We start from the raw sequence: 113390 nt of genomic DNA, 5'->3' as shown, positions 1-113390 counted from the left end.
TTGTAGACGCGGTCATAGGCGGCGATATCGGGCACCACCACGCGCAGCAGGTAATCGGTGTCGCCTGCCATGCGATAGAACTCGGTCACTTCCGGAATTGACGACACCAGTCCGTGGAACTGCTTGAGCCAGTTCACGTTGTGCTGGCTGGTCCGGACCGCCACAAAGACAGTGACGCCGGCATTGAGCTTGCCGGCGTCGAGCAGCGCCACGCGCTTGCGGATCAGGCCGGCTTCTTCCAGCTTCTGGATGCGGCGCCAGCATGGCGTTGAGCTCAGCCCGACGCGCTCCCCGATCTCCGCCACCGGCACGGTGGCGTCTTCCTGCAGGATGGCAAGGATCTGTTTGTCGTAGCGGTCCATGGCGCGTAGCGGTCAGGTTAGGGTGGGGCGGCGCCCGCACGCTGCGCTGCGCGCGCGGACTAGGCGCTGGCGGTGGGCACCAGCAAGTTCACGCCGGTAGCAATATGGTCGCGGCTGACGCCATAGAGATGCAGGGACACGGCGATATCGTCGCTGGTATTGCCCAGCGCATGGATGTGCTGCAGCCCGCTTGGCACGCTGAAGGTATCGCCGGCCGTGCGCATGACGGTATTGGTATGGCGCGCGTGCCGGCTGGCGGCATCCCACTGGTAGTGCTGCTCGGTCAGCGTGCCGCGCAGCACGCGGTAGGCGCACCAGGTGCGATGGCCGTGCACGGGGCTCGCCTGCCCCGGGCGCCAGACCAGCACCATCGCGGAGAAGCGCTCCATCGGATCGCCATAGACCAGGTGCCGGGTATAGGTTTCCGGCGAGCCGAGCAAGGCGCCCGGCGGCAGTGCGGCAAGCAGGGCGTCGGTGTCGGTCAGGTGTGACGCGATCTGGCTGGCCACCATGCGCGCGCTGTTGGCGAAGATGCCGGCCAGGTCCAGCGCCAGCTGGTCGAGCGGTGCGGCCGGCAGCACCGGGGGAGGCGCATTGACCGAGCGCGCGGCAGTAAGAGGGGATGCGGTTGGCATGACGGGCTCCGTCGGCTTGTTCTTGTTTATTCATGATATTGGCGGGCCGGGAGCACATGCATGCGAATTCTCCTTTCAGGTTGACATGAATTGTCACTCTATTCTAAAAGGATATATATTTTTAGAATCATATGCTCATATCTTGTCGGAAACAAGACGGAGTGCCGATGCCGGCGCATGGCGCAGGGAGGGGTCCTGCTAGCCGCCCTGGTCCTTGGGCCAGAAGGTGATGAGGATATTGGAAGGCGCGACGCCGTTGGTGTCGCGGGGCAGCGGGTCAGAGCGCTGCACCGCGCGCAGCACGGCGTTGTCCCAGCCGGCATTGCCGCTTGACTTGGCAAGGCGCGTGGACAGCAGCGAGCCGTCTGGCGCCATGCTCACGGCCACCACCGCCGCCGGGTTGCCGGGAACGTCTTCGTTGAAGATGATGTTCGGCTTGACCCGCTGCCGCACGCGCTCGGCATAGCCGGATGAAGCTTTTGCGGAGGCGCCTGAGCCGGACCCGGCATTGGCCGCGGCGCTGGTGCCGCCCGCCTGCGCCCGCAACCGCGCCAGTTCGCCCTGGCGCTGGGCGTTGCTTGCCTGGCGCTGCGCTTCCATCGCCTTGCGTTGCGCATCCTCCTTGCGGGCGGCTTCGGCGCGCGCCTGGCTGTCGCGCAGCCGCGCCGGCTCTGGCTCGCGCGCGGCAAGCTCGGCCTTGCGCTGCTTTTCCCGCAGCGAGATATCGGCCTCTTCCTGTTCGCCCGGCTTTGGTGTCGGCACTGCCCTGGCCGCCGGCTCCGGGGTTGCCGCTTCGGGGACAGGTTCCCACAATTCGGCCGCGACCCCCTCGGGTGCAGCGCTGTGCCAGCGCACGCCGTAGTAAAGCAGGACGCCCAGCAGCAGGTGCATGAGCAAGGCCAGCAGGAAGCACATCAGCGTGCCCCGCTCACGCACGGGCTGGTAGGGATAGGCTGCGGTCTGCATGAATCACGCGCCTTGCGGCTATTCGATGCCGGGTTCCTTCCGAAACCTGAGCCGCGGTCCAGGGCGCCACTTCATTTTATGGGGTGCAATCGCATCAACCAAGCGCAGCAAACGCTGCAAAACGTCGCGCGAGCATGGCGGGGCGGCAGTGTCTGGTCAACCGCACACTGCAACGGCGCCCGCAACTCAGGCCTTCGTGAAGATTTCCAGCAAGTGTTTGCTTGGATCCTCGAAGTAGATCCTGCGGCCGCCATCGTCCGTGTTGACCTCGCCGGGACGGCGACGGTAGGGGTCTGCCCAGTACGTCAGGTTGCGTGCGCGGATGCGGGCAAAGCCCTGGTCGAACTCGGCGTCGCTGACCAGGAAGGCATAGTGCTGCAGGGCCACGTCGCCGTGCGCGTCCATGAAGTCCAGGGTGACATCGTTGTCGAGCCGTACACCGAGAAACGGCCCGAAGGGCTCGGCAGGAGGACGTCCGAGGATTTCGCAGAGGAAGTCCGCGGATGCCTGCTTGTCATGAGAAAAGACGATGGTGTGGTTAAGCTGGATGGCCATGGCGCAATCTCCGGTACATCGGTTTCCGTCCGCCGCTCAAGCCGGCCAGGCAGTCAGGCGCCTTCGGCCTTTCTCAGCGCCGCGCCGACTTCTCCATAGAAGGCCCGCAGTTTTTCCACCTCGACATTCACCGGCAGCAATGCGGGCCACAGCAAGGCCACCATGTCGCTGGCGGTCTTGTCGATATCGACTTCCCGCTCGCGTGCGATCGCATCCCAAAGGATATGCTCCATCGGCCCGAGAATGGCGGAGCGCATCAGGCTCAGCGGCAGGTCGTCGCGAATCTCGCCGTTCTCCCTGCCGCGTGCCAGCAGGTCCATCAGCGGGGCCGTATAGCGGCGTTGCAGCGGTACGAACATCTCGCCGAGGTCCGGCCCCTTGGCCCGGCCTTCCGACAGCACCAGGGCGCAAAGGCCTGTCCCCTGGATCAGAAACAACTGCAGGTGCGTCTTCACATAGAACGCCAGTTGCGCCCTGGTGCTCTGGCCGCGGGGCATGCCTTGCTCAATGGCATCGATGATCTCGTCGTACCAGTCCTCGATCACCCGCACGCAAAGCGCACGCTTGCCATGGAAATAGGTGAAGACCGTTGCCTCGGAGACGCCCAGGCGTTGGGCAATCTCGGTGGTCGTGGTGCGTTCGTAGCCCAGTTCGGCGAACACCTCGCGGCTGACGCGCAGGATGTCGCGGATGCGTTGTTCCGCCTTGGCGCCGGCCGGTACGCGGCGAGGGGTGGTGATCTCTTCCATGTGTCTGGGCCCAGCTGGCGGAAACGCCGAATTATAGGCCGCGCCCGATTGGCCGCGGCGCCATGCGTGCTGGCTGCCGAGGCTGCGTGCGCGCTCAATGTGCTGACATGGTACTCCTTTTCGTAGGCAGTTGAGTGATGCTCAACTACCTATTGAATTTTCCTCAGTGGCCGTATATCTTTCCATCAATCAGCTGTGAAGCCAATGGAGCAAACCGTAAATATGGATGCTCCAGCGCGACGCTTAGGGGTAAACCCCGGATCCAATTGAAGGCGCGACGGTATTCATGAAAATTGAGCTAAGCTCAAGAAATATCGGACGCGAAACACCACGAGCTTTGGAGACAAGTATGAAGACGCAGGGAAAGCCGCTTCACACCATTCTGCCGATCGACGGGCTGTCGCATGTGCGAGGCGACACCGGTATCCCGCTGTCCGAGCAGACCGTGCCAGCGTTTCTGGCGCAGACCGTGGCCGCTTTCCCCGAGCGCGAAGCAGTGGTGTTCCGCGAGCACGGCGTGCGCTGGAGCTGGCGGGAGTTCGCCGAGGCGATCGACGCGCTGGCGTCGGGCCTGCACGCACTGGGGCTTGTCAGGGGAGATCGCGTCGGCATCTGGGCGCCCAACCGGGTCGAATGGCTGGTGACGCAGTTCGCCACGGCGCGGCTCGGGCTGGTGCTGGTGAATATCAATCCGGCCTACCGGCTGGCCGAGCTTGAATACGCGCTGAACAAGGTTGGCGTCAAGGCCATCGTCGCCGCCGAGGCCTTCAAGACCTCGCGCTACCTGGAGATGTTGCAGGCGCTGGCGCCGGAACTGGCGACCAGCGAGCCGGGCGCGTTGCAGGCCGCGCGCCTGCCGTTGCTGCGCTGGGTGATCCGCATGGGCGACGATGAGACGCCCGGCATGATCCGCTATGCGGATGTGGTGGCACGCGGCGCCGGCGTGGCGCGCGCGGCGCTCGACGCCATCACGGCGCAACTCGACCGCCGTGACCCGATCAACGTCCAGTTCACCAGCGGCACCACCGGCGCGCCCAAGGGCGCCACGCTGACGCATCGCAATATCGTCAATAATGCGCGCTACATCGCCATGGCGATGCGCTTCTCCGAGCAGGACAAGCTGTGCATCCCGGTGCCGTTCTACCACTGCTTCGGCATGGTGCTGTCGGTGCTGGCCTGCGTCTCGACCGGCGCGGCGATGGTATTCCCCGGCGAGGCCTTCGATCCGGAAGCCACCATGCAAGCTGTCAGCGAAGAACGCTGCACCGCCCTGCACGGCGTGCCGACGATGTTCATTGCGCAGCTCGACCACCCGCGCTTTGCCGATTACGACTTCTCTTCGCTGCGCACCGGCATCATGGCCGGCTCGCCGTGCCCGATCGAGACCATGAAGCGCGTGGTGGCGCAGATGCATATGTCCGAGGTGACCATCGCCTACGGCATGACCGAGACCAGCCCGGTCTCGTTCCAGAGCAGCACCACCGATCCGCTCGACAAGCGCACCACCACCGTAGGCCGCATCCAGCCGCACCTGGAAGTCAGGATCGTCGACGCCACCGGCGCCACCGTGCCCGTGGGCGAGAAGGGCGAGCTGTGCACGCGCGGCTATTCGGTCATGCTGGGCTACTGGGACGACGAGGCCCGTACCGCCGAGACCATCCGCGACGGCTGGATGCACACGGGCGACCTCGCCACCATCGACGACGAGGGCTACTGCAATATCGTCGGCCGCGTGAAGGACATGCTGATCCGCGGCGGCGAGAACATCTACCCGCGCGAGATCGAGGAATTCCTGTTCCGTCATCCCAAGGTACAGGCCGTGCAGGTGTTCGGCGTGCCCGACCCGAAGTATGGCGAGGAGGTGTGCGCGTGGATCGTGCTCAAGCCCGGCGAAAGCGCCACCGAGGACGAGATCCGATCGTTCTGCCGGGACCAGATCGCCCACTACAAGATCCCGCGCTATATCCGCTTTGTCGACGAGATGCCCCTGACCGTGACCGGCAAGGTGCAGAAGTTCGTGATGCGCGACCAGATGATGCGTGACCTGAACCTTGGCGAATCCAGGACGGCCTGAGCGCGCTGACTGACCACCATCAACAACCGACTGCCCGAGGCCCTTATGGCGGCAATAGAAACCAAGCTGAACGCCCGCTCCGAAGCGTTCAAGACCAATGCGCAAGCAATGCAGGCCCTGGTCGCCGACCTGGAAGCCAGGATCGCGAAGCTGGCCGAAGGCGGCGGCGAGGCGGCCCGTGACAAGCACCTGTCGCGCGGCAAGCTGCTGCCGCGCGAGCGCGTGCAGCAACTGCTCGATCCGGGCACGCCGTTCCTGGAGCTGTCGCAGCTGGCCGCGTACGACATGTACGACAATGCGGCGCCCGGCGCGGGCATCATCACCGGCATCGGCCGCGTGGCCGGGCAGGAATGCGTGATCGTCTGCAACGACGCCACGGTCAAGGGCGGCACCTACTACCCGATGACGGTCAAGAAGCATGTGCGCGCGCAGGAGATCGCCGAGGAGAACAACCTGCCGTGCATCTACCTGGTGGATTCCGGCGGCGCCAACCTGCCCAACCAGGACGACGTGTTCCCCGACCGCGACCACTTCGGCCGCATCTTCTACAACCAGGCCAACCTGTCCAGGCAGGGCATCCCGCAGATCGCGGTGGTGATGGGCTCCTGCACCGCGGGCGGCGCCTATGTGCCGGCGATGAGCGACGAGTCCATCATCGTCAAGAACCAGGGCACCATCTTCCTGGGCGGCCCGCCGCTGGTGAAGGCGGCCACCGGCGAGGAAGTCAGCGCCGAGGACCTGGGCGGCGCCGACGTGCATACCCGCCTGTCCGGCGTGGCCGACTACTTCGCGCAGAACGACCACCATGCGCTGAGCCTGGCGCGCAATATCGTGCAGCACCTGAACCGCCGCAAGCCGGACCAGATCCGCCTGCACGAGCCGGTGGAACCGCTGTACCCGGTGCAGGAGTTGTACGGCGTGATCCCCACCGACACGCGCAAGCCCTACGACGTGCGCGAGGTGATCGCGCGCATCGTCGACGGCTCCGAGTTCGACGAGTTCAAGGCGCGCTACGGCACCACGCTGGTCTGCGGCTTCGCGCGCATCTGGGGCTACCCGGTCGGCATCATTGCCAACAACGGCATCCTGTTCTCGGAGTCCGCGCTCAAGGGCGCGCACTTCATCGAGCTGTGCTGCCAGCGCAAGATCCCGCTGGTGTTCCTGCAGAACATCACCGGCTTCATGGTGGGCCGCAAGTACGAGAACGAAGGCATCGCCCGCAACGGCGCCAAGATGGTGACCGCGGTGGCCACGGCGCAGGTGCCCAAGTTCACGGTGATCATCGGCGGCTCGTTCGGCGCGGGCAACTACGGCATGTGCGGGCGCGCGTATTCGCCGCGCTTCCTGTGGATGTGGCCGAATGCGCGCATCTCGGTGATGGGCGGCGAGCAGGCCGCGAGCGTGCTGGCCACGGTGCGCCGCGACGGCATCGAGGGCAAGGGCGGCCAGTGGAGCGCCGAGGAAGAAGACGCCTTCAAGCAGCCGATCCGCGACCAGTATGAGCACCAGGGGCATCCGTACTACGCCAGCGCGCGCTTGTGGGACGACGGCGTGATCGACCCGGCGCAGACGCGCACGGTGCTGGGGCTGGGACTTTCCGCCAGCCTCAATGCGCCGATCGACGACATGAAGTTCGGCGTGTTCCGCATGTAAGCCTGCCAGCCTCCAAGGCACCACCCAGAATCGTTGTTACGAACGCTCCCGAGCGTGGAGCGAAAGGCGAAGTCATGTTCAACAAAGTCCTGATCGCAAACCGTGGCGAGATCGCCTGCCGCGTGGCCGCCACCTGCCGCCGGCTCGGCATCCGTACCGTCGCGGTGTACTCGGATGCCGACGCGGATGCGCGCCACGTCGCCTTCTGCGACGAAGCCGTGCATATCGGCGGCGCGGCCGCGCGCGACAGCTACCTGCGCGCCGACCACATCATCGAGATGGCGAAGGAGACCGGTGCCCAGGCCATCCACCCGGGCTACGGCTTCCTGTCCGAGAACGAAGCCTTTGCCGAGGCCTGCGCCGCGGCCGGGCTGGTCTTCATCGGCCCGCCCGCTTCGGCCATCCACGCGATGGGCAGCAAGAGCGTGGCCAAGCAGTTGATGGAGAAGGCCGCGGTGCCGCTGGTGCCGGGCTACCACGGCGAGGACCAGGATCCGGCGCTGCTGCGCCGCGAGGCCGACCGCATCGGCTACCCGGTGCTGCTCAAGGCCAGCGCCGGTGGTGGCGGCAAGGGCATGCGCGTGGTCGAGTCGGGCGATGGCTTCGAGGCCGCGCTGGCCTCGGTCAAGCGCGAGGCGTCGGCCAGCTTTGGCGACGACAAGGTGCTGGTGGAGAAGTACCTGACGCGCCCGCGCCATATCGAGATCCAGGTCTTTGCCGATACCCACGGCAACTGCGTCTACCTGTTCGAGCGCGACTGCTCGGTGCAGCGCCGCCACCAGAAGGTGCTGGAAGAAGCGCCGGCACCGGGCATGACGGAAGAGCGCCGCCGCGCGATGGGCGAAGCGGCCGTTGCCGCGGCCAAGGCCGTGGGCTATGTCGGCGCCGGCACGGTCGAGTTCATCGCCAACCAGGACGGTTCGTTCTACTTCATGGAGATGAACACGCGCCTGCAGGTGGAGCATCCGGTCACCGAGATGATCACCGGGCAGGACCTGGTCGAGTGGCAGCTGCGCGTCGCCGCCGGCGAGGCGCTGCCGCTCACGCAGGAGCAACTGCGCATCGGCGGCCATGCGCTGGAAGCGCGTATCTACGCCGAAAACCCCGACAAGCAGTTCCTGCCGTCCACCGGCACGCTGCGCTTCCTGCGCACGCCGCCGGCGGTGCAGTTCATGCGCGGCGAGGATGCGCACGGCCCGGCGGGTATCCGCATCGATGCCGGCGTACGCGAGGGCGACACCATCAGCCCGTTCTACGACCCGATGATCGCCAAGCTGATCGTGTGGGGCAAGGACCGCGACGAGGCGCTCGCGCGCATGCGCCAGGCGCTGGCGGCCTACCACGTGGTGGGGCTGTCGACCAATGTGGCCTTCCTGCAGCGGCTGGTGTCGTCTGAAGCCTTCCGCACGGCGGATCTCGATACCGGCCTGATCGAGCGCAACGAGCAGGTCCTGTTCCCGCCGCCGGCGCCGGTCGGCATGGAGATCATCGCGCTGGCGGTGGCGGCGCTGCTGGACCGCGAGGCCAGGCAACGCCGCATCGACGCCGCCGACCAGCATTCGCCGTGGACCCATGGCGGGGCGTGGCGGCTGAACGGCGGGGCGTCGCGCACGCTGAAGTTTGCCTACGGCGACCAGGTGCTGGACGTCGTGCTGAATACCAATGAGCGCGGCAGCACCCTGACCTACGCGGACCAGGCCGCTCCGTTCACCGCTGCCTGCCAGGCCGACGACATCCGCATCGACCTTGGCACGCGGCGCGTGCATGGCCAGGTGCATGCGGAAGCTGACGAGTTTCATGTCTTCCATGCCTGCCGGCATATCGCACTGACCTGGCTCGATCCGCTGACCCACGTCGGCGAGGCTGAAGGCGAGGGCGGCAAGCTCACCGCGCCGATGCCGGGCAAGGTCATCGCGGTGATGGTCGAATCCGGCAGCGCCGTGACGCGCGGCGCGCCGTTGCTGGTGATGGAGGCGATGAAAATGGAGCACACCATCTGTGCGCCGGCCGACGGCGTCGTCAGCGAAGTGCTGTACGGCATTGGCGAGCAGGTGACAGAGGGCGCCCAACTCCTGGCGTTCAGCGCCTGACGCTGCCAGGGAGACGCAATATGCACGCGGATTTCGTCAAGGTCGTCGAGGTCGGTCCCCGCGACGGCTTGCAGAACGAAAAGATCCTGGTGCCGACCGGGATCAAGGTAGCCCTGATCGACCAGCTCTCAGGCGCCGGATTCGTGAATATCGAGGCAGCGTCGTTCGTGTCGCCCAAGTGGGTGCCGCAGATGGCCGACGGAGCGCAGGTGATGGCCGGCATCCGGCGACGGCCCGGGACGCTCTACTCGGCGCTGACACCGAACATGAAGGGCCTCGAGGCCGCGCTGGCCGCGGGTGTCGACGAGGTCGTGATCTTTGGCGCAGCGAGCGAGGCATTCTCGCAGAAGAACATCAATTGCTCGATTGCCGAGTCGATGGCTCGCTTCACGCCGGTGGCCTCGGCCGCGAAGGCGCATGGCCTGCGCCTGCGTGCCAGCGTGTCCTGCGCATTGGGATGCCCATACCTGGGAGAGGTTCCGGTCAGCGCGGTGGCGGAGGTGGTGCGCGGCATGCGCGAACTGGGCTGCGACGAGATCGATATTGCGGATACGATCGGCGTAGGCACGCCAGAGAAGGTGAAGGAGGTGATGCGCGCTGCCTCGACGGAATTCCCGGCGGAATCGTTGTCAGGGCATTTCCACGATACCTATGGCCACGCGCTGGCGAACGTCGCCGCCAGCCTCGAGGCCGGCATCCGGATCTTCCACTCTTCAGTCGCCGGTCTGGGCGGCTGCCCCTACGCCAAAGGGGCAACCGGCAACGTGGCGACAGAATCCCTGCTCAGGCTGCTGGAGGGCATGGGGCTTGAGACCGGTATTGACTTGGGCAAGGTTGTGGTTGCCGCGCAGTTTGTGTCGAAGGTCGCAGGCAAGCCCTGATATCGCGTCAGGCATCCGCCGCGATCACGACGTCGCAAGGCCCCGGCTACCGGAGTGAAACTGCGCTGGCATTCTCGCCTGCCGTCCAACGGTCCACGCGAAGTGCCGGGCCGGTACCGACACCGCGGCAATATCGCCGCACCGGCGTCAGCAAGCTGGCCTGGCCTGGCGAAGCCCGCCTGCGTCGAGCTCCGCACCCCGTTGCCGCGCCCACATGCCAACCCTGGTCGTCACGTGATGGGAGGGGCTGTAAGCCGCACTTTCGGCAAGGCCTGGCCGCAATCTTGCTTGCTCAATGCCTGAGGTCGCAAGGCGACAGGCATTCCGTTGGGAGGATCTATGCAGCATGCACGCATCACCGCGCACAAGGGGATTCTGGTTGTCGAGCTGTTACCTGGCCCGGCGCATGGGGAGGCAATCTCGGCCAACAAGCTCCGCCATCTGGCCACAGTCATTCATGACACAGGACGGCACCTGGGCGTTTCAGAGGAAGCCCTGGCGCTGCTGAAAATGGTGAAGCGAGGCCTTGACCGCATCGGCGACTTTGCCTGGTTCCGTAGTGACGACGGCAGAGATCATTTTGCGTGGCTGGGAGGCCCGAAGCGGCTGGTAAATCCCACGGAAGTGGCGGCTGCACGGGGCTATGCGATTCTTGCGCACCGGGTCATACCGAACGAGGTGCCAGACGGCGCGAGGATGGCCATCGAGGCGAACTTCTGAGCACACGGTGATTGATTGCGAAGCCGGGAGTCCGATGTGGAAGAATCCGGGCGGCCGCTTGACCGCCCAGCGCCATCAGGGTTCTCCCGCTTCCGCGGGGCCCGCGCTATTCGCTAAACTGTGCCGCCGCGCACGCCGCCACGATGCTGCAACGGGTCGCCGATCACGACGCAACCCTCCACGTCGGGCGCGGAATGGCGAGCCGTGCATAAGGCACGCGCCCCCATGCCATGACCAGACTGCCTCCCGCCGACGACCCCAGCGACCATCCCGTTAACGCGCCCGCATTGCGCGGGCTGCGCCACGTCGTGGCCGACGAGGCACAGGCCGCCGCGGCGGAACTGAACGGGTGGCAGCAGCGCTACCAGCAACTGACGCCCGGCATGTTCCGCGCCGAGGTCACACAGGTTACCTACGGCGATGTCCATGTGTTCCGCGAACAGACCACGCAAGCGTTGCTGGAAGAGGGTGAGGCGGCGTGCGGCTATGTCTCGCTGGCGCTGCCGCACGCGCAGTGCGAGGACGGCTGGTTCCATGGCTACCGCATGCACGGCCACGCGCTGCTGTGCGCCGGCAACGGCCAGGCACTGGCGATGCGCACCCCGCGCGAGCTGGACCTGACCGGGCTGACCGTGCCACTGCCCGCGTTGCAACGTGCCGTATCGCTGGCAGCCGGCGAGCCACGCCGCCTTGACGCCATGCCCAGGGTGCGCCAGGTGCGCCCGGCGGTCGCCAATGAATTGCGCGCCGCGCTGCTGTCTGTGCTGGCGACCGCGGCGATCGAGTCAGAAGTGTTCAGCAACCGCTTCGTGGAAGGTGCCATCCGCGATGCCTTGCTGCTGGCCGCCGCGACTTCGCTGATCGATGACAGCGAACGCACATCCGGGCCGCTGCCCACCGCCGGCGCCCGCCGGCAGCTGGTGGCCGACGCCTATGCGCTGGTGCGCGCCACGCCCGACCACGGATGGAGCATCCTGGCCTTGTGCGAACAGCTGCGGGTATCGCGCCGCACGCTGCAGTACAGCTTCAATGAAGTCACCGGACTGGCGCCGCTGGACTTCGTGCGCGCGGTTCGCATGAACGGCGTGCGCCAGGTGCTGCGCGCCGGCCCGGTCGAACCGGTCGGGGCCGCGGCGGCGCGTTTCGGCTTCCATCACCTGCCGCGCTTCGCGGCGCAGTACCGTGCTTTCTTTGGCGAACTGCCGTCGCAAACACTGGCACGGCGCCGCAGTATCGGCTAGCCGCGAGCCAGGCGCGGCGGCTAGGCCATCATCGCGCGCGGCAGGTGGCGGCCCACCCAGTCGCGCTCCTGCTCGTAGGCGCGCGCCAGGCGCAGCACACCCATGTCATCGCGCGGGCGTCCGATCAGCTGCATGCCCATCGGCAGCCCGTCGCTGCCGAAGCCCACCGGCACGCTGATGACCGGGCAGCCCGACAACGTCCACGGGAACACCACTTCCATCCAGCGGTGATAGGTATCCATCTGCCTGCCGGCGATGGTCTTGGGCCACGGCTCGCGCACGTCGAAGGGGAACACCTGCGCGGTCGGCACCGCGATGAAGTCATGGCTGGCAAAGACCTGCTGCAGTGCCTGCGCCCAGGCGCTGCGGTCCGCGCTGGCGGCATAGATATCGCTGGCGTCGAGCTTGAGCGCGCCTTCGACCTCCCATACCGCCTCTGGCTTGAGCAGCGCGCGCCTGGCCGGATCGCGGTAGAACGGCAGCATGCCGTTGCCGACCAGGAAGTGGCGATGCACCAGCCAGGTCTTCCACAGGCGCCGCGGGTCAAACGGCGGCCTGATCGCCTCGACCGATACGCCGAAAGCCGGAAATGCCTGCAGCGCCTGCTCGCACAGCGGCAGGATGCCGTCTTCCATCGGCAGGTAGCCGTCCCAGTTGCCCAGCCACGCCACGCGCTTGCCCTTCAGGTTGGCGCCAAGCGTGGCCGTCACGTTTTCCGGCGTGAGGCCGGCGAGCACGGCGTCGCGCTCGAGCGCCAGCGGCGTGCGCGGGTCCGGGCCCGCCTGTGTTGCCAGCAGCAGCGCGACATCCGCCACGGTGCGGCCCATCGGGCCTTCGTAGCCGAGTTGCTGGAGAAAGACCTCCGGAGTGGGGCCGTAGGGCACGCGCCCCATCGACGGACGGAAGCCATACACATTGCAGAAGCCCGCCGGATTGCGCAGCGAGCCGCCGAAGTCACTGCCGTCGGCCACCGGCAGCAAGCGCATGGCCAGTGCGGCGGCCGCGCCGCCGCTGCTGCCGCCGGCGCAGCGCGTGGCGTCGTAAGGGTTGCGGGTGGCGCCGTAGACGGGGTTGAAGGTCTGCGAGCCGAGCCCGAATTCTGGCGTATTGGTCTTGCCGATCAGGATGGCGCCGGCCTTGCGCACGCGCTCGACGATGATGGCGTCGGTGGCCGGAACGTTGTCCTTGAAGATCGGCGAGCCGAAGGTGGTGCGGATGCCGCGCGTCAGCGCGAGGTCCTTGGGCGCCTGCGGCATGCCGTGCATCCAGCCGCTCGATTTGCCGCCGGCAAGCGCCTGGTCGGCGGCGGCGGCTTCCTGCAGCAGCACGTCTGGTTGGCGCAGCGCGACGATAGCATTGGTAGCCGGATTGGCGCGCTCGATATGCGCCAGGTAGGCGGTCATCACTTCGCGGCACGAAATGCGGCGGGCGTGGATCTCGCGCGACAGTTGCCACGCCGGCATCAGCACGATCGGGTCGGGGGCGCCGCCGGTAGCTCTGTCGCCGGTGCCGCCGCCCCCGCTGGCAGGCGCGGCGCCGGCCGCACGGGACATGGCGGAGCCCGCGGCGGCGGCGGTCAGTGCCGTGCCGGCGAGCCGGCCCAGCCATTGGCGGCGGGCCGGCAGCGGCGTGGCCGTGGAGGTGGAAGGTGTCGTCTTCATGGTCGTTCCAGTCGGAAGAAGGAAACCGCGATCACACTGCGATCATTACCGACTTGGTCTCGGTATAGTGGTCGAACACCGCCCGGCCCATCTCGCGGCCGAGCCCCGACTGCTTGAAGCCGCCGAACGGCATGGCGTTATCGAGCAGGTTATGGCAATTGACCCAGACCGTGCCTGCCTTGATGCGCGGCACCAGCCGGTGTACCCGCGACAGGTCGTTCGACCACACCGACGCGGCCAGCCCGAACGGGGTGCCGTTGGCGCGGGCGACCACCTCGTCGATCTCATCGTAGGGCAGCGCGACCACCACCGGCCCGAAGATCTCTTCCTGCACAACGCTGGCGGTCTCGGGCGCCCGGGCCAGCACCGTCGGGCGGAAGAAGTGCCCGCGTGGCATTTCTGCCGGGCCGCCGCAGACGAGTTGCGCGCCGTCTTGCACGCCGGCCTGGACGTAGTTCGCCACGCGCTGGCGCTGCCGCGCCGACACCAGCGGTCCCATGGCCGTGTCCGGCTCGATGCCCGCGCCCAGCCGGAAGCCATCGGCGATCTTCGCCAGCGCCTCGACCGTGGCGTCGAACTGCCTGCGCGGCAGATACAGCCGCGAGCCCGCCGTGCATACCTGGCCCTGGTTGAAGAAGATCGCCTGCGCGGCACCAGCCGCCGCAGCGTCGGGCGACATGTCATCAAGCATGATCACCGGCGACTTGCCGCCCAGCTCCAGCGTCACCCGCGCCAGCCGCTGCATGGCGGCCCCGCCGACCAGCTTGCCGACCTCGGTCGAGCCGGTGAAGGCGATTTTGTCTACCCCCGGATGTGCGGCCAGCGCCGCGCCGCAATGCGCGCCGTCGCCGGTGACGATGTTGAGCACGCCGGCCGGGTAGCCGGCTTCCATCACCAGTTCGCCCAGGCGCAGCGCCGACAGCGGCGTTTCCTCGGCCGGCTTGAGCACCACGGTGCAGCCGCAAGCCAGCGCAGGCCCAAGCTTCCACGCCGCCATCAGCAGCGGGAAGTTCCACGGAATGATCGCGCCGACGACGCCCACGGCCTCTTGCCGCGTGAAGGCGACGAACTCCCGCTCGCGCACCAGCGGTACCGACACATCCACGCTTTCGCCATGCAGTTTGGTGGCCCAGCCGGCCATATAGCGCAGGAAGCCGGCCGCGCCGGCCACGTCGACCGCGCGTGCCGCGCTGGCGGGCTTGCCGTTGTCGAGCGCCTCGATCTGGGCCAGCTCGTCGGCATTGGCCTCGACCAGGTCGGCCAGGCGCAGCAACAGGCGCTCGCGGTCGGACGGGCGCATCGCGGCCCAGGGGCCTTGCCCGAAGGCGCGGCGCGCGGCCTGGACTGCGGCATCGACATCGGCGGCCGTGCCGGCGGGCACCTCGGCCAGTGCGGCTTCCGTGGCCGGATCTTCGGTGACAAAGACAGCGCCGCCGGCGGCGGCCAGCCACTGGCCGTCGATCAGCATGCGTTTGGGGCGCTGCAGGAAGGCGCGGGTGGCGGGGGCAAGCAGGTCAGTGCGGGTGTCCATGGGTCTCCTCGGTTTATCGGTGTTTCGGTGTTGTCGGTTCAGCGGCCGGACAGGATCGCGGCGCGGTGCGCGGCGACATCGTCAAGCCGGTCATTGCGGTAGCGCGTCACTTCCTGCGTCGTGTATGGCGCGGCGTCGCGCTGCGCTGCCAGTGCCGGCAGCATCCAGTTCATCAGCTCGGCAATCTGCGCATCGGTCAGGTCCGAGCCGGAGGTGCCGGGCACCTGGATCAGGAACGCGCGGCCGGCGGGCGAGCGCAGCAACTGCGGCACGCTCAGGCGCATGTCGGGGATGCCCGCCGCGGGCTTGCCCGAGCCATCGGGCAGATGGCAGCCGGAGCAATGCAGCATGTAGCTGGCCTGGCCGCGTTGCAGCTTGCCTTCGGCATGGGCCGCGCCGACGGCAAGGCAGGCCGCGATGCAGGCCAGGGCGTGGCGCAGTGCGGCGCGCGCCATGTCAGCGTGCCTCGCGCAGCTTGCGCACCGCGCCGGGCGTCTTGCGCTCGGCGCGGGCCTTGGCCAGCAGTTCGGCGCCGTCGGCGGCGGCGGCCTGCCCGTTCTGCGTGTTGAGCCATGCCATCACCGCCAGCAATGAAGCATCCGGCAGCGTGGCAAAGGGCGGCATCACGCCGTTGAATGGCTGTCCCTGCGATTCGATCGGGCCGGCCAGCCCGTGCACCAGCACGTTGGCCAGATAGGACTGCCCGGCCGGCGCGGCCAGCCGCTCGCGCAGCGCATTGGCCAGCGGCGGTGCGACCCCGGCGATGCCGGAGGCGTCGGCGTTGTGGCAGGCCGCGCAGTTGGCGGCAAACAGGTCCTTGCCCTGCGCCGCAAGGTCGGCGGCAGCGGCGGGCAGGGTGCAAAGCATGGCCGCGCTGGCGGCGGCAAGGCAGAGGCGGCGCTTCATTCCTGCACTCCGAGAATGATCGAGGTGGTGCAGTGGAACATCGTGCTGGTGTTGCTCATGCACCAGTTGACGTCGTTGTGGACGCCGAGCTTGTAGCCCGGGCGCTCGCGTTCGTTGGTATTGCACTCGCAGCGTCCGCAGGTGGTTTTGCCGCAGCAATCGTTGTAGCTGACCATGTAATCCTTGCCGTCCCCGGGGTTGCGGCAGGTGCCGACCCACGACACTTTCGACGGCTCGGTGCCGGGCGGGCAGGTCGTGGAACTGCCGCCGCAGCACGAGCACAGGAAGCCGTCGACCGCACAGTACTTCCAGTAGTCGCAAGAGGTTTCATCAACGGGCTTGCCGGTGCGCGCGCCGTGCGCGGCCGCGGCATGCGCGCTGCGGTCGAAGGGCAGCACCGGCAGCGCCATGCCGCCTACCATGGCCTTGCCCAGGGTGGCCAGCACGCTGCGGCGGCCGACGCGCTGGGCGGCGCGGCGCGCCTGACGCTCGAAGAGGTTGTCGAACCACATCACGGTTGTCTCCTTGCGCTCAGGCGTGGGTTTCCAGGAACTGCTGCACCGAGGCCACGTTCAGGTCCATCGCGGTGAACAGGCTTTCCAGCTGCTCGCGCGAATTGACCAGGCCCTTGGCACGCAGGGTGCCGTGCTGGTCGAGCAGCACGCCGTAAGGCAGCTTGCCGATCTGCAGGTGCATGCCGAGTTCTTTCGACAGCACGTATTGGAATTCGCCCAGGCCAGCCTGGCGCAGGAAGGCCAGATGCTCGGGCTGTTCCCCGTCCGAGGCCAGCACGATGCGCAGCCAGCTGCCTTCACTGGCGCGGATCGACTTCAGCACCGGGATCAGCTTCTTGCAGATGGGACAGGTCGGCGACAGGAAGAACAGCAGGGTGGCGGTGCCCTGCTGGCCGCCGACGGCAACCCCGCCGCCGCGCACGTCCTGCAGCGCGAACGGCTGCAAGGGTTGGCCGACGCGCGGGCCGGCGTCGATCACCAGCGCGCCCATCGGGGCCACGCGTTCATAGAGGATGCCGACCTGGCGGGCCAGCGCGTAGAGGCCAAGCAGGAGCGCCAGCACGGCGATCCACAGCACGATATTGGCAATCACAAGAGCAGTCATGACAGTCTCGGTTCGGAGGAAAAGAAAGGCGTGTTCAGCAAGGCGTGTTCAGGCGCGGGCGTGAGCGCGGCCCGCATTGGCCAGCAGTTGCGTGGCCGCGAGCCACATCAGCAGCAGCGCCAGCGCGCAGAAGCAGGCGGCGGCAAAGTCCAGCGGCGCCAGCGCGCGCACCGGCCCGGCCGCGGCGGATGCCGCCGCCAGGGCCAGCACCGCCAGCAGGGCGGCATTGCGCAGGACCAGGCCGCCGGACAGCGGCATGCTGTCGGCATCGCTGCCGCAGCCGCAGCGGATATCGCGCCGGCCGCGGGCCAGGTTGATGCACACCGCGGCGGTGGCAACGCCGACGACGGCAAGACCGGCGATGGCCGAAGCCGCCTGCAGCGGCCGTGCCACCAGCAGCAGCGCGGCACCGGCTTCGGCCGCAACGAAGCCCGCGGCCGCGGCACGGCTCCACGCGCCGGGCAGCAGCCGGTAGGCGTCGAGGGCCGCGTAAAAGCGCTCGAACTCGCGCAGCTTGGGCAGCACCGAAAGCAACAGCACCAATGCGGCGGCAGCGCTGCAGGCGGCGGTGACGACGGGGTCGGCGATCAGCGTGGCGGCGGTCATTGGTGGGCCTCCACCTGCACAGCGGCTTCGCTGACCCCGTCCAGCCGCGCCACCGGCTTCAGGCGGCTGGCGGGATCAAGCGCAACCACGCCGGCCTTCATCGCATCGAGCGCGTACAGCGTAGGCGCCGCGCCTTGCGTGATGGTCAGCGCCAGCGCGTTCTGCCCCGGAGCGCGCGCCACGCGCGTGCGGCTGGCCAGGTCGATGGTCCAGATCTCGGCCGCGGGCGTCTTGTGCGAGCCTTCGCGGCTCTTCGGGTGCATGCCGACATAGAGCCGCTGCGTGGCGGCGTGCAGCGCGAACAGCTGGTAGCCACCCGGCTTCCAGCCGGCCCTGGCGTCGGCGGCGCTGACGATGGGCCACGGCTTGCCGAAGGACGGGGTCTCGCCCGACAGGTCGGCGGTATAGACATTGCCGTTGAAAGAGAGGAAGTAGAGCGTATTGCCGATGCGCTCCGAATGCAGGAAAACCGGATCCTGCTGCGGATCGAACATGCGCGCGCTGCGCTTCTGGCCGGCCGGCTGGCCGTTGGCATCGTGCGTGACAGTCAGCATGGCGCCGTCGCTGCACAGCGACTGGAAGCGCTGGCTGGACGCCGCGCTGGCAAAGATGCCCCAGCAGCCGGGCGTCTGCACCTCGGCCGCGAGCTTGTTTTCCTTCAGGTCGACGATGCTGACCGAAGTGGCCGGCGTGGCGTTCTGCACATACAGGAAGCGGCCATCGGCCGAGGCGGCGATGATGCCGCGGTAGTTCAGTGACTGCGCGTGGCGCGGCGGGATCACGATCTCGCTGCGGTAGGCCAGCGTATCGGCGTCGTACAGGCTGACCACATCAGTGCGCTCGCCGCGCGAGAGGCGCGGGTAGAAGGTGGAGACCACGTAGATGGTGCGCTTGTCCGGCGACAGCAGCGACTGCCCGCCGAAGCCGGTCGGCAGCAGCCCCAGGTACTTCATCTGCTTGCCGTCGATCACGTGCAGGCGGCCGTCGACCATGTGGCGGAACGCTACGTCAGAGATATAGAGGCGGTTTTCGTCCGCCGGCGCCAGCTTTGTCACGGTGAGCGTCTCCGGCGGCAGGTCGGCGGCGCCCGCGCCAGGCGCAAGGGGTGCGGCAAAGAGAGCGGCAACGAAAGCGGTGAGGGTGCGGGAAGAGGGGTGCCGCGTTCTGGCTGAGCGGCATGGCCTCCTGCTGTTGTGCTTCACGACTGTCTCCTGTCGATGCGGGAATGGAGGCAGTCTATGAACAGGACGCGACTGGGCGTTAGCCGGAATCGGCAATCGCCGTACCGGGGAATGTACCGAGCCGCAAGGCCGTTGCAACGGCTACGCAATGGCATTCGGCGGCGCCATGCACCGCTGCGGTGCGTCAGGCGAGGCCGTGCAGGGAGTCGTGGCCGGGCAATCGCACGGGCGGCACGTTCAGCGGGCAGGGCCGCACTGGCGCGGATATCCGTTTTTGGCAACGGCGCGACCCCGACGGGGGCGGCGCGGTTCAGGCAGGCGTGCGCCGCAACCTGCTCTGGCAGCGTCTCGCCCGGCGCATCGCGTATCGCCTTCTCGCTGGCCGATGCTGGTCATTGGCACTGGCTACTCTGTTCAACGTGACGCAAGGGGCACTGATCTGTTCCGCGCGCGGCGCTATCGCATCGGGTGCAGCAACGCCACGCTCAAACACTCCCGCAATGCATGGGTTGCCTGGTTCAGCTATACGCCCTGTCCACGTCACCCAGCTACGTGCGGATGCCGAACAGGCCGTGCCAGAATGAATCGAAGGCGCCAGGATGTCGCCGGTGCCGCGTCTCTTCGCCGGGCCCTGGCGCCGCGCCGGCAGGCGTTGCGGCCGCTTCGGCGTCAGGCGCATCCGCGGCGGGCTCACTTGTCCTGCGCGACGCCTGCAACGCCCAGGTGCTGTCGGCGATGCGTGCCGCCAGTTCGGCCTGGCAATCCCGGCCGAGCAGCACGCCGAAGATCACGTCGCGGTTGTGGCCCTCGTCGGCACAGCGCATGGCGATGGCGACCATCTTCTCGTAGTGTTCCTGCGCGGCACGCTCCGCCTCGCGTTCCTGCGCCTGCTGCGCCTCGCATTCGGCCTGCCAGCGCTGCATCTCGCGCTCGAATACCTCGTCGTAGACCTGGCGCTGGACGTCATCGGAAAGAATGGCGTAGGCATCGCGGATTTCCTGGAATGCCGTGTGCGACTCTGCCTCGCGGCCAGGGTTGCGGTCGGGGTGCCATTTCATGGCAGCACGGCGGTAGGCGCGCTTGATCTCGTCCAGGGTCGCGGTCGGTTGCACGCCGAGGGTCGCGTAGAGGGTGGTCATGAGAGAGTGGGGCGGCGGCTGGAGGCAGCGCTCATGCTAGCACGAGGAGACCTGCCGGTGGCCGGCACCAGCCGGGTCTTGCATGCCGCGTGCCACTGACTTGCCGCGCCGCGGTATCCGGCTGAGTATGGCGAGGTCAGGATGCCCGGCCATCGAACATCTCGGTTCCGAGTTGCACAAATGCCCGTACCGCCGGGGATATTTCCCGACGCCTGTGAGCCAGCACCAGGTGCACTGTGAGTCTGAAGTCGGCGATCTGTGTGTAGAAGATACCTGGCTGGGAGAACTGCCGCATTGACTCAGGGACGATGGCCACGCCGTATCCCGCGGACGCGAGGCAAATCGCCGAGATGAAATCCTGGACGCGATATTCCAGGTGCGGCGTGAACCCTCCCGCCTCGCCCAGGGCGGATAACGCGGACCCGAATCCTTCCTCGTCGGCAAACTGCGGGACGATGAACGACTGGTCTGCCAGCGCGCGCGCTGAAATGGTCCTTCGCCTTGCCAGGGGATGGCTTTCCGTCATTGCCGCCAGCATACGTTCGGTCTGTACGACTTTCGTGACAACGCCAGCGGGATAGAGCCGTCTGGGCCTGACAATTCCCACATCGATCTGGCCATCGCTGAGCGCTTCGAGCGCCCTTGGCGTTTCCATTGGCACGACTTCGATCCGGACCGTCTCATGTGATTTCCGGAATTCGCTCAGCATCATGGACAACAGGCCGCTGCTTGCGCCAGATGCCACATAGCCGACGCGGATGACGCCAGCCAGCCCTCGGGCAGCCAGGCGTCCCACCTGGTCGGCGCGCTCGATGTGCCGCAATGCCGCGACTGCCTCGGCATGGAACAGGTGCCCAGCGTCGGTAAGTGACACCGGCTTCCGTTTGTTGCGGTTCAGGAGCGTGACCCCCAGATCCTGCTCAAGGCGCTGGATCTGGGTGCTGAGCCCTGACTGTGCGACGCCCAGGCGATCTGCCGCCTTGGCAAAGTGAAGTTCTTCCGCCACGGCGAGGAAGCACTGCAACTGGCGCACATCAATCATCTTTTTAATCTCGATTCAGGAATAAAGATTACGTGTTTCTATCTGGATCATATCAAAGAATCCGGATGAAATAGCGCCAGACCACATCCATGAGAGCAATCGATGAATGCCCCGCTTCCTGCCGCAGTGCTTGCCAGCCAAGACGAGTGCCGTTTCCAGTTGTCTGCCCACCCTGATCACCATCGCATCCAGCATGTCACCGTTGAGCGCAATGCGCTGCTTGGGTTCCTGCATGACGTACGCAGGGTCGATGTTCAGAACCTGGAGTACGTCCCCTTCATGCGCTACGAACTCGCGGACGTGCTCGCGAAGCATGTTGGCGAGGACTTCGCCACCGCCATCAACGAGATCGTGAAGGACCGGCAGCACGGTGGCTTTACTGTGGGCCTGCAGGGACTGACGACGGATGCCGACGATTTCGTTCGCTTCGGCACTGCCATCGGGCACCTGCTGGGGCCCAGCAACCACGATTCGATGTCGGGCACTTACTATGCTCGCTTCGTGGTCAAGCACACGGACAATAGCGACTCCTATTTGCGCCAGGCCTATCGACTCTTCACCATGCACACCGACGGCACCTTCGTTACCGAAGCGACGGACTGGCTGCTGATGATGAAGTTTGCGGAAGAGAATGCCATCGGCGGCGAGTCCAGGTTCCTGCATCTGGACGATTGGGAAGGGCGTGACCGGTTTGTCAGTCACCGTCTCGGGACGCAGCCTTTCCTCTACAAGGCGCCGGGGTCCAAGAATGTCAGCGACAAGGTCGAGCGCCCGCTCTTCTTCCAGAACGAGTTTGGGTTGTCGATGTCCTTCATCGATCAGTTTGTACAGCCTCGCAATCGCGAGGAGGCTGCATTCCTGAATGACCTGTCGACTTCCATGGAGGCGTCGCCGGGAACCAGGGAAGTGTCCCTGCCCGTCGGCGACCTGGTTGTCCTGAACAACTACTTCTACCTCCACGGGCGTGCGCCGTTCGAGAAGAATGAGGCCCTGTTCCGTGAGCTGATGCGCCAGCGCGGCACGTTTGCCTGACTATCAATGGGATCCGGCGTGGCTGACAGTGACAGCGGTTGGGCCTGACAGAAGCTTCAAATCATGATGACATCTCAAACCGAAGTTGCAGGGAGCCAGGCCGTTCCGAGCGCCGGAACACCTGCCAGGCCTGCCTATGGCGTCAACCGTCAGCTTCCTCGGCGACTGCGGCCGATCCTCTCGCTTGCCGATTTTGAAGTCGCGGCAAGGCGGGTGCTTCCGCGCCCGATCTTTGGCTATATTGCCGGCGCCGCGGAGGATGAAAAGTCGCTTGCCGCGAACAGGACCGCTTTCGATGAGGTCAGGTTTCGTCCCAAGGTCCTTGTCGACGTGTCGGGCAGGTCGCAGGCGACCGAGATCTTCGGGCAACGCTACGCTTCTCCCTTTGGCGTGGCGCCCGTTGGAATCAGTGCGATTGCCGCCTACCGCGGCGATGTGGTCCTCGCGCAAACGGCGCGCGAAGAGCGCATACCGGCAATCATGAGCGGCACCTCCCTGATTCCGATGGAAACCGTTCACGCAGCCGCGCCAGGCACGTGGTTTCAGGCGTACCTGCCGGGTGACGCCACACGCCGGGACGCGCTGATTGACCGGGTTGAAGCGGCGGGGTTCGCCACGCTGGTCCTGACGGTCGATATCCCCGTCTGGGCCAACCGGGAGAACAACGTCCGTACTGGCTTCTCCTTGCCCTTGCGGCCATCTGTGCGTCTGGCATTCGATGGCGCGACCCGGCCGCGCTGGCTGGCGGGGACCTTCGCCAGGACCCTCATTTCGAGCGGGATGCCGCATTTCGAGAATTCCTTTGCGTCTCGCGGCGCACCGATCCTGTCGGCCTCCGCCATTCGCGACACGACGGGGCGCGATCACCTGAGCTGGACGGATATCGAGCGAATCCGGCAACGATGGCGCGGCAACCTGGTCATAAAGGGCATATTGCATACGTCCGACGCCGAACGTGCTGTCGCCCTGGGCGCCGATGGCATCATTGTCTCGAATCACGGCGGGCGCCAGCTCGACGGCGCCGTGGAACCGCTGGCTGTGCTGCCGGAGATTTGTGAGGCCGTCGCGCACAAGACAACCGTCATGATGGACAGCGGTATCCGTCGCGGCGGCGATGTCCTGAAAGCATTGGCAATGGGCGCCCGCTTTGTCTTCCTGGGGCGGCCATTTATTTACGCTGCGGCCATTGGGGGAGCCGAAGGCGTTTGCCACGCCATCACGCTTTTGCGCGATGAGGTCGATCGAAACATGGCCATGCTCGGCGCGACGACCATCGCGGACGTGAACAATGCCGTCATCGTCCGGGGCAACAGAACCGGCTGAGGTGGGTAAGCCAACGCGGCCGCATGCCTGAGTGTGCAGCCTCGGCAGGGGCGGGGACAGGCACTCTCGGCGCGACCTGCAAGCGTCGCAGGCCCGCCGCCAGTAGCGGCACCAGGCGCGCCTGTTGCTTTTAGCCTTTGCGCAACTCCATATACGGTCCGCATGCAATCCTGCAGAACCCCGAATCGTGTTTTATTGATGTCGACAAAATATGACTATACTATTCATGTCGACATGAATATGTGCCGATGGACTTAGGTGTGAACTCACGCAGGAGGGGACATGGCGTCAGTCAGCAGACTTCTGGCATCGCTCTCACTAACGGTGGTTGCGCTGTGCGGCGGGTCGTCAAGCTTTGCCGGACCATTGAGCGGCAAGTGGCCGGAGCGACCGATCCACATGATCGTGCCGGCTTCAGCGGGTTCCGGATCGGATGTCATGGCAAGGGCGATGGCGCAACGCCTCGGGAGTGCCTTGGGGCAATCTGTCGTGGTTGAGAACAAAGCGGGCGCCAGCGGCATGATCGGCACCAACGCGGTCGTCAAGGCCCCTCCGGATGGCTACACGTTGCTGTACACGAATGCCTCGTTCGCGGTGGTTGCGCCTGCAGTCGTCAGGAGCATCACGTTCGATCCGACGCGCGATCTTTTGCCCATTGCACAGACTGCCGCAGGCGGCGTATTGCTCATCGTCAACAAGGACCTGCCTGTCACCAATTTGCGCGAACTGGTGGAATTGGTCAAGGCCAGCCCCGGGCAGTACACATACGGCACCTGGGCCACTGGCTCATCCGGAAACCTGATGATGGAGTGGCTAAAGGCAAAGACCGGCATGAAGATGAGCCACGTGGCCTATCGGTCCGTCCCGCAGTTGCTGGCGGAGATGTCAGCGGGCGTCTTGAAAATTGGCTGGGCGGATCCGGTCGCGCCATTGCCCTTGTTGCGTTCGGAGAGGATTCGTTGCATTGCCGTCAGCGGAAATGTCCGTGCCCCGCAGTTGCTGGACGTGCCGACAATGGGCGAGCAGGGATTCCGCTTCGATACGGTGGGGTGGTTCGGAATGTTCGCTCCGCCTGGCACCGATGCAGCCATCGTTGCCCGCCTGGCTGACGAGGTCAACAAGATTCAGGGCTCGGAGGATCTCAAGGCGTTGATGAAGAACATGAACTTTGAACCGCCTCCCATCAAGACTCAGAAGCAGTTCCGAGACGTCGTTGCTACGGACCTGAGCGTCTGGAAGCAGATTGCGGCGAGCTCGGATATCAAGATCGAGAACTGAGCGGCGTAGCGGTAGGCGACATTCAGGCGTTCGTCGGACAACTCAAAGGATGGGCGGTTCTGCGTGGCGGCAGTCCGCCCATTGGCTTGTTCTGAATTTCTTACATCGGAACTTCCCCCTTCAGCGTAACGCGATTGAGCACGCGCTCCTGGCTTCCGTAGTCATGCACGGCGTAGTGCATGGTGCAGCGGTTATCCCACATGACAACGTCGCCGCGGCTCCAGATGTGCCGATAGACATTGTCTGGCGTGGTGGAGTGCTGGTAAAGGTAGTTCAGCAGCGGACGGCTCTCTTCCATGGTCCACCCTTCGATCCCAAGCACGTTTTCCTCGTGGGCGATGTACAACGCCTTGCGTCCCGTTTCGGGATGCGTGCGCACAATCGGATGCACCGCCTGCGGTATGTCCTTTTCCGCGACCCCGAGCATGCGTCCGAGCCGCGTTCCGCGAAAGCGCAACCTCAATCCCTGGAGCGTCTCGCGCAGCCCGGGAGACAGCCGTTCGTAGGCGAGATACTGATTCGACCACATTGTGTCCCCACCGTGCGGCACGTGAACGGCGCTCAGGATCGAAACCTTCGGCGGCACTGCGGTGAAAGGGGCGTCATAGTGCCACGCTTCGGTGGATGCAGTCTCCTTCGGAATTCTGGTGATCTGTACCAGTTCCGGATAGCCGTCGAGAGGCTGAAGCATCGCGGTGACGACAGGCTCGCCCCAGCGCCTGGCAAAGGCCAGTTGTTCCCGGGGCTGAATGTGCTGTCCCCTGAAGACCAGCGTGCAATGGTCCAGGAATGCGCGCTGCAGAAGCTCGAACACCGCGTCGTCAAGCGGATCGTTCAGGTTGATGCCGTCGACCGATGCGCCGACGGAACCCGTGGTGGGCGTGATTTTCACAGCCATACACATCTCCTTGCCTGGTTTTGACTGCCCGTCCGGCGGGCGCTGACTGGACGCGTGGCGAGCCGAAGTTGCGTTCCCGGTTCAGGCAAGCATAGTCTATTTATGTCGACAAAAACAACAGTGGGTGTATAGTGGCGATGATCGGGACCGAGGTCGATTCACGGAACTGGGAGGAGACTCAGATGGAACGTCGGCAATCTGGACAGCGAGGGCGGGGTCAGTTCCTTCGTATTACAAGGCCTGGCCTGGCCGGTGCCTTGCGGTGTGGACGGAGGTGCTTGCCATGATGGCGGTCTGGTACGACCGGCAAGGGCCGGCGCCGGAGGTATTGCAGCACGGGGAATTGCCGACGCCGCAGCCAGGCCCCGGCGAGGTGCGTGTTCGCCTTTACGCCTCCGCGGTCAATCCCGCGGATGCCAACCGGCGCGCGGGACGCATGCACACCATGGAATTCCCGCGCATCGTTCCCCATAGCGACGGGGCGGGCATTATCGACGCCGTCGGGCCGGGCATTGATCCGCGCATGGTGGGTGCGCGAGTGTGGATCTGCTTTGCCCAGCGGGGCCGGCCGTTCGGGACGGCTGCGCAGTACGCCTGCGTGCCCCTGGAGCTGACGCAACCATTGCCTGAAGCGATCGGGTTCGCGCAGGGCGCTTGCCTGGGAATTCCCGGCCTGACCGCTTACTGCGGCCTGTTCCTCGCGGGGCCGATCTCGGAGAAGACCGTTCTTGTCACGGGGGCCGCCGGCGCGGTGGGGCATTACACCGTGCAACTCGCCAAATGGGCGGGCGCGCGCGTGATCGCGACGGTCAGTTCACCGGAGAAGAAGGCGCACGCCGAGCGTGGAGGGGCGGATACGGTCATCGACTACACCATGCCCGATGCAGCCGGGCGAATTCTCGATGCGACGGCAGGCAAGGGCATAGAGCACATCGTGGATGTGGATGCCATCGGGAACTTGGCATTGTGCCTGGAGGTGGCGGCAAACCACGCGCACTGGATCTCTTACGCCGCAGGCCCCGACACCAGCTACGCATTGCCGCTTGCCCGGCTGATACGCAAGAACATCAGCCTGCGCGGCCTGTATATGCCCGATATCGCTCCGTCGCTGCGCAGAGAGGCGCAGCAAGGGCTGACGCGATGGCTGGCCGAGGTTCCCGACGCTGTTCACGCCGTGCACAAGGTATTCCCGCTGCGGGAGACGGCATTGGCCCATATGGAAGTCGAGGCGCGCAGCAAGCTTGGTACGGTCGTGGTGAGCTGCGGGCATTGAGCCTGCGCAAAAGCTGCCGCGCTAGTGCGGCCGCCTCGGATATCCATGCGTCATCCCTGATCAATCGGCATTCGCCTGGCGCGCATGCATGAAATGTCGCTGGTAGCGCTCCCGCAGCGGACCTTTCAGCATCTTCCCGGTCGCCCCCAAAGGAATTTCGTCCACGAGAGGACTGTCGCTGTCTTGCCGATAGTATTGGTCAAGCACCCAAGGTCCTGCGCATGTTCAATGATCCAGGCAAGCTGGTCGGGATGAAGCCGGGGATTCAGCGTATGCAGCACGGCTCCCGATCCGGAAGCCGCGAAGTACAACTCCAGGTGCCGATAGCCGGTCCACGCCAGTGTCCCGGCCCGCTCGCCGGCGTCGACCCCAAGCTCGCGCAGCGCCTTGGCAAGGCGGCGGGACCGCGCTGCCATCTCGACAAAGGTATAGCGGTGGATGTCGCCTTCAGTGCGGCGCGAGACGATCTCCTGCTTGCCATGATGCCGCTCGGCATGCTGGAGCAGCGATGAGATCAGCAACGCTTGTTGCATCATTTGACCGAGCACGGATGCCTCCTCTGTCGTTTCGTCCTGATTGCCTGGGTTCCGGGCTCAGCCGGCACGGCGGGCCCGCTCGCCGATCTGCTGCAGCAGGGTCAATGCATGCCGTGCCGCCGCCCGTCCGCCCTCGACGTCTCCGCGGACGAAGAGCGGGCGCAGTTCCTCGATTTCCCCAAGGGCGCGCAGCAGGTCGGGCTCGACAATCGAGTATTTGCGCAAGGTGTTGACCACAAGCATGCTGGTATGGACGATGTCCTCGCCATGCTCCGACACGCCGTGCCGGTGGAGCGCATAGTTCGCCCAGTGGGTACCGGCAAGCATGGCGGCTTCGATCTGGATCTCCCAGTCGTGGTCGCGGCAGACCGCGAGCGAACGCTCGATACGTTCGGCAATGCGGCGATGCGATTCCGGATTCATCGCTGGCTCCCTTCGCAGTAGTGCTGCACGATCGATGTGACCTCGGCAAATGCGTGGTCGCACGCCCTGACAATCTCGGGCGTCGCCGCGACGCCCTTGCGGATGCAGGGATCCCGATATCGCTCGATGGCCTCGAGCGCGTGCTCCAGGGACCGGACCGGCGCCGGGATCTCGCCTGCAATCGGTGGCCAGCCCACGTGGCTGACATCGCCGGGGCCGCGCAGCGCCCTGGTGTAGCTTCCGTCTGCCTGGCGCACCATGTGCACGCCGGGGATGGTGGAGAACACCGGGTCGTCGCTGGTAAGTCCTGCCAGGTGCAGGCTGGCATTGAGCGCATTTGTGCCGGCGGTCAGTGTTGTCCAGAACCAGAGTTCGAAATCCTCCAGCGGATCGAAACGCTGGCGCAGGGCGCTGAGCCGCCGGAACTTGTCGAGGTGCGATGGCACTTGCATGATGGATGTGCTCCCATGATCAGGCCGAGGCCTGGTCGACAGTCAGAAGGATCTTGCCGATATGCTGGTCAGTCTCCATGTAGGCATGCGCCTGCGCGATAGCCTCAAGGGGGTAGCTGCTATCGACCGGCAGCGACAGACGGCCTGCGTTCAGGTGGGGCGCGAGGTCATTCGCGCATGCCTGCACGCAGGCAAGGCGTGTCGGCGCACCAGGATCTAGCCGGCGGCAGGGACGGGGGTCGGTACATCGTCGACCTGCAGAGTGCCACCTTGCGCTCCGGGAAACATGCGTACCGTTTTCATGCCTGTTCCTCCACTCGGTTGTTGACGTGCTGTCGTCACCTGCTTCGGCCGCATTGGGTACGGCCAGTGTAGCAGCCAAGAATAATTAATGTCGACATGTAAGTGGGTCGCGGCGAGACGGGCTTGCGGACAGGACGGCAGCCATGCCTGGCGATTGCCGGCGCGCATCGCCATTTCTCATGTGCAGTCTCTGCGTGTCTTTAGTGTATTTATGTCGACATAAATAAAACTAACGAGTATATTGGCCATACAGGCTTAGGGCGCCTGTCCGTTTCGCTCCCGCGAACCCACACACCGAGCAATGGAGACTGAACATGACCGATCCCCGCCTTGCCCGCCTCGCCGGTAAGATCATTGACTTCCGCCTGCGTCCGCCGACCGGGCCCTACCGTACGTTCTTTACGACCAATGTGGTCGGCGCGGTCAATCGCATCCTGGGGCAACCCGTACCCCGCTCCTACACCGTGAGCACTGAGCCCTATCCGCATTCGGAGGATCGCGCGCTGCGTGCGCTGATCAATGAAATGGATAGCGTGGGCGTGCGCATCGGCGTGATGAACGGCCGCCATTCCGTCAATCGTCCGGTGCCGGTGCATATCGAGGACACCGACCTGGCGGCGCTGACCAAGCGTACGGACAATCGCGTGCTGGGTCTTGCCGGCGTGGATTTCGACAAGCCGATGAACGAGATCCTGGAAGGGCTGGACACGGCAGTCAAGGAGCTTGGCCTGGTCGGCATTTGCGTTGAGCCGGGGCTGGCGCGCACGCCGATGTATGCCGACGACGAGAGGCTCTTTCCGTTCTACGAGAAGGTGGCGGAGTTGAAGGTGCCGCTGCTGTTCATGACCGGTCCGCTGGCCGGCCCGGATATCAGCCACACCGACCCGGTGCGGTTCGATCGCGTCGCGCGCCGCTACTCGACCATGCCGGTGGTGCTTGGGCACGGCTGCTACCCCTACGTGACCGAGGCGGTGTCGCTGGCGTTCAAGAGCGAAGTGACCGGGCTGATGAACGTGTTCCTGTCGCCTGACGTGTATATGTTTGCCCCGGGCGGCAGTGGTTACGTGGAAGGGCTGAACTGGCTGCCGAACCGGTTCATCTACGCCTCTGCGTATTCGTTCTGCGGCGTGGAAGAAGGGGTGCGCGAGACCCTCAAGCTGCCGATCCGGGACGAGGCGCTGGATGCTTACATGTATCGCAATGCCGAAGCGCTGCTGTGCGCCGTGGAGGCCTGAGATGACGGACCTCAATACGCAGATCGTGATGAAACGCCATCCCGCCGGGATGGTTTCGGAGGACGATTTCTCCGTCGTGCGGGCACCGCTGCCGACACTCCAGGAGGGGCAAGCGCTGGTGCGCAACCTGGTCCTGTCGCTGGACCCGTACATGCGCCCGCGCATGGATCCGCTGCGGTCCTACGCCGAGCCGCTCAAGCCAGGCGAACTGATGCCCGGCGGTACCGTTGGGGAAGTCGTGCAAAGCCGCGATCCTGGGCTGCCGCCGGGCACCCTGGTTGCGGCGCTGCTTGGCTGGCAATCGCACGGCGTGGTGACCAAGGCAACGGTGCGCGTGCTCGATCCGGGCATGAAGCAGCCGTCGGCGGCGTTGAGCGTGCTGGGCATGACCGGCGTGACCGCCCACTACGGCATCGTCAAGCTGGGCCAGCCCAAGCCGGGCGAGACGGTGGTCGTGACCGCGGCTTCGGGCGCCGTCGGCGGCATCGCCGGCCAGATCGCCAGGCTCAAAGGCTGCCGCGTGGTGGGCATCGCCGGCGGCCCGGAAAAGTGCCGCTACGTGGTCGAGGAGCTGGGCTTCGATGCCTGCGTCGACTATCGCGCGCCGGATTTTGAGGCGCAACTCGCCGCGGCCACGCCTGACTACGTGGACGTCCTGTTCGAGAACGTCGGCGGTCCCGTCATGGATGCGGTGCTGCAGCGGATCAACGATCACGCCCGCATCGCCCTGTGCGGCAACATCAGCCAGTACAACGCCAGGGAGCCCTACGGTCTGAAGGGGATGCGGCAGCTGTTGATGCATCGCGTCACGACCTATGCGTTCGTGATCGCTGATCACCGCGACTACTGGCCGACCGCACTGGCGGATCTGTCCGCCTGGCACCGGGACGGCAAGCTGCGTTTCAAGGAGGATATCGTGGAAGGGCTGGGCAACGCCCCCGCAGCCTTTATCCGGATGCTCACCGGCCGCAACTTCGGCAAGCAGCTGGTCCGGATCGCCGCCTGAGCGGATGCCGGCCGTCAGGTGATCGCGGCAATGTCAGCGGCGCTGCGATCACTGCCGGCGGTCAGCGTACCGCTGGTGCCAGCCGCCGCGCGACAAGCGGGCGCCGGCCAGCCAGTCCGGGAGAAACCGGCAATCAGATATCCAGCACGATCTTGCCGATGTGCTGATTCGATGCCTGGTAGCGAAAGGCGTCAGCGATCGCTTCCAGCGGAAAGTGCCGGTCAATCACCGGGTGGATGCCAGTGGCGTTCAGGGCTCGTACCATGTCAAGCTGGTGTTGGCGGCTCCCGACCAGCAGGCCTGTCAGTCGCAGATGCTTGCGCAGCAACTGGGTAACGGTGACCGGCGCGGTCGGGTTTCCCAGTGAGCCGATCACGGCGATATGTCCACCGACACGGGCTGCCGTCATCGATTGATCGAGCGTTGCCGCTCCGCCGACCTCGATAACATGGTCGACCCCGGCGCCGCTTGTCATCTCGCGCACCGCCTCGCCCCACTGCGCCGTCGAGCGATAGTTGATCAGGCAATCGGCGCCAAGCTGCCGCAGCCTGGCAAGTTTCTCGTTCGAGGACGAGGTGGCGATCACGCGCGCGCCGGCTGCCTTGGCGAATTGCAGGGCGAAGACCGATACGCCGCCGGTGCCCAGAACCAGCACGGTTTCGCCGGCCTTCAAGGCGCCGTCGACAAACAGTGCTCGCCATGCCGTCAGCCCGGCCGTGGTCAGCGTCGCGGCCTCGGCATGGCTGTATCCGTGCGGGGCGGGCGTGAAGTGGCTTGCAGGGAGCGTTATGGTTTCCCGCGCAAAGCCGTCGACGCCATCCCCGGGGACCGTGGCGAAATCGCACACGCGAGGTTCTCCGTCCAGCCAGGTCGGGAAGAAGGTGCTGACGACACGGTCGCCAACGGCAAATTCCTCCACGCCCGCGCCGACGGCTGTGACTTCCCCAGCGCCGTCAGCCATTGGAATGCGCCTGTCTTTCAATCCCCGACGGCCGGAAACCACGGCGTAATCATGGTAATTCAGCGAGCTTGCGCGAATACCGACGGTAATCTCGCCTTGTCTGGGAGCCGCGGCCGCGGCTTCCCCGACCACCATGCGATCGAGGCCGGCCGGTGGATCGAGATAAATGGCTTTCGATGCAGTCATGGCATTCCCTTGGTTGGTGACAACAAGTGCGAGGCAAGTTTAGCATCGGTAAATTATTAATGTCGACGAAGCACGGTGAAGACCGGAGCGACGGCCAAACAAATAGTGTCGACAAGAATAAAAGTGTGTACCATGGACGATACGTCGCGCCGGCTGTGAGCGTTGCCAGCGAGCAGCGCCGAGCACGCCGTACACCAAGGAGACCCCAGCCATGTTCGACGCGAGAAAATGCCTCGCCGCGCTATGCGCCATCTGGTTCGGCGCGGCTGCAGCGCAGGCCAGTGCAAATACCTATCCCGAGCGCCCGGTCCGACTGATCGTGCCATTCCCGGCCGGTAGCAGCATCGATACCGCGGCTCGGATACTGGCGCGGAACCTGACGCCGGCGCTTGGCCAGGCCATCGTGGTGGAGAACAAGCCAGGCGCTGGCGGCACCGTCGGCGCGGTCGCGGCGGCACATGCGGCACCTGATGGCTACACCATCTTCCTTGGCTCGGTGGCGCAGCTGATCGGCAAGGTGGCACAGCCGTCGGTGGCCTTCGATCCGTTGAAGGACTTTGCGCCGGTCTCGCTCACTTACCGGTCTGCTGCGATAGTCACCGTCAGTACGCAGGCCCCGGTCCAGTCGGTTGCCGATCTGGTGCGCTGGGCAAAGGGCAATCCCGGGGCACTGAACTATTACTCCGGAGGCGTAGGGACCGCGGCACATCTGCTTGGTGCGACCCTTTCCACCAAGGAGGGGGTGAAGACGGTGCACATACCGCTTCGCTCGGTGACCGACATGCTGCCGCAGCTAGGTGACAGGACGCCGCATTTCGCCTGCTTTATCGCACCGGCGGTGAGCCCCTATGTCGAATCCGGGCGCCTTCGGGCGCTGGCGGTATCGTCGCGCGAACGGCTGCAGCAACTGCCGGACGTGCCCACGTTGTATGAGATCTTCAAGGACGAGGACTTTGTCCAGGAGAGCTGGCTGGGCATCTGGGCGCCGGCGGGCACGCCGAAGCCGGTCATGCAGAAGCTGTTCACCGCGACGGAGCGCGCAGTCAATTCGGCTGACTTCAGGGACGCGATGCGTCGACAGGACCAGCAAGCGATCGCCAGCAGCAGCCCGGAAGCCTTTGCTTCGTACATGCGTGCGGAGTACGCCAAGTGGGAGCGGCTGGCCAATGTGGCGCAGCTCCCGCGCCAATAGCCAGGCAGGGAGGTAACAGCATGAAAGACCATCAGCGTGCCGGGGAGGGTGCCAGTTTCCGTCGCCGCCTGGGCCGGACTGTCTGTCACGGATACTCCTGGCTTGCCGGGTTCCTGAGCTACGCGACCACGGCGATGCTGCTGACCGACCTGATGGCGTGGGACAGCGATGGCAAGATCGTGCGCCACTACCTGCAACAGGGCGAGGCACCCGCAGCCGACGAGTGAGCCGGGTGTGCAAAGCACAAAGGGCGGGCAGGGCGGCGTCGGCCGGGGTCCTGCCGCCAGCACGTCGGCGCCTTGCCGAACTGCGCAGCGAACCACCTGATAGTCCCCAGCCTGGCGTCGCCAGCCCCGACGATCCGCTGGCGACGCTCTGCTCCACGACCGCCGACGTCGCCCGAACGCCATCAAGACCACGCCATGCCGGATCCGCGCCCCGCGGACGGACCCTATGCGCCATGTGTCGGCCAGCCCGGTGCGCAACGTGAGGTAAGATCTTGGGGGCCGCGCTCACCGCACGGCAGCGCCCCGTGGCGCCGGCGCCAGACCTGTTCGCAACCCTCGGAAGGACCCCGTTCATGGGCAGACTCAAGACTACCAATACGCCTGAACTGCAGGCTCTACTGACGCAGCAGTCGCCGCAGAATCCGGTCACGCTGGCGGTCGAGCAGGCGCTTATGCATGGCCGCGACTGGTCGGCATCGGTGGCCGAGCAGATCGCGGTGCGGCTGGCGGGCCTGATCGCGATCGACGTGATCCACGCCGGCCAGCGCCTGCTGGAGAAGGACATCAGCGACGTCCTGGAGGTCAGCCGTGCCCCCGTGCGGGAGGCCCTTCGCATCCTGGAGCGCGAACGGCTGATCGAATTCCGCGCGCGCCGCGGCGCCATTGTCACGGAGCCGAATGCGCAGGACCTGCGGGATATCTACGTGGTACGCGACGCGATGTTCGCCATCCTGCTGCGGCAGCTGATGGAAGAGCGCCCCGAGGCGCTCGATGCCCTGTTCGAAGCATTCATGCCGCAGGTCACCAAGGCGTTGGAGGATTCCGCCGTGGATGCCTATACCAGCGTGACGTTCCTGGCGAACATGGCGATGGCGGACCTGTCGAGCAACGGGCTGGTCGGCGATCTGCTCAATTCGCTCTCGCTGCGGACCCTGCGCTATGTGCGGCTCGGGCTCGCGTCCAATCCTGGTTTGCTCGAGAATTCAGTCAAGACCTGGCGCGCGTTGCAGCGCGCCGTGGCCAAGCGCGACATCGACGCGGTCCTGCAGACCGCGCGCAAGCGCATTGAAAGCTCCCGCGATGCCGCCATTCGCGCGCTGCCTCGCGCGGAGCCGAAAGGCAAGAGCACCGCGTCGGGCCGCGGCGCATCGGCCAAGGCCGCCTGAGCGGCGGCCGCGCCCGCTATAGCGCGCCGGTCAGCTTCTGCATCAGCAGGCTGCTGGCGGCGACGCTCACCCAGAACAGCAGGCCCAGCAGCAGCGGCCGCCATCCGGCGCGCCTGAGCCGCGCGATATCCGTGCTCAGCCCGATTGCCGTGAGCGCGCCGACGATCAGCAGCGGCGCGACCAGCCGCACCGCGTCGTTGAGCGGGGCAGGCAGCCATCGGTTGGTGGCGGAGGCGGCCACGAACATGACGATGAACCAGGGCACGCTGCGGCGGATCGAGCCGTTCGCGCGTTCGCGCCGGTACAGCATCGCGATCACCACGACCACCGGTACGATCATCATCGCGCGCGTCAGCTTGACGATGGTGGCATATTCACCCGCGGTGGCGTTCCAGGCATAGGCCGCGGCGACGACCGAAGACGTGTCGTTTAGATCAAGGCCTTGCTGCTGCAGCACCGGGTGCTGTTCTTCCGCGACCAGGACTTGACCCGTGCCGAGCACGTAGCCTTTGCGCGCCGCTTCGGCGAACTGGAAGACCATCCGGTGGTGGGCAGCGACCCCGAGCATCCGGGGCTGGTGCAGATTTATCGGTCCGACGAAAAGCAGCCTTATGAGAACAACTACCACACCGACGGACTGTGGCGGCCGAATCCGCCGATGGGGGCGGTGCTGCGCTGCGTCGAGTGCCCGAAGGAGGGCGGCGATACCATCTGGGTGAACATGGTCGAGGCCTACCGGCGCTTGTCGGAAGAGGTCAAGCAGCGCATTGCCGGCTTGCGCGCGAAGAGCAGCATCGAACATTCGTTCGGCGCGGCCATGGCGCCCGAAGAGCGCGAGCGGCTTGCCACGGCCAATCCGCAGGTTGAGCATCCGGTGGTGCGCACCCCCCCGGAGACCGGCGAGAAGATTCTTTACGTCGGCAGCTTCACCACGCATTTCGTGAACTACCACACCGTCGCAAACGTGCGCTACGGCCAGGACAAGAACCCTGGCGCGAGCCTGCTGCTGAACTACCTGCTGAGCCAGGCTGCGATCCCCGAGTTCCAGGTTCGCTTTCGCTGGCGGCCGAACAGTGTGGCAGTCTGGGACAACCGGGCCACGCAGCATTATGCAGTGATGGACTACTGGCCGGCGCCGCGCAAGATGGATCGCGCCGCGATCATCGGGGACAGGCCCTATTGAGCGAACTCGTTGCGCCCCGATACGTGTGCGGTCAACGTTCAGCAGGGAGACAGGAGACCCAGGAGGGCGGGCGACGGACAAGTCCGGCGCCGGCCAAAGGTTGGTGCAAAGCGGGCTGCGCTCCGGCCGACCGGCCGGCGCGCATTGGGGATCAGGGCTGCCGGCCTGAGCACGAATACTGAACGGCTGTTTTCGGCGAGATTGACTGACCTGCTTCGTGCCGGTGCATTACTCCTGATGCTGTGCAGATGCCGACAGGCGCTGATCAATCATGGCGCCGCCGACGGTAAAGTGATACAGGCTTTGCCAAGCGTGGTCCTTGATTCCGAGCATCGCGTGCATTTCATCATCGAAAAAGCAGCCAATCCCCGTTGCGCGCGCTCCGGCAGCTTCGGCTTCAAGATATAGCGCCTGGCCGACCATGCCGCATTCCCAGAAAAGATGGCGATAACGCCAGGGTTCCTTCAGGGCGATCTTGAAGTTCGCGAGCATCCCCAGCGCAAAGCACGAATCGGCGGCAATATCCTGGTGACAGCAGATCAACTTTGCCACCGCGCGCAGATCGTAAGGCAGCAGCAAATAGAGGGGCAGATGGTCCGGCCCAGTCCTTTGCCACAGCCATTCCGGGCGCATAGCCTGCTTGAGGCCTGGCAGCGCTCCAGGGTCCCTCACTAGCAAATACAGGCCCGGCTCCAGCCCGTCCACGCGGTGCACCAATAGCGCCGGATGCACCGCGACAGGGGACAGCAGGGCATTCCACGGTGCCGTGTCGCGACGTACCAACAGGCACGCCATCATGGTGAAAAAGGCCGCAGTGGTGATGTGCGTCGTCCCATCGAAACTCGTAGCGCTGCGGCGCTGCCGGGCGATCTGGGCAAAGCTCAGATCGAGGGCGGGCGTCGCAGACCACAGGCGCGGCTCCGGACTTGGCGAGGTCGGCTCGCGCGTACGAGACTTGTGCGTGGTGCGATGGATCGAATCGATATCCGGCCACGTCTCATGTCCCGCGCTTAGCTGATTCGCGAATCCGTGCCAGTGTGCCTTATCCAAAGCCGCCCACAGGCGCTCTGGTTCAGGCGGTGCGTCAGGATTGCCGATCCAAAGCAGGACATCCGGTACCTCTGGTTCGGCTGCTCCGAAATCCTCGCTGCGGTTCAATCCAAGCAATGCGGCTAACGCATCGTCCGCAGCCGTCTCCACCAGCCGCGTCTGCCAGCCGAGGGCCGCCGCCGCGTAACTTACTGCGGCGATGGCATGCCCGCAGTCATGCTGGCAGTAGCGCCAGGCACGCATTCCGTACTTCCACGCCTCGCGCCAGTGGATCGAGCTGAGCCCGACCAGGACACCACCGTCCGAAAATGTCTCGGTCCATCGCGGATCATCCACTGCAGCGCGATGTTCAAGCACGTGGTCGCGGCTCAGGTAATGGTAGACCCCGCCAGACAAGCCAGGCAGCGCTGGACACAGAAGATAGCCCTCGGTCGGATGCAGATTCCCACTCGATGGGTTGCAGCGCAGTGCCCACCGCTGGGCGCCGTAGGATTTCCACGCCGACAGGCCGAGTGAGAGTTCGAACAGGACTGCCAGGGTACGAAGACTGAATCCCTGCGCGGGCGGAAGCGTGCCGGAGCGCAGCTCGTTGTAGCGTGGGGCCAGGGTGTCCGCGGCGAGCGGCAGAGCAATCCGCGGTGTGCCGTGAAACACCCGGAACGGGTCTGGCTGGGTTGCCCAGTCGAGTCCTGGGGGACCAGGGGCATAGCTGTCGACACGATGCTTGCTGCGTTCGTGATATTCAAGCAACGCCTGCGATAATCGGCCCATGTTCCTTCAGTCCATGAATACCCGCCGCACCCCGCTACCACGCGCTATGCTCGTCTTGGGGCATTGGGAGATAGCATACATCGCGTTACCGAGTAGCTTGGGTTCGAACTCGAGGTCGGCTTATCGAGCTTTCCCTAATTCGCGACAGTGCAAAAACAACCACAGTCATTCCCGCGCAGGCGGGAATCCAGCGTCTTTGAAGTCACTGGGTTCCCGCCTGCGCGGGAACGACAAGCAAGAAGCGTTGTCGTGAATTTCGGAAACATCAATAGTAAGCACTTCCAAGGACATGTTCGATACCTGGTGCACGCTTGACACCCACTCGACGCGTCCCCCATCCGTGATGCCAGGTGCCGACCGGGATCACGCCGTCAATGACGGGTGGCCCGACCTGCACCCGGCGCAATTCCAGAGAGTTGGGCCCCCGTTCCGAGATCCCCGCAAAACGCAGGCAACGCTGGCCTGATGGCTGCCTGTATGGCTTATGGCTACTACGCCGCTCCGAGCGCAAATTTCCGGCAGTGCTCCAAGTAACCCACTTCGTGGCCTGCAATCAAATCAACAACGCTCGACCAAAGCCAGGATGGCGCATCGAGTTTCTTGGAGCGGTTTGCAGCCAACTCGGTGAGCCACAAACGCTGGGTTTCGATATCCATCTGTCTTGCGTGGGCCCGACCAACCACCTCACCCAGGAACATGGCTACTCGTCCGGCTTCATCCTGCGTAAGGGATTCAATTTCGAGCTTTAGGTCTTGTGGTAGCAGCTCGCGAAGGAAAACCGATTTGCCCAAAATCTGTGCGGGCAACATTCTGTCGCCCAATGATGGTGAAAGATGTCTCGCGCCTTCCAAAACGCGTTCGCCATTCCCTCTCGGCATCGCGGGTTTAGGGTATCTCGGTGCTGCGGCCTTGATTGCCTCTTTGATATCAACCAGACAAAGCCCTGGTGCCGAGGCATTGTCGCCGCCCACCTCAAGCAAGACTGCGAAGCGGAGGCGTCCGAGTGAGCTACATCCCTTGACCCAGTAAGCAGCGTCGACGATGTTCACATGTACCCCCTCGTCGCGGGAAGTCAGCAGGGTCGCCAGGTGGGAAATCTCTCGGCGTTCAAAGAGCGAATGGATTGCCGCCTTTTCTTCGCTCGAAAGGGGCCAAAACCGCTTTCCTAGAGGGATTGTCGGTGTAGTGTCTTTGAGGCGCTCATTGGCGAGGTCCCTCCATTCTCTGCCCAAGGCCTGGCGCATTACCGTCCGCACTGCCGCCGGCCTGCGCGAAATGATTCCCGCAACCGTATCTGGATTATTGAATGCGCTCTGATAGCCAACGATTAGATTCTCCATCATGCGCGCAGTGATGATGCCGGGCAAATCGGACCCCCGCGCCGCGGTTGCCAGCGAAAGCGCTAGTCGGATGATGTCGTGAGCCGGATTGCCTATGACGGTCTGGTCGAGGTCCCGGATGTCAATCTCTACACCTCCTTGCATGTTTGCCACAGGGCCCAAATTTCCCAGGTGACAGTCTCCGCAGATCCAAATTGCTGGCCCTTCCGGAAGCGTATGTGGCTGCTTGTCTTGCAGCCACTCATAAAATTTTTTCGTGTTACCGCGTACATAGGCGTGGGCAGAGCGCGCCATCTTCAGGTTCCTGCAGTTTGCGAGATGCGTTTGGCGAGCGTCGGGAGCAGGAAGGTCGAGCTTCTTAGAAGAGGACATAGCTATTGCCAAGCAAGGTCGAGCTCCAATTCTAACGCTTGGGACTACTCGTCTACCGTGATGTAGCGTGCAGGGAAGGCTCAGTCGTAAGAAGTCCGGGCAAGTTTACAAGCATGCACGGGACTGGTTCATCGGACCAGGCGAATTTCAGCCGGTACCATCGGTCGTCGAGCTCGAGCAGCATGATAGCCATGGAGCACTCCTGGCAAATGAACTTGGCAGGGAGCCTGTCGCCCGGCGGGACGCTGCCACAGCAGACGAGCTGAATGGGGTGATCACGGGTTCGCAGAAATCTGCCATGCCGCGTGTCACCCTACGCTTCGCTAGAATAGGCGCATCGATCGAGTTGACACTCGAGTGTTCGGATTGCGGGGGGAAGAGGATCGTGGTGATGCCCTTGCGATCGGTTTTCCTGTGCCCCCATGTGAAGTGAAGTTGAAAATGACAAAGACGAAAATCTCGATCATGGCATTCGTGCTTGCCGCCGTCAGTTCGTTGGCGCATGCGAGCCTGGCCACGGATGCCCGGGCCTTCAAAGATGGCGTCAAGACAGCAGGGAAGAAGACCGGGCATGCCGTGCGCGATGCCGCGCACGCGGTAGGCCGTGGTGCGAAGGAGGCCGGCCACACCGTGGCTGACGCAACCAGGCACGGCTATCACGCGACGAAGCGGGCAGTGAAAGGTCACGAATAGAGGTCGCCACCCGCTAACGCCCCGGGGAGGTTCATGCGTGCAAGCGTGCCAGCGCCGCCCGGTAGCATGAGTGCCGGCAGGCGCTGTGCCTGAATGCGCCGAGCGGTCCCGTTTCAGGACTGCCTTCAAACGTGCTGGTCTCACTGATGAGGAACGCCGCGGCGAGCGCGGCGGCGATTACGCCGAAGGCGTAGACGTGCCTGGTGTTCATGGCTGGCTTTCCTGAGAGAGCGATAGCTTTCGCGACAGGGACTCTTTCTGGTCAGAGTGGCACTACCTTGGGCGACTCAGGCGAAAACGGCGGGCCGTACAAGGCAGGTGGCCGGTAGCCCCCTGCAAGCCCCGGAAGCTCGCGTAGCAGCCGTGCCAGTCCCGGCGGGAGGCCAGGGTCGGGATTCAGGATGGTCAGCGGCTCGTAATCCATATAGCCCTTGCCGCCAGCCAGGGCGGCCCTGGCGGCGTGGTCCAGTTCGCGCACCTGTGGCAGGTTGCTGATGGTCAGCGTAGACATGTGCATCTCCTTGCGTCGTGGTGGACGGGCGAACGGCGGGTGGCGCGTTCGTCTTTCACTACGCACTGGCCGTGCCATGGGACAACGGCACGTGGAGTGCACCGAAAAGCGCAGGATCGGCGCAAACAGACGGGGGGTGGCCAACACCCGGAGAGAAGCGTTGGGCCCGGCCGAACGGGCGGCGAATCCGTCCTTCACATGCACGGCCTGCGCGTTTACCCCGGCGCGATTCAATTCACCGTGTAAGTCGTGGGTAAGGGGCGCCGTTTACCTTGTCAGCACGGACTTCGGATGACGCCCACGCACATTCGCCTGTCGCCGCAGAGCGCTTGCGGGACAACGATCGCGTCGGGCAACGCACCGGCTGCATCCGGCAACGCCAGGACATGAACGGCAGGAGACAGAGATGAATGAAGATCTGGTCGCAAGACTGAAGGCAAATCCCCGATATCACGAGCTTGTCCGCAAGCGCTCAAGGCTTGGATGGTCGCTGACCGCGATCATGCTTGTTATCTACTACGGCTATGTCCTGCTGATTGCCTTCGACAAGGAACTGCTTGCCACGAAGCTGGGAAGTGGCGTGATGACGTGGGGCATGCCGATCGGCCTGTTTGTGATCGCTTTTACCATCGCCATCACCGGTTTCTATGTACGCCATGCCAACGACTCGTACGACAAGCTGACCGAGCAGATCAAGCGGGAGGTGGCATGAAAGCGAATCACGCAATCGTTGCCTGCGCGGCGCTGCTTCTGTCAGGGGCCTCGCTCGCGGCCGGTGGAGACCTTGGGCAGGCGGTGCGGCAGCCGACCAACTGGACCGCAATCGGGATGTTCGTCGTGTTTGTCATTGGCACGCTGTTCATTACCAAGTGGGCGGCATCGAAGACCAAGTCGGCTGCGGCCTTTTACACGGGCGGAGGCGGCATCACCGGCTTCCAGAACGGCCTGGCGATTGCCGGCGACTACATGTCGGCGGCGTCGTTTCTCGGCATTTCGGCGGCAGTCTTCACCAATGGTTATGACGGGCTGATCTATTCCATTGGCTTTCTGGTCGGCTGGCCGATCGTCACCTTCCTGATGGCGGAGCGGCTGCGCAACCTTGGCCGGTTCACGTTCGCCGACGTTGCGGCATACCGCTTCAAACAGGGGCCGATGCGCGCGTTTGCGGCGTCGGGCACGCTCGTGGTGGTTGCCTTTTACCTGATTGCGCAGATGGTGGGTGCCGGGCAACTGATCAAGCTGCTGTTCGGGCTGGAGTACTGGATCGCGGTGGTCATCGTCGGCACGCTCATGATGGTGTACGTCCTGTTCGGCGGCATGACCGCAACCACGTGGGTACAGATCATCAAGGCCTGCCTGCTGCTGGGCGGAGCGTCGTTCATGGCCTTCATGGTGCTGGCCCAGTTCCACTTCAGCCCTGAGGCCCTGTTTGCGAAAGCCGTCGAGGTGCACGCCAAGAAGGACTCCATCATGAGTCCCGGCAACTTCATCAAGGACCCGATCTCGGCCATCTCGTTTGGCATCGCACTGATGTTCGGCACGGCGGGCCTGCCGCACATCCTGATGCGCTTCTTCACCGTGCCCAACGCCAAGGAGGCGCGCAAGTCGGTGTTCTGGGCGACCACCTGGATCGGCTACTTCTACATCCTGACCTTTATCATCGGCTTCGGCGCGATCGTGCTGGTAGGAACGAACGCGAGCTTCCAGGACGGGAGCGGCAAGCTGCTTGGCGGCGTCAATATGGCGGCGGTGCATCTTGCCAGTGCGGTCGGCGGCAATGTATTTCTCGGCTTTATCTCGGCGGTGGCGTTTGCAACCATCCTGGCCGTCGTCGCCGGCCTGACGCTTGCCGGCGCATCGGCCGTCTCGCACGATCTCTATGCCACGGTGTTCAAGCATGGCAATGCAAGCAGCCGCGACGAACTGCGGGTATCGCGGATCACGACCGTCGTCCTCGGCCTGGTCGCAGTGGTGCTCGGCATCGTCTTCGAGAAGCAGAACATTGCGTTCATGGTGTCGCTTGCCTTCGCCGTTGCAGCCTCGGCCAACTTCCCGGTGCTGTTCATGTCGGTGCTATGGAAGGGCTGCACCACGCGCGGCGCGACCATAGGCGGGTTCCTGGGGCTGTTGTCGGCGGTGATTCTCACCATCCTGTCGCAGGCGGTCTGGGTCGACGTGTTCCACTTCAAGAGCGCGCCGTTCCCCTATACGTCCCCGGCATTGTTTTCGATGACGATCGGCTTCCTCGGCATCTGGCTGGTCTCGATCACCGACAAGTCGGCCAGGGCGCGCGTGGACAAGGCTGGCTTTGAAGCGCAGGAGCTGCGCTCCGAAACAGGGATCGGGGCAGTGGAGGCAGCGGGCCATTGATGGCGGCCACGGCGTCGTGGCAATCCCGTTCAGGAGCTACGTGCGGCGCGCAGTTTTGCGCGCCGCACGTGCGTCAACTACCTTGTTTCCTGTATGCGAGCCGCCTTGAAGTCCGTATGACAGGGACCCCGGGCGGCGTATCCGCCCGATTGAGAAACGCTGGATCATCGGCTTCATGGCCTCGGCCACCAGAGTGTGAGACATTGGAGTCCCGACAACGGCACCTCATCCGACCTGCCAGGGGCGCGCGAGGTGGACGATTGGCGTTGTTGTGCCGGTGGCGGATTCCAGGTGCTCAACTCTCCAGGAGGCACGAAATGCAAAGCAAGAACACCATCTGTTTGTGGTACGACCGCGATGCCCTTGACGCCGCAAACTTCTATGCCGAAACATTCCCGGACAGCGCTGTCAGCGCAGTTTTTCGCGCACCTGGCGACTATCCCCACGGCAAGCAGGGCGACGTCCTGACGGTCGAGTTCACCGTCGTCGGCATTCCCTGCCTCGGCCTGAATGGCGGCCCCCATTTCAAGCACAACGAAGCCTTCTCGTTTCAGATCGCGACCGACGACCAGGCCGAAACCGACCGCTTGTGGAATGCGATCGTCGGCAATGGCGGCCAGGAAAGCGCATGCGGCTGGTGCAAGGACCGGTGGGGATTGTCATGGCAGATCACCCCGCGCGCCCTTACCGCGGCGATCAGCGACCCGGACCGCGCGGCGGCCAAGCGCGCCTTCGACGCGATGATGACGATGCGGAAGATCGACATCGCCGCGATTGAGGCGGCACGGCTGGGCTGACACCGATCCTGAGGTTGATGGAGCGTGGCCTGTACATTGGCCTGGGCGCAACGCACCACATTGTCAAATTTTATTGAACATTTTGTCAATATTGCCTGGGATTGTATAGCGCATTTTTCCAAGCAAGAATGCTGGGTTGACTGCGCTGGGACCCGCCCACGCCCGATTGTTCAGAGACGGCTCGTTCCTCGAAACAGCCCATGGAGACAAACAATGCAGACGCCCGACCCATCCCAAGGTACCGACTTCCCGCTTGAGGGCGTGCGCGTGCTCGACCTGTCGCGTGTGTTTGCGGGGCCGCTGTGCGGCCAGGTCCTGGCCGATTTTGGCGCGGAAGTGGTCAAGGTGGAACACCCCGGCCGCGGCGACGACACGCGCGACTGGGGCATGCGTATCGGCAAGACCGAGACGACTTACTACAACAGCATGAACCGCAACAAGCGGTCCATCACGCTGGATCTGCAGAGCAAGGAAGGCTTGCGGATTGTCCACGACCTGCTGCCGCAGTTCGATGTGGTCATCCACAATTTCAAGACCGGCGGCGCCGAGAAGCTGGGCCTCGGCTACGAACAGCTCAAGGCCATCAAGCCCGACCTGATCTACTGCGCGGTTTCCGGCTACAACAGCAGCGGCCCCGAGGCCAAGCGTCCCGGCTACGACCTGGTGATCCAGGGCGAGGCCGGGCTGATGGCGCTCAACGGCGAAGCCGACACGCCGCCGCTGAAGTTCGGCGTGGCGGTGGTGGACCTGATGACCGGCATGTATGCCGCGCAGGCGGTGCTGGCGGCCTTGTTCCGCCGCGAGCGCAAGGGCAAGGGCCAGCTGATCGAGATGGCGCTGTACGACTGCGGGCTGATGGTGACCGGCTATTACGGCCTGGATGCCATGCTGCTCGGGCGCGATCCCGCGCGCTATGGCAATGCCCATCCGTCCATCGTTCCCTATGGCATGTTCGAGGCCGCTGATGGCCCGCTGATCATCGCCGTGGGCAACAACAGCCAGTTCGACAAGTTCTGCCGCCAGGTCATCGAGCGCGCGGACATCGTCGAGGACCCGCGCTATGCCACCAATGTGGAGCGCGCCAAAAACCGCGAGACGCTGACCCCGCTGCTCACGGGCCTGATCGGCAGCTTTGCGCGCGACCTGCTGCTGGAGCGCATGTCGGCCTGCGGCATTCCCTGCGGCAAGGTGGCGGGACTGCATGAGGCCCTGACCAGCGAGCGGACCCGCGCGGGCGGCCTGCTGCGCGAGATGCCGCATCCCGTGGCGGGCACCACGCACGTGTTCGCGCCGCCTTACCGCCTGGATGGCCAGCGCCTGCCGATCCGCAACGCGCCGCCTACGCTGGGCGAGGGCACGCGGGCGGTGCTGCAGAGCCTGCTGCAGATGAGCGATGACCAGCTGCGGGCACTGCAGGCCAGCGGCGTGCTGACACTGCCCGAGGCACCGTAGCAAGCCTGCGCCTTCGCGCCGCGCGGACGCACGTCCGCGCAATTCCGCCCGGCAAGGGGGGCTTGAGGTCCCTTGTACAGAATCAACCTGGAACAACAATCGTGCGCATTCGAAATTTCACCCGTATCGTCCACTCCCGGCGTCGTGCCATCCTGGCCCTTGCCGCGGCGCCGCTGCTGGCCGGCAGCGCTTTCGCGCAAGCCTGGCCGAGCAAGCCGATCAAGCTCGTCGTGCCGTTCCCGCCGGGCGGGCCCACGGATACGGCATCGCGCATCGTCGGCCAGAAGCTGGGCGAGCGCCTCAGGCAGCCGGTGGTGGTGGAGAACCGCGCCGGTGCGTCGGGTTCCATTGCGGCCGCCCAGGTGGCCAAGAGCGCGCCCGACGGCTACACGCTGATGATGCTGGCCACGCCCACGCTGCTGGCGCCGCACCTGTACAAGAAGGCGGGATACGACACGACCAGGGACTTCACGCCCGTCGCCACCGTTTACGACCTGCCGATCGTGGTGGTGGTCAACCCGACGCTGCTGCCCAACGTGACCGACCTGCCCAAGCTGATCGCACAGGCCAAGGCCCAGCCGGGCAAGCTCAACTACACCAGCTCCGGCGCGGGCAGCTTCGGTCACCTGAGCATGGAGCTGCTCAAGCAGATGGGCGGCTTCGAGATGCAGCACGTGCCCTACAAGGGCGGCGTGCCGGCCATCAGCGACACCCTCGGTGGCCAGGTCCCGATCATGTACGCTGACCTCGTCGCCGCGCTGCCGCATATCCAGGCGGGCAAGCTGCGCGCCATCGCGGTCGGTTCGCCGCAGCGCGTCAGCATGCTGCCCGACGTCAAGACCATTGCCGAGCAAGGCTTCAAGGGCTACGACGCCGTGTCCTGGGGCGGCCTGCTGGCGCCCCCGGGCACGCCCAAGGAAGTGGTGGACCGCGTCTCTGGCGAGGTCGGCAAGATCCTGGCCGACAAGGAGGTCCAGGACAAGCTGCTGAAGGCCGGCGCCATTGCCAACTTCCAGCCGCCGGCGCAGATGGCCCAGCGCATGCAGCAGGACTATGCCAAGTGGGGCAAGGTGATCCGCGACAAGGGTATCGCGGTCGAGTAAGCACCAGGAGTCCGGGCACGCTGCAACGGCGCGCCCGGTTACCCCCGGCTCCGCTAAAATCGGCGAGAAGCGGTTCTCCAAGGTTTATAGCGTGGCACTCCAGCAGGGTTTTATCCTGACCCGACATTGGCGCGATACCCCGGCCGGCACCGAGGTCGAGGTCTGGCTGGCGACCGAGGACGGGCCGCGCCGGCTGCGCCTGTCCTGTCAGCCGTCCGTGGCGTTTATCCCCGAGGCACAGCGTGAACGCGCCGAGGCGCTGCTGTGCCGCGAGCGCGATGTCGAACTGCGCCCGCTCAGGCTCCAGGATTTCCAGCGCAGGCCCGTACTGGGCCTGTACTGCCAGCAGCATCGGCAACTGATCCAGCTCAGCCGCTCCTTGCGCGATGCCGGCGTGGATGTCTACGAGGCCGATATCCGCCCGCCCGAGCGCTACCTGATGGAGCGCTTCATCACCGCCCCGGTCTGGTTCGACGGTGAGCCGGATGCCGGCGGCGTGCTGCGCAATGCCCAGATGAAGCCGTCGGTGGACTACCGTCCCTCGCTGCGCCTGGTCTCGCTCGATATCGAAACGAACGCGTTCGGCGACCTCTATTCGATTGCGCTCGAGGGCTGTGGTCAGCGCCAGGTCTACATGCTGGGCCCGGCGCCGCAGATGCCCGCCGACGTCGATTTCTCGCTCGAATACTGCGCAACACGGCCCGAGTTGCTGGAGAAGCTGAACCTGTGGCTGTCCGAGCACGACCCTGACGCCATCATTGGCTGGAGCCTGGTCCAGTTCGACCTGCGCGTGCTGCACGAACATGCACGCAAGTTCCAGGTTCCGCTGCGCCTGGGGCGGGACGGTGCCGAAATGGAATGGCGCGAGCACAACGCCCAGCAGCATTATTTCGCCAGCGCGGCGGGCCGGCTGATCATCGACGGCATCGAGGCGCTGCGTTCGGCCACGTGGAGCTTCCCGTCGTTCAGCCTCGAATCGGTCGCGCAGACGCTGCTCGCAGAAGGCAAGGCGATCGATGACCCATACGACCGCATGGACGCCATCGACCGCATGTTCGAACAGGACAAGCCGGCGCTGGCGCGCTATAACCTGCGCGATTGCGAGCTGGTGACGCGGATCTTTGAGCAGACGGAGCTGTTGCCATTCCTGCTGGAGCGCGCCACGGTCACGGGCCTGCCAGCCGACCGCAGCGGCGGCTCGGTCGCCGCCTTCACGCATCTCTACATGCCGCTGATGCACCGGCAGGGCTATGTCGCGCCCAACCTCGGCGAGAAGGCACCCGAGGCCAGCCCTGGCGGCTTCGTCATGGACTCGCGGCCGGGGCTGTACGAATCGGTGCTGGTGCTGGACTACAAGAGCCTCTACCCGTCGATCATCCGCACCTTCCTGATCGACCCGGTCGGCCTGGTCGAGGGACTGGCGCATCCGGACGATGCCGATTCGGTACCCGGCTTCCGCGGTGCGCGGTTTTCCCGGACGAAGCACTGCCTGCCGGCGATCGTCGCCAGGGTCTGGCAGGGCCGCGAGGCCGCCAAGCGCGACCGGAACAAGCCGCTCTCGCAGGCGCTCAAGATCATCATGAACGCGTTCTACGGCGTGCTCGGGTCCAGCGGCTGCCGGTTCTTCGATGCGCGGCTGGCGTCGTCGATCACCATGCGCGGGCACGAGATCATGCGGCAGACCCGGGCGCTGATCGAGGCCCGCGGCTACGAGGTGATCTATGGCGACACGGATTCCACCTTCGTCTGGCTGCGCCGCGCCAGGACGCAGGCCGATGCCAGCCAGATCGGCCGCAGCCTCGTCGCCTGCGTCAACGACTGGTGGCGCGACCACCTCTGGCAGACCCATGGCCTGGACAGCGCGCTCGAACTCCAGTTCGAAACGCACTTCCGGCGCTTCCTGATGCCGACCATCCGCGGCACGGACCTTGGCAGCAAGAAGCGCTATGCCGGGCAGGTGGAACGGCCTGACGGGAAGGTCGAGATGGTGTTCAAGGGCCTTGAGACAGTGCGCACGGACTGGTCGCCGCTGGCCCAGCGGTTCCAGCAGACCCTCTACGAAAAGATCTTCAACCGCGAGCCGTATGCGGATTATGTGCGGGATATCGTGCGCCGCACCCTGGCCGGCGAACTCGACGAGCAACTGGTCTATCGCAAGCGGCTGCGGCGCAAGCTTGATGACTACCAGCGCAACGTGCCGCCGCACGTGCGGGCTGCCCGCATCGCCGATGCCTATAACGAGCGTCACGGGCGGCCGCGCCAGTACCAGCAGGGCGGCTGGATCAGTTACGTGATGACCATGGCGGGGCCGGAGCCGCTCGAGGCGCGGTCGGCGCCGATCGACTATAACCACTACGTGACAAAGCAGCTCCAGCCGATTGCGGATGCGATCCTGCCATTCCTGGAGGACGGTTTCGAGACGCTGCTGACCGGGCAGATGGCGCTGTTTCCGCAATAGCCCGGGGCGCCGGGGGTGCGGTGATCGCGATGTAAGTTTCTGAAATATGCGCGGCCGATTATCGGCCGATCCATTTTTTCGTGGCGGGATAGACTCTCTCAGTTACGTCTGCAACTGGCGCAATGGCAGGCATGGCGCTTGTGTCACCTCGGCCTGCTCCGCTCTGGCTCAGGTCTACCGGATTGCCGGCGACATTCTGAATCGGCTTGATACCTACGCAGGACATCGCAATGCAACGATCACGCGGCAGTAGCGCCTGGGTTCCGGTCACGCTGGCCATCGCCACGTCAATGCTTGCCGGATGCGGTAACAAGAAAGAGGCCGCGGCTCCGCCGCCGCCGCAAGTGAGCGTGGTCACGCTCAAGACCGAGCCACTGACGCTGGATACCGAGCTGCCGGGCCGCACCACGGCGTTCCGCATTGCCGAAGTCAGGCCGCAGGTGGATGGCATCATCCTGCGCCGCCTGTTCAAGGAGGGCAGCGACGTCACGCAGGGCCAGCAGCTCTACCAGATCGATCCGTCCACCTACGAGGCCGCCTACAAGAGTGCCCGGGCGACGCTGGAATCCACCCGCCTGCTGGCAGAGCGCTACGGGCGCCTGGTCGGCGACGAGGCGGTCAGCAAGCAGCAGTATGACGAGGCCAGGGCCGCCTGGCTGCAGGCGCAGGCCGCTGTCGACCGCGCCGACATCAACCTGCGCTATACCAGGGTGCTGTCGCCGATCTCTGGGCGCATCGGGCGCTCGAATGTGACGGAAGGTGCGCTGGTCACCAATGGCCAGGCTACCGCGCTGTCCGTGGTGCAGCAGCTTGACCCGATCTACGTCGACGTGACCCAGCCCTCATCGTCCCTGCTGCGGCTGCGGCGCGAGCTGGCCAACGGTGCGCTGCAGAATGCCGGCCCCAACGCGGCCCAGGTCAGCCTGGTGCTCGAAGACGGTACCCGCTATCCCGAAGCCGGCCGCCTGGAGTTCTCGGAAGTGGCCGTGGACCAGGGCACCGGCTCGGTGACGCTGCGCGCGGTGTTTCCCAACCCGCGCCATGAGCTGATGCCGGGCATGTTCGTCCATGCCCGCCTGCGTGAGGGCGTGAAGACCGATGCGCTGCTCGTGCCGCAGCAGGGGGTGACGCGCGACCTCAAGGGCCAGGCCACGGCGCTGGTGGTCAATGCCAGGGACGAGGTGGAGCTGCGCCAGATCCGCACCGACCGCGCCGTTGGGGACAAGTGGCTGGTTGCCGACGGCCTCGGCGCCGGCGACCGCGTCATCGTGGAGGGCCTGCAGTTCGTGCGGCCCGGAGCCAAGGTGCGCGTAGCCCAGGCCGGGAAGGGTGCCGGTGCGCCGGCGGCCGCCGCGTCAGCCCCATCCGCCACGACCGCGGCCAAGCCCTGAGCGCACTGCCGGGACAAGGGAGCAGCCATGTCCAATTTCTTTATCGACCGGCCCATCTTCGCGTGGGTGATCGCCCTGGTCATCATGCTGGCCGGCGTGCTGTCGATCCGCGCGCTGCCCATCAGCCAGTATCCGGCCATCGCGCCGCCCACCATCGCGATCTCGGTCAACTACCCCGGCGCCTCCGCCGAGACGGTACAGGACACCGTGGTGCAGGTGATCGAGCAGCAGCTCAACGGCCTGGACAGCTTGCGCTACATCTCCTCGGAAAGCAACGCCGACGGCAATATGACGATCACGGTGACCTTCGAGCAAGGCACCAATCCGGATATTGCCCAGGTGCAGGTGCAGAACAAGCTGGCGCTTGCGCAGCCCCTGCTGCCGCAGGAAGTGCAGCAGCAAGGCATCCGCGTGACCAAGTCGGTGCGCAACTTCCTGGTCATCGTGGGCATGATTTCCACTGACCCCAAGGTGACGCGGGAAGACCTGTCGAACTACATTGTCTCGAATGTCCAGGATCCGCTGTCGCGCACCTACGGCGTGGGCGACTTCCAGGTGTTCGGCTCGCAATATGCCATGCGGGTATGGATCGACCCGGCCCGGCTCAACAGCTACCGGCTCACGCCGCTGGACGTGAGCAACGCCATCCGGGCGCAGAACGTCCAGGTGGCCTCCGGCCAGCTTGGCGGCCTGCCGGCGGTGCAGGGCCAGCAGCTCAATGCCAGCGTGATCGGCAAGACCCGGCTGCAGACCCGCGAGCAGTTCGGCAACATCCTGCTCAAGGTCAACCCCGACGGCTCCCAGGTGCGCCTGAAGGACGTGGCCGACGTGGGCCTGGGCGGGCAGGACTACAACATCAATGCGCAATACAACGGCCAGGCGGCCTCGGGCATTGCCGTGCGGCTGGCCGCGGGGGCCAACGCGCTGGAAACCGTGCGCGCTATCCGCAAGACGCTGGACGGGCTGGAGCCTTTCTTCCCGCCGGGGATGAAAGTGGTTTTCCCATATGACACCTCGCCGGTGATCTCGGGGTCCATCCACGAAGTGGTGAAGACGCTGATGGAAGCCATCGCGCTGGTGTTCCTGGTGATGTACCTGTTCCTGCAGAACGTGCGCGCTACCCTGATTCCCACCATCGCCGTGCCGGTGGTGCTGCTGGGCACCTTCGGCGTACTGGCGGCATTCGGCTACACCATCAACACACTGACCATGTTCGGCATGGTGTTGGCCATCGGGCTGCTGGTGGATGACGCCATCGTCGTGGTGGAGAACGTCGAGCGCGTGATGGCCGAGGACGGACTGGGGCCCAGGGAGGCCGCGCGGCGCTCGATGGGCCAGATCCAGGGCGCGCTGGTGGGCATTGCCATGGTGCTGTCGGCGGTGTTCCTGCCGATGGCGTTCTTCGGCGGCTCGACCGGCGTGATCTACCGGCAGTTTTCCATCACCATCGTCTCGTCCATGGCGCTGTCCGTGCTGGTCGCGCTGATCCTGACGCCGGCCCTGTGCGCCACCATGCTCCAGCCCATCGAAAAGGGCGATCATGGCGAAAACAAGGGCGGCTTCTTCGGCTGGTTCAACCGCAGGTTCAACGCGACCGTCCAGGGCTACGAACACAACGTGTCGCGCATCCTGAAGCGCCGCATGCCCTTCCTGCTGATCTACGTGGCCATCCTGGTGGCGATGGGCTTCCTGTTCACGCGCATCCCCACTTCATTCCTGCCGGAGGAAGACCAGGGCGTGCTGTACGCCCAGGTGCAGACGCCGGCCGGCGCCACCGCCGAGCGCACGCAGAAGGTGCTCGACCAGATGCGCGATTACCTGCTGAAGGAAGAGGGCGGCGTGGTCGAGTCGCTGTTCACCGTCAACGGCTTCAACTTTGCCGGCCGCGGCCAGAACTCGGGCCTGGCCTTTATCCTGCTCAAGCCATGGGAGGAACGCAGCGGGGACAGCACCGGCGTGTTCGACCTGGCCGCGCGCGCCCAGCGCAGGTTCCTGAGCTTCCGCGATTCGATGTCGTTTGCGTTCGCCCCGCCCGCGGTGCAGGAGCTGGGCAATGCCACCGGGTTTGACCTCTACCTGCAGGACCAGGCCGGCATTGGCCACGTGGCGCTGATGAACGCGCGCGACAAGTTCCTGGCGCTGGCCGCGAAAAGCCCGGTGCTGCAGCGCGTGCGCCCCAATGGACTGAATGACCAGCCGCAGTACCAGCTGGTGATCGACGATGAGAAAGCGCGCGCACTTGGCATTTCGCTGGCTGACATCAACAGCACGGTGTCGATCGCCTGGGGTTCCAGCTACGTCAACGACTTCATCGACCGCGGCCGGGTCAAGCGCGTCTACGTGCAGGGCCGTCCGGATTCCCGGATGAATCCGGACGATGTCGACAAGTGGTTCGTGCGCAACGACAAGGGCGACATGGTGCCGTTTTCAGCCTTTGCCGATGGCAAGTGGGCATTTGGCTCGCCCAAGCTGCAGCGCTACAACGGCGTGGCCGCGGTGGAAATGCTGGGGGAGGCCGCGCCCGGGCGCAGCTCCGGCGAAGCCATGAAGGCGATCGAGGAGATCATGAAGCAGATGCCGCCGGGCGTAGGTTATGCCTGGACCGGCCTGTCGTATGAAGAGCGCCTGTCGGGCTCGCAGGCGCCGGCGCTCTATGCGCTGTCGCTGTTGGTGGTGTTCCTGTGCCTGGCCGCGCTTTACGAGAGCTGGTCGATCCCGTTCTCGGTGATGCTGGTGGTGCCGCTTGGCGTGATCGGCGCATTGCTCGCCACGCTGGGGCGTGGCTTGTCCAATGACGTGTTCTTCCAGGTGGGCCTGTTGACCACCATCGGCTTGTCCGCCAAGAACGCCATCCTGATCGTGGAATTCGCCAAGAGCCAGTACGAACACGGCAGGGGCCTGGTCGAGGCCGCCGTGGAGGCGTGCCGCATGCGCCTGCGCCCCATCGTGATGACCTCGATGGCGTTCATGCTCGGCGTGTTTCCGCTGGCCGTGTCGACCGGCGCCGGCGCCGGCAGCCAGCACGCCATCGGCACCGGCGTGATCGGCGGCATGATCACGGCCACAGTGCTGGCGATCTTCTGGGTGCCGCTGTTCTTTGTCGTCGTCACCTCGCTGTTCGGGCGCAAGCGCAGGACGGAGCCGCGTGATGCTTCCCTGGAAAAAGGGGCGCTCGAATGAAGAAGACCTTGCTCTGCGCTGCCGTCATGGCCATGCTGGCCGGCTGCAGCCTGATTCCCAGATACGAGCGGCCGGCCTCGCCGGTGGCGGCAGCCTACCCGCAGGGCCCGGCCTACCTGCCTGCCGCTGCCGCCGCCGAAGCTGGACAGGTGCCCGCGGCCGATCTGGGCTGGCGCGATTTCTTTGCCGATCCTCGCCTGCGCCGTCTCATCGAACTGGCGCTGCAGAACAACCGTGACCTGCGCGTGGCCACCCTCAATGTGGAAGCGTTCGGGGCCCAGTACCGCATCCAGCGCGCCGACCTGTTTCCCGCCGTCGGCGCGGCCGCACAGGGCTCGCGCCAGCGCATTCCTCCTGACCTGTCCACCACAGGGCGGAGGCTGATCAGCAGCCAGTACGGCGTATCGCTGGGCACCACGGCGTGGGAGATCGACCTGTTCGGCCGCCTGCGCAGTCTCAGCGAAGCCGCCCTCGAACAGTATTTCGCCAGCGACGAAGCACGCCGCAGTGCCCAGATCTCGCTGGTGGCCAGCGTTGCCAGCGCCTACCTGACCCAGCGCGCCGATGCAGCGCTGCTGCAGCTTACCCGGGAAACGCTGGCCAATTACGAGCGCAGCTATGGCCTGACGCGGCGCAGCTACGAGGAAGGGATCGCATCCCGGCTTGACCTGCGCCAGGCGCAGACCGCCCTGGAAACCGCGCGCGCAAGCCTTGCGCGGTACACCCGGCTGGTGGCACAGGACGAGAATGCCCTGGTGCTGCTGCTCGGCACGTCCCTGCCGGCGGACCTGCCCGACGGCGTGCCGCTGGAGCAGAAGCTGTTTGCCGATGTGCCGGGCGGGCTGCCTTCGGAGCTGCTGCAGAATCGCCCGGACGTGCTCGCCGCCGAGCACCGGCTGCGTTCGGCCAATGCCGACATCGGTGCCGCGCGCGCGGCCTTCTTCCCCAGCATCAGCCTGACCGCATCGGCAGGCACCGCCAGCAGCCAGCTTTCGGGCCTGTTCGGGGCTGGCTCCGGCACGTGGCTGTTCCAGCCGCGGATCAATCTGCCGCTGTTCACCGCTGGCAGCCTGCGGGCCAGCCTGGACTTCGCCACCATCCAGAAGGACGTCAACGTCGCCCAGTACGAGCGCACGGTGCAGACCGCCTTCCGCGAGGTGGCCGATGGGCTGGCGGCACGGGGCACGTACGCCAGCCAGCTCGAAGCCCAGATCCGCTTCGTCGAAGCCGCTCAGGACGCCTATGGCCTGGCGGACCGGCGCTACCGCACGGGTGTCGACAGCTACCTCGCCGTGCTGGACGCGCAGCGCTCGCTTTACAGCGCGCAGCAACTGCTGATCCAGGCGCGGCTCGAGCGGTTGACCAGCGAAGTCAACCTGTACAAGGCGCTGGGCGGCGGCTGGCACGACCAGACCGGCAAGGCCGCAGGCGCCGGATCAACCTGACGCACAGGCCGGGCGGCCAGTGCAAACTGCGCTACGCGCATGAAAACAGAAAAGCCCTTCTCAATGCGTGAAGGGCTTTGTCGATTCAGGCCGTCGGGTGGGCAGGGCGGCTAGATCGGGCGAATCTTTGACGCTTGCGGGCCTTTCTGGCCTTGCGTGACTTCAAATTCCACTTTCGCACCTTCCTCCAGCGATTTGAAGCCGGTGCCCTGGATTTCGCTGTGATGAGCAAACAAGTCCTTGCCGCCATCATCCGGTGTGATGAACCCGTAGCCCTTTTCACTGTTAAACCACTTCACGATGCCAGTCGCCATCTCGTCCTCGATATTTGGTACACGCAAGCAGCGTGCTGAGCCGCCCCAGGGGTACGGGGCGCAAACGAAACTCCAGCATAACCGAAGAGGGGCGCAGGCAGCATCTAAGGGTTTACCTCGGGGTCAGAGAGCGGGAGACGAGGCCCGCTGTCGGCCCCAGGCCAGCGGCTGCGCGAGGGCTGCTCCAGGCGAGTACCGCCTGCACTACCATAGGAATAAGCAGATGCGGCGGCTGCCCGCAACAATGACTTTCACGCCACGATCTTCGGCGCGATGGGAGAAAGACATGGCAACCTATGAGTTCAAGGACAAGGACCTCCAGTTTCTGGCCCAGGGCGCTGACTCCTGTTTCCCCTCTCCTGACACCGCTTTTGTCGAGTGCGCGGACAGCCATCCGGCGTTCCTGGTGACATGGCCGGAGAGCGGAGCGGCGACGATGAGTCTAAAGGTGCAGATTCGGGCAAGTCAGTACGCCAATTACCTGACGGATCCGTTCAGGGGGCGTGAAGTCCTGCGCAAGGCAGTCGAAGATCGTCTTGCACTGATCCACACCGTGAAAAGCGGGCTCCTGCTCGCCCCCGACATCTAGGGCGGAAATTGTTCGATGGCGGCACCCGCGAGGCAAGCGGTTGACGTCGGGCTGCACGGCGCCAATAAAAAAGCACCTGCTGCAGGTGCTTGACGCTACCAACCTTGGGCGTATGCGTCCGAACCGGGTCAGCAACTCATGATCCGGTTCGGACCTGCAGGCATATGCGGCCTGCACGATCACGCTTCATATAGGAAACACGATCGTTTTGCCGACCTACCTTCGCTTTGTCAGAGCGTGTCTCAGTCAGCGCTTGAAGTATAGGGCGGGCGACGGCGAGGTCAATCCGAATCTGGCGTGCCGCCGCGTGCGACCCTGCCCACACAAAAAGATGTAATCGTTTGTTAATACGGTGCCTGGCAGCCCTGTTCTGGCCGCAGACGGGTCCTTCGGTTTTGGTAGGATCGCGCTCTTTCCGCCACGCGTCCCGCCATTGTGAATCGCCGCTATGTATCGTTGTTTCGTGAGTACTGCGCACGATGGCTCATCCGCATCCAACCGCTGGCCGCTGCCAGCCTCGCGATAGCCGGACGCGTCTGTACCGGCGCGCGGCGCCGCTTTCGCCGACCGACGCGACGCGGCATCGTGCTGACGCTTGGCGCAGTGCCGGCGCTGTTTCTGCTGTACGTGCTGGCGCTCGTGCCGTTGACACCGGGCATCGGCGACATCCGCAAAGCCCGCATCGACCGGCCGGCGCTGATCGTGTCGGCCGACGGCAGAGTGATCGACGAATTCAAGCCGGTCAATCGCGAGTGGGTGTCGCTCGGGCAGATCTCGCCGTACATGGTGGCGGCATTGATCGCCACGGAGGATCGCCGCTTCTATGAGCATTACGGGATCGACTGGCTGCGTATCGCGTCGGCCGCGCTGCATACCTTCTCCGGCGACCGGCAGGGTGGCTCGACGATCACGCAGCAGCTTGCGCGCAACCTGTACCCGGACGAAATCGGCCGCGCGCCGACCCTGGCGCGCAAACTCAGGGAAGCGATCACGGCGCTGAAGATCGAAGCGGTATACAGCAAGGACCAGATCCTTGAGACATACCTGAACAATGTGCCGTTCCTGTATAACGCCTACGGCGTGGAGATGGCCGCACGCACCTACTTCGGCAAATCGGCGCGTCAGCTCGACATTCTCGAAAGCGCGACACTCGTCGGCATGCTGAAGGCCAACAGCACCTACAACCCTGTCCTGAATCCCGAGCGCGCATTGGCGCGGCGAAACACAGTGCTCGGGCAGATGAACAAGTACGGGAAGCTCAAGCCCGATGCTTACACCTGGCTGCGGCGGCAACCGCTTAACGTCAATTTCGAGCTGCAGACCGCGCCACGAAGCACGGCGCCGCATTTTTCAGCGCAACTGCGCAGGTGGCTGATTGCATGGGCCGAACGCAACGGCTACAACATCTACGCCGACGGGCTGGTGGTGCGTACGACCCTGGATTCCCGTCTGCAGGCAATGGCGGCGCAGGCGATGGACTGGCAGGCGAACCAGCTGCAATGGATCGCGAACGGGGCGTGGAACGAACGCACCGGCTGCTGGCCCGGCAACGACCTGTTCCGGACGTTCATCCGGCAAACGCCCGACTATCGCGCCGCACGCGATGCCGGCCAATCGGATCAGGCGGCGCTCAGGAAGCTCGGCACGAACCCGACGTTCGTCCGCGCGCTGTGCCGGAGCAAGACCCAGGTCCAGGCGGGCTTTGTCGCGATCGATCCGCGCAACGGCGATATCAAGGCATGGGTCGGCAGCCGCGACTTCAGTGACGCACCGTTCGATCATGTGCAGCAGGCCCGGCGCCAGCCAGGGTCGACCTTCAAGCCGTTCGTCTACGGGGCGGCGTTCGCGGACGGCGCGCGGCCGGGCGATACCATCGTCGACCGGAGCGTCGCCATTCCACTGACCGGCCAGGCGATCTGGCGGCCTACCGACGCGGAGCCGCCCACCGACCGGCCGATGACGCTGCGCGACGCGCTGGTGTACTCGCGCAACCGCGTCACGGCGCAACTCATGCAAAAGGAACACCCTGAGAAGGTCGCGCGGCTGGCGCGCGCGATGGGCGTGCGCGACAGTCCGCTCGAAGCGGTGCCGTCGCTCGCGCTCGGCACGAGCCCGGTCACGCTCAGGGAGATGGTGTCGGCGTATAGCACGATCGCGAATCGCGGTGCCTACGTCGAACCGCGCATGGTGACGCGCATCGAGGATCACGACGGCAAGGTGCTCGCCGAATTTGCGAGCGCGTCGCCGCAACAGGCACTGCCCGCCGGTGCAGCGCAAACGCTGGTTGATGTCATGCGCGACGTCGTGACCCGGGGCACCGGCGTCGGCATCCGGACGCGCTTCGGGATCCGTGCCGACGTGGCCGGCAAGACGGGCACCACGCAGGACAATGCGGATGGCTGGTTCATCCTGATGCATCCGCAACTGGTCGCGGGCGCATGGGTGGGGTTTGACGATGGACGTGTGACGCTCGGCAACGACTGGGGCCAGGGCGCGCATAGCGCTCTGCCGATGGTGGGCGCGTTCTACGATATGGCCTTGCGTGCGAGAGTGATCGATCCGGAGGCGCGCTTCAGCCCTGAAAACCGGGCTCCTCGCAAGGTCCATGCGCAACAGCATCGGCACTTCCTGTTCTGGAGATACTGATGCCGTCGCTGGCGTACGAGACCTCTTCACCGCGACCGCAGCGCCCTGATCGTCCACCGCTTTATCCAGGCAAATCAATAAGTTGGTAAAGACCTGGCGGATCTTTCCTGGCCCCCCGCCGGCGCGGATGGCGCGGCTGCCGGCGCAGAGCGGCACGGTAGTGTCCGGTGTTGCGCGATAGCGCCAACGACGTGTTCGCATTCGCACTGAAGCACTTCCCGACCTAATATAGGCCATGCCATCGGCGGCACCGGGGGGCTTCCAATGATGTTCGATCCGCCAGTCTTGCCATGTTGACGCGCAGAACCTTCCTGCTCGGCGGCGCGGGCGCTGCCGGTGTGCTGGTGATCGGATGGGCCGGGCTGCCGCCGCGCCAGCGCCTGGCGGGTGGCGGGCCGCTGGCGGTGCGCGACGGGCAATTCGCGCTGAACGGCTGGGTCAAGGTGGCGTCCGACAACACCGTCACGGTGGTGATGAGCAAGGCCGAGATGGGGCAGGGCGTGCATACCGGCGCGGCGATGCTGCTGGCCGAGGAGATGGAGGCCGACTGGTCGCAGGTCCGCGTCGAGCCGTCGCCCGTCGACAGCCTGTACAACAACATCGAGGGCGTGGTCGCCAACCTGCCGTTCCGGCCTGACGACCAGGGGTGGCCCAGGCGCGCCGCCGAATGGTTCACGCGCAAGGGCGTGCGCGAGGTGGGCATGATGTTCACCGGCGGCTCAACCAGCATCAGGGACCTGTGGGATCCGATGCGCGAGGCCGGTGCCGCCGCCCGCATGATGCTGTGCGCGGCGGCGGCGAAGCAATGGAATGTCAAGGCCGCCGATTGTCGCGCGCAGGCCGGCAAGGTGGTGCATCCGTCGGGACGCAGTGCCACGTTCGGCCAGCTGGCCGCGGCAGCCGCGCGCGAGGGCCTGCCGGGCAAGGTCGAACTGAAGGACCCGTCCAGCTACAAGCTCATCGGCACCCGCGCCGCGCGCCTTGATACGGCTGCCAAGCTCCACGGCACCGCCCGCTTCGGCATCGACGTGGTGGCGGACGCGATGGTCTACGCCAGCGTGCAGATGTGTCCGACGCTGGGCGGCAAGCTGCAGGAATCCCCGCCCGACGATGTAAAGAGGTTGCCCGGCGTGCTCGACCTGGTCGCGCTGCCGCCGTTCCCGGGCGGCAGCGGCGGCGTCGCGGTGATCGCCAGCGATGCGTGGATCGCCATGCAGGCGGCGGAAAGGGTCCAGTGCAAGTGGGACGAGGGCGAGGCGGCAAAGCTGTCGGGCGAAGGTGTCCGCGACACGCTGGTGAAGGCGCTCGACGCCCCCGGCCCGCGCGTCTGGTACGAGCATGGTGACGGGCGTGTCATGAAGCAGGGCAAGCCCGCCATCCAGGTCTTGTACTCGGCGCCGTATCTCGCCCACGCCGCGCTGGAGCCGGTCAACTGCACGGTGCTGGTCCAGGCCGACCGCGCCATCGTCTGGGCCGCGACGCAGGTGCCCGGGCTGGCGCGCCGCTGCGTGGCGAAGACGCTCAGGCTGGACACGGACAAGGTCGAACTGCGCCAGCAATCCATCGGCGGTGCGTTCGGGCGCCGGCTCGAAGTCGATTTCATCTGCCAGGCGGCTGCTATCGCGGCAAAGCGCAAGGGCGTGCCGGTCCAGACGATCTGGTCGCGCCCCGAGGACATGCGGCATGACTTCTACCGCCCGGCCAGCGTGTCGCGCTTCGAGGCCTGGCTCGACGGCAACCGGAAGGTCATCGCGGTGCGCAATATCTCGTCCAGCCAGTCGGTGCTGGCGAGCACCGCGAAACGCAACTTCGGCCTGCCCGACATCTTCGTGTCGCGGCTGGACAAGTCCACGGTGGAAGGCGCTTTCGACCAGGCTTATGACTGGCCAGATGTATGGATCGGCCACCAGACCGTGGACCTCGCGATTCCCGTGGGCTACTGGCGCTCGGTGGGGCACTCGCACCACGCCTTCTTCATGGAGAGCTTTGTCGACGAGCTGGCGGTGGCGGTCAGCAAGGACCCGCTCGACTATCGCATGAGCCTGCTCAGGGAGGATCGCCAGCGCGCGGTGCTCGAGCAAGTCGGAAGGATGTCGGGCTGGGGCCGGCCTTTGCGCAAGAAGCCTGGCGTTGCGAGGGTTGGTCGCGGCGTGGCCCTGCACGAGTCATTCGGCAGCGTGGTGGCGCAGGTGGCCGAGGTGTCGGTTGACAACGCGGGGCAGGTCCGCGTGGATCGCGTGTTCTGCGCCATTGATTGCGGCCTGCCGGTCAACCCGACCCTGATCGAGCAGCAGGTGGAGGGCGGCATCGTGTTCGGACTGTCGGCGGCGCTGTGGCAGAAGATTACGCTGGATGGGGGCAAGGTGAAGGAGGATTACTACACCGCCTTTCCGGCCATGCGCCTGCGAGACTGCCCGGACATCCAGGTGCACGTGATGCCTTCGATGGGACCGCCACAGGGTGTGGGCGAGGCCACCACGCCACCGATCGCGCCGGCGGTGGCGAATGCCTTGTTCAATGCGACCGGCGAGCGCTTGCGTCACCTGCCGCTGCTGAAGACTCTGCCGCCTTCCGGAGCCTGCGATGCCAGACCATCAACTCAGTGTCAACGGTAAGGGCGTTGAAATCCGCTCTGACGGCTGCACGCCGCTGTTGTGGGTGCTGCGCTGCGAGCTGAAGCTGACGGGAACCAAGTTCGGCTGCGGCGTGGGCGTGTGCGGCGCCTGCGCGGTGCATGCCAACGGCAAGCTGCTGCTGTCGTGCCAGCACCGGGCGAGCGAGATGGAAGGGAAGAGGATCGTCACCATCGAAGGCCTCGACGGCCCCGAGGTGAACGCCCTGCGGGCGGCCTGGCTGAAGCATGAGGTCGTGCAGTGCGGCTACTGCCAGAGCGCGCAACTGATGGCGGCGAGCGCGCTGCTCAAGCGCACGCGGAATCCTGACGAGGCGGAGATCGCCGAGCAGATGAGCTGCGTGATCTGCCGGTGCGGCACGTATGCGCGGATCAGGCGGGCAGTTGCGGAAGCGGTGAAGATGCTGCGGGGGTGAGGGCGCCGACGTGCGCGCGTGCCCCAGCCACAGATCGAAGCAGGTAATCATCATCCAACGACAGGGAGGGTCATGATGAGCAATGCGCCGGCCTACGATGTCGTCGTCATCGGCAGCGGCTTTGGTGGCGCGGTCTCGGCATGCAGGCTCGCGCAGGCCGGCCGCAAGGTGTTGGTGCTCGAACGCGGCCGGCGCTGGGGCCCGGCGACCTACCCGCGCGACGAGCGTGATGCCTGGCTGTGGAACCAGGAGCGTGCCCATCGCTTCAATGGCTGGGCCGATATCCGGACATTCTCTGATGTATGGGTCATCGCCGGTGCCGGAGTCGGTGGCGGCTCGCTGATCTACGCCAACGTTTCCGTGGAGGCCAGGCCGGAAGCCTTCCGGCACGGCTGGCCGAAGGAGGTGACCTATGTCGGCCTGCAGGCCCACTATGAGGAGGTCGGGCGCATGCTCGCGGTGAGCGAAGTGCCGGACAATCAGGTGAGCGAGCGAACCCGGCTGTTGCGCGAGGGGGCGCAAGCATGCGGGTGGGGCGGGCGCTTCCGCAAACTGCCGCTGGCGGTGACGTTTTCCGAGCACTGGGACCCCACGCTACGAGACGCCCGCAATGATCGTCATTCAGAAAAATTCCTGAACCAGCATGGCAGGTGGCAGGGCACTTGTGTCCATTGCGGCAACTGCGACGTGGGGTGCCAGGTATCGGCCAGGAATACGCTGGACCTGAACTACCTGGCGGTGGCCGAAGACAATGGCGCCGAAATCCGCCCCTTGCACCTGGTGGACAGGCTCGAGCCCCTGCAGCAGGGCTGGCGGGTATGCTTCAGGAAAATCGATCCGGAGGAACAGACGACAAGCCCCGGCGAAGTCACGGCCACCAGGGTGATCCTGGCCGCCGGCTCCATCGGCAGCACCGAGCTACTGCTGCGCTGTCGGGATGAACATCGCACGCTGCCCGCGCTTTCACCACGGTTGGGATATGGCTGGTCCCACAATGGCGATTTCGTGACGCCAGCCTTCTATGACAACAGGGCCGTCTCTCCTTCGCATGGCGTGACCATCTCCGCCGCGATCGACTTCCTGGACCACGGCGGGCCGAACGGGCAGGCGATCTTCGTGGAGGACGGCGGCATCCCGAACCTCGCAGGCAACTTCATTCGACGCCATATGAAGAGAACGCGTTCCCGCAAGCTGCGCGCTGTGTGGAAGGACGTCGGCGGGCTGTTTGACGACGGCGATCCGGTCGAGCGGATGATGCCATGGTTCGGGCAAGGGGTGGACCCGGGCGATGGCCAGTTGAGGCTGGGCCGCAGGTGGTACGCACCGTGGCGTCGTGTGCTGCGGCTTGACTGGTCCTATCAGGCATCGGTGCCCGTCATCGAGGCCATGATTGCAGCGCATACCCAGCTCTCGAAAGCGACTGGCGGGGATCCGTGGGTGCCGCTCACCTGGCGGCGGTGGCACAACCTGATCACACCGCATCCGCTGGGAGGCTGCAACATGGGGACCTCCGCCGCGGACGGCGTGGTCGATGCCTGGGGCCGGGTATTTGGCTGCAAGGGACTGTATGTCATGGACGGTTCGGTCGTCCCGCGTCCGCTCGGCCTGAATCCTTCGCGCACGATCGCGGCGCTTGCGGAGTGCAACGTGGCCATGCTCTTGCGCGAGCAAGACTGACGGGGTGCTCGATGCTGGAATGGAATTGAAAGCCAACCATGCACCATCGACACCTTCAGCCCGGCACGCTGTGGCCGGCTATCTTGCAACGGACGTCGCACGCCCTGCGGAGCGGCGCGTTGTGCCCGATCGAAACTGTCCAGGCGACGATTGAGGATGGCGGCGTGCGGTTCCTGGTTCGCCAGGTGTCGAGCCTGGCGCGTAAGGACAAGGCACGCAGGACGAGCCGTGCCGGGCGCAATCCATTCCTGCCCTATGACCCCGAACTGTTTGTTGCGGATATCTCCGGCACCCATGCGGCCTTGCTCAACAAGTTCAATGTCATCGAACATCACCTGCTCATCGTCACCCGCAGCTTCGAAGCGCAGGAATCCTTGCTGACAGTACCGGACTTTGAAGCGCTGCTGGCCAGCATGGCGGAGTTCCCGAGCCTGGGCTTCTACAACGGCGGCGCAGCCGCGGGAGCGAGCCAGGGCCACAAACATCTGCAGATCGTGCCGTTGCCGCTCGCCGAGGGCGGCCCGGCGCTGCCGATCGGCCCCTTGCTGGAGCCGGCACGGAGCGCCGGCGCCATCGGCACCGTTCCCGGCCTGGCATTTGCGCATGCGTTCGCGCCGCTGGATCTGTTTGCGGCGCCCCCGGAAGAGGCAGCGTGCACGGCGTACGAGCGCTACCGCGCGCTGCTGGATGCGGTTGGCGTGGGGACGGTCGAGATCGAGGGCGGACTGCGCCAGTCAGCGCCGTATAACCTGCTGATCCTGTCCGCAGGACTGCTGCTGGTGCCGAGATCCAGGGAGTGCGTGGAAGGCATTTCCGTCAACGCCCTGGGGTTCGCCGGCTCGCTTTTTGTCCGGAATGCGGCGCAAATGCGGACGATTGAAAATCTTGGCCCGATGCGTCTGCTGCAGCGAGCCGCAGGGCATGGCGGGACAGCCGCCTGGCTGCCCCTGGCGTGACGCTAGGCAGCCTGATTCGCAGCCGGCTGCTGCGCGGCCGCTTTTTGCCCGGCATGCTTGCTGCGCCTGGTAGCACGCAGCACCAGCAGCACCACCGGCAGGACCAGCACGCCCTTGATCAGATCCGGGTCCAGGGGCAGATGCACCGCATGCAGCGCCTTGAGCCCGGCGCCCGCCAGCGACAGCACATAGTAGGAGATGGCCGCGACCGACAGGCCTTCGACCGCGTGCTGCAGCCGCAGTTGGCTGCGCGCGGTCTGGTCCATGCCCTCGAGCAGGCGCGTGGTGTCCTGCTCCTGCGCCAGGTTGACGCGCGTGCGCAGCAGGTCAAGCGCGCGCGCCACGCGGCCGGCAAACTGCTCGTGGCGCGCCCAGACCGACCGGCACGTCTCCATGGCAGGCGCGAAGCGGCGCTCCATGAATTCGGCGATGGTCGGTATGCCTTCGATGCGCTCTTCACGCAATTCCTGGATGCGCGCCAGCACGAGCTTCTCGTAGGCGCGCGACGCGCTGAAGCGGTTGCCGGACTCCGCCAGGGCCTCGATGCGGACCGCCAGGTGCGTCAGCCGCTCGAGCAACTCGGCATCGTGGCGGCCGCCCTGGCTGGTGTCCATGCTGCGCATCAGCGGCGCGAGCGAGCGCTGCAGGTTGTCCACGCTGCGGCCCAGGTCACGCGCCACCGGCAAGGCCAGCAGCGCCATCATCCGGTAGGTCTCGATTTCATACAAGCGCTGCAGCAGCCGTCCGCCCTGCACTTCGCGGAAGCCGTTGTCGATGACCAGGAAGCGCGTAAAGCCGTCTGGCGGGATGGTCCAGTCGCAAAACACCTCGCCGCCGCCCAGCACATGGCTGCCCGCCAGGATCGGGCCGTCGATCCAATCCCGCACGTGGTCGCGCGCATGGGCCGCGGCCTCGCCCGAGACCAGCTCCATGCGCAGCGCCACCAGGCGCTTGCCGGCGAAGCTGTCGAACCACCCGGCCGGGATGTGGGAGGTGGCCAGGTCGGAGAAGTAGTCCGCATTACTGCGCTGCGCCACGAAGGTGAAGGTGGAGAACTCGGTGTGCCGCTCCCACTTCAGCTGCTTGTCGTTGCCCCAACGCCCTGAATAGTGCGTCACGCCGTCGGCGGGCTCTTCCAGCCCGGTCAGCCGGCACAGGGAGGCCAGCAAGGCGTGGTGGATGGCGGTATCGCCATCGGCATAGATGGCGAAGTGCGTCAGCGAGGCGGAGCCGCCGATGCGCAGGAAGGGTCGGGCATGCAGTTCGCGCGCAAGGCTGTCGCGCAAGGGGTGGTCCATGATCGGCTGTGGCATAGGTCGTCAACGCTTTCAACCAGTATGCCGACGGCCGACGATTAAGAAAAACGCGTAAAATTGATCTGTTGCTTCAGTTTTTCTGATACCAATGAAAGTGCTTGACCTCGATGTGCTGGCCATGTTGGTGGCGGTTGCCGATACCGGCAGCATTTCCCGCGCGGCGGAACTCGTGCACCGGTCGCAGTCGGCGGTCAGCATGCAGATCAAGGCGCTGGAGCAGGCGCTGGGCAAGCCGTTGTTCGTGCGCAAGCCAAGGAACGTGGTGCTGACTCCGGAAGGCGAAGTATTGCTGGGCTTCGCGCGCCGCATGCTGGCCTTGCGTGACGAGGCCTGGGCGGCCGTGGTCCGCCCCGACGTGACTGGGCGCGTGGTGCTCGGCATGCCGGACGACTATGCCTCATCCCTGCTGCCCGCGATCCTGAAGAAATTCTCGGCGACTTACCCCAAGGTCGAGATCCAGGTCATTGGCTTGCCGAGCGTGGCCCTGGCGCCCATGGTCAAGGACGGATCGGTCGACCTGGTCTGTGCAACGCGAGTGAAGGGGTTGTCCGGGGAGTTCATCCGGCTGGAGCCGATGGTGTGGGCCGCCTCGCCGGCGGCGCACGAGATCTGGAACGAGCGGCCGCTGCCGATTGCCGTGTTCCAGTCAGGCAGCGTCGCCCGCGATATTGCGATCCGCAGCCTGGAGCAAGCCAGGATCGCCTATCGCATGTCCTATGAGAGTCCCAGCCTGCTGGGCCTGCTCAGCATGGTCGAAGCAGGGTTGGCGGTGGCGCCGCTCGCGCGATGTGCGGTCCCGGCGCATTTCACCATCCTTGGCCTGGCCCAGGGGCTGCCAGAGTTGGCCGGGCTGGAGCTGGTGCTGGCGCGCAGCACAAAGTCAAAGCGGCCGCCTTGTGACTTCCTTGCCGAACAGATCCTGTCAGAGTTGCAGCGCCGGCAAGCGTAATGAGGCGTCCACCCGACGAGGATGCGCCGCGCCTTCACACCGTCCGTGCCGCGTCGAGGTCGTCGGCCGGCGCGGTCAAGTGACAAAAGAGGCTCTTTCAATTTCTTTTCAAAAATGCTTGCGCGGCAGCCATCCAGGCATTATTATTCGCCCCCTCGTTAGCAAGGCACCGCGCAACGAGTTGGGGGAAAAGAGCTGCAAGGATTAACTCGACTCGAATGAGCGTGCCTTCCGGAATAAAGAATTTCTCGAAAACAGTTGATTATTCGCAGAAACTTCTTTATAGTCTTGTTTCTCCGCTGCAAACAAAACGCAGCAACGCAAACGGCAAAGCCGGATGCGGCCCGGACGGTAACGAAGGGGCAGGTTCTTTAACAAACAGACAACCGATAAGTGTGGGCGCTTGATAACGGATGCGAAAGACTTCGGTCTTTTAGCTTACAAGTTATACAGTGCTCGCACAGCAAAACGTGACTGGGTCTTCGGATCTGGTCAGTCAGTTTTCTGAGAGTGAGCGACCGCTCGAAAGAGCGAGGGAGCCGCGAGGCTTCCACACAGAGATTGAACTGAAGAGTTTGATCCTGGCTCAGATTGAACGCTGGCGGCATGCCTTACACATGCAAGTCGAACGGCAGCACGGGCTTCGGCCTGGTGGCGAGTGGCGAACGGGTGAGTAATACATCGGAACGTGCCCTGTAGTGGGGGATAACTAGTCGAAAGATTAGCTAATACCGCATACGACCTGAGGGTGAAAGCGGGGGACCGCAAGGCCTCGCGCTACAGGAGCGGCCGATGTCTGATTAGCTAGTTGGTGGGGTAAGAGCCTACCAAGGCGACGATCAGTAGCTGGTCTGAGAGGACGATCAGCCACACTGGGACTGAGACACGGCCCAGACTCCTACGGGAGGCAGCAGTGGGGAATTTTGGACAATGGGGGCAACCCTGATCCAGCAATGCCGCGTGTGTGAAGAAGGCCTTCGGGTTGTAAAGCACTTTTGTCCGGAAAGAAATGGCTCTGGTTAATACCCGGGGTCGATGACGGTACCGGAAGAATAAGCACCGGCTAACTACGTGCCAGCAGCCGCGGTAATACGTAGGGTGCGAGCGTTAATCGGAATTACTGGGCGTAAAGCGTGCGCAGGCGGTTTTGTAAGACAGGCGTGAAATCCCCGAGCTCAACTTGGGAATGGCGCTTGTGACTGCAAGGCTAGAGTATGTCAGAGGGGGGTAGAATTCCACGTGTAGCAGTGAAATGCGTAGAGATGTGGAGGAATACCGATGGCGAAGGCAGCCCCCTGGGACGTCACTGACGCTCATGCACGAAAGCGTGGGGAGCAAACAGGATTAGATACCCTGGTAGTCCACGCCCTAAACGATGTCAACTAGTTGTTGGGGATTCATTTCTTCAGTAACGTAGCTAACGCGTGAAGTTGACCGCCTGGGGAGTACGGTCGCAAGATTAAAACTCAAAGGAATTGACGGGGACCCGCACAAGCGGTGGATGATGTGGATTAATTCGATGCAACGCGAAAAACCTTACCTACCCTTGACATGCCACTAACGAAGCAGAGATGCATCAGGTGCCCGAAAGGGAAAGTGGACACAGGTGCTGCATGGCTGTCGTCAGCTCGTGTCGTGAGATGTTGGGTTAAGTCCCGCAACGAGCGCAACCCTTGTCTCTAGTTGCTACGAAAGGGCACTCTAGAGAGACTGCCGGTGACAAACCGGAGGAAGGTGGGGATGACGTCAAGTCCTCATGGCCCTTATGGGTAGGGCTTCACACGTCATACAATGGTGCGTACAGAGGGTTGCCAACCCGCGAGGGGGAGCTAATCCCAGAAAACGCATCGTAGTCCGGATCGTAGTCTGCAACTCGACTACGTGAAGCTGGAATCGCTAGTAATCGCGGATCAGCATGCCGCGGTGAATACGTTCCCGGGTCTTGTACACACCGCCCGTCACACCATGGGAGTGGGTTTTGCCAGAAGTAGTTAGCCTAACCGCAAGGAGGGCGATTACCACGGCAGGGTTCATGACTGGGGTGAAGTCGTAACAAGGTAGCCGTATCGGAAGGTGCGGCTGGATCACCTCCTTTCAGAGCGTGCATCCGAAGTCGAGCGTTCACACTTATCGGTTTGTTTGTGGTTAAGGCCAGGTGGCCAAATGAAAGCGCTCGTTGCCGAGTGTTTTCATTTGGCATTGCCAAGCGATCTGACGATCGGCTGTTCTTTAACAATATGGGATGTAGTAAAGGTGTCGCGAAGCGTTGATGAGACGCTGCAGTACAAAACGCGATACCGGGTTGTGATTGTATCAACCAAAATGTATTTAAGTGATCGAAAGATGACTTGGAATACGGCACAAATGCGAGAACTCATCCTGTAGCGACGTTTCGAGCAATCGAGACACACTCGTTATAGGGTCAAGCGAACAAGTGCATGTGGTGGATGCCTTGGCGATCACAGGCGATGAAGGACGCGGTAGCCTGCGAAAAGCTTCGGGGAGCTGGCAAACAAGCTTTGATCCGGAGATGTCCGAATGGGGAAACCCGGCCCGTATGGGTCATCCCACACTGAATCCATAGGTGTGGGAAGCGAACGCGGCGAACTGAAACATCTAAGTAGCTGCAGGAACAGAAATCAACCGAGATTCCCAAAGTAGTGGCGAACGAAATGGGAAGAGCCTTGTACTCTTTAGCAGTGGTGTTAGCAGAACGGGATGGAAAGCCCGGCCCTAGCAGGTGATAGCCCTGTATGCGAAAACACGATTGTGGAACTAGGTGTACGACAAGTAGGGCGGGACACGTGAAATCCTGTCTGAAGATGGGGGGACCATCCTCCAAGGCTAAATACTCGTGATCGACCGATAGTGAACCAGTACCGTGAGGGAAAGGCGAAAAGAACCCCGGGAGGGGAGTGAAATAGATCCTGAAACCGCATGCATACAAACAGTCGGAGCCTGGAAACGGGTGACGGCGTACCTTTTGTATAATGGGTCAGCGACTTACATTCAGTGGCAAGCTTAACCGATTAGGGAAGGCGTAGCGAAAGCGAGTCCGAACAGGGCGTTGAGTCGCTGGGTGTAGACCCGAAACCAGATGATCTATCCATGGCCAGGTTGAAGGTGCGGTAACACGTACTGGAGGACCGAACCCACTAACGTTGAAAAGTTAGGGGATGAGCTGTGGATAGGGGTGAAAGGCTAAACAAATCTGGAAATAGCTGGTTCTCTCCGAAAACTATTTAGGTAGTGCCTCGTGTGTCACCTTCGGGGGTAGAGCACTGTCATGGTTGGGGGGTCTATTGCTGATTACCCCGCCATAGCAAACTCCGAATACCGAAGAGTGCAATCACGGGAGACAGACATCGGGTGCTAACGTCCGGTGTCAAGAGGGAAACAACCCAGACCGCCAGCTAAGGTCCCCAAGATTGGCTAAGTGGGAAACGAAGTGGGAAGGCTAAAACAGTCAGGAGGTTGGCTTAGAAGCAGCCACCCTTTAAAGAAAGCGTAATAGCTCACTGATCGAGTCGTCCTGCGCGGAAGATGTAACGGGGCTAAGCCAGTCACCGAAGCTGCGGACGCACAGCAATGTGCGTGGTAGGAGAGCGTTCTGTAAGCCTGTGAAGGTGTCTTGTAAAGGATGCTGGAGGTATCAGAAGTGCGAATGCTGACATGAGTAGCGATAAAGGGGGTGAAAGGCCCCCTCGCCGTAAGCCCAAGGTTTCCTACGCAACGTTCATCGGCGTAGGGTGAGTCGGCCCCTAAGGCGAGGCAGAGATGCGTAGCTGATGGGAAGCAGGTTAATATTCCTGCACCGTCGTATGATGCGATGGGGGGACGGATCGCGGAAGGTTGTCCGGGTGTTGGAAGTCCCGGTCCCTGCATTGGAGAAGGCGCTTTGGCAAATCCGGGCGCGGGATTCAAGGATGCGGGGCGAGCGGCCTAGTGCTGCGAAGCAATTGGAAGTGGTTCCAAGAAAAGCCTCTAAGCTTCAGTCATACGAGACCGTACCGCAAACCGACACAGGTGGGCGAGATGAGTATTCTAAGGCGCTTGAGAGAACTCGGGAGAAGGAACTCGGCAAATTGGTACCGTAACTTCGGGATAAGGTACGCCCTGGTAGCTTGACTGGCCTGCGCCAGAAGGGTGAAGGGGTTGCAATAAAATGGTGGCTGCGACTGTTTAATAAAAACACAGCACTCTGCAAACACGAAAGTGGACGTATAGGGTGTGACGCCTGCCCGGTGCCGGAAGATTAAATGATGGGGTGCAAGCTCTTGATTGAAGTCCCGGTAAACGGCGGCCGTAACTATAACGGTCCTAAGGTAGCGAAATTCCTTGTCGGGTAAGTTCCGACCTGCACGAATGGCGTAACGATGGCCACACTGTCTCCTCCCGAGACTCAGCGAAGTTGAAGTGTTTGTGATGATGCAATCTCCCCGCGGCTAGACGGAAAGACCCCATGAACCTTTACTGTAGCTTTGCATTGGACTTTGAACCGATCTGTGTAGGATAGGTGGGAGGCTTTGAAGCGTGGACGCTAGTTCACGTGGAGCCGTCCTTGAAATACCACCCTGGTTTGTTTGAGGTTCTAACCTTGACCCGTGAATCCGGGTCGGGGACAGTGCATGGTAGGCAGTTTGACTGGGGCGGTCTCCTCCCAAAGTGTAACGGAGGAGTTCGAAGGTACGCTTGGTACGGTCGGACATCGTACCTAAAGTGCAATGGCAAAAGCGTGCTTAACTGCGAGACCGACAAGTCGAGCAGGTGCGAAAGCAGGACATAGTGATCCGGTGGTTCTGAATGGAAGGGCCATCGCTCAACGGATAAAAGGTACTCTGGGGATAACAGGCTGATACCGCCCAAGAGTTCATATCGACGGCGGTGTTTGGCACCTCGATGTCGGCTCATCTCATCCTGGGGCTGTAGCCGGTCCCAAGGGTATGGCTGTTCGCCATTTAAAGAGGTACGTGAGCTGGGTTTAAAACGTCGTGAGACAGTTTGGTCCCTATCTGCCGTGGGCGTTGGAATCTTGACGGGGGCTGCTCCTAGTACGAGAGGACCGGAGTGGACGTACCGCTGGTGTACCTGTTGTCTCGCCAGAGGCATCGCAGGGTAGCTATGTACGGAAGAGATAACCGCTGAAAGCATCTAAGCGGGAAACTCGCCTGAAGATGAGGATTCCCTGGCGGCTTGACCGCCTTGAAGGGTCGTTCGAGACCAGGACGTTGATAGGCTGGGTGTGGAAGCGCAGTAATGCGTTAAGCTAACCAGTACTAATTGCCCGTAAGGCTTGATCCTATAACCAGTGTGTTTTGCCTGGTGAGTTGATCGCCTGTGCCACCGATACGCACAACCAAGACTACATCCCTATTCGCAGCGTTGACCTCAACCTCAGCGCTGCACCCCCTTATGCCTGGTGACCATAGCGAGTTGGAACCACCCCTTCCCATCCCGAACAGGACCGTGAAACGACTTTGCGCCGATGATAGTGCGGATTACCCGTGTGAAAGTAGGTCATCGCCAGGCTCTTATTCCCAAAACCCCTCGACAGCGTGTGCTGCGAGGGGTTTTGTCTTTGGTGGTTCGGAAACGCTCGGGCGGCTTGCGCTAAATGTGCTTCATCGAGCCTCCAAGATCGATTGACGGCAGGTAACTGCCGCGAAGGGCCGGGCATGGGTCACGACCGTTTGACTTTATAAGACGACTGGTCATATTATTCACACATGGCCCGCACCGCAGACAAGACCGACATCCCCAACCGCCTGACGAAGGCGGGGCGCGAGCTGTTCTCGCGCCACGGCTACAACGCCACCGGGATCCAGCAGATCACCGACCACGCCGGTGTGCCAAAGGGCTCGTTCTACAACCATTTCGAGAGCAAGGAAGCCTTCGCCGCGGCCATCGTCGCGCAGTATGCGGACTACCTGCAGCGGTCGTGGGAAGCCATGATGGAGGCCGCGCCGCCGGAGCCGATGGCGGCCATCCATGACGTCTTCACCCAGATGATTGCCTACCACCAATCCAGGACGGTGCAGGCAGGCTGCCTGATCGGCAACTTTGCGGCGGAGATCGCCTTGTCGAGCGACACCTGCCGCACGGTCCTGCAGGCAGCACAACTGGCCTGGCGCGAACGCCTGGCCGGCATGATCAGCCAGGCCCAGGCGCAGGGCGCCATCCGTATGGACATCGCGCCAGCCGAGTTGTCCGGGCTGGTCTGGGATGCCTGGGAGGGCGCCTTGCTGCGCATGAAGCTGGAGCGCTCGGTGGAGCCGCTGCGCCGTAGCGTCGACCTGATGTTCAACCACCTGTTCCGGCCGGCCGCTACGGCAGCTTCGGCCGCTGCAAGCCACAGACCAACCACGGAGTAAGTCATTCATGGGCGCACAGAAAGAAGCCTTTCTCGCGGATGCCTTGTTTCAGCCGATCAGGCTGGGCAAGGTCGAACTCGCCAACCGCATGGCCATGGCGCCGCTCACGCGCAGCCGGGCCGACGATAACCTGGTGCCGACCGACATGGTGGTCGAGTACTACAGCCAGCGCGCCAGCGTGGGCCTGATCATCGCGGAGGCCACGCAGGTCTCTACGACCGCCCAGGGCTATACCAATACGCCGGGCATCTACACGCCTGAGCAGATTGCTGCCTGGAAGAAGGTGACGGACGCGGTGCACGCGAAGGGCGGCAGGATCTTCCTGCAGATCTGGCACACCGGCCGCATGTCCCACACGCACTTCCAGCCGGACAACCAGGCCCCGGTCGCGCCGTCGCCCATCGCTGCCAATGCCAAGACCTACATCAACGGCCAAGGCTACGTCGAGTGCTCGGTCCCGCGTGAGCTTGAGACGGCAGAGATCGCCGGCATCGTGGATGACTTCCGCACCGCCGCGGCCAATGCCATCCAGGCCGGCTTCGACGGTGTCGAAGTCCATGGCGCGCACGGCTACCTGCTCGACGCCTTCCTGCGCGACGGCACGAACAAGCGCACCGACACCTATGGCGGCAGCATTGAAAACCGCGCGCGCTTCCTGCTCGAGGTCATGACAGCCGTGATCGGAGAGATCGGTGCCGACCGGGTCGGCGTCCGCCTGGCACCGGTGTCGCCGGTCAACGATGCGCTGGAGAGCAACCCGCAGCCATTGTTCGAGCATGTCGTGCGTGAACTGGAGACGCTGCACCCGGTGTATATCCACGTCGTCGAAGGCCACACGGGCGGCCCGCGCGACAACGCGCCTTTCGACTACGCAGCGCTGCGCCGCCTGTACACGGGCGTGTGGATGGTCAACAACGGCTACTCCAAGGAGATGGCTGAAGAGGCGATTCGCAGCGGCCATGCCGACATGGTCTCGTTCGGCCGCAAGATGATCACCAACCCCGACCTGCCGCGCCGCTTCCGCGAAAACAAGCCGCTGAACCGTCCGTTTGAAGACGCTTCGCTCTACGGCGGCGACGGCGCGCACGGCTACGTCGACTACCCGGAACTGGCCTGACGCAAGACACCCCTGGAAGCAGGAGAGATCCCGCTTCCAGGGGCGTGCGCGCGTGTCTGAGTTCGCCGCCCGGGCTCACTGTGCACGCGCTTATGCCAACGCGCTGTCGGTATAGACGTCGAACTTGCGCGCAGGGTCGGACGAGACACCGCTGCGGTCCATGCCGGCCAGCGTGCCGTCGGTGTAGACGTCGAATTTGCGCGAGGGATCGGCCGATGGCCCGCTGCGGTCCATGCCGGCCAGGGCGCCGTCAGAATAGACGTCGGACTTGTGGGCAGGGTCGGAAGACACACCGCTGCGGTCCATGCCTGAGAGGGAGTACTCCTTGGTGGGGGCAGTCTTAACCCGGGCACCTTCGCTGAAGACGTCAAAGCGGCCGGCCCGTGCGCCGTCGCTAAAGACATCGCGCATGTCGACCCGGAAGGTGTAGCCGTACTTGTCACCGGCAAAAGCGCTGTCGCGAGGGGCGGTAGCATGGGCAACGCCGGCCGTGCAGGTGGCGGCAATCGCGGCGGTGGCGAGGATCGTGTTGGTGAGCTGGCGGATCATGGCGGTACTCCGTTTGCGGTGAGAAGGGCAGAACGCTGCGGGCGTCCTTTCCCTTATACGCAGCAGCGGTGCCGCCGGATGCGGACCCGTCGCAGCCCCGTCATCGGCGCATTCCGACCGATTGGCGTCGCCAATGTCGGGCGGATACAAGCTTGCGGCGTATTCGACGCCCACCCACACCAACGGCCTCAGCCGGCAACCGCGCCCCTTTGCGGCCGGCATTCCCGCCTCCATCCAGTCTCGAAAGCGGGGCCATGCCAATACAGGCAATGCCCGCGCTGATGGACGGCCCGTGCGCCATGCGCCCCCTGTAGCATCGGCCTCCACGCAACCCTGGAACGTCCCGCATGGACGCTCACGCCCCGGATCGCGGCGCGCTGGTGCCGCTGGCCTATCACGCAACGGTGGTCGACTACCTGCGCCGCCATGAGCCCGAGGTCTGGCGCTGGGCCGGCGCCCGCGCGACCGGCACCGATCACCGCGAGGCACTGCGCCTGATGCTGCTGCGCGACACCTACCGCATCGAGGCGGACGCGCATGCCGACGTGCACGCGGCGCTGGCCGGGGCGATGGCGCGGCTTGGCATCGACGCGCCCGCGACGCTCTATCAGTCGCCGGGCCAGGACATGAACGCCGCGCTGGTCTATGTGCCGGGCAAGGTCCACATCATTCTGCAAGGGCCGCTGCTGGAACGGCTGTCGCCGCCGGAGCTGCTGGCGGTGTTCGGCCACGAGCTGGCCCACTACCTGTTGTGGTCGCGCGATGACGGCCAGTTCCTGGTAGCCGACCGCATCCTGAACGATGCGCTGGCCGCGCCAGGCGCCAGCGCCAGCCATCGCGAGACCTGGCGCCGCTACGCGCTGCACACCGAGCTGTTTGCCGACCGCGGCGGCGCTGTCGCCGCCGGCGCGGTGGCGCCGGCCGTGTCCACGCTGGTCAAGGTGCAGACCGGCATGGGCAGCGTGGACGCGGCCGCCTACCTGCGCCAGGCTGCCGAGATCGAATCCCATGAAGCGGGTGCGAGCGCTGCCCACAGCCATCCCGAGACCTTTATCCGCGCCCGCGCACTGGCGCTCTGGTGGGAGGGCGCGGCCGGTCTCGATGCGTGGATCGAAACCCGGCTGCACGGCCCGCTGGCGCTGGAGAAGCTGGACCTGCCGGGACAGGTCCGGCTGCAGGTGCTGACGCGGGGCTTCCTGGCCCACTTCCTTGCCGGCACGGCGCTGGCGAGCGAGGCGGTGCTTGCGCAGGTGCGGATGATGTTCCCCGACTGGCGCGACGACGAAGCGGCGGTCGGCCCCGAGGCCCTGGGTGCGGACGTGGCCGACGACAGCGTGCGCGGCTACCTCAACGTGCTGATGATGGACCTGGCGCTCGCCGACCCCGACCAGCAGGACGCGGCGCTGCTGCGCGCCGGCCAAGTGGCGCAGGCGCTCGGCAGTCTGGACGCGCTGCAAGGCAACCTGCGCCGCGACGCCGGCTTCGGCAAGCGCGAGCTGGACCGTTTCCAGCGCCAACTGCAACGCGAACTGGCCAGGGAGGGCCGGGCATGACTGACAGCACGACCCCTGGCACGAATTCCATCTCGGGTATGAGCGACAACAGCGAGCCGCGCACGCTATCATCATCCAGGGCCCGCCGGGCACGGGCAAGTCGCAGACCATCACCAACCTGATCGCCGACTACGCCGGTCGTGGCAAGCGCGTGCTGTTCGTCTGCGAGAAGCGCGCCGCGCTCGACGTGGTGTTCCATCGGCTCAAGCAGAGCGGGCTGGACCCGCTGTGCTGCCTGATCCACGACTCGCAGACCGACAAGAAGGCCTTCATTGCCGACCTGCGTGCCTGCTACGAGCAGTGGATCGCGCAGCCGCACGACGGTGACGCACTGGCGGCGCGCCGCACGCAGCTGGCGGAGGCGCTGGCCGCGCACCGGCAGCGTATCGACACGTTCGAGTCGGCAATGGCCGCCGCGCCCGAGACGCTTGGCGACAGCGTGCGTGCGTTGCTGCGCCGCGTGACCGCGCTGCCTGCCGTGCCGGACGTGGGGCCCGCCCTGCGCGAGCGCTTCGGTCTCGACAGCCTGGCCGCGCATCCGTTCGCGCGCTTGTCTGCGCAGTTGCTGGCCGACGAGCGCGCATACGGCCGCGCCGGGCAGTTGTGCCATGACACCGAGGCGCTGTTCGATGCGCTCGACCCGCTGCTGGACAGTACCGCGAGCCTGACCGGCCAGGATACCAGCCTGGAACAGGCACGCGCGAATGCCGCCGACAGCCAGTGGCTGCTCGATACGGGCCTCGCCGCCCACCTGGACCTGCTCGATCCGGCTTCGCCGGCGCGGCCGCGCTGCGCGCGTTCCTGCAGTTCGCGCAGGCCAGCGCGCGCGGCCAGTTCGAGCGTGCCCAGGCGGTGCTCGGCGCGCTCAACCCGGGCGCGCGCGACGCCTTCACGCGCGAGGCCACGCCGGACAGCATCCGCGACGCACTGGCAGGGGCCTTGCGTGCGCGCGGCCACGAGGTACATGCCAACGTTGGCCGCTCGCAGTTCCGCTGTGACCTGGCCATCGCCGATCCGTCGGGACAAGGCTACGCGCTGGCGATCCTGCTCGATACGCCGTCAGAGGACGTGACCGACACCGCCGAGCGCTACGTGTTCCGCCCCGGCATCCTGCGCAGCTTTGGCTGGCGGGTGCTGGACATCCCGGGCAAGGACTGGCTCAACGACCGGGACGCGGTGCTGGCCCGCATCGAGGCCATGCTGGCGGGCGGCGAGGACCGCGCGCTGGACGTGGAGATCGAGATCCCGGCGCCGTTGACGACGTCGGTGACGGCGCAGGGCGCAGAGACAGGCAACGAGGTCCGGACGGACGCGGCAGCGGCAGCCGTGCCTGAGTTGGTGCGGACGCTCCGCTTCGAGCAGGGCACGACGCGCAAGTTCTGGCGTGCCGGCGTGCGCGGCACGGAACTCTGCGTCAGCTACGGCCGCATCGGCAGCGCGGGGCAGACCATCGTGAAGGCGTTCGAAACCGCCGAGCGGGCCCGGCGCGAGGCGGACAAGCTGGTGACGGAGAAGCTGCGCAAGGGCTACGTGGAGGAGTAGCCACGGGATCGGATCAAGCGCGCGATGGGCCGGATACCCAGGTATCGGGCGCCATCGCGCGCCGGCTCACTCAGTCGTCCTGACGATGCTTCTTGTGGTTCTTGTGCTTGCCGCGATTGCCGTTCTTGTGGTCATCGGCATAGTTGTTGCGCGACACATTGCCGCCCAGCGCCGAACCCGCCGCACCACCGGCCGCGGCACCGACGATGCCGCCGGTTCGGCCGCCCACGGCATTGCCTGCCGCGGCGCCGGCACCACCGCCCAGCGCGCCACCCACGACGGCGCCGGTTCGTTCCTTCTTGTTGGCAGTCACTGCGCCGCCCGCACCGCCGCCCACCGCACCGCCGATCACGGCACCCGTGCTGCCGCCCAGTGCGCCACCGACGGCCGCGCCCGCGGCACCGCCCAGACCGCCTCCCACGGCGTTCTTCAGGTCATCGGCCAACGCCGGCATGGTTGCAGCGGTTAGCAGCAGGGTCAGGCACAGCGTACGGAGTGGTGGTCGAGTCATGTTTTTCCTCAATAGGGGCTGGTTGGCGATCTGCCGATGCAGGAGCTTACATGGGCGGCATTCGGCTCCGGCAATTGCGACCCCCGAGATGGAGGCGCAACACGCCGGAAAACAGAAAAGCGCTTCTCAAATGGGGGGCTTTGCCGATTCAGGCCGTCAGGTGCACAGGGCGACCGCGGGCCTAAACGTCCTTCGTGTCGAATATGAGCATGTCAACGCCGGCCTGGGCAAACTTGGCCACGTCAGCGGCTGCGGCGGCGCCCTCAGGCGAAGCCATTGCCTGCCGGAGCGCTGCCAGCGAATCGAAGCTCAGCACCGCAACCAGGTGAAACGGCGACTCGCCGGCTGGGGTTGCAACCGGGCCGCTGCTGACTTCGTAGCGTCGCAGGCCGGCGATCTTCTTGGCGATCGGAATATGGGTCGAGAAGTAATAGGAATCAAACGCCGCCGTGTCCGCAGGCTTCTTGTATAGCACCACTAGCTTTGCCATCGTGGCTTCTCCAAACGTGAGTTAAACAGCGCCCGAGCTTGCTAGTGTAGCTTCCCTATGGCTTGTGAACCCCACTTCTTTCTGAGCATGTGCCGTCCGGTGCGCTTGATGCACAGCGCGTACTGGGGGCAGCCGGTGATCGTCGGCTCTTTGACCTGTTGATCGCGCTCAGAGAGATGCGGCCGACCTCGCGGTCGAGGCTCGGGTTGACCAGTTTCTTCATGCTACGATTTCCTGTCTGAATCGGAGGCGGTCATGACAATCGAAAGCTACCAGGGCTACATCGTCCGCGGCTTTGCAAAGCAGCTTGGCGACGGATCGTTCGAGGCATCCGGTGCAGTTGAGAAGGACGGCCGCATCGAGGAGGGATCGGATCCCTTGGGGTACTACCCTTCGTTTGAGCGTGCCGCGGCAGCCGGCATTGCCTGGGCGAAAGCGTGGGTAGACGATCACGGCTGAACTACCCTGAACTCGAGCACCCGGATACGATCCCTTGAGACAGTGGGAGAAAGACATGGATCTCCAAGGCTTCACGTACTACCGTGACCACTGGTATGAGGTATCGGCAACGTCTCTTGGAGATGGAGAGCCTTGGCAAGGAGAGGCAACGATTTGCACGAAAGCGGCAGACGGGGCGCCACTCAAGGTCTTCGATCACCATCTTGTTCCTGGCCAGTTCTTCAGCGAAGGCGAGGCATGGCAGCACGCTTCAGAGTGGGCCACGAAGCAGATTGATGCGCGCTGTGACTCGCACGCATGAACCAGGAATCCTCGAAACGATGGGAGGTCGCCATGTCGAGCCATGTCTGGGTAGAAGAAGGGGAGTACTACTGCCACTGCACGGTCTGGAAGGCTAAATCCGGGACCTGGGAGGCATCGGTATTGTTTGAACGACGAATCGATCATGCAAACGCGTTTGTCCCGGGCCTGCGGCACAAGATCAAAGCCACGTTCCATAGCGAGGAAGAGGCAATGACCGAGGCAATCGCTTACGCAAAGGCTTGCGTCGAGAACACCAAGACCGGCTTGTAGCCTCGTGGGGCTAGCCCAATTCGTTTCGGCTGCTTCTCCGACAGCTCGCCATCCGGTTCACGCTCACGAAATGCGCAGCACGAGATTCCCCGGCCGGGCCGCCATCAGGATGACAAAGCCGCCGATGATGCTGATGTGCTCCAGGAACCTGGTGAAGTCGGGCCGGTGCGCCGTAGCGCTCCGGCCCGTCTTGCATCAGGTGCGGTCGTAAGAAAACTGAATGCCGGCCGTGCCGCCTGTCTGGATGAACAGGTCAATGAAGGCCGGAACGGTTTCTGAACGCGCCCAGTCGCGCTGCAGTTCGCAGAACAGTTGCGCAACGCTGATCATCTTGCCGCCGGCCTGTTCGATGCGGCGCAGCGCGGCTTCGTGCGCCGCAACGGAGGTACCGCCGACGGCATCGGCGACGACGTAGACCTCATAGCCTTCCTTGAGTGCATCGAGTGCAGGGAAGGTCAGGCAGGCCTCGGTCCACAGCGCGGTCATGACGAGCTTTTTGCGCCCGGTGGCCTTGACTGCCGCGCGGAACTCGACGTCCTCCCAGGAGTTGATCGTGGTGCGGTCATAGGTCGGGAAGTCGCCCAGCACCTTCTGCAGCTGCGGGATCGGCGGCTTGTTCAGGCCGGTCTTGACATTGACGGTGGAGTGGATGATCGGCAGCTTATAGGCAACCGCGGCACGCGAAGTGCCGACGATGTTATTGACCAGCAACTGCCGGTCCATTGAGGCGATGGAGTTCACCTGAACCGGTTGGTAATCGATGATCACAAAGGCAGAGTTCTGCGGAGTCAGCAGGTGGTCGCTTGCGGGATCGCGGATGGGTTCGCTGGCCATGGTTTTCTCCAAAGCAAAGGATTGGATTTGCTGCTAAGCAGCGCATCAGTGCAGGTTGCGCTTGCGGCAGCCTGCGGCGTTGAGCCTTTGCAGCATAAGCCAAGGGGAGCACAAGCGAAATGGCCATCTGCCGAACACGCTGTTCGCCATGACAGAACGATATGCGCAGCGCCGGAATGTCCTTGCAAGCACCGGGACGTTTGACTAGGCTCCACGCACGACCCGATCGGAGGATGCGTGCGATGGATGACTTTTATGTACTGGCGGTCCTGTATGCAAAGCCCGGACGGGAAGCCGAACTCAGGGAAAAACTGCGGGCCGTGGTGACGCCATCGCGTGCCGATGCGGGCAACCTGCGCTATGAAATGTTCGAGCAGCAGGACGATCCACGCCGCTTTGTTTTTGTCGAGCACTGGGAGAGCCCGGCAGCGCAGGAAGCCCATCACACGCAGACCGAACACATTCGCCGCTTCCAGGAGGAAGGCAGCGATGCGGTGGAGCGTGTCGAGTTGTTCTACAGAATGAAGCTGGTAACCTGAGCGATCGTCGACAGGAGGATTGGCAAGCAGGTTTGCCGTGGTGGGATTGTCGCGATCGGCCTGTCAGCGGCTTGCCTCCGGACAGCAACCTGACCTCGACCTTCGCGCCGACGCGTACGTTGGGCAGCTTGGTTTCCTCGAAATATCCGTAGACCCAGTATGAGTGCTTGTCGATGAGCGCCATGCGCGCGGCGCCTGCGCTCACGTAGTCGCCCGCGTGCAGGTTCAGGTTGGTCACGTATCCATTCACCGGCACATAGACCTCGCTCCTGCGCAGGTTCAGCCGCGCGGTCTCCAGCGCGGCCAGGCTGGCATCGTAGCTGGCCTTTGCCTGCCTTTCCTGGACGCCGATATCCTCGCGGCCTTCGGCAGAGACGACGGCGCTGTCAAGGATTACGCGCCGCACCGCTTGGCGGTGCCGCATATCGAGTTCGGCCTTGCGTGCCTGCGCCAGCGCTTCCGCCTGTGCCAGCGCCTGCCGGAAGCGCTCCTTGCCGGCAGCCAGGTTCACTACATCGGGCCGCATGCGGCCGTCGCGCGTCCTCGGGGAGTACATATAGTGCAGAAGCGGTCGTCGGCGTTTCCGCCGAGATGATATGTGAAACTTGTTTTTATATATTTTATGAAATAATATAGGTTCCAAGGCTGCCAGGCCGGATGCACGGGCCTCGCGCGACAAGGCAAGAGAACTGCAGGAGACAAGATGGACATAAACGGAGCACAGCCGGGGACGCAGTCATGCGTGCCGGCGGCGGCGCCGCAGCATGCGGTGCATTCGATCGATCACTATGCGCTCGAAGTGCCGGACCTGGCAGTGGCCGAGCAGTTCCTCGAGGCCTTCGGTCTGACGTTGCGGCGACAGACTGGCTGGCTCGAGGCGTTTGCCGCCGACGGGCATCGCTGGGCCCGGTTTCGCGAAGGCGACCAGAAGCGCTTGGCCTATCTGAGTTTCCGCTGCTTCGCCGAGGACCTTGCGGGCATCCGCCAGCAACTTGCCGATGCCGGCGCGACCTTCGTCGACGATGTACCGTTTGATCGGCCGGATGGCATCTGGTTTATCGATCTCGACGGCAACCTCATCCAGGTCCGGGTCGGGCCGAAGACTTCGCCATACACCAAGCTCGCGGCCGGGCTCGACAGCACGCTCGCAGGCGAGCGTGGTGCGCTGGTCAGGAGCCAGGTGCAGAAGGTCCGTCCGCGCCGCCTTTCCCACGTCCTGCTGTTCTCGCCGAATGTACAGCGAGCGCTCGACTTCTATCGCGATGCCATGGGGCTGCGGCTATCCGACCGTTCAGCCGACATCATCGCCTTCACCCACGCCCCGCATGGCAGTGACCACCATCTGCTGGCGCTGGTGAAAAGTTCCGCCAGGGGATGGCATCACGCCGCATGGGACGTGGCCAGCGTGAACGAAGTCGGGCAGGGCGCGGCCCAGATGGCCAATGCGGGCTATACGCGCGGCTGGGGCACGGGGCGACACGTCCTGGGCTCTAACTACTTCTTTTATGTGCTCGATCCCTGGGGCTCGTTCTGCGAGTACTCGGCGGACATCGACTACATCCCCGCCGGGCAGGTATGGCCCGCGGGCGACTTCGCGCCGGAGGACTCCCTGTACCAGTGGGGGCCGGACGTGCCGGACTATTTCGTGCGCAATACCGAAGCGTAAGCAGCAGACCAACGCTGGCGAAAGGCCGCATGATCGGCAGTGCCTTCTGCTTTTGACTGAACGACAGCAGTGGCTTGCGCCTCGAATTTTAAAATATATTTTGTTTGTGTTTGTATATCGTGATGCCGTGACGGCCGCGATCTTCCATACCGGAGCCTGAAGCATGAAACTCGCAACATTTTTACTGGACGGACGTTCGCGCGTGGGCGTGGTATCCGCCGACGGTGTGCTGGCCCTGCCAGAGGCGGCCGGAACAGACGTTGGCGCACTGGTGAAGTTGGGCCAGAACACGGAGCAATGGCGCGAGCTGTACGCGCATGCCACGCCCGTGACGGATGCCAGCCGCCTGACCTGGCTGCCGCCGGTGCGCACGCCCCCCAAGATCCTGTGCGTCGGGCTGAACTATGCCGATCACACCAAGGAGTCCCCGTACGATCAGCCCGACTACCCCACGCTCTTCCTGCGCGTGGCGACCAGCATGGTGGGACATGAAGGCGCCATCGTGCGGCCGCTGGTGAGCGATACGCTCGACTACGAAGGCGAGCTGGCCGTCATCATCGGCAAGGGCGGCAAGCATATCGCCAAGGAAGATGCGCTTGCGCACGTGTTCGGCTATTCCATCTTCAACGATGGCTCGGTGCGCGAGTATCAGTTCAAGTCGCCGCAATGGACGGTGGGCAAGAACTTCGATGCGACGGGCGGTTTCGGGCCGGTCGTGGTCACGGCCGATGAGCTGCCGCCGGGCGCGGCAGGGCTCAGGCTTGAGACACGCCTGAACGGCAATGTGGTGCAGTCCGCCAATACCTCGGACATGCTGTACGACGTGGCGTCGCTGATCGCGATCATCAGCGACGCCATCACGCTCGAACCGGGCGATGTCATCGTGGCCGGCACGCCGTCTGGCATCGGCTGGGCGCGCACGCCGAAGCTGATGATGCGGCACGGCGACGTGTGCGAGGTATCGATCGAAGGCATCGGCACGCTGTCGAACCCGATCGAAGACGAGCCGGCGCAATAAGCCTTGCAATACGAGGAGACGACCATGAAGACCATCGAAGTACCGGTCCTGGTGGTGGGCGCCGGGCCCGCCGGCCTGACCACCACCGCGCTGCTGGCAACCTACGGCGTGCGCACGCTGACCATCACCAAGTACCAGGGCACCGCCAATTCGCCGCGCGCCCACATCACCAACCAGCGCACCATGGAAGTGTTCCGTGACCTGGGCATCGAGGACCGCGTGCTGGCACTGGCGACGCCGAACGCGCTGATGGGCAACAACGTGTGGGCGACCAGCTTTGCCGGCACGGAGATTGCGCGGTTGCAGACGTGGGGCAGTTCCGAGCAGCGCAAGGCCGACTATGCGACGGCCAGCCCTTCGCCGATGTGCAACGCGCCGCAGCATCTGCTGGAGCCGGTGCTGCTCGATTGCGCCCGCGAGCGTGGCGCGGAATTCCTCTTCAATACGGAGCTGACGCACATCTCGCAGACGCCGGACGAGGTCACCGCGATGCTGAAGGACCGCATCACCGGGGAAATCACGCAGGTGAAGGCGCGCTACGTGGTGGGTGCGGACGGCGGCGCCAGCACAGTGGTGCCGCAGTGCGGGTTCGAGATGGAAGGCGAAATGGGACTCGGGGCAGCGGTCAACTGCTGGCTCGAGGTGGATCTGGCCAGATACTGCGAGCATCGTCCGGGCGTGCTGTACTGGATGACGCAGCCAGGCAATGACTATTGGGTAGGAAGCGGTACGTACATCTGCGTGCGCCCGTGGAACGAATGGGTGCTGCTGTTCATGTACGATCCGGCCCAGGGCGAGCCCGACCTCAGCGAGGAGGCCGTGATCCGGCGCGCGCGGGCCACCATCGGCGACGATTCGCTTCCCATCAAGGTGAAGGCGGTCAGCAAATGGCAGATCAATCATGTTGCGGCGAAGAACATGCGCAAGGGCCGCGTGTTCATCGCCGGGGACGCGGCTCACCGGCATCCGCCCGCGAACGGACTCGGCACCAATACGTCGATTCAGGACGCGTTCAACCTGGCCTGGAAGCTTGCCCATGTGGTCCGCGGCAACGCCGATGAGCGCCTGCTCGACACCTATTCCGCCGAGCGGCAGCCGGTGGCCCGACGCGTGGTCGACCGGGCCATGCAGTCGGTCCGCAACATGCTGCCGATTGCCAAGGCGCTGGGGTTTGAGCCTGGCCAGAGCGAAGCCGAGGGCTGGCAGAACGTTGACGAACTCTTCGGCGACACGGAGCGGGGCCGCGAGCGGCGTCGTGCCTTGCAGGAAGCGGTGAAGCTGCAGAACTTCCAGTTCAACTGCCACGGTGTGGAAATGGGACAGGTCTACGCCTCATCCGCCGTGGTGCCGGACGGCCACCCGCGCGAGACAGATTCGCGGGATCCGGACCTCTACTATCACCCGAGCACATCGCCTGGCGGCGTGGTGCCACATGCCTGGCTGGAGCATCGCAAGGCACGCCTGTCGACGCTGGACCTGGTCGGGCATGGCCGCTTCACGCTGCTCACCGGTGTTGGCGGCACTGCATGGCGGCGCATTGCCAGACAGGTATCGGCCGCGCTTGGTACCGAAATCGAGGTCGTCAGCATCGGTGGCCCGAACTGCGATGCCCACGACGTCTACGGCACCTGGAGCGAACTGCGGGGCATCTCGGACGCCGGCGCGATCCTGGTGAGACCGGACCGGTTCGTCGGCTGGCGGCACGAGCATATCGATGCGCACGCGGCGCAGGCGCTGGAAGAGGCCATGCGCGGCATACTCGGCCAGGCGGACGGGGACGGCCGCCGCCAGGCCGCGTAGTTTCTCCGGTGGGTCCCGCAAAATATATAATAGTGCCCGCTATCTATCATCGAGCGAGGCCCCATCGTGGCAAGAACCAAGTCAGCAACGACCGCCTCCGGCGAAGCCGCCGTCGCTTTGCCGGAGGCGCCGGACCTGGGCGGACGCACATGGGCTTCCGTGCTCGAACAAAGCGTCCGCGAAGACATCATCAACGGCAAGCTGCCGGCCGGCAGCAAGCTGCGCCTGAAGGAACTGGCCGAACGCTACCAGGCAGGCGTCATTCCGCTGCGCGAGGCTTTGTCGCGGCTGTGCACGACGGGCTTCGTGCTGGCCATCGACCAGAAGGGCTTCCGCGTGGCGCCGCTGTCCGCCGAAGAACTGCTGGACATCACGCGCGTGCGGCAGCAGATCGATACCAGCGCCCTGCGCGACGCAATCGAGGCCGGCGATATCGCCTGGGAGTCGGAAGTCGTGGCCGCCCATCACCGCCTGACACGAATTCCGATGGTGCTGCGCGGCAAGGAAGGTGCCCTCAATCCCGAATGGGAGGAGGCGCACGCCGTGTTTCATGAGGTGCTGGTGTCCGGCTGCCGCTCGGCGTGGCTGCGTCGGTTCTCGATCGTGTTGCGCGACCAGACCGCGCGCTATCGCTTCCTCTCGCTTGCCGTGCCCAGGGCGGCCCGCAAGCGCGACGTGGCGGCCGAGCACGAGGCCATCGTCAACGCCATTGTCGCCCGCAACGCGCGTGAAGCGAGCAAGCTGCTGTCCGATCATTTCCAGGCGACCACGGACCTGGTGCTGAAATACCTGGCGCAACAGAAGACGCGTTCGGCCCCGGCACGTATGCCGGCGGTGGCAACCGAGCTGGCTACCTGAGGCATTCGCGCGCAGCCAGGCGGCGCGAGCGTTTGGCCGCGCCGCGGCGGGACGCGCCGTCAGACTGACAGGGCCGGCTTGACGTCGGGCGTCCCGGCGGCGCTGGCGCAGCGCGGCTCCCACGGTGGCGGCGACAGCGATTGCTGCAGGAACTGGATCAGCGTCCGGATCTTGTGCGAGGTATAGGCGGTGCGCGGATAGACCGCAAAGACGCCATCGTCTATTGGCGCTTCGTGGGGAAGTAATTCGATCAGGCTGCCGGCCGCCAGCTCCCGCGAGACGATGAACAGCGGCAGCACGGCAATGCCGTGGCCGCCCAGCGCGGCGTCGCGCAGCACCTCGCCGTTGTTTGCCGTGAATACGCCGTGTGGCGTGATGATCTTCGGTGCGGCCTGCGGGGTGCGGCCACGGAACGCCCAGATCTGCCCGGGCGGGGAATTACTGTAGGACAGGCAGGCATGCCTGGCGATGTCGGCGATGCTCTCGGGCCGGCCGGCGCGCGCCGCGTATTCAGGGCTGCAGCACAGGATGCGCCGGCTGATCGCCAGTTTGCGGACGATCAGCGCGCTGTCGCCGAGGCGCGTGATGCGGATCGCCAGGTCATAGCGTTCATATCCCGTATCCACCAGCCGGTCGTCCAGCTCCATCACAACATGCAGGCGCGGATGCGCCTTTGCGAATTCGGAAATCAACGGCGACAGCCAGAGCGTGCCGAAGCTCATCGGCGCAAGGACTCGCAATTCGCCGCACAGCTCCTGCGAGGTCTTGGAGATGCTTTCGGCGGCATGGGTGAGCTGTGCCATGGCAGCCCGCGCCTGCTTATAGAAGTGCCGGCCGCTCTCGGTTGGCTGCACGCGGCGCGTGGAGCGCTGCAGCAGCGTAACGCCCAGGCTGCGCTCCAGGTCGCTGATGCGCTTGCTGACGACGGACTTCGAGAGCGCCATGTGACGCGCAGCGCCGCTGATGCTGCCGAGTTCGACGACCAGCAGGTAGGCTTCGATCTCCTCGGTTCTGAGTTGCATTTGGGTATCCGGATTCCTTCAATTCGACGCGTAGCATACTGAATCGCACTGTGACAGTGCAATCGAAAGCGACCCGGGCAGAGCGCCCGCACGCAAGTCGGCCGCGGCTGCCGAACCGACTGCCTGAATGGCCTCGATCCCTCGAATCGGCAGATCGCCGGCCTTCAGGTGAAATGACGCGGCGGGATATGCCAGGTCCGGCCTTGAAGCATCAGACGGCCCCGGCCGCGCCCCTAGCCACGATCAGGGCGGTAGCGTCATTGACCAGCGCCTGCATTTCGCCGTCGTCCGGACGCACGCCGGTGGCCAGGGTCCGGTGCAGCACGCTGGCCAGCACCATGCCGTGGAAGAGCAGGGCGCAGACTTCCGGGCTGGCTGACAGCCTGGCGCCGGCCGCTTGCTGTGTGGAGAGAAAGCCCGCGACATAGGCACAGGTTGCCGCGGGGCCACGCGTGTACCACGCATTGCCGAGAGCCGGAAAGCGCCGCGATTCCGCGAAGATGAGCCGCAGGAACGCAAGGTGGCGCTCCTCCAGCAAGGACTGCAGGAAGCCGTGTGCGATCTTCTGCAGGCCCTGTGCGGCGTTGCAGCGCGACAGGTCCAGACTGGTCTCGGTTTTCTCCAGGAAGCGGTCGCAGAGTCTCTCCACCACGGCGACAAACAGTCCGTCCTTGCCCCCGAAGTAATTGTAGACATTGGTCTTGGAGCCTCCGCACGCCTTGACGATCTCATCGAGGCTAACGCCGTCGTAGCCGTGCTCGAGAAACATATCCGCAGCGATGCTCAGGATCAGGGCGCGCTTCTCTTCCCCACGACGCGTCATGCGCAAGGGCGGGCGGGGAGCAGCGTCGCGGGAGGGGTCCGGTTCTAATTTCATGCAATAGCCAGCGTTGAAAGAGATTGGCCGCCCGCGCCATGTTCCGTGGCGCCGGGCCCCGCGCAGTCTACCAAAAGGCCGAAGGCGGGACTGGCGGCGTGAGGTACCCGGGGAGACTTCAGAGAATCCGAACCGCATCTTCCGAATCAAAGAATACCATACGGTACGGTTATGTATATATTTCACTCCGTCCACGGCGCTGCCGGGCCAATGCGGTGGGCGCGCTTTCCCTCAACTTTCAAGGAGCAAGTGATGAAAACGGCAATGATTGGTGCGATGGCGATGCTGGTGATGGCTTCCGCCGCGCAGGCGGCAGTGCGGTCGCCGGATGCCTGTAGAGATGGGGCAGAGGCGGCACAGGCCTCGCTGCCCATGGTCTGGGCGCTGCAGCACTCGCCGACCGGCCGCCTGGCGGACGAGCAGTTCCGCAAGATAGCTGTGCGCAAGGCAGACCCGTTCCTGGATGGTGCGGCTCGCCCGGTTGATGCGTTCACTGATGGCGCGCTGCGTCAGGTCGATCCGTTCACTGACGGCGCGCTGGCCAGGGCCGGCGGTGTGGATCCGTTCGCGGACGGCGTCTGACCGGCAAGCAGGGGCTGCGCGCATAACGCGCAGTGCTTATCGCGCAACGTGCACAAGCTGCCGCGCTTCGTCGTCACGGTCCGTGCCGCACACCTCGACGCACAAGCCCGCCAAGCACAAGCTGATGGCGGACAGCTCACTGCTGGCCCGCGCCGTCGACCTGGCGGCTGCCAGGGGATGACATAGAACAAACGGAGACAACCATGGGCAATCCCGACAACTACACCCTCCAGCGCGCCCTCGACGCCATGTGCGATGTGCCGGGTTCCGACTCTGCGCTGCAGGCTCGGTTCAGCGTGGCGCTGCAGCACTTTCACGCGATGCTGGACGAACTGAAGCTGACCGACGAACAGCTGTACCGCATCGCCGGCTGGCTCGGCAAGGTCGCCGCCCAGGACGAGCTGGTCATGCTGTGCGACATGATGGGTCTGACCATGCGTGCGCTGGACCTGGCGCGCACCGATGGCCACGCTACGCCGCAGAACGTGACCGGTCCCTTCCCCAAGGACCAGGTGGCCGAGGGCCCCAATCCCTGCTACATCGCAACGGAAGACGAACCTGGGCAGCGGCTGGAGGTCCGCGGGCGGGTGCTGGACGCCTCGACTGGCCGCCCGATTCCCGGTGCGACGCTGATCGTGTGGCAGCCCAACCAGTTCGGGCGCTACGAGAACGAAGACGACTCGCAGTCCGAAGACAACCTGCGTGGCAAGCTGCGCTGCGATGCAGAAGGCGCTTTCGACGTGTTCACGGTCCGTCCGGGCGGCTACGTCATCGGGCACGACGATACCGAGGTCGGCGTGTTGATGAAGCGCCTCGGGCGCAATCGCCAGCGTGCGCCGCACATCCACTATCGCGTCATGCATCCGGGATACCGGACGCTCACTTCGCAGATCTATTTCAAGGGCGATCCCGCCAACCCGGTCGACTGCATCTTCTCGGCCATCGAGGACCACATCGTCAATATCGTTCCGCACCCGGAGCGCAAAGGCTACCAACTGGTGGAACTGGAGGTCGTGGTCGAGCCGGAGCCGAAGCGGTAAGGCGGGAGCGCTGCCGCTCAGGACGCTGCTGAAATCGAGTGGACCTGCGCCGGGGCGCACTGAATTCTTGCGGCGCTTGGGCGAGAGCTCAAGTGTAGGCGGCGTGGGGGCATCGTCAATGGCTGTGCGTGCCACGTGTCCGGTCTGGAGTGCCAGTACTGTTGAGCGTCGGCGCGGAGAGCGTTGCCAGGAATTCGACAAAGAGCAACCTGAAGCCGGGTGAAAGCGCAGCCAAGGTCGGCGACCTGCGTAACCCGCATGCCGACGGCGCCAAGCGGGGAAGGGCGGATTCGTTCACCGGTGGCGCGGCCTGTCATCACAGGACGTCCGGCGCGCACATCCGAGACGCCATGGCCTCCGTCATGCTGGATAATGAGCAAGGCCATACCCCTGCATCTTCACGAAATGAGGCGCGACAAATGATCAGAATCCTGGGAATTTCCGGCAGCCTGCGTGCCCAGTCGTACAACACCGCGCTGCTGCGGGCAGCGCAGTCGGAGGCTGACGCGCAGATCCGCCTCGATATCGCCACCCTGCATGGCATTCCGCTTTACGACGCAGACCTGGAGGCGCGTGAAGGTCTACCCGCCGCCGTAGTGGCGTTGCGCGAACAGGTCATGGCCAGCGATGGTCTGATACTCGCCACGCCCGAATACAACAACGGCATCCCCGGCGTCTTCAAGAACGCCATCGACTGGCTCTCGCGGCCGGCGAACGATATTCCCGCAGTCTTCGGCAATCGCCCGGTAGCAGTCCTCGGGGCGTCCGCCGGGGGCTTCGGTACCGTGCTGGCACAGAACGATTGGCTGCCGGTGCTCAAGACATTGGGCACGCGGCACTATAGCGGCGGCCGGCTGCTGGTTGCGCGCGCGGGCCAAGTGTTTGACGCGCAGGGCGAACTCACCGATGCCGGCATGCGTACGCGGCTCAAGGAATTTGTTGGCGGCTTCGCTGCGTTTGTAGAAGGCCTGCGCGCGGGCTGAGCGTGCTCAGCTGGCGGTTTCCGCCGCCTGCCACATGCCGCGATCCCTACCTGATCCAACGCCTCCTTCGCGCGCGACGATTCGCACCATTCACCAACTCGGCGACCGCATTCGCGCCACCCGGGCAGAAGACCGGCTGCCGATTGACCAGGCGCCAAGGTATTGCGGGGTCTCCATCGGCATGTTGTCCAAGCTGGAGAATGGCAAGGGCGTCAATCTCGCGCACGCCCTACGGGTGCTGGATACCGGAGGGCCCACCGAATCTACGAGTCAGTCAATGACGGTACCCGGCGGACCGTAACCAGCGACACACGACTCACGAATGGCACCCGCCAGCTGCAAATGCCTCACGCGACGCCAGACGCCCCCACCAGTGCCATCAGCGGCGCCATGCAAGGGCTGGCAGCCGCCAGCGCGCGCTGTTCGTCGAGGATGTCCTGCAGGATGGCATGCGTCGTATCCGGGTTGGCCAGCACCACGCGGAAGACGGCAATCGGGCGGCCACCCCACTGTGTCGACATCAACTGCGTGCGCGATACGAACGAGCGGCCGGCATCGCGCTGCATTTCCTGAATGCCGATGGTCAGCGCATCGAGCGCGTCCAGGATCTTCTCGCGCGTGTCGGCCGAAGCCGTTGCCAGCGCGGCACGCACGGTCTCGGGCACATGGCGATAGGTCAGGATGCAAAGCTGCGGGTGGCTGTCGAGCTCGAAATCCGGCTGCTGCGCAATCAGGGACGCAAAGTAGCGGGCGTTATCGATGCTGCGATCGATCAACTGCGCCAACCCCTTGCGACCGAGCAGATGAAGGTTCGCATAGAGCATGACTGCCGCCGCGCCGCGCGATCCTTCGAGCGTATGGCGCCCCAGGTCCACCGAGCCCTTGCGCACGATGTAGTTCGCCTGCTGGATGATTTCCTGCGTCCACGCCGGGCTCCGGAACAGCACCATGCCGGCACCCATCGGCACGTAGAACTGCTTGTGCGCATCGATGACGACGGAATCGGCACGCTCGATGCCCGCGAAGCGCCAGCGCTCGCGCTCCGACAGCAGTGTTGCGCCGCCCCATGCCGCATCCACGTGGAAATGGCAGCCGGCCTCCTGAGCAACATCCGCAATCGCCTCGAGCGGATCGACCGCGCCCGTCTCCGTCGTCCCCGCTATGCCGACGATCGCCATCGGCCGGATGTTGCGCTGCTGCAGGTCACGCATGGTGTCGCGCAGCAGGTCGATGCGCATGCGACCGTCTGCATCGACCCCGACCGGCACGAGATTGTCGCGCCCGATGCCAAGGACATCGGCTGCCTTTCCCAACGAGTAGTGCCCGCGCTCCGAGACGATGATCGCAAGCCCGTCATGGCCGTAATGACGCAGCGCAGCCACCAGTCCGGCGCGATGGATGCCGGCGAAGCCATCACGCGCGCCCAGCAAATTGTTGCGGCTCGCCCATAGCGCGGTGAGGTTGGCGACCGTGCCGCCAGAACAGATCGCGCCGAGCGCGTGGTCGGCATTGTGCAGCCACCTCGCATAGAACGCGCTGTCTTGCGCAAACACCAGATTGTGCAGCATGCCGATGACCTGGCGCTCGAGCCCGGTCAGCGCGCCCGAGGTCTCGAGCTTCACGACGTTCTGGTTCAGCGCTGCCACCACCTTGGCCAGCGAGGGCATGAACGACGGCAGCGACGACGTCATGTGTCCGACGAAAGTGGGCGATGCCACGGGCATCACGTGCCGAAACACGTCGTTGAGCAGATGATCGGCATGCGCTTGCGGCGATGTCGGAGTCTCGGGCAGTTCAACCGACGCGAATGCCGCCTCGCGTGTGGCGCACGCGCCAACCGGATCAAAACGCTCGCCCGCAAAAAAATCCGCCGGATGCTCGGCGATCAATCGCTCGAGTAAATCGAATGCGCCCCGATCCGCGTCGAACCAGCGCAAGGGGCAGTCGTCGCCCCCGTCCGTGCTTTGTGAGGTCTCTTCGCGAGAGATGTCCGGCTTCATTTGCATCACCCAGTTCAATCCTGTAGCGCCATGGTGCGCCGGGCATTATGCCGGATCCGACTCTAGCGGGTGAGTATCCATGCCAAAAGCAAAAACCCCACACTCTGGGAAAGTGTGGGGTTTGGCAGAGCGGAACCTGGTTTGGGGAGGGTGCCCCAACCGGGATCTGCAGTCCTCAGAGGGCGGCGCGGTCGGACGCAATGTAGTACCTGGCGCCGTCCGTATAGGTGTCGAATTTGCCGCTTTTTGCGCCGTCAGTGTAAACATCGTACTTCCCAGACCGCGCGCCGTCAGTGTAAGTATCGAACTTGCCACTCTTGGCAAACACCGGAGCAGCCGCCAGGGTGGCAGCGAGTGCGGCGACAGCGACTAGGGCACGGCGATTGGTATTCATGGCTAACCTCATTCTTCAAACTGGTGAATGCCATTCCTTTGGCAGTGTTGTTGCACTGCGGCATTCGATGAGCGCCATATTAGGGATTTCCCTTGTGGCGGTAAACCCTTACGCTCACAATGATCGGTTTCAAAACCCACAATAATCTGCCCTGAACCGGAAAAATTCTGGCTGACGCGACCGGCATGGATCGATCAACGCAGGTCGACCTGCTGGTCAGTCATGTGCGAGCCGGCGGTGTGGCGCAGCCAGTGCGCCGAGGCGCTGGCCAGCACCCCGGCTTGCGGTTCCCATTCCGGCCCGCGCCCCCGCAGGCGCTCTGCGGCAATGTGCGGCCATGCCGAACACTTCCTTCAGAATCAGGTGCAGCGCGCCGCGTGACAGCGGTTTCTCGCTGCCCACTTTTCCAATCACCGGCGGCACCAGGGGCGCGTCTCCCCGAACTGCGGCGTAGGCGGCAACTCGTGGGCGCGGCGGTAGCGCGCCAGTTCGCCAATCAACTCGTCGGTCGCCGGCACCAGTCGGGTTTTGTTGCCTTCGCCGGCCACCTCGAGCCACCAGCGCTCGTTGCCCTGGGCATCGCGCCGGCAGATGAACGCGCCCATGTGGCTGGCTGTCAGCTCGGAGGCGCGCAAGCCGCCCAGATAGAGCACCGTCAGCACCCAGCGGCAGCGCGCCGCGTGCAGGCGTTCGCATGCGGTGTCAGTCGGCATGGCCGCCACCGGCGAGCTTGCTACGCCGCGCGCCGAGGCCCGCCATGCGGCCTGCGCCGCGGGGGCCGGGCGCGATGCGGCCCGGGCCGAGAACGTGGCCGCACTGGAAGAGATCGCGGCCATCTCGGCGCAGCTGGCCGAGGCGCGCCAGACGCACGCTGCCGTGCAGGCGGAGTTGACCGCCGAGCGCCAGGCTCACGCCGCGACCCAAGCCAGGCTGGAAGCGGGCAGGGGGGAACTGGACGCCACCGGGCGGCAGCTGGCGGAACTGCGCACTCAGTTCTCGACTGAGCTCGATCGGGCCCGCGAGCAGGTGACCCTCGTGCAGGAACGGGCCGAGGCCAGCGAGCGGCGCACATTGCGCGAACTGGTGGTGGCGGCCGCGGCGCTGGCCGATCGGCTCGCCGCCGCCGAGCAGGCGCAGTGCAAATCCGTCAACGACCTGGACACCGTGCAGGCGGACCTGGCCGCGGCGCAGCGCCGGACCGAACGCGCCGAAGCCGAAGCAGCATTGGTGCGCCAGTTGCTGGCAGAATTGCGTGTGGCGCCCAAGCGAGACGGTGGTGCGCGGCGCAAGGCCGGGGGCAGCGCGCCGAGCAACAAGCCGGGTGACAAGCCGGGAAAAACTGGACGAAATCAGAGGGCGCTTACGGTATCCCTCACGCCGGAAGACGGCAGCGACAGCAGTAACAGGAACGATGACAGCCAACAATGAGCGGGCGGCGGCGATCCGCTGGATCCAGGACCAGATGGCCGACTATGGGCTGACGATAGAAGATCTGAACGCGGCGGGGTGCTTCGATCAGCCGCCTCCGCCACCTCCGCCGGCGGTCTGCTACCGCAACGCCCAGGGAATGAGCTGGGACGGGCAGGGCGAGATGCCGGACTGGCTGCGGCGAGCGGTCAATGCGGGGCAGAGCATGGAGTTTTTCCGGTTGGGGTAGTTGGCTGACCAAAGCGAATCCAAAGCGCTATTTCCGCACATTTCCGCACATCGGCGATTTGCCGATAACCGTTGCCTTATCGGGAGTTCCTGCGGCTAGTCTTTTGTCGATTCGACTGGCAAACGATTGATCATTCCCGATGTGCCTTCGAACTCGCCGTGCGAAGCGGGTTAGTGGTGAGGTCAGGTAACGTGCCAAGTCCGCCGCAGGGATCAGTCGGCCGGCTGTAGCTTGTGCGCCAGAGCGGACATGCTCCATACCACGACGAACGTGCCCATGATGACCAGTCCGGCCAGGCCGAATTCATCGTTCGCCTTGCCCAATTGCAGCCAGAAGGCACTGCCCGATTCGAGGCGGGCCGCCACGCCTGTCAGCTGTACGACACCGACCACGATCGCGATGATCACCGACAGGAAGGTGACACTCATGTTGTAGTACAGCTTGCGGACGGGCTGGTCCAGGGCCCAGCCGTACGCACCGAGCATCAGGATGCCGTCGGTCGTATCGACCAGCGCCATGCCGGCGGCAAACAGCAGCGGGAACAGCAGGATCGATGCGGGCGCCAGGCCCTTCGACGCCTCCGTCGCGGCAATGCCGAGCAGGCCGATCTCCGTGGCGGTGTCGAAGCCGAGCCCGAACAGCAAGCCGAGCGGATACATGTGCCAACTGCGCGTGACCATCCGGAACATCGGACAGTACAGGCGCGCCAGCAGGCCGCGGTCATTGAGCAGGCGGTCCGGCTCCTCGGCGGCGCCGGCCTTGCCGGTGTGCAATTGCCACCAGGCCCGGCACAGCGAGCGCAGCACCACGAGGTTCATCAGGGCGATGGCAATCAGGAAGCCGGTCGACACCCCTATGCCGATCATGCCGCCGATTTCGCGGAACGGACCGGTGCGCTGGTGCAGCGCGGAGGCCGCCATGACGATCGCGATGGAGCCGAACAGCACGACCGTGGAATGCCCCAGCGAGAACATGAAGCCCACCGCCAACGGTGTCTTGTGCTCCTGCATCAGTTTGCGCGCGACGTTGTCGATGGCGGCGAGGTGGTCCGCATCGACGGCATGGCGCAGGCCCAGCGTGTAGGCCAGCAGCGCGGTCCCGAGCATCATCGGATTGCGGTGAAAGGCGAAGACGGCCACGCCCCAGGCGCCAACGTTGACTGCCAGCAGGACCGCGTAGATGTCCCGTGTCCTGGACCGCGCGTCGACCTGGGAGTCGTCTAGCAGGCATGACAGGATCGGTCTCATAGGGGGGGCCTTATCACCGTGGCAATTCCCTTAAGTTAGGCGCTTTTGCCCCAACCGGCCAATGAGATTCGACGCGGATATTGCGATGCAGCATGGCGGCCCGCTGCAGGCGGGGCACGGTTGCACTGTGGCTCCCCGGATCGAGATCGCTGTCCTATACTCGTGAAGTATTTATAGGCCCATCACGCTGGGCAAGAATTACTGTCCCCGCAGCAAACCTGACTTTCTGCGCCATTGTTGACGGCGCTTCGCTCGCTTGCTGGATCCGCGGATGCCGTGCATCGATCCCACGGGTCATTGAGAGTCAAAGAACGCGGTCAGCAGTGCGAGGCAGATCATGGCAGAACAGGCCGTTCCCTATGGGCGCAAGACTCAGCACACGCCCGCCCTCAAGGAAGTCCATATCCTCTGGATCACCGCCGGTCTTGGCTGCGACGGCGATTCCGTTTCCATTACGGCAGCAAGCCAGCCCAGCGTCGAGGACGTGGTGCTTGGCGCGATTCCCGGCCTGCCGAAGGTGCATCTGCATAACCCGGTCCTGGCCTATGAAAACGGCGACGAATTCATGGCGCCGTTCCACAAGGCCGCCCGCGGCGAAATCGATAACTTCGTGCTGGTGCTTGAAGGGTCCATTCCCAATGAGCGCATCAACGGCGAGGGCTATTGGGCAGCGATGGGCACCGACCCCCAGACCCACCAGCCCATCACGATTCCCGAATGGCTGGACCGGCTCGCGCCCAAGGCGCTGGCCGTGGTGGGGGCGGGCACTTGCGCCACCTATGGCGGCATCCACGCCATGCAAGGCAATCCAACCGGCTGCATGGGCCTGGCGGACTACCTCGGCTGGCAGTGGAAATCCCGTGCCGGCCTGCCCATCGTGAACGTGCCGGGCTGCCCCGTGCAGCCTGATAACTTCATGGAAACGCTGCTGTACCTGCTGTACCAGCTGGCGGGCCTCGCGCCGATGATCCCGCTGGACGAGGCGCTGCGCCCGAAATGGCTCTTCACGCGCACCGTGCACGATGGCTGCGATCGCGCCGGCTCGTACGAGCAGGCCATCTTCGCCACCGAGTACGGCAACCCGAACTGCATTGTCAAGCTTGGCTGCTGGGGGCCGGTGGTGCAATGCAACGTACCAAAGCGGGGCTGGATCGCCGGCGTCGGCGGGTGTCCCAACGTGGGCGGGATCTGCATCGGCTGCACCATGCCCGGCTTCCCGGACAAGTTCATGCCGTTCATGGATGAGCCGCCTGGAGCCGTGCTGTCGTCGAACCTGATCAAAAGCTACGGCCCGCTGATTCGCAGCCTGCGCAAGCTGACCAAGGACACGCTCAATGATGAGCCGAAGTGGCGGCACAACCAGCCAGTTCTCACGACCGGCTACCGCGGATAAGCGGCGGGAACGCGCATTCTAAGATTTGGAGGTGGTCATGGCCACAATCGCTGCTGCTGGTGCCACGCCGCGCGCCCAAGCCGTGCCGGGCAAGCTGGTCGAGATGAACTGGGATCCGATCACCCGGATCGTCGGCAGCCTCGGCATCTATACCAAGATTGATTTCGAGAACCGCCGCGTGGCCGAATGCTACAGCACGTCGTCCATCTTCCGCGGCTACAGCATCTTCATGAAGGGCAAGGATCCGCGCGATTCCCACTTCATCACCAGCCGCATCTGCGGCATCTGCGGCGACAACCACGCCACCTGCTCGGTCTACGCGCAGAACATGGCCTATGGGGTGAAGCCGCCGCCCATCGCGGATTGGATCATCAATCTGGGCGAGGCGGCCGAATACATGTTCGACCACAACATCTTTCAGGACAACCTGGTCGGCGTCGATTTCTGCGAGCAGATGGTCCGCGAGACCAACCCCGGCGTGTGGGAGAAGGCGAAGACCGCAGAGGCGCCGCACGCGGCCGAGCATGGCTATCGCACTATTGCGGACATCATGACGGCGCTCAACCCGTTTACCGGGGAGTTCTACCGCGAGACATTGCTGGTCAGCCGGTATACGCGCGAGATGTTCTGCCTGATGGAAGGGCGCCACGTGCATCCGTCCACACTCTATCCCGGCGGGGTGGGCACCGTGCCGACCATCCAGCTGTTTACCGACTACATCACGCGCCTGATGAAGTACGTCGAGTTCATGAAAAAGGTGGTGCCGCTGCACGACGACCTGTTCGACTTCTTCTATGAAGCACTGCCGGGCTACGAGGAGGTGGGCAGGCGCCGAATCCTGCTCGGCTGCTGGGGATCTTTCCAGGATCCGAACGTCTGCGACTACAACTACCGCACCATGACCAAATGGGGGCGCGGGATGTTCGTCACGCCCGGCGTGGTGGTCGACGGCGAACTCCTCACGACCGACCTGGTCGACATCAACCTCAACATCCGCATCCTGCTCGGCAGCTCTTTCTACCAGGACTGGGACCACGAGGACACCTATGTCCAGGCCGACCCCCTCGGCAACGCGGTGGATCGCAAGCATCCATGGAACCAGACCACGCTGCCGCGCCCGCAAAAGCGCGACTTCGGCGGCAACTACACGTGGGTCATGTCGCCGCGTTGGCTGGACAAGCGCACCGGCGACCATCTGGCGCTGGACACCGGCGGCGGCCCGATCGCGCGGCTGTGGGCCACCGCGCTCGCGGGGCTGGTCGACATCGGGTACATCAAGTCCACTGGCCATAGTGTGAAGATCTACCTGCCGCGCACCGCGCTCAAGGGGGAAGTCGAATTCGAGTGGAAGATCCCCAAGTGGAGCAACGCCATCGAGCGCGATCGCGCCCGCACGTATTTCCAGGCGTATTCCGCCGCGGCGGCGCTGTATTTCGCCGAGCAGGCGCTGGCCGAACTGCATGCCGGGCATACCCGCACCTTCACCGAGTTCAAGGTGCCCGACGAAGCGATCGGCTGCGGCTTCCATGAGGCCGTGCGCGGTGTGCTGTCGCATCACCTGGTCATCCGCGACGGCAAGATTGCGAACTATCACCCGTACCCGCCGACGCCCTGGAACGCCAATCCGCGGGATATCTACGGCACGCCCGGTCCCTATGAGGACGCGGTGCAGAACACGCCGATCTTCGAAGAAAACGGGCCGGAGAAGTTCAAGGGTATCGACATCATGCGCGCGGTGCGCAGCTTCGACCCTTGCCTGCCGTGCGGCGTGCATATGTACGTGGGCAACGGCAAGACCATCGAGCAGTCGCATTCTTCGACCTTCGGCGTGATGGCGGGGGCGCACTGATGAGCGATGCCCGCACGGTCCAGGCGCAGCAGCAGCGCATCGAGGCGATGATCGCGGCACTGGAGAGCGTGGACGACAACCAGGCCAGCGCACTCGCGAGGGAACTGCTGCGGGTGGTGCTTGATCTGCATGCGGGCGGGCTCGCGCGAGTGATGGAGATCGTATCCATGGCGGGCAACCAGGACAATCCGGTCATCGAAGCACTGGTACGGGACCCTGCTGTCTGCGCACTGCTCAACCTGCACGGCCTGCATCCGCACGACTTGACCACACGCGTGGCGCGCGCGGTGGAGCACGTGCGGGCCGCGCTGGGCACCCAGGGCGTGACGATCGAACTGCGCGATGCCGCCGAGGAAGCCGTGCGCGTGCAGGTGTCGGGGCGACTGCAAGGCCGGCACGCGTCGCCCGAGTCGCTGCGGCAAGAGATCGAGCAGGCCATCTTCGAGCAGGCGCCGGAAGTGGTGCGTGTCGACATCGCAGGGTTGGCCGACATCGACGTGCACGAACTGCGCTTTGTCCCGGCCAGGGAGCTGCGCGGCCCGGACAGGCAAGGTCGGGTCGGGGGTGGCCAGCCATGAGCGCGGGACCGTTGCCAGAGGCGCGGCCCGGCGTACAGATGTGCGGCGGCTGGGTGGCGCGCCTGCGCCGGTTCACGCGCAAGGCCGACTACGCGCAATGCGAGCTGTGCGGCGCGTCCATCGTCGCGGACCATGCCCACCTGTTCGACACCACACGGCGCCAATTGCACTGCTGCTGCCGGGCATGCGCGCTGCTGTTCGGCAGCCAGCAGGGGTCCCGCTATCGCCCGGTGCCACGAGCAGGCCGCTATCTGGATGGGTTCCGGATGAGCGACGCCCAGTGGGACGCGCTGGCGATCCCCATCGACGTGGCATTCTTCTTCGTTGACTCGGGGGCCGCGCACGTCGTCGCGCTCTATCCGGGGCCGGCCGGCGGCACGCGCTCGCAGCTCGGTCTGGCGGCCTGGGACGACCTCGTTGCCGACAATCCGGAGCTCGCTCGCATGTGTCCCGACGTGGAAGCGCTGCTCGTCTATCGCGCGCAAGGCGCCAGGGACTATTTCCTCGCGCCCATCGACCAGTGCTATGCGCTGACCGGGCTGATCCGCGCGCGCTGGCGCGGCGTGTCGGGGGGCAAGCCGGCGTGGGAGGCGATCCGGGGCTTCGTTGCCGCGCTCAAGGCAACGGGCCGCGTGCCGGAGGGCCTGCTCCATGCCTGACCTCACGTTCAGCATCTGCGCGGCCGAGGTGGCGCCGTTCGCCGCCGTGCCGCTGCTGCTGTTCAAGCTGCAGATCGCTAACGCGCCCGCCGGCGAGGAGATCGCCAGCGTCACGCTGCAATGCCAGATCCAGATCGAGGCGACCCGGCGCCGCTATGCGCCCGCCGAGCACGATGGCCTGCAGGACCTGTTCGGCGCGCCGCAACGCTGGGCGCAGACCCTGCGCACGATGCTGTGGACGCATGCGACCGTGATCGTGCCGGCGTTCTCGGACACCTGCATTATCGACCTGCCAGTGCCGTGCAGCTTCGACTTCAACATCGCGGCGACCAAGTACTGCCATGCGCTGCAGGACGGCGAGATCCCGCTAATGCTGCAGTTCAGCGGCACCGTCTTCTATCGCAACGCGGACGACGCGCTGCAGGCGGCGCCCGTGCCCTGGCACAAGGAGGCCGCGTTCCGGCTGCCGGTGGCGGTGTGGCAGGACATGATGGCGCGCTATTACCCGAACGGCGCGTGGCTGTGCCTGCAGTGCGAAGTCTTCGACCGGCTCGGCCGCTACAAGGCGCAGCAGGGCCTGGCGACCTGGGAGCGGGCGCTGGACGCGCTGCTTGACGGCGCCGAGGAGAAGGCATCGTGAACCAGGTCGACAGCCTGATCCAGGCGGTGCTCTACGAGGGCTACATGCTGTATCCCTACCGGGCGTCGGCGGTCAAGAACCGCCAGCGCTGGACGTTCGGCGGCGTCTATCCGCGCGCGTATTCGGTGGCGTCGGGCAGCGATCCCTGGATGACGCAGACTGAATGCCTGCTGTGCGGCGACGCCGATGCGCGCGTCACGGTGGCACCCGGGTTCTTGCAGGTCGCCGACCGGAACGTGCTGGCCGCGTCGGAGGACCTCTCGGAAGGCGGCACCGGAAATACAACTCCGTGGCGGGTGGTGCCGGTGCTGGACGTCGACGACCGCCGCTTTCATCCGTGGCAGGAAGCCGTCGAGCGGCGGCTTGCGCTGCCGTCCATGCGGCTGGGCGAGCTGCTTGATGCGTCTCGGATCGAACCGTTCGCCTTTGCCGGGAGCGCCGAGATCGAATTGCTGGCCGATCGCGAAGGCGTGGCACGCGGCGCGCTGCGCCGCACGCATGCCGCGCTCGTCGGCCATGTGGGGGTGGGCGCCGAGCGGGTCGATGACCGCGTGTGCAGGCTCACCGTCCGCATCGTCAACCTGACGCCGCTGGCGGACGCAGGGGCGCTCACGCGGGACGCCGCGTCGGTGTATGCGCTGGTATCGTGCCACATGGTGCTGTCCCTGGAGCAAGGCTGGTTCCTGTCGTCGATGGATCCGCCTCGCGCGCTCACCGAGGCGTCGGCAGCGTGCCGCAACATCGGCACATGGCCCGTGCTGGTCGGTCAGGACGGGGGGGAGGGCGAGGGCGGGCATCGCACGATGCTGGCGTCGCCGATCATCCTCTACGATTTCCCGCAGATCGCGCCCGAGAGCGCCGGAGACCTGTTCGACGCCACCGAGATCGACGAAATCCTGACGCTGCGCATCCTCGCCATGACCGACGACGAGAAGCGCGAGATGGCCGCCACCGACGAGCGCGCGCGCGCGCTGCTGGCGCGCACCGAGCAGCTCGGGACGCAGCAGTTGCAAAAGCTGCACGGCGCCATGCGCCACATCCGCGGGGGCGCGGAACTGACCGAGGTGCCGGACCTGTCGGGCGATCCCGGCGCGCTGAACGCATCCGGCACGCCTGCTTCGCCATGGGCTGGCCTTGAGGCCGGCCCGCGCCTGGCCTGCCTGCGGGTCGGTGGCATGGAGATTCGGGTGGGCGACCACGTCCGGCTCCGGCCGCGCTCGCGTGCGGACATCTTCGACATGGCCCTGAACGGCCAGTTGGCCACCATCGAATCCATCGAGCGCGATCTCGAAGACCGCGTGCACGTGGCCGTGACCGTCGACTGTGACCCCGGCAAGGACTTTGGGCTCGCGCGCATGCCGGGACATCGCTTCTTCTTCCGCCCGGACGAGATCGAGCCGCTGGGCGGCGCGGAGGCACAGGCATGAGCGGCATCCTGGTCGCGGGCATCGGCAACGTATTCCTCGGCGACGACGGCTTTGGGGTCGAAGTGGTGCAGCGCCTCGGCGCCCGCCAGGCCGCGCATGCATTGCCGCCGTTTCCCGAAGGCGTAGTGGTGGCCGACTTCGGCATCCGCGGCATCGACCTGTGCTACGCGTTGCTCGACGGGGTGGACGCCGCCATCCTGGTCGATGCCACGCAACGCGGCGGGGCGCCCGGCAGCCTCTACGTGATCGAGTTGCCGATGGACGCGCAGGACGGCGACGGCGCTGGCGATCCGTACGCGTCGCCCGTGCTGATGTCGCCGCATGAGATGAATCCGGCCCTCGTGCTGCGCGCGCTGCGGATGATGGGCGGCACTTGCGCGGACGTTGTGGTGATCGGGTGCGAGCCCGCCGACTTCGGGCTCGGCGAGGGCGAAGAGGGCCGGATCGGCCTGAGCGAGCCGGTGGCGGCAGCGGTGGACCGCGCCGTTGCAATGATCGAGGCAATGGTCGGGCGCAAGGCCGGGCAATTGTATGGACGGCCGGCGTAGGCGCGGTGGCCGTGTTCCTTGTGCAGGAGGCATGATGAAAGGCTTTCTCAAGTACCTGGTCCTGCCGGCGCTGGTGGTCGCGCTGGTGGCCAATATAAAGGACATCCGGCGTTATATCCGGATACGCAGCATGTAGCTGCGCATCGCGCACACCCAAGGCACGCCATGCAAGCCTGCGCACTGCCAGCCCGGGACCGGTCCGCCGCGGTAGGGCCACGCGGCGAGGAGATCCGCGTGCGCGGCATGGTGCAGGGGGTCGGGTTCCGGCCCACCGTATGGCGGCTCGCACACGATTGCGGGCTGTCCGGCTCCGTGCGCAACGACAGCGATGGCGTGCAGATCCGCGCCTGGGGCGACGCCGTGGCGCTGGACCGCTTCATTGCGCGGCTGCGGGACGAGTGCCCGCCCCTGGCGCGCATCGACGCCATCGAGCGCCGCGTCCTGGCGCAGGATGCCGAGGGCGCGGACCTGGGTGGCTTTCGCATTGTTGCCAGCGTGGGCGGGCCGGTGCGGACCGGCGTGGTACCGGACGCCAAGGTCTGTAGTGCCTGCATCGCCGATGTCGGCGACCCGCTGAACCGGCGCTATCGCTATCCGTTTGCCAACTGCACGCATTGCGGCCCGCGCCTGTCGATCGTGCGCGCGATTCCCTACGACCGCGCCAACACGGCCATGGCCGCGTTCCCGATGTGCCCGGCGTGCCTTGCCGAGTATGAAGACCCGGCCGACCGCCGCTTCCACGCGCAGCCGCTGGCCTGCGCGGCCTGCGGACCCCAGGTGTGGCTCGAGCACGCAGGCGGGCCGCTGGCCGCCGGCCCCGACGACGCGATCCGCGCGGCGTGGGCGCTCCTGCGCGACGGCGGGATCGTCGCCATCAAGGGCATCGGCGGGTTCCAGCTGGCCTGCGATGCCTGCAACCCCGTGGCAGTGGCGCGCCTGCGCCAGCGCAAGCGGCGCGAGCGCAAGCCGTTCGCACTGATGGCGCGCGACCTGGCGGTGATCCGCCAATACAGCGAGCCGACCGCGGCCGAATGTGGGTTGCTGCAAAGCCCGGCGGCACCCATCGTGATCGTCCAGGCGCGCAGCGACCGGCAGGGTGCGCCCCTGGCGCCCGACGTCGCGCCCGGCATCGCCGCGCTGGGGTTCATGCTGCCGGGCACACCGCTGCACTGGCTGCTGATGGCGATGGCCGACCGCCCGATCGTGCTGACCAGCGGCAACGCCAGCAACGAGCCCCAGTGCACGGAGAACGCCGACGCGCGCATGCGCCTCGGCGCGATCGCCGATGCGTTCCTGATGCATGACCGTGACGTGGTCCGGCGCGTGGATGACTCAGTGGCGCGCGTCGTGCTGGACGTGCCCCGGGTGATGCGGCGCTCACGCGGATATGCGCCCGCGCCGCTGCCGTTGCCGCCGGGCTTCGCTGCCGCGGCGCCGGTGCTGGCCATGGGCGGCGAACTCAAGAACACGTTCTGCCTGATGCGCGCGGGCGAGGCCATCCTGTCCCACCATATGGGCGACCTGGAAGACGCGCTGACCCATGCCGACTACCGCCGCGCGCTGACGCAATACATGGCGTTGTTCGAGCATGACCCGCATCTGGTCGCGGTGGACATGCATCCCGAGTACCTGTCCGCCAAGATCGGCCGCGACCTGGCACGGCAGGGGCAGCTGCCGGTTGCGCAGGTGCAGCATCATCACGCGCATATCGCCGCGTGCATGGCGGAGAACGGCGTGGCCCTGGGCGCCGGCCCCGTACTGGGCGTGGCGCTGGATGGCATCGGGTACGGTGTCGATGGCAGTCTATGGGGTGGCGAATTCCTGTTGGCGGACTACCGGGACTTCACGCGGCTGGCCTGCTTCAAGCCAGTGGGGATGCCCGGCGGTGAGCGCGCGATCCACGAGCCGTGGCGCAATACCTACGCACATCTGGCTGCCGCGGTCGGGTGGGATACCCTGATCGCCCGGCATGCCAGCCTGGCGCTTGTACGCTTCCTGGCAACGCGTCCGCGCGAGGTACTGGACGCCATGCTTGCGCGCAGCATCAACAGCCCGCTGGCCAGCTCGGCCGGGCGGCTGTTCGATGCGGTGGCGGCGGCCGCAGGCGTCTGCCCCGAGCGGGCATGCTACGAAGGGCAGGCCGCCATGGAGTTCGAGGCGCTGGCCGATCGCCGCACGCTGAGCGAGGAAGACGATGGCAGTGCCTATCCGTTCGCCATCGTGCCGGGCACGCCGGCCTGCCTGGAGCCGGGCCCGATGTGGGTGGCCCTGCTGGCTGACCTGGCGCGCGCTACGCCGGCGCCGCTGATCAGCGCGCGCTTCCACAAGGGGCTGGCGATCGCCATCGCGAGCATGGTCGCGTACCTGGCGGACTGCCCGGGCGCGGGGTGCCGCGCGGTGCCGGTGGCCCTGTCCGGCGGTGTGTTCCAGAACCGCATCCTGCTCGAACAGGTCGTCACGCGGCTTTCCGCGCAAGGCTGCCGGGTGCTGACGCACAGCCAGGTACCCGCCAATGACGGCGGCCTCTCGTTCGGGCAGGCGGCCATCGCCGCCGCGCGGTCCCTGGCGGGCGCAGACGTTGCAGGCCAGGCAAACGCGGCCTATCGGAGTGCAACATGTGCCTAGGTATCCCCGGACAGATCCTGGAAGTGCGCGACGCCGCCAATGCATTGGCGATGGTCGAGGTCGGCGGCGTGCGGCGCCTGATCAATATCGCCTTCATCGTGGACGACGAGCACAAGGCCGAGGCTTGCGTGGGTGAATGGGTGCTGGTCCACGTGGGCTTTGCCATGAGCCGCCTGGACGAGGCGGAGGCGGCGCGCACGCTGGCGCTGCTGCATGAACTCGGCATTGCGCAGGCCGAATTCGACGAGATGCGCGCGGGGTCGCCGGCCCCGCCATAGCGAGCGGGCGGGGGCAGGAGAAGAGGGCGGGAGAAGAGGGCGGGAGCAAAGCTGGGACGGCAGGTATCACGTAGCAAGGAGACGCGGCATGCCCGGGGAAACACCACTGCAAGGGCTATATCCATTCCTGCACGGAGAGCGGCAGGACGGCGCCAGGCTTGACGCAGCCTTACTTGCTTCCGTGCAGCAGAAGGCCAGCGACAGCATTGACGCCAAGCGCCGCTTCTTCGAGCAGAACGGGCCCGCGGTGGTGGCGGTGGCCCAGGCAATTGCCTTGACCTACCGCAACGGCGGCCGGTTGTTTGCCATGGGCAACGGCGGGTCGAGCTGCGACGCGGCGCATATCGCGGTGGAGTTCCTGCATCCCGTCACGGCGGGCCGGCCGGCGCTCGCGGCCGTCAACCTCGTCGCGGATACGGCGATGATGACCGCAGTTGGGAACGACGTGGGCTTTGCCCACGTCTTCGTGCGCCAGCTGGTGGCGCAGGCGCGGCGCGGCGACGCGCTGATCGGTGTCTCGACCAGCGGCAACTCGGAAAATCTGCTCGCGGCCTTCGCCAAAGGCAAGGAGATGGGTCTGGCGACCATCGGCCTGTCTGGTCACGACGGCGGCCGCATGGCGGCGAGCGCGGACCTCGATCACTGCCTGGTGGTGGACAGCGACAGCATTCACCGGGTGCAGGAAACCCATGTTGCGATCTACCACATCCTGTGGGATCTGGTGCACACGTTGCTCGCCGAGGACCGCGGCGGGCTGGCCGCAGGAGGCGCGCGATGAAGTACGTCGACGAATTCCGCGATCCCGCCAAGGCGCAGGCGCTGGCGCGGGAAATCCGCGAGCTGGTGGCAGGCATGGGCCGCGCCAGGCGGCGCCCGCTGCAGATCATGGAGGTGTGCGGCGGCCATACGCATACGATTTTCCGCTACGGCATCCAGCAACTCTTGCCTGACGAGGTGGAGTTCGTGCATGGCCCGGGGTGCCCGGTATGCGTGCTGCCGATGGGGCGCGTCGACGACTGCGTGGCGCTGGCCGAGCGCCCCGAAGTGATATTCACGACGTTCGGCGACGCCATGCGCGTGCCCGGCTCCCGCAAGAGCCTGCTCAAGGCCAAGGCGGATGGCGCCGACGTGCGGATGGTCTACTCGCCGCTCGACGCGCTGGCGCTCGCGCGCAACCACCCGGACCGCGAAGTGATCTTCTTCGGCCTGGGCTTCGAGACCACCATGCCGAGCACCGCCATGACCGTTCTGCGCGCGCGGGCTGAGGGCGTGCGCAACTTCTCGCTGTTCTGCAACCACATCACGATCATCCCGACCATCAAGGCCATTCTCGATTCCCCTGACCTGCAGATCGACGGCTTCCTCGGTCCGGGCCATGTCAGCATGGTGATCGGCACGCAACCGTACGAGTTTATCGCCCGGCACTACCGCAAGCCGATCACCGTGGCAGGCTTCGAGCCGCTGGACGTGCTGCAGTCGATGTGGATGGTGCTCAGGCAGATCGCGCAGGGCCGCTGCGAAGTGGAGAACCAGTACGGCCGGATCGTGCCGGCAGCGGGCAATGCGCAGGCGCTGGCGGCGATCCAGGAAGTGTTCGAGCTGCGCGAGTTCTTCGAATGGCGCGGACTGGGATCGATCGACTTCTCGGGTGTGCGGATGCGCGAGGCATTCTCCGCGTTCGACGCCGAGCGCAAGTTCACCGTGCCCGACGTCAAGATCGCCGACCCCAAGGCCTGCCAGTGCGGCGAGGTGCTCAAGGGTGTGATCAAGCCCCATCAATGCAAGGTGTTCGGCACCGCCTGCACGCCGGAGTCGCCGCTGGGGTCGCTGATGGTCTCGAGCGAGGGCGCCTGCGCGGCGTACTACCATTACTGCCGCATCGACACCTCCCGGCTCGGGCGACATGGCGCGCGAGCGGCCGGGCAAGCGGCAACCAGGGATGCCGTTGCCAACGAGCCGGCCGCAGCGGGAGCCGGCCATGAATGACCATGTTCCGGTCCCGCCGGCACGCGCGGCGCGCGTGCGGGACACGACCATCAACCTGGCCCACGGAAGCGGCGGCCGAGCGATGCGAGACCTGATCGAAGACGTGTTCGTGAGCACCTTCGACAATCCCGCGCTGGCCGCGCTAGAGGACCAGGCTGTGTTCCCGCTGGCCAGCCTGGCAGCCCTCGGCGACCGGCTGGCCTTCACCACCGACAGCTACGTGGTTGATCCGCTGTTCTTTCCCGGCGGCGACATCGGCACGCTTGCCGCGTCGGGAACCGTGAACGACCTCGCGGTGTGCGGCGCGACGCCGCTGTTCCTGTCGTGCGGCGTGGTGCTGGAGGAAGGCTTGCCGGTCGACACCTTGCGCCGGGTCGCAGCCAGCATGCAGCGCGTCGCACGGGCAGCCGGCGTCGCGATCGTCACGGGCGATACCAAGGTGGTCGAGCGCGGCAGCGCGGACAAGCTGTTTATCAATACGGCCGGGATCGGCGTGGTGCGCGCTGGGCTATCGATCTCCGCGCGCCATGCGCGTGCGGGAGACGTGGTTCTCGTCAATGGCTATCTTGGCGACCATGGCGCGGCGATCCTGGTGGCACGCCAGCAGCTCGCACTTGAGGCCGACCTGCAAAGCGACTGCCGCCCGCTCAACGGGCTGGTCGCGGCGATGCTCGGCGCCTGCCCCGATATCCACTGCTTGCGCGACGCCACGCGCGGCGGCGTGGCGACGGTGCTCAACGAGTTCGCGCAGGCCTCCGGCGTGGCCATCCGCATCCGCGAGGTGGAGGTGCCGCTGCGCGAGGCTGTCAAGGGAGCGTGCGAGATCCTCGGGCTGGATCCGCTGTACCTGGCCAACGAAGGGATCCTGGTGGCCATAGTGCCGCCGGAGGATGCCGCGCGCGTGCTGGCGGCCATGCGCGCGCATCCAGATGGCAGGCAGGCGGCAGCCATCGGCGAAGTGGAGCCGGGGCCGGCGGGGCTGGTGGTTCTGCACACCGGCTTTGGCGGGCAGCGAGTTGTCGACATGCTGGTGGGCGAGCAGCTGCCGCGGATCTGCTGAGCGGCCGCACCCGGTGGACAGCAAGCAAAGGCCGACATGCACGAACTAAGTATCGCGAACAGCGTGGTCGAGATCTGTGCCGAGCAGGCGCGGGGCGCGCGCGTGCTCTGGGTGCAGCTCGAGATCGGCCGGCTATGCGCGGTGATGCCGGATGCTATCCGGTTCTGCTTCGACGTGTGTGCGAAGGATACGGCGGTGGAAGGCGCGGAGCTGGAGATCGTGGAGACTCCCGGCGTGGCGCGCTGCTTGGCCTGCGGCGCCGAGTTGGAGATCGCGGTGCCGTTCGGGCAGTGCGCGTGCGGCAGCGAGAACCTGGAGTTGATCTCCGGGCAGCAATTGAAGATCCGGCGGATGGAGGTGGCGTGATGTGCACGACTTGCGGTTGCGGCGATACGACAGGCGCAGTGGTCTCGGGCCCGGCGGTGGAAGGTGAGCCGGCGCCAACAGGCGGCGCGGGACAGGGCGTGGTGCATGCGCATCCGTATCCGGATGCCGTGTCACCCGGGGCCGTGCAGGAGGCCGGCGGCATGGTGTTGCGCAAGCATCCCGCCGACGATCATGCCGGCCACGCGGCTGCCCTCCTGCATGCGCCCATGCATCCGCGTGCGGTGCATTACCACGACCATCCACACGGGCATGCGCACGCTCATCCCCACGAACGCGCCCACGAACATGCCCACGAACATGCCCACATCCACGGCACCTCCGTCGTCATCGAGCAGGACATCCTTGCCAAGAACCAGTGGATCGCGCAGCGCAACCGCGGCTGGCTGGCGGGGCGCTCCATTGTCGCGCTGAACCTCGTCAGTTCGCCAGGGGCCGGCAAGACCACGCTGCTGGAGCGGACCATCCGCGACCTCGGCCCGACGCTGCCGTTGACGGTGATCGAAGGGGATCAGGCCACGCTGAACGACGCGCAGCGCATCCGCGCGGCCGGCTGCCGCGCGATCCAGGTCAATACCGGCACGGGCTGCCACCTGGATGCAGACATGATCTCGCGCGCGCTGACCGCTCTCGATCCGCCGCCGCATTCAGTTGTCATGATCGAAAATGTGGGCAACCTTATCTGCCCGGCACTGTTCGACCTTGGGGAGCAGGCCAAGGTGGTGATCCTCTCCGTGACCGAAGGCGAAGACAAGCCGCTTAAGTATCCGCACATGTTCCGTGCCAGCAGCCTGATGCTGATGACCAAGACGGACCTGCTGCCGTATGTGAGCTTCGACGTGGCACGCTGCCTCGCCTGTGCGCGCCAGGTCAATCCGGACATCGCGATCCTACAGGTGTCGGCACTGTCTGGCGCGGGCATGGATGACTGGTATCTCTGGCTTCGTACTGCCTTCGGCGGGCGTACCGCGCCGCCTGAGGATGCGGTTCCAGCGTGACCAGGCATCCAAGGCAATACTGATCAGGCCAATCCCGTCCGTCAGAAAAGCCAGGTTCATGGTGTAGCGCACCACGCCGTCGCGGCGCTCCCGCGCTTCCGTGTGAAGCATCATGAGGTGCGGTATTGTCCACCTGCGCTAGCGCAGCGGATCGGGACATACCCCTGAGTCATGACGATTGAAAGCTGGCTGAAAGATCGGCTCACTACGGTTCGATCCATCCCTGCGGGCATGCGGCTGCATGCCAGGAACACCCTGCGCCTGGGCGCTGCGCACAGTGCCGCATTTCATGTACTTTGAGGAGAATCGTTTTGCGCCTACGCGGCCAAATGGACTAGCCTCCGGCCTGATGTTCATCCTGGTCGGGTTGGACTGTGGCCGGCTTTCATTACTGGTTAAGGAGTCGGCCAAAAAATGGAACTATTCGAACACCTGGCCCTTGGATTCTCCACGGCGCTAACGCTGCAGAACCTTGCCTACTGCTTCCTCGGCTGCGTGCTCGGTACGCTGATCGGCGTGCTGCCGGGCATCGGTCCGCTGGCCACCATCGCCATGCTGCTGCCGGTGACCTATACGCTGCCGCCGGTAGCCGCGCTGATCATGCTGGCCGGCATCTACTACGGCGCGCAATATGGCGGCTCCACCACCGCCATCCTGGTCAACCTGCCGGGCGAGTCGTCATCGGTGGTGACCACCATCGATGGCTACCAGATGGCGCGGCGGGGACGAGCGGGGGTGGCGCTGGCCACCGCCGGCATCGGCTCCTTCTTCGCCGGCTGCGTGTCTACGCTGATCCTGGCTGCGTTTGCCACGCCGCTGTCGGAACTGGCGTTCAAGTTCGGTCCCGCCGAGTACTTCTCGCTGATGTGCCTGGGCCTGATCGGCGCCGTAGTGCTGGCCTCCGGTTCTCTCCCAAAGGCAGTGGCAATGATCGTGCTGGGGCTTCTGCTGGGCCTGGTCGGCACCGACGTGAACTCGGGCGCCGCGCGTTTCTCCTTTGATATCCCTGAACTGACCGATGGCGTCGACTTCGTCGCGCTGGCCATGGGCATGTTCGGCTTTGCCGAGATCATCGCCAACCTCGAACAGAAAGAACACCGCGAGACCTTTACCGATCACGTCACCAATCTATGGCCCTCCAAGGCGGACTTCAGGCGCATGGCACCCGCAGTGCTGCGCGGTACCGCGCTGGGCTCCATTCTGGGCATTCTGCCCGGCGGCGGTGCGGCGCTGGCTTCGTTCGCAGCTTACTCGCTGGAAAAGAAGACCTCGAAGTACTCGCATGAGTTCGGCAAGGGTGCGATCGAAGGCGTGGCGGGTCCGGAATCGGCCAACAACGCCGCGGCGCAGACCTCCTTCATCCCGCTGCTGACGCTGGGCATTCCGCCCAACGCGGTGATGGCGCTGATGGTGGGTGCGATGACCATCCACAACATCCAGCCCGGCCCGCAGGTCATGACCAGCAACCCCGCGCTATTCTGGGGCCTGATCGCCTCGATGTGGATCGGCAACCTGATGCTTATCATCCTGAACCTGCCGCTGATCGGCATCTGGGTCAAGCTGCTGCAAGTGCCTTACCGCTACCTGTACCCAGCCATCCTGGTGTTCTGCTGCATTGGCGTCTTCTCGGTCAACAACCAGACCTTCGACGTCTTCACCGCGGCTGGCTTCGGTGTGATCGGCTACCTGTTCATCAAGCTCCAGTGCGAGCCGGCACCACTGCTGCTGGGCTTTGTGCTGGGACCGATGATGGAGGAGAACTTCCGCCGGGCGCTGTTGCTGTCGCGCGGGACGTTCACTGTGTTCGTGACCCGTCCGCTGTCGCTCAGCCTGCTGATTGCCGCCGCGCTGCTGGTTGGCATCGTTGCCCTGCCATCGATCAAAGCCAAGCGCGAGGAAGCGTTCCAGGAAGAGTAGTGCCCAAACGCGAAGGACCTGCGCCGGCCTTTGCGCCGGCGTATGCGGCGTGTTGCCTGCATCATCGGCGGCATCACGCTTTGCCTCGTCGTCCCCGGGCAGGCAGGAACCCAGTGATTTTTTCCCCGAAGGGGACGTGAAAGACGCTGGATTCCCGCCTGCGCGGGAATGACTGTAGTGATTGACGGGTTATCTGAAGGGTATTAGGGGCTGGAAGGTGCACTTCGGCTCCGTTTATGATTTAACATAAGATACATTATGCGAACTGTTGGTGTAGCGGCAAAGTTGTAATGTCCGGTTTTAGCAAAGTTCAAATGTCCGCCTGAGGGCCTGTCCATGGTATTCAGCCTGCCCGGTTGAATGCATAAAGGGACGCCCGGCGATGGCTGGAACCGAGGTTATTACAGTAAGCATGCGTGAGTTAGATAGGCTCAAGACCGTCCAGGCGGTCGTGGATGGTCAGTTGCGGCCCGGCGTGGCCGCCGAACGGTTGGAGATCACGGACCGGCAGTTCCGGCGGCTGCTGGAACGCTATAAGCAGGAAGGCCCGTCCGGGCTAGTGTCGCAACGGCGCGGGCGACCCAGCAACAATCGCATGCCTGCGGACCGCGAATCTGTAGCCCTTGGCCTGATCCGGGAACACTACGCTGACTTCGGCCCAACGCTGGCGGCCGAGAAGCTGCACGAGCGCCATGGACTGACCTTGTCCAAAGAAACGATCCGCCGACTGATGACGGCAGCCGGCCTGTGGGTGCCGCGCAAACAGCGGCCGCCCAAGGTCTACCAGCCTCGTAACCGGCGCGCCTGCTATGGCGAACTGATTCAGATTGATGGCAGCGATCACCGCTGGTTTGAGGAGCGCGCGCCAGCCTGCACGCTGCTGGTGTACGTCGACGACGCCACCAGCCGGATCATGGAACTGCGCTTCACTCATTCGAAATCCACGTTCACGTATTTCGCGGCGACCCGTGCCTATCTGGAGCGCCATGGCAAGCCGGTGGCGTTTTACAGTGACAAGGCCAGCGTTTTCCGGGTCAACAAGCAAGGGGCAACCGGCGGGGATGGCCACACGCAGTTTGCCCGGGCGTTGTTTGAGCTGAACATCGAAGGCATCTGCGCCAATAGCAGCCAGGCCAAGGGGCGCGTCGAACGA

At 64.9% G+C, this 113390-nt stretch carries 102 protein-coding genes, 3 rRNA genes and 4 pseudogenes (2 of these 109 running past the window's edge); 70 read left to right on the top strand and 39 right to left on the bottom strand.

The features are described 5' to 3' along the window. The 5 genes from ACREYQ_RS08570 to ACREYQ_RS08550 form a co-directional block, all read right to left on the bottom strand. On the bottom strand, window positions 1-362 hold the 5' portion of the coding sequence (locus ACREYQ_RS08570) for an Lrp/AsnC family transcriptional regulator (protein WP_432260296.1). It extends 97 nt beyond the left edge of the window; the window shows 362 of its 459 coding nt (coding positions 1-362); it begins with the start codon at window positions 360-362; its stop codon lies off the left edge, out of view. 59 nt (window positions 363-421) lie between these two features. Beyond that, a complete protein-coding gene (locus ACREYQ_RS08565; RefSeq protein WP_432260295.1) occupies window positions 422-997 on the bottom strand; it encodes a cysteine dioxygenase in 576 nt (191 codons plus the stop codon). A gap of 198 nt (window positions 998-1195) precedes the next feature. After that, complete coding sequence (tolA, locus tag ACREYQ_RS08560) at window positions 1196-1963, bottom strand: cell envelope integrity protein TolA (RefSeq protein ID WP_432260294.1); 768 nt, start codon at window positions 1961-1963, stop codon at window positions 1196-1198. A gap of 186 nt (window positions 1964-2149) precedes the next feature. After that, window positions 2150-2518, bottom strand: a complete 369-nt coding sequence (locus ACREYQ_RS08555) for a VOC family protein (RefSeq protein WP_432260293.1) — start codon at window positions 2516-2518, stop codon at window positions 2150-2152. A 53-nt stretch (window positions 2519-2571) separates the two neighbouring features. Beyond that, window positions 2572-3267, bottom strand: a complete 696-nt coding sequence (locus tag ACREYQ_RS08550; RefSeq protein ID WP_432260292.1) for a TetR/AcrR family transcriptional regulator — start codon at window positions 3265-3267, stop codon at window positions 2572-2574. A 349-nt stretch (window positions 3268-3616) separates the two neighbouring features. On the opposite strand from ACREYQ_RS08550, the gene ACREYQ_RS08545 reads away from it, so the two are divergent. The 6 genes from ACREYQ_RS08545 (at window position 3617) to ACREYQ_RS08520 (ending at window position 11926) form a co-directional block, all read left to right on the top strand. Further along, window positions 3617-5341 (top strand): AMP-binding protein, encoded by a 1725-nt coding sequence (locus ACREYQ_RS08545; RefSeq protein ID WP_432260291.1) that lies wholly within the window; start codon window positions 3617-3619, stop codon window positions 5339-5341. A gap of 45 nt (window positions 5342-5386) precedes the next feature. Further along, a complete protein-coding gene (locus tag ACREYQ_RS08540; protein WP_432260290.1) occupies window positions 5387-6994 on the top strand; it encodes a carboxyl transferase domain-containing protein in 1608 nt (535 codons plus the stop codon). A 74-nt stretch (window positions 6995-7068) separates the two neighbouring features. Beyond that, window positions 7069-9084 (top strand): acetyl-CoA carboxylase biotin carboxylase subunit, encoded by a 2016-nt coding sequence (locus tag ACREYQ_RS08535; protein WP_432260289.1) that lies wholly within the window; start codon window positions 7069-7071, stop codon window positions 9082-9084. 20 nt (window positions 9085-9104) lie between these two features. After that, window positions 9105-9965 carry a hydroxymethylglutaryl-CoA lyase gene (locus tag ACREYQ_RS08530; protein WP_432260288.1) on the top strand — a complete coding sequence of 287 codons (861 nt, stop codon included), beginning with the start codon at window positions 9105-9107 and terminating at the stop codon, window positions 9963-9965. Window positions 9966-10304: 339 nt separating this feature from the next. Beyond that, a complete protein-coding gene (locus ACREYQ_RS08525; protein WP_432260287.1) occupies window positions 10305-10685 on the top strand; it encodes a hypothetical protein in 381 nt (126 codons plus the stop codon). Between the two features lie 230 nt (window positions 10686-10915). After that, window positions 10916-11926, top strand: a complete 1011-nt coding sequence (locus tag ACREYQ_RS08520) for a helix-turn-helix domain-containing protein (RefSeq protein ID WP_432260286.1) — start codon at window positions 10916-10918, stop codon at window positions 11924-11926. Between the two features lie 20 nt (window positions 11927-11946). On the opposite strand, the gene ACREYQ_RS08515 is transcribed toward ACREYQ_RS08520, so the two are convergent. The 10 genes from ACREYQ_RS08515 to ACREYQ_RS08470 all read right to left on the bottom strand — a co-directional run bounded on the left by ACREYQ_RS08515 (window position 11947) and on the right by ACREYQ_RS08470 (window position 21111). Further along, window positions 11947-13389, bottom strand: coding sequence for an amidase (locus ACREYQ_RS08515; RefSeq protein WP_432260385.1), 1443 nt, complete (start codon window positions 13387-13389; stop codon window positions 11947-11949). A gap of 229 nt (window positions 13390-13618) precedes the next feature. Then, on the bottom strand, window positions 13619-15118 hold the full coding sequence (locus ACREYQ_RS08510) for an aldehyde dehydrogenase family protein (protein ID WP_432260285.1): 1500 nt from the start codon (window positions 15116-15118) through the stop codon (window positions 13619-13621). A gap of 38 nt (window positions 15119-15156) precedes the next feature. Further along, window positions 15157-15573, bottom strand: coding sequence for a c-type cytochrome (locus tag ACREYQ_RS08505; protein ID WP_432260284.1), 417 nt, complete (start codon window positions 15571-15573; stop codon window positions 15157-15159). Window position 15574: 1 nt separating this feature from the next. Next, window positions 15575-16024: a c-type cytochrome gene (locus tag ACREYQ_RS08500; protein WP_432260283.1), complete on the bottom strand. Its 450-nt coding sequence runs from the start codon at window positions 16022-16024 to the stop codon at window positions 15575-15577. Beyond that, window positions 16021-16536, bottom strand: coding sequence for a methylamine dehydrogenase light chain (locus ACREYQ_RS08495; protein ID WP_432260384.1), 516 nt, complete (start codon window positions 16534-16536; stop codon window positions 16021-16023). Before ACREYQ_RS08495 ends, ACREYQ_RS08500 begins: the two co-directional genes overlap by 4 nt. Window positions 16537-16555: 19 nt before the next feature. Beyond that, entirely contained in the window at window positions 16556-17143 is a 588-nt protein-coding gene (mauD, locus tag ACREYQ_RS08490) for a methylamine dehydrogenase accessory protein MauD (protein WP_432260282.1), read from the bottom strand. A gap of 48 nt (window positions 17144-17191) precedes the next feature. Then, the gene (locus ACREYQ_RS08485; protein WP_432260281.1) at window positions 17192-17749 is read right to left on the bottom strand and encodes a MauE/DoxX family redox-associated membrane protein; all 558 of its coding nucleotides are present in this window, start codon (window positions 17747-17749) and stop codon (window positions 17192-17194) included. Next, the gene (locus ACREYQ_RS08480) at window positions 17746-18804 is read right to left on the bottom strand and encodes an amine dehydrogenase large subunit (protein ID WP_432260280.1); all 1059 of its coding nucleotides are present in this window, start codon (window positions 18802-18804) and stop codon (window positions 17746-17748) included. Before ACREYQ_RS08480 ends, ACREYQ_RS08485 begins: the two co-directional genes overlap by 4 nt. Window positions 18805-19478: 674 nt before the next feature. Then, complete coding sequence (locus ACREYQ_RS08475; RefSeq protein WP_432260279.1) at window positions 19479-20069, bottom strand: J domain-containing protein; 591 nt, start codon at window positions 20067-20069, stop codon at window positions 19479-19481. Window positions 20070-20205: 136 nt separating this feature from the next. Beyond that, on the bottom strand, window positions 20206-21111 hold the full coding sequence (locus tag ACREYQ_RS08470; protein WP_432260278.1) for a LysR family transcriptional regulator: 906 nt from the start codon (window positions 21109-21111) through the stop codon (window positions 20206-20208). Between the two features lie 102 nt (window positions 21112-21213). Here ACREYQ_RS08470 and glaH point away from each other — a divergent pair, with 102 nt between their 5' ends. The 3 genes from glaH to ACREYQ_RS08455 all read left to right on the top strand — a co-directional run bounded on the left by glaH (window position 21214) and on the right by ACREYQ_RS08455 (window position 24744). After that, window positions 21214-22143 (top strand): glutarate dioxygenase GlaH, encoded by a 930-nt coding sequence (gene glaH, locus ACREYQ_RS08465; RefSeq protein ID WP_432260277.1) that lies wholly within the window; start codon window positions 21214-21216, stop codon window positions 22141-22143. Between the two features lie 63 nt (window positions 22144-22206). Continuing rightward, window positions 22207-23466 (top strand): alpha-hydroxy acid oxidase, encoded by a 1260-nt coding sequence (locus ACREYQ_RS08460; protein ID WP_432260276.1) that lies wholly within the window; start codon window positions 22207-22209, stop codon window positions 23464-23466. A gap of 282 nt (window positions 23467-23748) precedes the next feature. Then, window positions 23749-24744: a Bug family tripartite tricarboxylate transporter substrate binding protein gene (locus ACREYQ_RS08455; RefSeq protein ID WP_432260275.1), complete on the top strand. Its 996-nt coding sequence runs from the start codon at window positions 23749-23751 to the stop codon at window positions 24742-24744. A 100-nt stretch (window positions 24745-24844) separates the two neighbouring features. On the opposite strand, the gene ACREYQ_RS08450 is transcribed toward ACREYQ_RS08455, so the two are convergent. Beyond that, a complete protein-coding gene (locus ACREYQ_RS08450) occupies window positions 24845-25642 on the bottom strand; it encodes a TauD/TfdA dioxygenase family protein (RefSeq protein WP_432260274.1) in 798 nt (265 codons plus the stop codon). A gap of 283 nt (window positions 25643-25925) precedes the next feature. Between ACREYQ_RS08450 and ACREYQ_RS08445 the strand changes: the two genes are divergently transcribed. Continuing rightward, a complete protein-coding gene (locus tag ACREYQ_RS08445; protein ID WP_432260273.1) occupies window positions 25926-26915 on the top strand; it encodes an NADPH:quinone reductase in 990 nt (329 codons plus the stop codon). 125 nt (window positions 26916-27040) lie between these two features. On the opposite strand, the gene ACREYQ_RS08440 is transcribed toward ACREYQ_RS08445, so the two are convergent. From ACREYQ_RS08440 to ACREYQ_RS08425, 4 genes are read right to left on the bottom strand one after another with little or no spacing between them, the layout of a single operon-like run. Continuing rightward, complete coding sequence (locus tag ACREYQ_RS08440; RefSeq protein ID WP_432260272.1) at window positions 27041-27463, bottom strand: AMP-binding protein; 423 nt, start codon at window positions 27461-27463, stop codon at window positions 27041-27043. A gap of 45 nt (window positions 27464-27508) precedes the next feature. Further along, on the bottom strand, window positions 27509-27874 hold the full coding sequence (locus tag ACREYQ_RS08435; RefSeq protein WP_432260271.1) for a hypothetical protein: 366 nt from the start codon (window positions 27872-27874) through the stop codon (window positions 27509-27511). Then, window positions 27871-28326: a hypothetical protein gene (locus ACREYQ_RS08430; protein ID WP_432260270.1), complete on the bottom strand. Its 456-nt coding sequence runs from the start codon at window positions 28324-28326 to the stop codon at window positions 27871-27873. Before ACREYQ_RS08430 ends, ACREYQ_RS08435 begins: the two co-directional genes overlap by 4 nt. A 19-nt stretch (window positions 28327-28345) precedes the next feature. Further along, window positions 28346-28513, bottom strand: coding sequence for a zinc-binding dehydrogenase (locus ACREYQ_RS08425; RefSeq protein ID WP_432260269.1), 168 nt, complete (start codon window positions 28511-28513; stop codon window positions 28346-28348). A 430-nt stretch (window positions 28514-28943) separates the two neighbouring features. Here ACREYQ_RS08425 and ACREYQ_RS08420 point away from each other — a divergent pair, with 430 nt between their 5' ends. Together ACREYQ_RS08420 and ACREYQ_RS08415 are read left to right on the top strand one after the other, a co-directional pair. After that, window positions 28944-29864, top strand: a complete 921-nt coding sequence (locus ACREYQ_RS08420; RefSeq protein ID WP_432260268.1) for an amidohydrolase family protein — start codon at window positions 28944-28946, stop codon at window positions 29862-29864. Window position 29865: 1 nt separating this feature from the next. Next, window positions 29866-30870, top strand: a complete 1005-nt coding sequence (locus ACREYQ_RS08415; protein WP_432260267.1) for an NADP-dependent oxidoreductase — start codon at window positions 29866-29868, stop codon at window positions 30868-30870. Between the two features lie 133 nt (window positions 30871-31003). Here the strand turns inward: ACREYQ_RS08415 and ACREYQ_RS08410 are convergent, their stop codons facing one another. Further along, the gene (locus tag ACREYQ_RS08410; RefSeq protein WP_432260266.1) at window positions 31004-32017 is read right to left on the bottom strand and encodes a zinc-dependent alcohol dehydrogenase family protein; all 1014 of its coding nucleotides are present in this window, start codon (window positions 32015-32017) and stop codon (window positions 31004-31006) included. 211 nt (window positions 32018-32228) lie between these two features. Here ACREYQ_RS08410 and ACREYQ_RS08405 point away from each other — a divergent pair, with 211 nt between their 5' ends. The 3 genes from ACREYQ_RS08405 (at window position 32229) to ACREYQ_RS08395 (ending at window position 34602) form a co-directional block, all read left to right on the top strand. Next, window positions 32229-33209 carry a Bug family tripartite tricarboxylate transporter substrate binding protein gene (locus tag ACREYQ_RS08405; RefSeq protein ID WP_432260265.1) on the top strand — a complete coding sequence of 327 codons (981 nt, stop codon included), beginning with the start codon at window positions 32229-32231 and terminating at the stop codon, window positions 33207-33209. A 20-nt stretch (window positions 33210-33229) separates the two neighbouring features. Next, on the top strand, window positions 33230-33436 hold the full coding sequence (locus ACREYQ_RS08400) for a hypothetical protein (RefSeq protein WP_432260264.1): 207 nt from the start codon (window positions 33230-33232) through the stop codon (window positions 33434-33436). A 353-nt stretch (window positions 33437-33789) separates the two neighbouring features. Continuing rightward, window positions 33790-34602: a GntR family transcriptional regulator gene (locus ACREYQ_RS08395; protein WP_432260263.1), complete on the top strand. Its 813-nt coding sequence runs from the start codon at window positions 33790-33792 to the stop codon at window positions 34600-34602. Between the two features lie 16 nt (window positions 34603-34618). On the opposite strand, the gene ACREYQ_RS08390 is transcribed toward ACREYQ_RS08395, so the two are convergent. Beyond that, window positions 34619-35143 carry a putative sulfate exporter family transporter gene (locus tag ACREYQ_RS08390; protein WP_432260262.1) on the bottom strand — a complete coding sequence of 175 codons (525 nt, stop codon included), beginning with the start codon at window positions 35141-35143 and terminating at the stop codon, window positions 34619-34621. Here ACREYQ_RS08390 and ACREYQ_RS08385 point away from each other — a divergent pair. Then, a pseudogene (locus ACREYQ_RS08385) lies at window positions 35036-35785 on the top strand (TauD/TfdA dioxygenase family protein); the annotation flags it as partial. The gene ACREYQ_RS08390 and the pseudogene ACREYQ_RS08385 overlap by 108 nt on opposite strands. 228 nt (window positions 35786-36013) lie before the next feature. Here the strand turns inward: ACREYQ_RS08385 and ACREYQ_RS08380 are convergent. Continuing rightward, entirely contained in the window at window positions 36014-37606 is a 1593-nt protein-coding gene (locus ACREYQ_RS08380; protein WP_432260261.1) for a SagB/ThcOx family dehydrogenase, read from the bottom strand. A gap of 491 nt (window positions 37607-38097) precedes the next feature. Then, window positions 38098-39318, bottom strand: coding sequence for a DUF2252 domain-containing protein (locus ACREYQ_RS08375; RefSeq protein ID WP_432260260.1), 1221 nt, complete (start codon window positions 39316-39318; stop codon window positions 38098-38100). Between the two features lie 441 nt (window positions 39319-39759). Here ACREYQ_RS08375 and ACREYQ_RS08370 point away from each other — a divergent pair, with 441 nt between their 5' ends. After that, window positions 39760-40011: a hypothetical protein gene (locus ACREYQ_RS08370; RefSeq protein WP_432260259.1), complete on the top strand. Its 252-nt coding sequence runs from the start codon at window positions 39760-39762 to the stop codon at window positions 40009-40011. A gap of 31 nt (window positions 40012-40042) precedes the next feature. Here ACREYQ_RS08370 and ACREYQ_RS08365 read toward each other — a convergent pair whose 3' ends face one another. Both ACREYQ_RS08365 and ACREYQ_RS08360 read right to left on the bottom strand, forming a co-directional pair. Further along, window positions 40043-40222: a hypothetical protein gene (locus tag ACREYQ_RS08365; RefSeq protein ID WP_432260258.1), complete on the bottom strand. Its 180-nt coding sequence runs from the start codon at window positions 40220-40222 to the stop codon at window positions 40043-40045. 51 nt (window positions 40223-40273) lie between these two features. Continuing rightward, on the bottom strand, window positions 40274-40522 hold the full coding sequence (locus tag ACREYQ_RS08360; protein WP_432260257.1) for a hypothetical protein: 249 nt from the start codon (window positions 40520-40522) through the stop codon (window positions 40274-40276). 406 nt (window positions 40523-40928) lie between these two features. On the opposite strand from ACREYQ_RS08360, the gene ACREYQ_RS08355 reads away from it, so the two are divergent. From ACREYQ_RS08355 to adeC, 9 genes are all read left to right on the top strand, one after another. Beyond that, the gene (locus ACREYQ_RS08355; RefSeq protein WP_432260256.1) at window positions 40929-41234 is read left to right on the top strand and encodes a DUF485 domain-containing protein; all 306 of its coding nucleotides are present in this window, start codon (window positions 40929-40931) and stop codon (window positions 41232-41234) included. After that, the gene (locus ACREYQ_RS08350; protein ID WP_432260255.1) at window positions 41231-42892 is read left to right on the top strand and encodes a cation acetate symporter; all 1662 of its coding nucleotides are present in this window, start codon (window positions 41231-41233) and stop codon (window positions 42890-42892) included. Before ACREYQ_RS08355 ends, ACREYQ_RS08350 begins: the two co-directional genes overlap by 4 nt. A 317-nt stretch (window positions 42893-43209) precedes the next feature. Further along, a complete protein-coding gene (locus ACREYQ_RS08345; protein ID WP_432260254.1) occupies window positions 43210-43689 on the top strand; it encodes a VOC family protein in 480 nt (159 codons plus the stop codon). A 213-nt stretch (window positions 43690-43902) separates the two neighbouring features. Then, the gene (locus ACREYQ_RS08340) at window positions 43903-45141 is read left to right on the top strand and encodes a CaiB/BaiF CoA transferase family protein (protein WP_432260253.1); all 1239 of its coding nucleotides are present in this window, start codon (window positions 43903-43905) and stop codon (window positions 45139-45141) included. A gap of 125 nt (window positions 45142-45266) precedes the next feature. After that, window positions 45267-46244, top strand: coding sequence for a Bug family tripartite tricarboxylate transporter substrate binding protein (locus tag ACREYQ_RS08335; protein WP_432260383.1), 978 nt, complete (start codon window positions 45267-45269; stop codon window positions 46242-46244). 91 nt (window positions 46245-46335) lie between these two features. Next, window positions 46336-48702, top strand: coding sequence for a DNA polymerase II (locus tag ACREYQ_RS08330; RefSeq protein WP_432260252.1), 2367 nt, complete (start codon window positions 46336-46338; stop codon window positions 48700-48702). Window positions 48703-48932: 230 nt separating this feature from the next. Next, the gene (locus ACREYQ_RS08325; RefSeq protein WP_432260251.1) at window positions 48933-50093 is read left to right on the top strand and encodes an efflux RND transporter periplasmic adaptor subunit; all 1161 of its coding nucleotides are present in this window, start codon (window positions 48933-48935) and stop codon (window positions 50091-50093) included. Between the two features lie 27 nt (window positions 50094-50120). Beyond that, window positions 50121-53273: an efflux RND transporter permease subunit gene (locus tag ACREYQ_RS08320; protein WP_432260250.1), complete on the top strand. Its 3153-nt coding sequence runs from the start codon at window positions 50121-50123 to the stop codon at window positions 53271-53273. Further along, entirely contained in the window at window positions 53270-54718 is a 1449-nt protein-coding gene (gene adeC / locus ACREYQ_RS08315; RefSeq protein ID WP_432260249.1) for an AdeC/AdeK/OprM family multidrug efflux complex outer membrane factor, read from the top strand. The genes ACREYQ_RS08320 and adeC overlap by 4 nt, the downstream gene beginning before the upstream one ends. Before the next feature lie 110 nt (window positions 54719-54828). Here the strand turns inward: adeC and ACREYQ_RS08310 are convergent, their stop codons facing one another. Continuing rightward, window positions 54829-55032: a cold-shock protein gene (locus ACREYQ_RS08310; RefSeq protein ID WP_432260248.1), complete on the bottom strand. Its 204-nt coding sequence runs from the start codon at window positions 55030-55032 to the stop codon at window positions 54829-54831. A gap of 286 nt (window positions 55033-55318) precedes the next feature. On the opposite strand from ACREYQ_RS08310, the gene ACREYQ_RS08305 reads away from it, so the two are divergent. The 6 genes from ACREYQ_RS08305 (at window position 55319) to ACREYQ_RS08280 (ending at window position 63948) form a co-directional block, all read left to right on the top strand. Next, a complete protein-coding gene (locus ACREYQ_RS08305) occupies window positions 55319-55621 on the top strand; it encodes a hypothetical protein (RefSeq protein ID WP_432260247.1) in 303 nt (100 codons plus the stop codon). A 435-nt stretch (window positions 55622-56056) separates the two neighbouring features. Beyond that, a complete protein-coding gene (locus ACREYQ_RS08300; RefSeq protein ID WP_432260246.1) occupies window positions 56057-58267 on the top strand; it encodes a penicillin-binding protein 1A in 2211 nt (736 codons plus the stop codon). A gap of 290 nt (window positions 58268-58557) precedes the next feature. Next, window positions 58558-60882 (top strand): molybdopterin cofactor-binding domain-containing protein, encoded by a 2325-nt coding sequence (locus ACREYQ_RS08295; RefSeq protein WP_432260245.1) that lies wholly within the window; start codon window positions 58558-58560, stop codon window positions 60880-60882. Next, window positions 60851-61315, top strand: coding sequence for a (2Fe-2S)-binding protein (locus tag ACREYQ_RS08290; RefSeq protein WP_432260244.1), 465 nt, complete (start codon window positions 60851-60853; stop codon window positions 61313-61315). The genes ACREYQ_RS08295 and ACREYQ_RS08290 overlap by 32 nt, the downstream gene beginning before the upstream one ends. A 72-nt stretch (window positions 61316-61387) precedes the next feature. Beyond that, window positions 61388-62992 carry a GMC oxidoreductase gene (locus ACREYQ_RS08285; RefSeq protein WP_432260243.1) on the top strand — a complete coding sequence of 535 codons (1605 nt, stop codon included), beginning with the start codon at window positions 61388-61390 and terminating at the stop codon, window positions 62990-62992. A gap of 38 nt (window positions 62993-63030) precedes the next feature. Next, entirely contained in the window at window positions 63031-63948 is a 918-nt protein-coding gene (locus ACREYQ_RS08280) for an ATP adenylyltransferase family protein (RefSeq protein WP_432260242.1), read from the top strand. Window positions 63949-63950: 2 nt separating this feature from the next. Here ACREYQ_RS08280 and ACREYQ_RS08275 read toward each other — a convergent pair whose 3' ends face one another. After that, entirely contained in the window at window positions 63951-65246 is a 1296-nt protein-coding gene (locus ACREYQ_RS08275) for a DUF3422 family protein (RefSeq protein WP_432260241.1), read from the bottom strand. A gap of 106 nt (window positions 65247-65352) precedes the next feature. Here ACREYQ_RS08275 and ACREYQ_RS08270 point away from each other — a divergent pair, with 106 nt between their 5' ends. From ACREYQ_RS08270 to ACREYQ_RS08245, 6 genes are all read left to right on the top strand, one after another. Further along, window positions 65353-66213, top strand: coding sequence for a LysR family transcriptional regulator (locus tag ACREYQ_RS08270; RefSeq protein WP_432260240.1), 861 nt, complete (start codon window positions 65353-65355; stop codon window positions 66211-66213). Between the two features lie 563 nt (window positions 66214-66776). After that, window positions 66777-68308: ribosomal RNA gene (locus ACREYQ_RS08265) — 16S ribosomal RNA — on the top strand. Window positions 68309-68633: 325 nt separating this feature from the next. Then, a 23S ribosomal RNA gene (locus tag ACREYQ_RS08260) occupies window positions 68634-71514 on the top strand. Window positions 71515-71628: 114 nt separating this feature from the next. Beyond that, window positions 71629-71742 (top strand): 5S ribosomal RNA (rrf, locus tag ACREYQ_RS08255). The 16S, 23S and 5S rRNA genes sit together here, the layout of an rRNA operon. A gap of 197 nt (window positions 71743-71939) precedes the next feature. After that, window positions 71940-72584, top strand: a complete 645-nt coding sequence (locus ACREYQ_RS08250) for a TetR family transcriptional regulator C-terminal domain-containing protein (RefSeq protein WP_432260239.1) — start codon at window positions 71940-71942, stop codon at window positions 72582-72584. A gap of 7 nt (window positions 72585-72591) precedes the next feature. Further along, window positions 72592-73701 carry an alkene reductase gene (locus ACREYQ_RS08245; protein WP_432260238.1) on the top strand — a complete coding sequence of 370 codons (1110 nt, stop codon included), beginning with the start codon at window positions 72592-72594 and terminating at the stop codon, window positions 73699-73701. A gap of 90 nt (window positions 73702-73791) precedes the next feature. On the opposite strand, the gene ACREYQ_RS08240 is transcribed toward ACREYQ_RS08245, so the two are convergent. Then, a complete protein-coding gene (locus ACREYQ_RS08240) occupies window positions 73792-74250 on the bottom strand; it encodes a hypothetical protein (protein WP_432260237.1) in 459 nt (152 codons plus the stop codon). A gap of 347 nt (window positions 74251-74597) precedes the next feature. On the opposite strand from ACREYQ_RS08240, the gene ACREYQ_RS08235 reads away from it, so the two are divergent. Continuing rightward, the gene (locus ACREYQ_RS08235; RefSeq protein ID WP_432260236.1) at window positions 74598-75803 is read left to right on the top strand and encodes a M48 family metalloprotease; all 1206 of its coding nucleotides are present in this window, start codon (window positions 74598-74600) and stop codon (window positions 75801-75803) included. A 31-nt stretch (window positions 75804-75834) separates the two neighbouring features. After that, window positions 75835-77345 (top strand): annotated as a pseudogene (locus ACREYQ_RS08230) (WGR domain-containing protein); the annotation flags it as partial. A 70-nt stretch (window positions 77346-77415) separates the two neighbouring features. Here ACREYQ_RS08230 and ACREYQ_RS08225 read toward each other — a convergent pair. After that, window positions 77416-77856 carry a hypothetical protein gene (locus ACREYQ_RS08225; protein ID WP_432260235.1) on the bottom strand — a complete coding sequence of 147 codons (441 nt, stop codon included), beginning with the start codon at window positions 77854-77856 and terminating at the stop codon, window positions 77416-77418. A 181-nt stretch (window positions 77857-78037) separates the two neighbouring features. Next, entirely contained in the window at window positions 78038-78346 is a 309-nt protein-coding gene (locus ACREYQ_RS08220; protein WP_432260234.1) for an EthD family reductase, read from the bottom strand. 255 nt (window positions 78347-78601) lie between these two features. On the opposite strand from ACREYQ_RS08220, the gene ACREYQ_RS08215 reads away from it, so the two are divergent. The 3 genes from ACREYQ_RS08215 to ACREYQ_RS08205 are packed head-to-tail and all read left to right on the top strand — an operon-like array spanning window position 78602 to window position 79378. After that, entirely contained in the window at window positions 78602-78805 is a 204-nt protein-coding gene (locus tag ACREYQ_RS08215; RefSeq protein ID WP_010812739.1) for a hypothetical protein, read from the top strand. A 55-nt stretch (window positions 78806-78860) separates the two neighbouring features. Then, a complete protein-coding gene (locus tag ACREYQ_RS08210; RefSeq protein WP_432260233.1) occupies window positions 78861-79106 on the top strand; it encodes a hypothetical protein in 246 nt (81 codons plus the stop codon). Between the two features lie 32 nt (window positions 79107-79138). Then, complete coding sequence (locus tag ACREYQ_RS08205) at window positions 79139-79378, top strand: hypothetical protein (protein ID WP_432260232.1); 240 nt, start codon at window positions 79139-79141, stop codon at window positions 79376-79378. Window positions 79379-79573: 195 nt separating this feature from the next. On the opposite strand, the gene ACREYQ_RS08200 is transcribed toward ACREYQ_RS08205, so the two are convergent. Further along, entirely contained in the window at window positions 79574-80212 is a 639-nt protein-coding gene (locus tag ACREYQ_RS08200; protein ID WP_432260231.1) for a hydrolase, read from the bottom strand. 242 nt (window positions 80213-80454) lie between these two features. Between ACREYQ_RS08200 and ACREYQ_RS08195 the strand changes: the two genes are divergently transcribed. Continuing rightward, entirely contained in the window at window positions 80455-80751 is a 297-nt protein-coding gene (locus ACREYQ_RS08195; RefSeq protein ID WP_432260382.1) for a putative quinol monooxygenase, read from the top strand. A 118-nt stretch (window positions 80752-80869) separates the two neighbouring features. Here ACREYQ_RS08195 and ACREYQ_RS08190 read toward each other — a convergent pair. Further along, window positions 80870-81175, bottom strand: a pseudogene (locus ACREYQ_RS08190) (efflux transporter periplasmic adaptor subunit); the annotation flags it as partial. A 279-nt stretch (window positions 81176-81454) separates the two neighbouring features. On the opposite strand from ACREYQ_RS08190, the gene ACREYQ_RS08185 reads away from it, so the two are divergent. From ACREYQ_RS08185 to ACREYQ_RS08170, 4 genes are all read left to right on the top strand, one after another. After that, the gene (locus ACREYQ_RS08185) at window positions 81455-82417 is read left to right on the top strand and encodes a VOC family protein (RefSeq protein WP_432260230.1); all 963 of its coding nucleotides are present in this window, start codon (window positions 81455-81457) and stop codon (window positions 82415-82417) included. A gap of 163 nt (window positions 82418-82580) precedes the next feature. Continuing rightward, window positions 82581-83435 (top strand): fumarylacetoacetate hydrolase family protein, encoded by an 855-nt coding sequence (locus ACREYQ_RS08180; protein ID WP_432260229.1) that lies wholly within the window; start codon window positions 82581-82583, stop codon window positions 83433-83435. Window positions 83436-83459: 24 nt separating this feature from the next. Then, entirely contained in the window at window positions 83460-85235 is a 1776-nt protein-coding gene (locus tag ACREYQ_RS08175) for an FAD-dependent oxidoreductase (protein WP_432260228.1), read from the top strand. Window positions 85236-85301: 66 nt separating this feature from the next. Beyond that, window positions 85302-86093: an FCD domain-containing protein gene (locus tag ACREYQ_RS08170; protein ID WP_432260227.1), complete on the top strand. Its 792-nt coding sequence runs from the start codon at window positions 85302-85304 to the stop codon at window positions 86091-86093. A 59-nt stretch (window positions 86094-86152) separates the two neighbouring features. Here ACREYQ_RS08170 and ACREYQ_RS08165 read toward each other — a convergent pair whose 3' ends face one another. Beyond that, on the bottom strand, window positions 86153-87115 hold the full coding sequence (locus ACREYQ_RS08165; protein WP_432260226.1) for a LysR family transcriptional regulator: 963 nt from the start codon (window positions 87113-87115) through the stop codon (window positions 86153-86155). A gap of 211 nt (window positions 87116-87326) precedes the next feature. Further along, window positions 87327-87992, bottom strand: a complete 666-nt coding sequence (locus tag ACREYQ_RS08160; protein ID WP_432260225.1) for a TetR/AcrR family transcriptional regulator — start codon at window positions 87990-87992, stop codon at window positions 87327-87329. A gap of 252 nt (window positions 87993-88244) precedes the next feature. Here ACREYQ_RS08160 and ACREYQ_RS08155 point away from each other — a divergent pair, with 252 nt between their 5' ends. From ACREYQ_RS08155 to ACREYQ_RS08145, 3 genes are all read left to right on the top strand, one after another. Next, complete coding sequence (locus ACREYQ_RS08155; protein ID WP_432260224.1) at window positions 88245-88574, top strand: hypothetical protein; 330 nt, start codon at window positions 88245-88247, stop codon at window positions 88572-88574. Between the two features lie 203 nt (window positions 88575-88777). After that, window positions 88778-89614 carry a protocatechuate 3,4-dioxygenase gene (locus ACREYQ_RS08150; protein WP_432260223.1) on the top strand — a complete coding sequence of 279 codons (837 nt, stop codon included), beginning with the start codon at window positions 88778-88780 and terminating at the stop codon, window positions 89612-89614. Between the two features lie 161 nt (window positions 89615-89775). After that, complete coding sequence (locus ACREYQ_RS08145; RefSeq protein ID WP_432260222.1) at window positions 89776-90597, top strand: NADPH-dependent FMN reductase; 822 nt, start codon at window positions 89776-89778, stop codon at window positions 90595-90597. A 347-nt stretch (window positions 90598-90944) separates the two neighbouring features. Here ACREYQ_RS08145 and panP read toward each other — a convergent pair whose 3' ends face one another. The 3 genes from panP to ACREYQ_RS08130 all read right to left on the bottom strand — a co-directional run bounded on the left by panP (window position 90945) and on the right by ACREYQ_RS08130 (window position 93704). Next, a complete protein-coding gene (gene panP / locus ACREYQ_RS08140; RefSeq protein ID WP_432260221.1) occupies window positions 90945-92597 on the bottom strand; it encodes a pyridoxal-dependent aspartate 1-decarboxylase PanP in 1653 nt (550 codons plus the stop codon). A 175-nt stretch (window positions 92598-92772) separates the two neighbouring features. Continuing rightward, on the bottom strand, window positions 92773-92991 hold the full coding sequence (locus tag ACREYQ_RS08135; protein ID WP_432260220.1) for a hypothetical protein: 219 nt from the start codon (window positions 92989-92991) through the stop codon (window positions 92773-92775). A gap of 410 nt (window positions 92992-93401) precedes the next feature. Further along, the gene (locus ACREYQ_RS08130; protein ID WP_432260219.1) at window positions 93402-93704 is read right to left on the bottom strand and encodes a hypothetical protein; all 303 of its coding nucleotides are present in this window, start codon (window positions 93702-93704) and stop codon (window positions 93402-93404) included. A gap of 1 nt (window position 93705) precedes the next feature. On the opposite strand from ACREYQ_RS08130, the pseudogene ACREYQ_RS08125 reads away from it, so the two are divergent. Together ACREYQ_RS08125 and ACREYQ_RS08120 are read left to right on the top strand one after the other, a co-directional pair. Next, window positions 93706-94419, top strand: a pseudogene (locus ACREYQ_RS08125) (DNA-binding protein); the annotation flags it as partial. After that, window positions 94403-94648, top strand: coding sequence for an H-NS histone family protein (locus tag ACREYQ_RS08120; RefSeq protein WP_432260218.1), 246 nt, complete (start codon window positions 94403-94405; stop codon window positions 94646-94648). The pseudogene ACREYQ_RS08125 and the gene ACREYQ_RS08120, both read left to right, overlap by 17 nt. 212 nt (window positions 94649-94860) lie before the next feature. On the opposite strand, the gene ACREYQ_RS08115 is transcribed toward ACREYQ_RS08120, so the two are convergent. After that, window positions 94861-95895: a HoxN/HupN/NixA family nickel/cobalt transporter gene (locus tag ACREYQ_RS08115; protein ID WP_432260217.1), complete on the bottom strand. Its 1035-nt coding sequence runs from the start codon at window positions 95893-95895 to the stop codon at window positions 94861-94863. Window positions 95896-96232: 337 nt separating this feature from the next. On the opposite strand from ACREYQ_RS08115, the gene ACREYQ_RS08110 reads away from it, so the two are divergent. From ACREYQ_RS08110 to ACREYQ_RS08030, 17 genes are all read left to right on the top strand, one after another. Next, window positions 96233-97288 (top strand): hypothetical protein, encoded by a 1056-nt coding sequence (locus ACREYQ_RS08110; protein WP_432260216.1) that lies wholly within the window; start codon window positions 96233-96235, stop codon window positions 97286-97288. Between the two features lie 37 nt (window positions 97289-97325). Continuing rightward, window positions 97326-99137: a nickel-dependent hydrogenase large subunit gene (locus ACREYQ_RS08105; protein WP_432260215.1), complete on the top strand. Its 1812-nt coding sequence runs from the start codon at window positions 97326-97328 to the stop codon at window positions 99135-99137. Then, window positions 99137-99715, top strand: a complete 579-nt coding sequence (locus ACREYQ_RS08100) for a NifU family protein (protein WP_432260214.1) — start codon at window positions 99137-99139, stop codon at window positions 99713-99715. The genes ACREYQ_RS08105 and ACREYQ_RS08100 overlap by 1 nt, the downstream gene beginning before the upstream one ends. Then, on the top strand, window positions 99712-100374 hold the full coding sequence (locus ACREYQ_RS08095) for a DUF5947 family protein (protein WP_432260213.1): 663 nt from the start codon (window positions 99712-99714) through the stop codon (window positions 100372-100374). The genes ACREYQ_RS08100 and ACREYQ_RS08095 overlap by 4 nt, the downstream gene beginning before the upstream one ends. Further along, entirely contained in the window at window positions 100367-101014 is a 648-nt protein-coding gene (locus tag ACREYQ_RS08090) for a DUF6084 family protein (RefSeq protein ID WP_432260212.1), read from the top strand. Before ACREYQ_RS08095 ends, ACREYQ_RS08090 begins: the two co-directional genes overlap by 8 nt. Beyond that, on the top strand, window positions 101011-102441 hold the full coding sequence (locus ACREYQ_RS08085) for a hypothetical protein (RefSeq protein ID WP_432260211.1): 1431 nt from the start codon (window positions 101011-101013) through the stop codon (window positions 102439-102441). Before ACREYQ_RS08090 ends, ACREYQ_RS08085 begins: the two co-directional genes overlap by 4 nt. After that, entirely contained in the window at window positions 102438-102989 is a 552-nt protein-coding gene (locus ACREYQ_RS08080) for a hydrogenase maturation protease (RefSeq protein WP_432260210.1), read from the top strand. Before ACREYQ_RS08085 ends, ACREYQ_RS08080 begins: the two co-directional genes overlap by 4 nt. A gap of 31 nt (window positions 102990-103020) precedes the next feature. Continuing rightward, window positions 103021-103125 carry a DUF6893 family small protein gene (locus ACREYQ_RS08075; RefSeq protein WP_432260209.1) on the top strand — a complete coding sequence of 35 codons (105 nt, stop codon included), beginning with the start codon at window positions 103021-103023 and terminating at the stop codon, window positions 103123-103125. A gap of 29 nt (window positions 103126-103154) precedes the next feature. Further along, window positions 103155-105614 (top strand): carbamoyltransferase HypF, encoded by a 2460-nt coding sequence (hypF, locus tag ACREYQ_RS08070; RefSeq protein ID WP_432260208.1) that lies wholly within the window; start codon window positions 103155-103157, stop codon window positions 105612-105614. Continuing rightward, the gene (locus ACREYQ_RS08065) at window positions 105605-105892 is read left to right on the top strand and encodes a HypC/HybG/HupF family hydrogenase formation chaperone (RefSeq protein WP_432260207.1); all 288 of its coding nucleotides are present in this window, start codon (window positions 105605-105607) and stop codon (window positions 105890-105892) included. The genes hypF and ACREYQ_RS08065 overlap by 10 nt, the downstream gene beginning before the upstream one ends. Window positions 105893-105980: 88 nt before the next feature. Next, window positions 105981-106670, top strand: a complete 690-nt coding sequence (locus ACREYQ_RS08060; protein ID WP_432260206.1) for a D-sedoheptulose-7-phosphate isomerase — start codon at window positions 105981-105983, stop codon at window positions 106668-106670. Beyond that, window positions 106667-107878, top strand: coding sequence for a hydrogenase formation protein HypD (gene hypD, locus ACREYQ_RS08055; RefSeq protein WP_432260205.1), 1212 nt, complete (start codon window positions 106667-106669; stop codon window positions 107876-107878). The genes ACREYQ_RS08060 and hypD overlap by 4 nt, the downstream gene beginning before the upstream one ends. Beyond that, window positions 107871-108938 carry a hydrogenase expression/formation protein HypE gene (gene hypE, locus ACREYQ_RS08050; protein ID WP_432260204.1) on the top strand — a complete coding sequence of 356 codons (1068 nt, stop codon included), beginning with the start codon at window positions 107871-107873 and terminating at the stop codon, window positions 108936-108938. Before hypD ends, hypE begins: the two co-directional genes overlap by 8 nt. 36 nt (window positions 108939-108974) lie before the next feature. Further along, window positions 108975-109304 (top strand): hydrogenase maturation nickel metallochaperone HypA, encoded by a 330-nt coding sequence (gene hypA / locus ACREYQ_RS08045; protein WP_011153999.1) that lies wholly within the window; start codon window positions 108975-108977, stop codon window positions 109302-109304. A gap of 143 nt (window positions 109305-109447) precedes the next feature. Continuing rightward, window positions 109448-110320, top strand: coding sequence for a hydrogenase nickel incorporation protein HypB (gene hypB / locus ACREYQ_RS08040; RefSeq protein ID WP_432260203.1), 873 nt, complete (start codon window positions 109448-109450; stop codon window positions 110318-110320). A gap of 414 nt (window positions 110321-110734) precedes the next feature. After that, window positions 110735-112237 (top strand): tripartite tricarboxylate transporter permease, encoded by a 1503-nt coding sequence (locus ACREYQ_RS08035; RefSeq protein ID WP_432260202.1) that lies wholly within the window; start codon window positions 110735-110737, stop codon window positions 112235-112237. A gap of 382 nt (window positions 112238-112619) precedes the next feature. Beyond that, window positions 112620-113390, top strand: partial view of an ISNCY family transposase gene (locus ACREYQ_RS08030; protein WP_432260201.1) — the 5' portion only. Its footprint extends 693 nt past the window's final position; the window shows 771 of its 1464 coding nt (coding positions 1-771); the start codon lies at window positions 112620-112622; its stop codon lies off the right edge, out of view.

It is taken from the genome of Cupriavidus sp. TMH.W2 (assembly GCF_050847365.1).
Lineage (GTDB): Bacteria > Pseudomonadota > Gammaproteobacteria > Burkholderiales > Burkholderiaceae > Cupriavidus.
Note: the sequence above shows the minus strand (reverse complement) of the source record. Positions and strands in the feature narration are given on the sequence as shown.

Excerpts from the sequence above, each read along its gene's own strand:
- ACREYQ_RS08565 (WP_432260295.1), bottom strand. The coding sequence starts at position 997 with ATGCCAACCGCATCCCCTCTTACTGCCGCGCGCTCGGTCAATGCGCCT.
- tolA (WP_432260294.1), bottom strand. The coding sequence starts at position 1,963 with ATGCAGACCGCAGCCTATCCCTACCAGCCCGTGCGTGAGCGGGGCACG.
- ACREYQ_RS08555 (WP_432260293.1), bottom strand. The coding sequence starts at position 2,518 with ATGGCCATCCAGCTTAACCACACCATCGTCTTTTCTCATGACAAGCAG.
- ACREYQ_RS08550 (WP_432260292.1), bottom strand. The coding sequence starts at position 3,267 with ATGGAAGAGATCACCACCCCTCGCCGCGTACCGGCCGGCGCCAAGGCG.
- ACREYQ_RS08545 (WP_432260291.1), top strand. The coding sequence starts at position 3,617 with ATGAAGACGCAGGGAAAGCCGCTTCACACCATTCTGCCGATCGACGGG.
- ACREYQ_RS08540 (WP_432260290.1), top strand. The coding sequence starts at position 5,387 with ATGGCGGCAATAGAAACCAAGCTGAACGCCCGCTCCGAAGCGTTCAAG.
- ACREYQ_RS08535 (WP_432260289.1), top strand. The coding sequence starts at position 7,069 with ATGTTCAACAAAGTCCTGATCGCAAACCGTGGCGAGATCGCCTGCCGC.
- ACREYQ_RS08530 (WP_432260288.1), top strand. The coding sequence starts at position 9,105 with ATGCACGCGGATTTCGTCAAGGTCGTCGAGGTCGGTCCCCGCGACGGC.
- ACREYQ_RS08525 (WP_432260287.1), top strand. The coding sequence starts at position 10,305 with ATGCAGCATGCACGCATCACCGCGCACAAGGGGATTCTGGTTGTCGAG.
- ACREYQ_RS08520 (WP_432260286.1), top strand. The coding sequence starts at position 10,916 with ATGACCAGACTGCCTCCCGCCGACGACCCCAGCGACCATCCCGTTAAC.
- ACREYQ_RS08515 (WP_432260385.1), bottom strand. The coding sequence starts at position 13,389 with ATGCCGGCGTGGCAACTGTCGCGCGAGATCCACGCCCGCCGCATTTCG.
- ACREYQ_RS08510 (WP_432260285.1), bottom strand. The coding sequence starts at position 15,118 with ATGGACACCCGCACTGACCTGCTTGCCCCCGCCACCCGCGCCTTCCTG.
- ACREYQ_RS08505 (WP_432260284.1), bottom strand. The coding sequence starts at position 15,573 with ATGGCGCGCGCCGCACTGCGCCACGCCCTGGCCTGCATCGCGGCCTGC.
- ACREYQ_RS08500 (WP_432260283.1), bottom strand. The coding sequence starts at position 16,024 with ATGAAGCGCCGCCTCTGCCTTGCCGCCGCCAGCGCGGCCATGCTTTGC.
- ACREYQ_RS08495 (WP_432260384.1), bottom strand. The coding sequence starts at position 16,536 with ATGTGGTTCGACAACCTCTTCGAGCGTCAGGCGCGCCGCGCCGCCCAG.
- mauD (WP_432260282.1), bottom strand. The coding sequence starts at position 17,143 with ATGACTGCTCTTGTGATTGCCAATATCGTGCTGTGGATCGCCGTGCTG.
- ACREYQ_RS08485 (WP_432260281.1), bottom strand. The coding sequence starts at position 17,749 with ATGACCGCCGCCACGCTGATCGCCGACCCCGTCGTCACCGCCGCCTGC.
- ACREYQ_RS08475 (WP_432260279.1), bottom strand. The coding sequence starts at position 20,069 with ATGACCACCCTCTACGCGACCCTCGGCGTGCAACCGACCGCGACCCTG.
- ACREYQ_RS08470 (WP_432260278.1), bottom strand. The coding sequence starts at position 21,111 with ATGATTGATGTGCGCCAGTTGCAGTGCTTCCTCGCCGTGGCGGAAGAA.
- glaH (WP_432260277.1), top strand. The coding sequence starts at position 21,214 with ATGAATGCCCCGCTTCCTGCCGCAGTGCTTGCCAGCCAAGACGAGTGC.
- ACREYQ_RS08460 (WP_432260276.1), top strand. The coding sequence starts at position 22,207 with ATGATGACATCTCAAACCGAAGTTGCAGGGAGCCAGGCCGTTCCGAGC.
- ACREYQ_RS08455 (WP_432260275.1), top strand. The coding sequence starts at position 23,749 with ATGGCGTCAGTCAGCAGACTTCTGGCATCGCTCTCACTAACGGTGGTT.
- ACREYQ_RS08450 (WP_432260274.1), bottom strand. The coding sequence starts at position 25,642 with ATGGCTGTGAAAATCACGCCCACCACGGGTTCCGTCGGCGCATCGGTC.
- ACREYQ_RS08445 (WP_432260273.1), top strand. The coding sequence starts at position 25,926 with ATGATGGCGGTCTGGTACGACCGGCAAGGGCCGGCGCCGGAGGTATTG.
- ACREYQ_RS08435 (WP_432260271.1), bottom strand. The coding sequence starts at position 27,874 with ATGAATCCGGAATCGCATCGCCGCATTGCCGAACGTATCGAGCGTTCG.
- ACREYQ_RS08430 (WP_432260270.1), bottom strand. The coding sequence starts at position 28,326 with ATGCAAGTGCCATCGCACCTCGACAAGTTCCGGCGGCTCAGCGCCCTG.
- ACREYQ_RS08420 (WP_432260268.1), top strand. The coding sequence starts at position 28,944 with ATGACCGATCCCCGCCTTGCCCGCCTCGCCGGTAAGATCATTGACTTC.
- ACREYQ_RS08415 (WP_432260267.1), top strand. The coding sequence starts at position 29,866 with ATGACGGACCTCAATACGCAGATCGTGATGAAACGCCATCCCGCCGGG.
- ACREYQ_RS08410 (WP_432260266.1), bottom strand. The coding sequence starts at position 32,017 with ATGACTGCATCGAAAGCCATTTATCTCGATCCACCGGCCGGCCTCGAT.
- ACREYQ_RS08405 (WP_432260265.1), top strand. The coding sequence starts at position 32,229 with ATGTTCGACGCGAGAAAATGCCTCGCCGCGCTATGCGCCATCTGGTTC.
- ACREYQ_RS08400 (WP_432260264.1), top strand. The coding sequence starts at position 33,230 with ATGAAAGACCATCAGCGTGCCGGGGAGGGTGCCAGTTTCCGTCGCCGC.
- ACREYQ_RS08395 (WP_432260263.1), top strand. The coding sequence starts at position 33,790 with ATGGGCAGACTCAAGACTACCAATACGCCTGAACTGCAGGCTCTACTG.
- ACREYQ_RS08390 (WP_432260262.1), bottom strand. The coding sequence starts at position 35,143 with ATGGTCTTCCAGTTCGCCGAAGCGGCGCGCAAAGGCTACGTGCTCGGC.
- ACREYQ_RS08380 (WP_432260261.1), bottom strand. The coding sequence starts at position 37,606 with ATGGGCCGATTATCGCAGGCGTTGCTTGAATATCACGAACGCAGCAAG.
- ACREYQ_RS08375 (WP_432260260.1), bottom strand. The coding sequence starts at position 39,318 with ATGTCCTCTTCTAAGAAGCTCGACCTTCCTGCTCCCGACGCTCGCCAA.
- ACREYQ_RS08370 (WP_432260259.1), top strand. The coding sequence starts at position 39,760 with ATGACAAAGACGAAAATCTCGATCATGGCATTCGTGCTTGCCGCCGTC.
- ACREYQ_RS08365 (WP_432260258.1), bottom strand. The coding sequence starts at position 40,222 with ATGAACACCAGGCACGTCTACGCCTTCGGCGTAATCGCCGCCGCGCTC.
- ACREYQ_RS08360 (WP_432260257.1), bottom strand. The coding sequence starts at position 40,522 with ATGTCTACGCTGACCATCAGCAACCTGCCACAGGTGCGCGAACTGGAC.
- ACREYQ_RS08355 (WP_432260256.1), top strand. The coding sequence starts at position 40,929 with ATGAATGAAGATCTGGTCGCAAGACTGAAGGCAAATCCCCGATATCAC.
- ACREYQ_RS08350 (WP_432260255.1), top strand. The coding sequence starts at position 41,231 with ATGAAAGCGAATCACGCAATCGTTGCCTGCGCGGCGCTGCTTCTGTCA.
- ACREYQ_RS08345 (WP_432260254.1), top strand. The coding sequence starts at position 43,210 with ATGCAAAGCAAGAACACCATCTGTTTGTGGTACGACCGCGATGCCCTT.
- ACREYQ_RS08340 (WP_432260253.1), top strand. The coding sequence starts at position 43,903 with ATGCAGACGCCCGACCCATCCCAAGGTACCGACTTCCCGCTTGAGGGC.
- ACREYQ_RS08325 (WP_432260251.1), top strand. The coding sequence starts at position 48,933 with ATGCAACGATCACGCGGCAGTAGCGCCTGGGTTCCGGTCACGCTGGCC.
- ACREYQ_RS08320 (WP_432260250.1), top strand. The coding sequence starts at position 50,121 with ATGTCCAATTTCTTTATCGACCGGCCCATCTTCGCGTGGGTGATCGCC.
- adeC (WP_432260249.1), top strand. The coding sequence starts at position 53,270 with ATGAAGAAGACCTTGCTCTGCGCTGCCGTCATGGCCATGCTGGCCGGC.
- ACREYQ_RS08310 (WP_432260248.1), bottom strand. The coding sequence starts at position 55,032 with ATGGCGACTGGCATCGTGAAGTGGTTTAACAGTGAAAAGGGCTACGGG.
- ACREYQ_RS08305 (WP_432260247.1), top strand. The coding sequence starts at position 55,319 with ATGGCAACCTATGAGTTCAAGGACAAGGACCTCCAGTTTCTGGCCCAG.
- ACREYQ_RS08295 (WP_432260245.1), top strand. The coding sequence starts at position 58,558 with ATGTTGACGCGCAGAACCTTCCTGCTCGGCGGCGCGGGCGCTGCCGGT.
- ACREYQ_RS08290 (WP_432260244.1), top strand. The coding sequence starts at position 60,851 with ATGCCAGACCATCAACTCAGTGTCAACGGTAAGGGCGTTGAAATCCGC.
- ACREYQ_RS08285 (WP_432260243.1), top strand. The coding sequence starts at position 61,388 with ATGATGAGCAATGCGCCGGCCTACGATGTCGTCGTCATCGGCAGCGGC.
- ACREYQ_RS08280 (WP_432260242.1), top strand. The coding sequence starts at position 63,031 with ATGCACCATCGACACCTTCAGCCCGGCACGCTGTGGCCGGCTATCTTG.
- ACREYQ_RS08275 (WP_432260241.1), bottom strand. The coding sequence starts at position 65,246 with ATGGACCACCCCTTGCGCGACAGCCTTGCGCGCGAACTGCATGCCCGA.
- ACREYQ_RS08270 (WP_432260240.1), top strand. The coding sequence starts at position 65,353 with ATGAAAGTGCTTGACCTCGATGTGCTGGCCATGTTGGTGGCGGTTGCC.
- ACREYQ_RS08250 (WP_432260239.1), top strand. The coding sequence starts at position 71,940 with ATGGCCCGCACCGCAGACAAGACCGACATCCCCAACCGCCTGACGAAG.
- ACREYQ_RS08245 (WP_432260238.1), top strand. The coding sequence starts at position 72,592 with ATGGGCGCACAGAAAGAAGCCTTTCTCGCGGATGCCTTGTTTCAGCCG.
- ACREYQ_RS08240 (WP_432260237.1), bottom strand. The coding sequence starts at position 74,250 with ATGATCCGCCAGCTCACCAACACGATCCTCGCCACCGCCGCGATTGCC.
- ACREYQ_RS08235 (WP_432260236.1), top strand. The coding sequence starts at position 74,598 with ATGGACGCTCACGCCCCGGATCGCGGCGCGCTGGTGCCGCTGGCCTAT.
- ACREYQ_RS08225 (WP_432260235.1), bottom strand. The coding sequence starts at position 77,856 with ATGACTCGACCACCACTCCGTACGCTGTGCCTGACCCTGCTGCTAACC.
- ACREYQ_RS08220 (WP_432260234.1), bottom strand. The coding sequence starts at position 78,346 with ATGGCAAAGCTAGTGGTGCTATACAAGAAGCCTGCGGACACGGCGGCG.
- ACREYQ_RS08215 (WP_010812739.1), top strand. The coding sequence starts at position 78,602 with ATGACAATCGAAAGCTACCAGGGCTACATCGTCCGCGGCTTTGCAAAG.
- ACREYQ_RS08210 (WP_432260233.1), top strand. The coding sequence starts at position 78,861 with ATGGATCTCCAAGGCTTCACGTACTACCGTGACCACTGGTATGAGGTA.
- ACREYQ_RS08205 (WP_432260232.1), top strand. The coding sequence starts at position 79,139 with ATGTCGAGCCATGTCTGGGTAGAAGAAGGGGAGTACTACTGCCACTGC.
- ACREYQ_RS08200 (WP_432260231.1), bottom strand. The coding sequence starts at position 80,212 with ATGGCCAGCGAACCCATCCGCGATCCCGCAAGCGACCACCTGCTGACT.
- ACREYQ_RS08195 (WP_432260382.1), top strand. The coding sequence starts at position 80,455 with ATGGATGACTTTTATGTACTGGCGGTCCTGTATGCAAAGCCCGGACGG.
- ACREYQ_RS08185 (WP_432260230.1), top strand. The coding sequence starts at position 81,455 with ATGGACATAAACGGAGCACAGCCGGGGACGCAGTCATGCGTGCCGGCG.
- ACREYQ_RS08180 (WP_432260229.1), top strand. The coding sequence starts at position 82,581 with ATGAAACTCGCAACATTTTTACTGGACGGACGTTCGCGCGTGGGCGTG.
- ACREYQ_RS08175 (WP_432260228.1), top strand. The coding sequence starts at position 83,460 with ATGAAGACCATCGAAGTACCGGTCCTGGTGGTGGGCGCCGGGCCCGCC.
- ACREYQ_RS08165 (WP_432260226.1), bottom strand. The coding sequence starts at position 87,115 with ATGCAACTCAGAACCGAGGAGATCGAAGCCTACCTGCTGGTCGTCGAA.
- ACREYQ_RS08160 (WP_432260225.1), bottom strand. The coding sequence starts at position 87,992 with ATGAAATTAGAACCGGACCCCTCCCGCGACGCTGCTCCCCGCCCGCCC.
- ACREYQ_RS08155 (WP_432260224.1), top strand. The coding sequence starts at position 88,245 with ATGAAAACGGCAATGATTGGTGCGATGGCGATGCTGGTGATGGCTTCC.
- ACREYQ_RS08150 (WP_432260223.1), top strand. The coding sequence starts at position 88,778 with ATGGGCAATCCCGACAACTACACCCTCCAGCGCGCCCTCGACGCCATG.
- panP (WP_432260221.1), bottom strand. The coding sequence starts at position 92,597 with ATGAAGCCGGACATCTCTCGCGAAGAGACCTCACAAAGCACGGACGGG.
- ACREYQ_RS08135 (WP_432260220.1), bottom strand. The coding sequence starts at position 92,991 with ATGAATACCAATCGCCGTGCCCTAGTCGCTGTCGCCGCACTCGCTGCC.
- ACREYQ_RS08130 (WP_432260219.1), bottom strand. The coding sequence starts at position 93,704 with ATGCCGACTGACACCGCATGCGAACGCCTGCACGCGGCGCGCTGCCGC.
- ACREYQ_RS08120 (WP_432260218.1), top strand. The coding sequence starts at position 94,403 with ATGACAGCCAACAATGAGCGGGCGGCGGCGATCCGCTGGATCCAGGAC.
- ACREYQ_RS08115 (WP_432260217.1), bottom strand. The coding sequence starts at position 95,895 with ATGAGACCGATCCTGTCATGCCTGCTAGACGACTCCCAGGTCGACGCG.
- ACREYQ_RS08110 (WP_432260216.1), top strand. The coding sequence starts at position 96,233 with ATGGCAGAACAGGCCGTTCCCTATGGGCGCAAGACTCAGCACACGCCC.
- ACREYQ_RS08105 (WP_432260215.1), top strand. The coding sequence starts at position 97,326 with ATGGCCACAATCGCTGCTGCTGGTGCCACGCCGCGCGCCCAAGCCGTG.
- ACREYQ_RS08100 (WP_432260214.1), top strand. The coding sequence starts at position 99,137 with ATGAGCGATGCCCGCACGGTCCAGGCGCAGCAGCAGCGCATCGAGGCG.
- ACREYQ_RS08095 (WP_432260213.1), top strand. The coding sequence starts at position 99,712 with ATGAGCGCGGGACCGTTGCCAGAGGCGCGGCCCGGCGTACAGATGTGC.
- ACREYQ_RS08090 (WP_432260212.1), top strand. The coding sequence starts at position 100,367 with ATGCCTGACCTCACGTTCAGCATCTGCGCGGCCGAGGTGGCGCCGTTC.
- ACREYQ_RS08080 (WP_432260210.1), top strand. The coding sequence starts at position 102,438 with ATGAGCGGCATCCTGGTCGCGGGCATCGGCAACGTATTCCTCGGCGAC.
- ACREYQ_RS08075 (WP_432260209.1), top strand. The coding sequence starts at position 103,021 with ATGATGAAAGGCTTTCTCAAGTACCTGGTCCTGCCGGCGCTGGTGGTC.
- hypF (WP_432260208.1), top strand. The coding sequence starts at position 103,155 with ATGCAAGCCTGCGCACTGCCAGCCCGGGACCGGTCCGCCGCGGTAGGG.
- ACREYQ_RS08065 (WP_432260207.1), top strand. The coding sequence starts at position 105,605 with ATGTGCCTAGGTATCCCCGGACAGATCCTGGAAGTGCGCGACGCCGCC.
- ACREYQ_RS08060 (WP_432260206.1), top strand. The coding sequence starts at position 105,981 with ATGCCCGGGGAAACACCACTGCAAGGGCTATATCCATTCCTGCACGGA.
- hypD (WP_432260205.1), top strand. The coding sequence starts at position 106,667 with ATGAAGTACGTCGACGAATTCCGCGATCCCGCCAAGGCGCAGGCGCTG.
- hypE (WP_432260204.1), top strand. The coding sequence starts at position 107,871 with ATGAATGACCATGTTCCGGTCCCGCCGGCACGCGCGGCGCGCGTGCGG.
- hypA (WP_011153999.1), top strand. The coding sequence starts at position 108,975 with ATGCACGAACTAAGTATCGCGAACAGCGTGGTCGAGATCTGTGCCGAG.
- ACREYQ_RS08035 (WP_432260202.1), top strand. The coding sequence starts at position 110,735 with ATGGAACTATTCGAACACCTGGCCCTTGGATTCTCCACGGCGCTAACG.